This is a genomic window from Streptomyces sp. NPDC047453 (assembly GCF_040643155.1).
Taxonomy (GTDB): Bacteria; Actinomycetota; Actinomycetes; order Streptomycetales; family Streptomycetaceae; genus Streptomyces.
Genome location: NZ_JBEYTS010000010.1, coordinates 56,428 through 170,455, shown reverse-complemented (window position 1 = coordinate 170,455; position 114,028 = coordinate 56,428). Strand labels below are relative to the sequence as shown.

Sequence of the window (114,028 nt, the reverse complement as noted above, 5' to 3'; positions counted from 1 at the left end):
GTTCGGCGCTGCCGTCGGCGAGGCCGGGCGGGGTCTCGTCGCCGGCCAGCAGGCCCTGGTAGAGGTCGACGGTCGCCAGGTCGCAGAAGCCGGGGACCACGACGTCGAGGAGTTCGCGCGCGGTGGTCTCCAGGTCCAGGGAGTTGCCGATGCGGGCGCCGGCCTCGTTGAGGAGGGCGAGGTTGCGCCGCGCGGCGGCGGCCTCGCGGGCGGCGTCGCGGCGGGCGGTGATGTCGGTCCCGAGCCAGGCGATGCCGATGGTGCGGCCGCTGCCGCTGTGCACGCGGTAGAGGTTGACGGACCAGTGGCGGCGCTCGTCGGTTTCCGGCACGAAGCCGGAGACGTGCATGTCCGTGATGGACTGCCCGTTCTCCAGCACCCGGCGCAGGGTGGCGGTGACCCGCTCGGCCTCGCCGCGGGGCAGGTAGTCGTGCACGCCCCTGCCGCGGTGGTCGTCCGGCGAGCCGCCGAAGACGGAGGCGAACCGCTCGTTGGCGCGCCGGACCTTGAGGTCGGTGTCGATCAGCAGGAAACCGAACGGGGATTGGCCGAAAATCGCCTGCGAGGCGGCGAGGTCGGTCTCGATCCGCCGCAGGGTGCGGACGTCGACGACGGTGCACACGGCGGCCCTGTCGCCCTCCACCGTGGTCGTCGGCATCACGTAGACCTCGGCGAGTCCCTCCTCACCGCGCCGGCCGTCCTCGCCGTCCGGGATCCGGAAGGGGACGACGCCGGTCCACTCCCGCCCGTCGAGGATCTCCGCCATCTTGCGCTGGCCGTGCTCGCGCAGGTCGGGGTCGACGAACGCCTCGATGGGGTCCATCCCGACGGCGCGTTCGGCGGGGATGCCGAAGAGCCGCTCTGCGCGCAGGCTCCACTGGTCGACGTGTCCGTCGGGGCCGATGGAGAAGGAGGCCACCTTGATGTAGTCGTACATCGAGCCTGGCGGGCTGCTCTGCCACATCGCGTCCCCGGACGGCGCCCCGTCGGCTGCACCGCCGCCCGCGGACCCCGCCCTCGCGCCGTCCGACGGGTCCTCGGACTCCGTGGCCTTCGCTGGTATCTCGCTCACGCGAACCGTCCCCTCCAGCTCACCGCGTCCGGCACCGGTCACCGGGGGCGGCTGCCCGCAGTATCCAGCACTACGGCGCCGCACGACACGGTGTTCACGATCACAGGACCATCCCGATGCTTTCCGGTCCGGGCCTGCCACAACACCATCAGTCTTCTAACCAGGCAGGACCGGGTCGAATCCCGCTCGCGGACAACCGTCGCAGGCCGCTGCCGACCGGTGTGCGGCGGGGGCTCCGCGGCGGGCTCCGCGTACGGCCCGTCCACCGCCCCGCTCACCCCGGGACGGCCAGTTCGAACCAGACCGTCTTGCCGGTGTCGTCCGGCCGGGTGCCCCAGCGGCGGGAGGTGGAGGCGACCAGTTGCAGACCGCGGCCGGACTCGTCGTCCGGGCGGGCCGGACGCTCGCGGGGCGGGTCGGGCAGCGGGTCGGAGACCTCGACCAGGAGCACGTTGGGCAGGTCCGCGGGGCGCAGCAGCCGAACGCCGATGGGACCGGTCGCGTACCGCAGGGAGTTGGTGACCAGTTCGCTCACCAGCAGGGCCGCGGTGTCGCCGAGCGTGTCGAGGTCCCAGCTGCGCAGCTTGCCGCGGACGGCGGCGCGGGCCGTGTGCACCGCGCCGGGATCCGCGGGAAAGGTCCACTCGGCGGTGTCGCCATCGGTGTCGATCACGCCGTTCACTTCCCAGGCACGCCGATCACTTCGCAGGCCGGCGCGCCCACCCATGTCCGGTTTCTTAGGACTAAGGGGGACATACCCGGTATCCAGGGGGCAGTACCGCTCGCGACGGTGTGGTGTGGCACGAACGGCGTACCCGGAGCGCGCCCTAGTCTCCCGTGCGCCCTGGATTTTGACGGAGCACACGATGACTCTCACGCCCCTGGGGCGCCGTCCGCCGGGCCGGCTCCGAGGTGAGTGAGGGTCTGCCGCACGGCGGGCACGTCCTGGTCCAGCCAGGGGACGCTCCAGATCTCGGCCGGGGTGAGCCAGCGCAGGTCGTCGTGGTCCTGGAGGGGCTTGGGCTCGGCGGAGCCGGGGCGCAGCCGCGCGGTCCACACTTGGAGTTCGTACGGCGGTCGCAGGGGCCAGTTTCCCGGAACGCGCTCGACGGCCTCGGTCTCGATGCCGAGTTCCTCGCGCAACTCGCGTACGAGGGCGGCCTCGGGCCGCTCACCGGGCTCGACCTTGCCGCCGGGCAGTTCCCAGCGGCCGGCCAGCTCGGCGGGCGCGCTGCGGCGCGCGGCGAGCAGGCGGCCGCCGTCGAGCAGGCGGCCGCCGTCGAGCAGGGCGGCACCGACCACCACGATCCGTTCGCTCATGCGCCGGAGCCTACGGGAGCGGGCCGGCGTCCGGCGAAGGGGTCAGCCCTCGCCGCCCGCACCGCCGGCGCTCTGCTCGATCCGCTCGACCCAGTACAGCTGGGTGTCCGGACCGTCGAGGCTTTCCGCGATCTTCTGGGCCTCGGCGCGGGTGGCGTACCTGCCCACGCTGTACCGATTGCCGTTGTCGTCCTGCCGGACGACGAGCCAGGGAAGGGTGATCGTGCTGTCGTTCATCGCGCCCCCACTGCTCCTTCCCGCCCCTGTGCGTCCGGCTCCCGGCCCCCGCCGCGTCCCGCCCGTTGAGGAAACCGCACTCCGCATATGCCTGACCCTACGCCCAACCTTCACGCAGCGAATACGGCTTTTCACAAAGAGGTAGGCAACCGGCCAGTATGGGAATCGGCCGCCCGGGGCGCACGGAGACGAACGCGCCGTGCGAGGACCTCTGTACATCCGCTCGGAGGCATGCGGCAGCCGCGGTGGCGACCTGCGAGAACGGCCGGAATACGGCGCCCGGGCGGGGCGGCACGGCAGAGGGGCGGGCGGGCCGGGCGCCGAGGGGGCGCACACCACCCCCAGGGAATCACCGCTTCCGGGCCGGGCGCCCGCCCCGCCGCGCCTCCTATCGCACGGCCCTTACTGCACGGCGCGGCCCGCGCGCCTCCTACCTCACCGGCAGGTGGTACGCCACCCGGTAGCGGTCGGCGGGGATCACGACGTCGGCCGTCTCCACGGGGCGGCCGGAGGCGTAGAAGGTGCGCTGGACGACGACCACGACATGGCCGGGGACACCGCCGAGGGCGTGCAGTTCCTCGGCGAGGCCGGGGCGGGCGCCGACCTCCTCGGTGACGTTGTCGACGATGACGTCGATGGCGCGCATGCGCTCGACCACGCCCATGCCGCCGAGCGGGCCCTCCTCGGGGAGCATGACGGGGGTGCGGCCGGTGAGCGCGAGCGGCTCCCAGGAGGTGGAGAGCATCATCGCCTCGCCGGCGTTCCGGAACACGTACTTGGTGCGCATCACGCGGTCGCCGGGCTTGATGCCGAGCCGCTCGGCGATGACGCCGCTCGCCTCGGCCTGCGTGCTGCTCGACTCCCAGGTGCCGCGCGCCTCGGCGTCGGCCTGCTCCTGCCGGAACGGCGTGGCGCCGCCGGCCAGACGGAAGCCGGAACGGGCGACCCGGCGCGGCACGGGCCGCTCGCGCACATACGTTCCCGAGCCGGAGCGGCCCTCGACCAGCCCCTCGGCCATCAGCACCTTGCGGGCTTCGAGCGCGACCGTGTCCGAGACGCCGTACTCCTCGCGGATTCTGGCCTGTGAGGGCAGCCGGGTGTGCGGGGGCAGCAGACCGTCGACGATCTTCTTGCGGAGATCATCCGCGACGCGCAGGTACGCCGGCTGCTCACCGAAAGTCACTGGCCGCTCCCATCAAGTTGTACAGACAGCAACAGCGTGGCAACCGCGGGTTGTACTTGCAAGCAGGGGCCAGAGAATCACTCGAAGTGATGACTTGCGGGGAGCGAAGGCATGCCCAGGCGCTTCCTCCCCGCTACGGCCGCCGTCACACCTCCGCATGACCGAAAACGGAAGCGCCGGGGGCGCGGAGGCGAGGCCGAGTGTGACGGACGTGCCGTGCGGGAGTCATGACGGGGCGTCGGCGAACCTCGCCCCTTAACCTGCGTGCATGACACCTCTGCCGGACCGCTACTGCCCCACCGACGGCGTCCGCGTGCCCGGTGACTCCCTCGCCTGGCGCTGCCCGACCTGCCACGGCCCGCTCGATCTCGACTTCTCCCCCACCCCGGCGTCCCTGAAGTCCCTCACCGGGAGGGTGAACTCCCTGTGGCGGTACGCGGAGACGCTGCCGATGCCGGCGCCCACGCTGTCCCTCGGCGAGGGCCGCACCCCCCTGGTGCCGCTGACGGACGAGGTCTCGGCGAAGCTGGACTTCCTGATGCCGACGCTGTCGTTCAAGGACCGGGGCGCGGTGCTGCTGGCCGAACTGGCGCTGCGCGCCGACCCGCGTCGGGTGGTCGCCGACAGCAGCGGCAACGCGGGCACGGCGATCGCCGCGTACTGCGCCCGCGCGCGCCTGCCGTGCACGGTGTACGTCCCGCTCGGCACGTCCGCGAAGAAGCTGGAGCAGATCGAGGCGCACGGCGCCCGCCTGGAGGTGGTCGACGGCAACCGCGAGGCGGCGGGCAGGGCCGCGCAGCGCGCCGCGGACGAGCCGGACACCTTCTACGCCTCGCACGTCTTCAACCCGTACTTCCTGCACGGCACCAAGACCTACGTGCACGAACTGTGGGAGGACCTCGGCGGGCGCCTGCCGGAGGTCCTGGTCCTGCCAGTGGGCAACGGCACGCTGCTGCTGGGCGCGGCGCTGGCGATCGCCGAGCTGTTCGGGGCCGGCCTGCTGGACCGGCGTCCGGCGCTGTGGGCGGTGCAGGCGGCGGCGGTCGCCCCGCTCGCCCGCGCCTGGGAGGAGGGCGCGGAGGAACTCACCGGCACGACCCCCGTGGCCCCCACCCACGCCGAGGGCATCGCCGTCCCCCACCCGGCCCGGGCCCGCCAGATCCTGCGCGCGGTAAGGGCCTCGGGCGGCACCTTCCTGACCGTGACGGAGGACCGCATCCGCCACGCCCAGCTCGACCTGGCCTCCCGCGGCCTGTACGTCGAGTCGACGGGCGCGGTCTGCTGGGCGGCGATCCGCGAGGGCGCCCTCGGCGGAAAGTCGGCGGTGGTCCCCCTGTGCGGCGCGGGCCTGAAGTCGGGCCTGGCCCGACCGTAACCCCGGCTGAGCCCGGCCTGCCTGGTCGGCCCGGCCTGCCAGGTCCGGCCCGGTCCTGCCCGCGCCCGCCCGGCGCGGGCCTCTCCGGTGGCTCGGTGGCTCCCCCTGTGCGGGCGGTGGACCGGCGGGGCCGGGCGTCGGCGGCCCGTGTCTCCCGTCTCGGTGGTGTCTGTGGCGAGAGACCCGTACGGCCTGTACGGCCCGGACGTTCGGGAGCGGATCGCGGCCGGCCGCTCCACGGGGCCGGCGTGGGCAAGGCGTAGGGCGCCTTACATCGGCACATCGATACCGTCGTGCCGGTCAGCCCGTTCCGGCCTTCGCGTTCTCGGACAGGCGCCGCTGTTCCTCCTCGACGATGCGGCGGGCGAGGCCGGCGTCGGAGACGTCGACGGCGTCCGGGGTGGCGTCGGCCATGTCGCTGCGCCGGGCGAACGCGTCGAACAGCCGTTCCTTGCGCACCAGGATGCGCAGCAGCCGGTCGTCGACGCTGTCGGCGGCCAGCATCCGGTGGACCCGGACGGCGCGGATCTGGCCCATGCGGTGGACCCGGGCCACGGCCTGGTGCTCCAGGGTCGGTTTGACCTGGGGTTCGCACAGGATCACCACGGAGGCGGCCTGGAGGTTGAGGCCGATGCCGCCCGCCTCGATCTGGGAGAGCAGCACGGCGTGGCCGGACGCCGCGGTGAAGTCGTCGACCAGCCGCTGCCGGCGGGCCGCCGGGACGCTTCCGGAGATCGGCCCGAACGCGCTGTCGCCCACGGCCTCGCGGACGGCGTCGAGCACGTCCCGGAAGTAGGAGAACACCACTGCCTTCAGCCCGTTCGCGGCGGCCTCCGCGACGAGTTCCCGCAGCCGCCGCAGCTTCGCGGACGTCTCCGGATCCGCGTAGGCGGCCCGGCGCATCGCCATGAAGTTCCCCTCGGCGACCGCCTCGCGGTAGGCCGCCCGGTCGGCGGGACCGAGTTCCACCCACTCGTCGGTGTGCACCAGCGCGGGCAGTTCGCTGAGCACGTCCTCCTGGTTGCGGCGCAGGTAGGCGGGGGCCACCGAGCGGCGGAAGGCGTGCGGTCCGGCGGCCGCGTCGGTGCCGCTGACCGCGGGCACGAGTTCGGGCCGGAGGTGGCGCAGCAGGGCGCGGAACTCCTCGACCCGGTTCTCCATCGGCGTACCGGTCAGGAACAGCACGCGCTCGCAGCGTCCGGTCCACACGGCGACCGAGCGGGATCTGCGGGTGTCCGGGTTCTTGACGTAGTGGGCCTCGTCGACGACGAGCATGCCCGGCGGAGTGCCGTCGGGCGCGGGCAGGGTGTGCAGGACGTCGAAGGTGGTGACGGCGACCCCGCCGCGCTCGTGCCACTCGGCGTGGGCGTCCTGCCGGTCCGGGCCGTGCACGGCGAGGACGCGCAGGGTGCTGCGGGCGCGGATCTCACGGGTCCAGTTGATGAGGACGCCGGCCGGGCAGACCACCAGGAAGTGGCTGTGCCCCTCGGCCGCGAGGTGGGCCAGGGCCGCGACGGCCTGCACGGTCTTGCCCAGGCCCATCTCGTCGCCGAGGACCACCCGCCGCTGGGCGAGTGCGAAACGGGCGCCGAACTCCTGGTAGCCGCGCAGGGACACCCGGCGGTGGGTGTCGTCGAGCCGCTGGGCGTGGACCCGTTCGGCCACCTCCGACGGGACGAAGCCCTCGCTCGCGGCGGCGTCCGGGCGCTGCTCGGAGACCTCGGCGAGCAGGCTGTAGTACTCCGCGGGGCGCAGTTCGAAGTCGACCCAGGCCTCGATGTCGGAGGCGGCCGGGCGCAGCAGGTCGGTGGAGGCCTGGGCGATCAGCAGGCGTACGCCGGTGGCGGCCGCGTCGGTGAGCAGTGCGCCGAGTTCGGCGGCCGCGGCCAGGGCGCGCTCGCGGCGCGCGCGGCGGGCCAGCGCCAGCCGCAGCCGTCCGCCGGCCGGCCGGGCCGCGGGCAGCAGTTCGGCCAGCCTGGTGTCCAGCCGCTCGGCCGTGTCCAGGGCGCGGCGCAGTTCGGGGCCGGCCTCGACGAGCCGGTGCAGGGCGACCACCAGGGCGGTGGTGCGGGGCTCGGGGTGGTCGACGTCGATGCGGACGGTGACGGTGTCGGCCACGGCCCGAGCGATCTGCCGGGCGGCGGCCAGCGCCCGGTCGGCGGTCTGCTCGCCCACGCCGGGCACCTGCCGCAGTTCGTAGCGGCTCGCCTCGTGCACCGCGCGTACCGTGCGCAGGCCCGCCGCCTCCACGGCGCCGAGGCGCAGCCGTCCCTCGGTGACGTCCCTGAGCCGTGCCACGGGGATGGACTCCAGCTCCAGGGCGACGAGTTCGGCCCGCAACGGCTCGAAGGCCGCGCGGACGGCGGCCACGGCGCCGGCATGGTCCGTGCGCAGGCTCCGCGCCGCGTCGTGCAGCCGCGCGCCCTGCTCGCGCACCTCGCGGACCCCGCGTCCGGCCCGCGGCGGAACCTCCCCCTCCACGTCACCCCCGTCTCTCCGTACCGCACGGGCCTCCCCGCCGTGCGGTGCGCGTCCATCGTGGCACGCGGCACGGGCACCGGACGGACAGCCTGGCGGCCCGCGGGCAGGACGGCGGTCGACGAGCGGCGAAGTGGGGTGCGTCACAGTGGCCGTGCCGGCCGGCCCGCGCGGGCCCACCATGGTCGTCCCGCCGCGCCCCGCGGCTTCCGCACGACCGCGGGACGCAGAAGCAGAGGAAGGCAGGAGACTCGGATGCCACCACGGAAGTACCCCTCCGCGCCGCTGGAGCCGCGCCCCTCGGGCCTCATGGGTCGTGTCTTCGTCCCGGCCGGCGACGGCCCCCGGACCTCTCCCGCGGTCATGGAATGGGAACTGCGGGGCGAGTCGTGGACGGACGAGCATCCGCACGACGAGTTCAACTACGTCCTGGAGGGCCACTTGTTCGTCGAGTGCGACGGAGTCACCGTCGAGGCGCGCGCCGGTGAGGCCGTTCAGGTCCCCACCGGTGCCACGGGCCGGTACTGGGCACCGGAGTACGCGCGCCTGCTCGCCGTGTACGGCCCCAACCCCGAGGGTCTTCCGAGCCGCGTGCACGAGCACCGGAGGCTGACCGAGGATCGGCCGGTCAACCCGCCGGATCGTCAGGACGGTTGAGCGGTCACTGGAGCACCACGGTGCGCCGGCCGTGGACCACCACCCGCCCCTCGCAGTGCCAGCGCACCGCCTTGACCAGTGCGGCCGACTCCACGTCCCGGCCGACGGCGACGAGGTCCTCGGGGGTGTGGGTGTGGTCGACGCCGACGACCTCCTGGGCGATGATCGGCCCCTCGTCGAGGTCTGCCGTCACGTAGTGGGCGGTCGCGCCCACCACCTTGACGCCGTGCTCGTGCGCCTGGTGGTAGGGCTTGGCGCCCTTGAAGCTCGGCAGGAAGGAATGGTGGATGTTGATCAGCCGGCCGGCGAGCCGCGCGCAGAGGCCGTCGGACAAAACCTGCATGTAGCGGGCGAGGACGACCAGTTCCACGCCGAGTTCGTCCACGATGCCGAGCAGCCGCTCCTCAGCAACTCCCTTGGTGGCGGCGGTCACGGGAAGATGGAAGTAAGGGATGCCGTACCACCGGGCGAGTGCCTCGTGGTCGCGGTGGTTGGAGACCACCGCGACCACGTCGATCGGCAGGTCGCCGGAACTGGCCCGGAAGAGCAGGTCGTTCAGGCAGTGGCCGTAGCGGGACACCATGATCAGGACGCGGCGCCTGGAGCCGGCCGGTTCCAGCCGCCAGCGCATGGCGAAGGGGGCCGCCACGGCGGCGAAGTCCCGGCGCAGGACGCCGGTGTCGTCCCCGCCGCCGGCAGCGGCGGAGGTGAACCGCACCCGCATGAAGAAGTGGCCGCCGCGGCGGTCGCCGAACTGCTGGTTGTCGACGATGTCGCAGCCGTGGTCCACCAGGTAGCGGGTGACCGCGTGCACGATGCCGGGAGCCTCCGGGCAGTCGACGGTGAGCACGTGCTCGACCGGAGGGGTCGGCGAAGCCGGTGCGGCCCGGGTGGCCGGGTTGGCCGGGGTGTCAGCCATGGCGACAGCAACTCCGTTCTGCGTGTCAGCACTCGATGACGTTGACGGCGAGGCCGCCGCGGGCGGTCTCCTTGTACTTGGCCTTCATGTCGCGGCCGGTGTCCCGCATGGTCTTGATCGCCTTGTCCAGGCTGACCTTGTGGATGCCGTCGCCGGCGAGGGCGAGCCGGGCCGCGTTGATCGCCTTGACGCTCGCGACGGCGTTGCGCTCGATGCAGGGGATCTGCACGAGACCGCCCACCGGGTCGCAGGTGAGGCCCAGATTGTGCTCGATCCCGACCTCGGCCGCGTTCTCCACCTGGGCGGGGCTGCCGCCGAGCACTTCGCACAGCGCCCCCGCCGCCATGGCGCAGGCCGATCCGACCTCGCCCTGGCAGCCGACCTCGGCGCCGGAGATGGAGGCGTTCTCCTTGAACAGGATGCCGATGGCGGCGGCGGTCAGCAGGAAGCGGACGACGCCGTCCTCGTCGGCGCCGGGCACGAAGCGCGCGTAGTAGTGCAGCACGGCGGGCACGATCCCGGCCGCCCCGTTGGTGGGCGCGGTCACGATGCGGCCGCCCGAGGCGTTCTCCTCGTTGACGGCGAGCGCGAACAGGTTCACCCAGTCCATGCCCCGCAGCGGGTCCGTGCCGTCCCCGGCGGCGGCGCTCAGCTCACGGAAGAGCCCCGGCGCGCGGCGCGGCACGCGCAGGCCGCCGGGCAGGACGCCCTCGCGACGGCAGCCGCGGTCCACGCACGCCCGCATCACCGCCCACAGGTCGAGCAGTCCGGCACGCACCTCCTCCTCGGACCGCCAGGCCCGCTCGTTGGCGAGCATCACCTCGCTGATCGACAGGTTCTCCCGGGCGCAGACGTCGAGCAGTTCGGCACCGGAGGAGAACGGGAAGCGCACCGGCGTGGTGTCGGCGACGACCCGGTCGGCGCCGGTGGCCTCCTCGTCGACGACGAAGCCGCCGCCCACGGAGTAGTAGGTGCGCGCGGCCAGTTCTCGGCCGTCCGCCGCCAGGGCCCGGAACACCATGCCGTTGGGGTGGGCGGGCAGGGACCTGCGCCGGTGCAGCACCAGGTCCCGGTCGCCGTCGAAGCGGATCCGGTGCTTGCCGCCGAGCAGCAGCGTGCCGCCGGCGCGCACCGCCGCGACCCGGTCGCCGGACCGGTCGGTGTCGACGGTGGCCGGGTCCTCGCCCTCCAGGCCGAGGACCACGGCCTGGTCGGAACCGTGGCCGCGGCCGGTGGCGCCGAGCGAGCCGTACAGCTCCGCCCGGACGCCGGCGGCGTCGTCCAGCAGCCCCTCCCGCTCCAGCAGCCGGACGAAGCGCCGGGCCGCCCGCATCGGGCCCACCGTGTGCGAGGAGGAGGGGCCGATGCCGACCGAGTACAGGTCGAAGACGCTGAGGGCCATCACGGCACCTCGGCGCCCTGGAACTCGCTCATCGCGTCGATGAGCCAGCGGGCCAGGTAGTCGGCGAACGAGGACCGCGGGAGGAGCCGGTAGGCCGTCTCGCCGGTCTGCCAGAGCACCACCGGAACCGGTCCGACCTGCGTGGACAGCGCCCGGCCCGGCCCGAAGGAGCGCGGGTGCAGGTCCAGGGCGCAGCCCTTCTCCAGGACCGCCCGGGCCGAGGGGCCGCTCAGCTCCAGCGTGGTCCGGTTCGCCGACACGTCGACGACCGAGCCCGGGGCGCCGGCGAGCGCGTCGAGCAGTTCGCCGAGCAGCGCCGGCCCTTCGCTCTGCGACAGCACGAGCCATTCGTCGGGGCCGAGCCACAGCGTGGAGTGGGGGCCGGACCGCGCGGTCGCGCCGCAGTGGCCGGGCAGCGGCGCGCCGAGCGCCGAGCCGATGCGGCCGGCCGCCTCGGAGGCGGGGTCGACGCGCAGGCTCACCATGGTGACGAAGGGCCACTCCTCCAGCGACACACCGCGCTCACCCGTCACCGTGGCGGCGCGCATCCGCGCCTGAAGGTGCGTCAAGGGGCTGCGGCGCAGCACCGCGGGTCCCGCGTCGGTCGGCTCAGCCATCTCGCTTGGTCCCTTCGGGGTCGTAGAGCACGGGGTCGGCGACCAGGACGGGCACCAGGTCGTCGCCGACCGGGGCGAGCAGGGTCTCGCCGATGCGGTTGCGTCCGCCGGCGACGAGCGCGAGGGCGAACGGCCTGCCGAGGGCCTGGCTGTGGTAGCTGGAGGTGACGTGCCCGAGCATCGGCACCGGCCCGTCCTGCGGGGTGACGGCGACGTCCGGCGCGACGATCTGGGAGCCCTCCGGCAGCCGGGTGCTGCCGTCGGCGGGCAGCAGGCCGACCAGGTGCTTGCGATCGGTGCGGGCGGTGTCGGGGCGGCTGTAGGAGCGCTTGCCGATGAAGTCCTTCTGCTTGGAGACCGCCCAGGACATGCCCGCGTCGTGGGGGGTGACCGTCCCGTCGGTGTCCTGGCCGACGATGACGTAGCCCTTCTCGGCGCGCAGCACGTGCATGGTCTCGGTGCCGTACGGGGTGATGCCGTACTGCTGTCCGGCCGCGTGCACCTGCTCCCAGACGGCGAGGCCGTACCACGCGGAGACGTTGATCTCGTAGGCGAGTTCGCCGGAGAAGGAGATCCGGCAGATGCGGGCGGGGACGCCGGAGGCCAGGGTGGTCTCGCGGAACGTCATGAACGGGAACGCCTCGTTGGACAGGTCCAGATCGGGGGCGAGCCGGGCGACGACCTCGCGGGACCGGGGGCCGACGACGGCGATCGTGCTCCACTGCTCGGTCACCGAGGTGCAGTGCACGTCGAGTTCGGGCCACTCGGTCTGGAGCCACTCCTCCAGCCAGTCCAGTACGGCGGCGGCGCCGCCGGTCGTGGTGGTCATGAAGTAGCGGCCCTCGTCGAGGCGCAGGGTCACACCGTCGTCGAAGATCATGCCGTCGGGCTTGCACATCACGCCGTAGCGGGCGGAGCCGGGCTTGAGCTTCTTGAAGGCGTTGGTGTAGACGCGGTTGAGGAACTCCCCGGCGTCCGCGCCCCGGATCTCGACCTTGCCGAGGGTGGAGGCGTCCATGAAGGCGACGCCCTCGCGGGCCGCGCGGCACTCGCGCGCCACCGCCGCGTCCATGTCCTCCCCCTCCCGGGGGTAGTACCACGGCCGCTTCCACTGCCCCACGTCCTCGAACTCCGCGCCGTGTGCGACGTGCCAGCCGTGGATCGCCGTCGTGCGCTCCGGGTCGAACAGGTCGCCGCGCTCGCGTCCGGCGAGGGCGGCGAAGGCCACCGGGGTGTACGGCGCCCGGTAGGCGGTGGTGCCGATCTCGCCCGGGGAGGCGCCGTCGCCGAGGGCGGCGGCGATCACGCCGATCGCGTTGACGCCGGAGGTCTTGCCCTGGTCGTTGGCGGTGCCGAGCGAGGTGTAGCGCTTGACGTGCTCGACGCTGCGCATCCCGGCGCCGGTGGACCGCCAGACATCGGCGACGGTGACATCGCGCTGGTGGTCGACGAAGTGGGTGTCCCAGGTGCCGGGATCGCCGACCGAGCCGTCGGGGCCGTTGCCGGGTGCGGGCACCAGCCACAGTGCGCGCACCGGGGCGCGGTCGCGGGCGTCGCCGGCCGGCGGGGCGGGGACGGGCACCGGGAACCCGGCGTCGGTGGCGGCCTGCGCACCGGCGCGGGCCCCTTCGGCGAGCGCGCCGTCCAGGTCGTACGTTCCGCGGGCCGCACCCGCGATGTGCTGGTCGCGCACCGTGCCGTCGGGGACGAAGGCGGCCAGGTCACCGTCCCAGCGCAGCTTCCCCTGGCGCTGGCTGTGCAGGTGCACCACCGGGCTCCAGCCGCCCGAGACGGCCAGCAGGTCGCAGTCGAACGAGACGGGCTCGCCGGTGAGTTCGCCGGCGTCGTCGAGTGCCTGGACGGTGACGCCGGTGATCCGGCCGTCGCCCGCGGTGCCGGTCACCGCGCTGCCGGTCAGCACCTTGACGCCGGTCGCCACGGCGACCTCGGCCGCCCGCCGCGACAGTTGGGGCCGCGCGTCGGCGACGGCGGCGATCGGGACGCCGGCCGCGTGCAGGTCGGCCACCGTGTCGTAGGCGCTGTCGTTGGTGGTGCTCACGACCGTGCGCGAGCCGGGGGCCACCGCGTAGCGGTTGACGTAGGTGCGCACGGCGGAGGCGAGCATCACGCCGGGGCGGTCGTTGCCGGCGAACACCAGCGGCCGTTCGTGGGCACCGGTCGCCAGGATCACCTGGCGGGCCCGGATGTGCCACAGCCGCTGGCGCGAGACGCCCGCGGAGGCGTCGGGGGCGCCGGCGCCGAGGTGGTCGGTGCGCCGTTGCAGGGCGAGGACGTAGTTGTCGTCGTAGGAGCCGAAGGCGGTGGTGCGGGCCAGTACGACGGCCTCGGGCGCGGCGTCGAGGGCCGCGCGCATGTCGGCGACCCAGTCGAGGGCGGCCTGCTCGCCGACCGTCCCGGTGCGCTCGGACAGCAGCGAACCGCCGGGCTCGGGCTGGTCGTCGAGGAGGATCACGCGGGCGCCGGAGCCGGCGGCGGCGACGGCCGCCGCGAGTCCGGCCGGGCCCGCTCCGACGACCAGGACGTCGGTGTGCGCGTACTTCTTGTCGTAGACGGCGGGATCGGGGTTGGGATCGAGCCGGCCCATCCCGGACAGGGTGGTGGCGGACAGCCCGTCGTACAGCTCGACGGCCGTCGCGGGCAGCATGCTCTCCGAGCACGGGCCGTCGAGCTGGAGCAGGGCGTTGGGCTCCTCGACTCCGGCGGAGACGATGCCGCGCGGGCGGCCCCGGTAGAGAGACGCTCCGACCTCGACGACGCCACTGGCCAGCAGGGCGGAGGCGACGGTGTCGCCGGGGTGGCCGGTCCACTGCCGTCCGTCGACGGTGAACCGCAGTACGGTGCCGCGGTCGACGCGGCCGCCGTGCGGCAGACGGAATTCCTGGTCGGTCATCGGTTCCCTCCGGCCGGATCGGCGGACGGGCGAAGGTCGCTCCGCCCGGCAAGCCCCCGAAGCCCGGGGAGACCGGAGGGATCGGGGCGGGGCTCGTCGAGCCGGTGGACGGCGAGCACTTCGTAACTGACGGTGTCGCGTACGACGTTGAACCAGCGGCGGCAGCCCGTGGAGTGCACCCACCGCTCGGCGAAGGGGCCCTTGGGGTTGTCCCGGAAGAAGACGTACTCGGCCCACTGCTCGTCGGTGAGATCCCCCGGGGCCTCGGGGAAGGGGATGTGGGCCTGGCCGCCGTAGCGGTACTCGGTCTCGTCCCGTGGACCGCACCAGGGGCAGTTCAGCAGCAGCACGGTGTCCTCCTCTCAGTGGGCCACGGCCGCGGCGCCGTGCTCGTCGATCAGGGCGCCCGTGGTGAAGCGGTCCAGGGCGAATGGCTTGTTCAGGGGGTGCGGCTCACCGGTGGCGATGGTGTGGGCGAAGGTCCAGCCTGCGGCCGGGGTCGCCTTGAAACCGCCGGTGCCCCAGCCGCAGTTGACGTAGAGGTTCTCCACCGGAGTGGTGCCGATGATCGGGGAGGCGTCCGGAGTGACGTCGACGATGCCGCCCCAGGTGCGCAGCACGTGCGCGCGGGCGAAGACGGGGAACAGTTCGACGGCGGCGGCCATCTGATGCTCGATCACATGGAACGAGCCGCGCTGGCCGTAGCCGTTGTACGCGTCGACGCCCGCGCCCATCACCAGCTCGCCCTTGTGGGCCTGGGAGACGTAGACGTGCACGTGGTTCGACATCACGACGGTGGGGTGCACCGGCTCGTGCAGTTCGGAGACCAGTGCCTGGAGCGGGTGCGACTGCACCGGCAGCCGGAACCCGGCCCGTTCGGCGAGGACGCTGCTGTGCCCGGCGCCCGCGAGACCGACCCGGCCGGCCAGGATGCGGCCCCGGCTGGTCTCCACGCCGACGACCCGGTCGCCGTCCTTGACGAAGCCGGTGACCTCGCAGCCCTGGACGAGGTCGACGCCCATCTCGTCGGCGCGGCGGGCGAGCGCCCAGGCGACGTGGTCGTGCTTGGCGATGCCGGCGCGCGGCTGGTAGGTGCCGCCGAGGACCGGGTAGCGGGTGGTGGGCGAGACGTTGAGGATCGGGCAGACCTTGGCGACCTCGTCCGTCTCCAGCCATTCGGCGTCGACTCCGTTGAGGCGGTTGGCGTTGACGCGGCGCACGCCCTCGCGGACGTCCTGGAGGGTGTGCGCGAGGTTGAGCACACCGCGCTGGCTGAACAGGAAGTCGTAGTCCAGTTCCTCGGGCAGCCGCTCCCACAGCTTGAGCGCGTGCTCGTAGATGGCGGCGCTCTCGTCCCACAGGTAGTTGGACCGGATGATGGTGGTGTTGCGGGCCATGTTGCCGCCGGCCAGCCAGCCCTTCTCCAGGACGGCGACGTTGGTGATGCCGTGGTTCTTGGCGAGGTAGTAGGCGGTGGCCAGGCCGTGGCCTCCGGCGCCGACGATGACGACGTCGTAGGAGGAGCGCGGCTCGGGGGTGCGCCAGAGCCAGTCGGGATGCTCCGGCAGCGGGGTGGCGGTCATCCGGCGGTTCCGTTCTGCTCGGCGGGTCCGGTCGGGTGGGCGGGTCCGGTGGGGCCGGCCGATCCGGTGGGGTCGGCGTTCGCGGTCCGGCCGTCGGGGGCGGTCCGGTCGGCGTAGAGCGGGAACTTCCCGGCGAGCGCGGTGACCCGGCCACGCAGCAGTCCGGCGCCCTCGTCGGTGAGGTCCTCCTCCTTCAGGGCGCGGGCGATGATGTCGGCGACCTCGCGGAACTCCTCCGCGCCGAAGCCCCGGGTGGCCAGCGCGGGGGTGCCGATGCGCAGGCCGGAGGAGACCATCGGCGGGCGGGGGTCGAAGGGCACGGCGTTGCGGTTGACGGTGATGCCGACGCGGTGGAGGCGGTCCTCGGCCTGCTGTCCGTCGAGCGCCGAGTCGCGCAGGTCGACCAGGACGAGGTGGACTTCCGTGCCGCCGGTGAGGACGGAGATCCCGGCCTCGGCGACGTCGTCGGCGAGCAGCCGGCCGGCGAGGATCCGGGCGCCCTCCAGGGTGCGCCGCTGGCGGTCCTTGAACTCCTCGCTCGCGGCGACCTTGAAGGCGACCGCCTTGGCGGCGACGACGTGCTCCAGGGGGCCGCCCTGCTGGCCGGGGAAGACCGCCGAGTTGATCTTCTTGGCGAGTCCGGCCCGGCTGAGGATCACACCGCCGCGAGGACCCCCGAGGGTCTTGTGGGTGGTGGTCGTCACGACGTCCGCGTACGGCACGGGGCTGGGGTGCAGTCCGGCCGCGACCAGTCCCGCGAAGTGCGCCATGTCGACCATGAGGTACGCGCCGGTCTCGTCGGCGATGCGCCGGAAGGCGGCGAAGTCCAGCCGGCGGGGATAGGCCGACCAGCCGGCCACGATCAGCTTCGGCCGGTGCGCGCGGGCCAGTTCGGCCACCTCGTCCATGTCGACACGCAGGTCGGACTCGCGGACGTGGTACGGCACGACGTCGTAGAGCTTGCCGGAGAAGTTGATGCGCATGCCGTGGGTGAGGTGGCCGCCGTGCGCCAGGTCGAGCCCGAGGATCGTGTCCCCGGGGTCGAGCAGGGCGGACATCGCGGCGGCGTTGGCCTGGGCGCCCGAGTGCGGCTGGACGTTGGCCGCCTCCGCGCCGAAGAGGGACTTGACCCGGTCGATCGCGAGCTGCTCGACGACGTCGACGTGCTCGCAGCCGCCGTAGTAGCGGCGGCCGGGGTAGCCCTCGGCGTACTTGTTCGTCAGGACCGAGCCCTGGGCCTGCATCACGGCCGCCGGCGCGAAGTTCTCCGACGCGATCATCTCGAGTGTCGACTGCTGGCGCCTGAGCTCCTCGGAGACGGCGACGGCGATCTCGGGGTCCAGCGCCGCCAGGGGGAGGGAGAGAAGGCCGCTCGCCTCCGTCGTCGACGGACTCGCTGCCATAGTGAGCACCACCTTAATATGCGACTGCTCCCACACTGATATATCAGTTGTGTGCGGTAACGTAGGACAGCCGACGGAACGGGTCAAGGGGGTAGCGCGATGGATCAGGCAGAGGCCTCGCGGGCGACATCCGAGGAGACGCTCACCCTCGCCGAGCGCGCGTACCGCGACATCCGGGACCGGCTGATCATGCTGGAGATCCCGCCCGGCGCCCCGGTGAACGAGGATCTGCTCGCCCTGAGCGTCGGCTTCGGGCGCACCCCGGTGCGCGAAGCCCTCAAGCGGCTCCAGCACGAACGGCTGATCGTGGCCTACCCGCGGCGCGGGACCTTCGCCACCGAGGTCAACATCACCGACCTCGCCCATATCTCCGAGGTGCGGCGCCAGCTGGAGCCGATGGCGGCGGCATGCGCGGCCGAGCGCGCCACGGCCGCCGACCGCGAGGCGCTGGGCGCGCTGCTGCGACGGCTGGAGGGCGAGGACACCCCCGGACAGGACGCGGACGCCCTGATGCGCCTGGACCTGCGGGTGCACCGCGCCATCTACGCCGCGACCCGCAACCCGTACCTCGAGGACACCCTCGTCCGCTACGACAACCTGGCCACCCGGATCTGGTGCCTGTTCGTGAACCGGCTGCCCGGCATGGCGGGACACGTCGTCGAGCACGGACCGCTGCTGCGGGCCATCGTCGACGGCGACCCGGACAAGGCCTCGGAACTGGCGCGAAGCCATGTCGTGGGCTTCGAGCGGGCGATCCGCGAAGCGATCTGAGCGCAATACTCCCCTCAGCCGCCGGCCTCAGGCCGGCGGCTTGTTGCGTTTGACGCAACAGGGATGCTCGTACGGAAAAACGATGAGTGAACCCCTTGCGCAGGTCCAGGACTCCACCTACTTTGTGCAACACCGTTGCTGGATATGCAACTCCATGTTGGGGAGTCCGTTCCATGAACGACCAGCCAAGCGCCCCGGTGCGGCCCCAGCCGCCCGATCCGCCCCCGCCGCTCACCCCCTCCGCCGACGACATGGCCGGCTCGCCCGCCGACAGCACCGCGGTACGCCGCCGCGTGGTGGCGGCCAGCTTCATCGGCAACTTCGTCGAGTGGTTCGACTACGCCGCCTACGGCTATCTGGCGGCGACCATCTCCACGGTCTTCTTTCCCGACACCGACCGCACGACGGCCCTGCTGGCGACCTTCAGCGTCTTCGCCGTCTCCTTCTTCGTCCGCCCCCTCGGCGGTTTCGTCTGGGGACACATCGGCGACAAGGTCGGCCGGCGCAGCGCGCTCTCGCTGTCCATCGTGATCATGTCGGTGGCGACCTTCTGCATCGCCCTGCTGCCCACATATCACGCGGTCGGCCTGTTCGCACCGCTGCTGCTCCTGGTGGTCCGGGTCGTCCAGGGGTTCTCCGCCTCCGGTGAGTACGCCGGCGCCTCCGCCTTCCTGGTCGAGTGCGCGCCCGCCGGACGGCGCGGTCTGTACGCCTCCGTGGTCCCGGCCAGCACTGCCTCGGGACTGCTGCTCGGCTCCCTGCTCGCGGCCCTGCTCACCGGGATCCTCTCCGAGGACCAGATGCACGGCTGGGGCTGGCGCCTGCCCTTCCTGCTCGCCGCTCCGATGGGCCTGATCGGCCGCTACATCCGGATGCGGCTGGAGGACACCCCGGCGTTCCGCGCCCTGGAGGAGCAGGACGTCGCGCGGACCCCGGCCAAGCAGATGCTGCGCGCCAACCGGCGCCCGCTGCTGCTCGCGATGGGCGCCACCGTGCTCAACGCGGTCGGCTTCTACATGCTGCTCAGCTACATGCCGACGTACCTGTCGGAGGAACTCCACTTCGGCACCACCGAGTCGTTCCTCGCCACCACCGTCTCGCTCACGGCGTACATCGCCTTCGTCTTCCTCACCGGCCTGGCCTCGGACCGGTTCGGCCGGAAGAAGATGCTGATCACGGCGTCCTCCCTGTTCACGCTGTGCACCGTGCCGGCGTTCATGCTGCTGGACGGCGCCGGGCTGCTGACCGTCATCGCGATCCAGGTGCTGCTCGGCGGCATGCTCACCCTCAACGACGGGACGCTGCCGAGCTTCCTCGCCGAGCAGTTCCCGACCCGGGTCCGCTACAGCGGATTCGCCATCAGCTTCAACCTGGCGAACGCCCTCTTCGGCGGGACCGCGGCGTTCGTCGCCACGCTGCTCATCTCCTGGACCGGCAGCAGCCTCTCCCCCGCCTGGTACCTCGTCGCCGCCGCGCTGGTCTCGCTCTGGGCCGTCCTGGCCGCGAAGGAGACCTCACGCGAGCCGCTGCGCGAGCACTGAGGACCGCCCCACCACCACCGGACCGCTCTTCTTCCCCGGTCGGAGGAGAGACGCCGGACCGATGAAGAACCAATGAAAGCCGACGAGAACCGACGCGAAGGAGTTACCCGTGTCCGCTGCCGACCTCGAGCGCCTGAAGCTGATCCGCAACGGTGAGAAGGAGCGACTGACCTTCTCCGACGCCGAGATGGAGCGCCGGCTGTCGATGCTCCGCAAGGCGATGGCCGAAACGGGCGTCGACGTCGCCCTGTTCACCTCGTACCACAACATCAAGTACTACTCCGACTTCCTCTTCACCTCCTTCGGCCGCCCCTACGCGCTGATCGTCACCGCGGACGACCAGATCACCGTCTCCGCCAACATCGACGCCGGCATGCCGTGGCGGCGCACCTTCGGCGACAACGTCGTCTACACCGACTGGCACCGCGACAACTACATCCATGTCATCAAGGAGACGCTGAGGGGGCGGGCCGTCACCCCGCGCCGGATCGGCGTCGAGCACGACAGCCTGCCGCTGGACACCCTGCGGAAGTTCGAAGCCGCCTTCCCCGGCGCGGAGTTCACCGATATCGCGCAGGCCGCCATGCGGCAGCGGATGGTCAAGTCGGACGAGGAGATCGCCCTGATCAAGGAGGGCGCGCGGGTCGGCGACCTGGGCGGCGAGGCCATCCGCGCCGCGATCCACGAGGGCGCCCCGGAGTACGAGGTCGCGCTGGCCGGCACCGACGCCATGGTCCGCGAGATCGCCCGGGCGTACCCGCACACCGAGATCCGCGACACCTGGGTGTGGTTCCAGTCGGGCATCAACACCGACGGCGCCCACAACTGGCCCACCACTCGCAAGGTGGGCCGCGGCGACATCCTGAGCCTCAACTGCTTCCCGATGATCTCCGGTTACTACACCGCGCTGGAGCGGACCCTCTTCTACGGCGAGCCCGACGCCCGGTCGCTCGAACTGTGGGAGGTCAACGTCGAGGTGCACCGGCGCGGTCTGGAACTGATCAAGCCGGGGATCAGCTGCGCGGAGATCGCCCACGCGCTCAACGAGATCTACATCGGCCACGGCCTGCTGCCCAACCGCACGTTCGGCTACGGCCACTCGTTCGGTGTGCTGTCCCACTACTACGGCCGCGAGGCGGGGCTCGAACTGCGTGAGGACATCGACACCGTGCTCGAACCGAACATGGTGGTGTCCATGGAACCGATGATCATGGTGCCCGAGGGCGAGCCGGGCGCCGGTGGTTACCGTGAGCACGACATCCTGGTCGTGACCGAGAACGGCGCCGAGAACATCACCAAGTTCCCCTTCGGCCCCGAGCACAACATCCTGGGCGTCTGACCGGGAACCCGACGGCACGCGGTGCCGCGCCGGCCCGCCGGGTCGGCGCGGCACCGCGCCGTGCCGTGCACACCGAGGGAGCACCCATGGCGGACAGGCGAACGGACCCGAGCCGCGAGGACACGGGAGCGGCGGAGAACCGGGGGATCTCCGTCCTGCGCAACGGGATCTCCGTCCTGCTCTGCTTCAGCGCGCGGGAGCCGCTGCTCGGGGTCACCGACATCGCCGCCCGGGTCGGCCTGCACAAGAGCACCGTCTCCCGCATCCTCGCCACCCTGGAGCAGGCCGGTCTGGTCGAACGGGCCGCCGATTCCCGGCGTTTCCGGCTCGGCCTGGGCGTCATCGCCATGGCCGGGCCCCTGCTCGCGGACCTCGATGTGCGCCGCGTCGCCCACCCGGTGCTGCGGGAGCTGACCCGGCGCACCGGTGAGACCTCGGCGCTGATGCTGTGGAACGGCTCCGAGGCCGTGTGTGTCGAGCAGGTCCCCAGCCCTCACGAGGTCAAGCACACCACCGCGCTGGGCACCCGGTACCACACCGCCGCCAGTTCGTCGGTGCGGGTGTTCCTGGCCCAGTTGCCCGGCGGCACCGTCCGCGCCCTGCTCACCAGCGGCACGCTGGTCCTGCCCGGGCTCGACGAGACGGCGGTCGAGGCGTATCTGTCCCAGCTCGACGCGATGCACGGGCAGGGCTACGCCACGAACTACGGGGAGGCCTCGTTGCAGGAGGCGGGCGTGGCCGCACCGGTCTTCGACCACCGTGGCGAGGTGGCCGCGGCCGTCCTCGCCTCGACGCCCCGCTTCCGCGTCTCCACCGACCGGCTGCCGCTTCTCGGCGAGGCGGTACGCACCGCCGCCGCCCAGGTGACCCGCCGACTCGGCGGCCACAGCCCGGACGGGCCACGGCAACGCGGGTGACCGCGCGGAACGCGCGCCGCCCGCCCGTGAGCCACCCTCACCGCACCGAACGCACAACACCGAACCCGCCGACCGCCCCGCCCGGCCTGAGCGGACCGGGGCAGCCCCGTCCAGGGGCGGACCGGACACCTCGTGCCCCTGGCCGGCGCCACGGTGCGCGGTACCCGCCGCCGGCCGGACGGCGGCACGGCAGCCCGGCGGCCACAACCCCGAACGCCCGTCCGCCGCAGGCCGAACGCACCGAACCCCCGGCGGTCCGCCCAGGCGGTTCCGCGGGAGCTCGGTACGTTCGCCGGGCGCTGCCCGGCCGGTGCTAGCCGTGGCTCGTGGTGAGTGAGTCGGGTGCCTCGATGCGCTCGATGTGCCGGATCTCCCTGACGGTCCCGGCCGTGTGGGCCGCGATCTGCTCCAGCGTGGTGATCCACATGCCGTCCAGGGCGCGCACGTCCTCGATCAGCCGTTCCAGGGCCGCCGCGCGGGAGGGGCGGCCGGAGATGAAGGGGTGGTTGGTCAGGACGAAGCAGCCGCTCTCGGCGTGGTGCGCCTGCGCCTCCAGCAGCCACATCTCGTGCACCTTGCGTGGGCTCTCGATCACCCCGCTGCCCGTCCAGCCGGGGTAGAAGGCGTACTGCTCCCAGTCGTCCAGGCCCCAGTCGACGGGGATCTCGACCAGGCTGCCCGCCGCCCCGGTGCCGCGCAGCCGGTACGGGGTGTCGCCGTCGAGCAGGCTGGAGTCGTACTGGAAGCCCCGCTCGATGAGCAGGTCCGGGGTGTGCCAGTTCATCTCCCACCACGGGGCCCGGTAGCCGGCCGGGCGGATGCCGAGCCGGTCCAGCGCCTCCAGGCCGCGGTCGAGGTACTCGGCCTCCCGCGTCGCGTCGATGCCCCGCATCGGCTCGTGGAGGTAGCCGTGGTGCGCCACCTCGTGCCCCTCGTCGACGATGCTCCGCACCATGTCGGGATAGGTGTCGGCGGTGAATCCGGGGACGAAGAACGTGGCCTTCACGTCCTGGCGCCGCAGCAGTCGCAGCAGCCTGGGCACACCGACCCGTGGGCCGTAGGCCTGGTGGGTCATCAGCGACATCCGCGACGAGGCCGAGGGGTCGTGCGCGAGGACGCACGATTCGGCGTCGACGTCGAAGGTGAACGCGGCGGCGGCGCGGCGGCCGTCAGGCCAGGGGAAGTTCATCGTCGGTCCTTTCCGGGACGGTGGGGAGGGCGGCGGACCGGGCCGGGCGTGCCGCACGCGGTCCGAGCACCGCGTAGACCGTCGCGCTGGTGACCCCGCCGGCCAGCCACGACAGGTCCACGCCGCCGAGGGCGACGGCGACGGGCCCCTGGAAGACCGGGATCACCCCGTACATGAACAGCCAGGTGGCGAGGACGCCGGCGAAGAACGCGGTGTAGCCGGCCCAGTTGGCGTCGGGCAGCCGCCGGGTGCCCACGGGGTCGAAGAGCCGGTCGACCTGGATCGAGCCGCGCTCGACCCGGTAGTAGTGGACGAGCATGATGCCGCCCCAGGTGGACACCCAGGCCACCAGTCCGACCAGCCAGGTGTCGAGGACGGAGGCGAAGTCCGACTGGTAGATGAAGAAGACCACGGCAACCATGGACAGCACGCCGACCACGCTGCTCAGCGTGCGCCGCGGCACCCGGATGTCCAGGGCCTGGGTGGCGACGGTGAAGGTGTAGATGTTCAGGATGTTGGTCGCCACGGGGCCGTGCAGGACGAGCAGGAGCACGGGGATGGCGAGCGCCCCGAAGTTGTCGACGATGAGGCGGCCCGGGTCGACGGAGCCGTTCTTGGTGGCGAGGGTGGCGCCGAGCACCCCCAGCCACACCACGGGGATGAACTGCCCCAGGGTGCTGGCCAGATAGAGCCTGCGCCGGGGCATGCCGGTGCTGACGAAGCGCGAGTAGTCCGCGGCGTAGGTGAACCAGGTGATGCCCCAGCCGATGCCGATCGCGGTCATCACTCCGGTCATGGCGGCCAGGCGCGCGCCGCCGGTGAGCACGTGTCCGGGCGGACCCGCGTACGACCAGTCGATGTGGAGGAAGAACCAGGCCACCACCGACATGGCCACCAGGACCACGATGGTGGGCGGTACCGTCCAGCGTTCGAAGGCGGAGATCGCGCGGTAGCCGATCCAGGAGATGCACACCTGGACCGCCATGATCACGGCCGCGACCGCGATCTTCCACGCGTGGTTGGCGCCGTGCGGATCGACCAGGCCGAGTTTGCCCAGCAGGGCCATGACGAGGTCCAGGATGATCCATGTGTTGACCGAGCACCAGCCGATCGCCAGGAACGCCTGGATGCCGGCGGGCAGATAGTTGCCGCGGCGTCCGAAGGCGGCGCGCCCCAGGACCATGCCGGTCACACCGGTGCGCTGGCCCATGAGCACGAAGACGCCGAAGAAGGCCATGCCGATGAGGTTGCCGACGACCAGCACGATGAGCGTGTCGGACAGGCCCAGACCGAGTTTGACGCCGAGCGCCCCCAGGACCCAGTTGATGGGAGCGATGTTGGCGCCGCACCAGATCCAGAACTGGCCGGACACGCTGTTGGTCCGGGCCGACTCCGGGACGGGCTGCAACGCGGCCTCGACCTCGGGGACGGTGGACGGTGGCGGGGACGAGGGTGCGGAAGAAGCAGACATGGGTTGACCCCCAGGTTGAGACGGCCTGTTCGCACGCTGGGGCGGGCCGCTTGCCCCGCAATCCTGGTGGTCCAGGTCACACGGAACAAGAAACGATCTGTCATACAGTTGTCCCGCCGTGCTAAACAAATCGTCATGCTGATGTCGCTTTCGCGGGTCCTCGCCCATCCGAGCCTCGCACCGGCCGAGCCCCGGGTCCTGGCCGGATCGCGGGCTCTGGAGCGGACCGTGCGCTGGCTCCACTCGAGCGAGGTCCTGGAGGTGGCGCCGCTGCTGCGCGGCGGTGAGCTGCTGCTGACCGGCGGCACCATGCTGGCCCGCGCGAGCGAGGGCGAGCAGCGCGCGTACGTCCGGAGCCTGGCCGTCCGGGGAGTCACGGGCGTCGCGATCGAGACCGGCGGCGAGCTCCGGGAGGTTCCGGCGCCGCTCGTCGAGGAGGCGGCCGCGCGGGAGTTCCCGGTCGTCGAGCTGCGGCGGGTGGTCCCGTTCGTGGAGGTCGCCGAGGTGATCAACGGCGCCCTGATCAACGACTCCGTGGCACGGCTGCGCTCGGTGGACGCGCTCTCCCAGGAGCAGTCCGAGCTGCTCGCCGAGGGCGGTGGCGTACAGGAGGTGCTGGACGCGCTCGTGCGGCACACGTCGGCGACGGCCGCCGTCTTCGACGCGAACGACCGGCTCATCACCGTCAGCAGCCCGCAGGAGGACCCGGGGAGCGGGCCCGCGCGGGAGGAGCCGAACCCGTTCGGCGGCATGGGGACACGGCTGACGATCCGCGGGGTCCCCGCGGCCACCCTCGTGCTCTACCCGGACGCCGACGCGGACGTCGAGACGCTGGAACTTGCGCAGGACCGGACGGTGGAGGCGCTGAAGCTGGCACTGCTGCGGTTCCGGGCGCCGGGCCCGCGGGAGTTCGCCGCGAGTGAACTCGTCCGGCTGGCCGCCGCGGACGGCGCGCATCCGCAGCGGATCCGCCGGCTGGGCGTGTCGATCGGTTTCAGCGCCGACGCGCCGGTCATCGGGGTGGCCGCCCGCGCCACCGGGCCGTCGGCCGAACTGCGCCGCCTGGACGATCTGCTGTCCCGCTACGGCCGGACCGCGGTCGACGTGCCGTCCCCGCTCGCCGTGCACACGCTCCTGTCACTGCGGGACCGCAACGGCGCCGCCGGCCTGCGGGCCCGGCTCGTCGCCGATCTCATCGAGTGGCGCTCGTCCGACCGGACGGCGATCGCAGTCGGCCCGCTGATGCCGGCCCTGGAGGACGCGGCCGTCTCGCTGGGCGCGGCGCTGGAGTGCGTGCGCCGCCCCACGCGCGCGTTCCGGGCCGGGGTGGTCGACGCCACCGAACTGAGTGCGGAGCGGCTGCTGCTCGACGACGAGCTGCGCATCCCGGCGGAGCGGCTCGTACGGGAACAGCTCGGGCTCCTGCTCACCCTGCGGCACGAGGAACGCGACCTCCTGCTCACCACTCTGGAGACGTATTTCGAGACCGGCTTCAACAAGACCCGCGCGGCGGCGGAACTGCATCTGCAACGCCAGTCCCTCTACGCGCGGTTGCAGCGCGCCTTCGACCTCCTGGGCGGCGATCCGACGGGAACGCCCCGGGCGCTGGCCCTGCACCTGGCGCTGCGCGTCCACCGCCGGCTCGTCTGACCGCGTTCCCCTGCCGGGGCGGTGGGGACGGTGGTCAGTCCTTGTAGTCGGGGCAGGTCCGGTCGAGCAGGCGCAGCAGCGCCGCCCAGGCGAGTCCGTACGCGTCGGCGTCCTCGAAGTCCGAGGTCGCCTCGCCCGCGAGCTGCTGGGCGGTGTACTCGCAGACCTCGGCCGGCGGGACGACGAGGGGGCCGCCGCCCGCCTGCGCGGTCACCTGGATCTCGCAGGCCTTCTCCAGGTAGTACATGCGCAGGAACGCCTGGGCCGCGCTCTCGCCGACCGTCAGCAGCCCGTGGTTGCGCAGGATCAGGGCGGGGTGGCCGCCTATGTCGGCCACGAGGCGCCGCTGTTCGTCGAGATTGAGGGCGACGCCCTCGTAGTCGTGGTAGCCGACCCGGTTGTGGAACTCCATCGACATCTGGTTGACCGGCAGCAGCCCGTCGCGCTGGGCGGCGACGGCGCAGCCCGCCTTGGTGTGGGTGTGCAGCACGCAGTGCGCGTCCTCGCGCGCGGCGTGGATCGCGCTGTGGATGACGAAACCGGCCGGGTTGACCGGGTAGGGGGTCGGCTCGACCGGGTTGCCTGACAGGTCGATCTTCACCAGGTTCGAGGCGGTGATCTCCTCGAACAGCAGGCCGTAGGGGTTGATCAGGAAGTGGTGGTCCGGGCCCGGCAGCCGCAGCGAGATGTGCGTGAAGATGAGGTCGGTCATGCGGAAGTGCGCGACGAGCCGGTAGACGGCGGCCAGTTCGCGGCGCAGCCGCAGCTCCTCGGCGGCCGGATCGAGGGCCGGCGCGGCCGGGCTCCGGGTGGCGGGTGTGCTCAGCAGGTCGGTCATGGGGGCTCCTTCGGGACTGTTCAGGCCTCGGGGTCGATGACGGGCGTGAGGGGACGGCCGGTGCGCTGCCAGGCGACGACGTTCTCGGCGGGCTCGCACACGTACGCGCGGTGCGAGGCGTCGGACAGGAAGGCGCTGTGCGGGGACAGCTGGATGCGCGGGTGGCCGCGCAGCGGGTCGTCGGCGGGCGGGGGCTCCACGGGCAGGACGTCGAGGGCGGCTCCGGCGAGCCGGCCGCTGTCGAGCGCCCGGAGCAGGGCCTCGGGGTCGACGAGCTCGCCGCGGGAGACGTTCACCAGCAGGCCGCCCGGTCGCATGCGGGCAAGCAGTCCGTCGTCGACCATGCCCCGGGTGCGGCCGGTGAGCGGGACGTGCAGGGACAGCACGTTCGCCGCGCCCACCAGTTCGTCGAGCCCGAGCCGGTCGACACCGGCCGGCCATCCGGCGGGGTCGGCCTGCGGGTCGTACGCGGCGAGGCGGCCGAAGACAGGAGTCGCGATCCGGACGAGTTCCCGGGCGATGCGGCCCATCCCGACCAATCCCAGCGTCAAACCGCTGGCTCGGCGCGGCAGTTCGGCCCTGGCGAAGTCGGTGGCCCAGCCCCCGCCGCGCACGACGGCGTCGGCCTGCGGCAGTCGGCGTACGAGGGAGAGGGCCGAGGCGAGGGCGTGGACGGCGACGTCCTCGGTGGCGGTGCCGGGCAGGTTGGTCACCCACAGGCCGCGGCGGCGGGCCGCGGCGGCGTCGATCATGTCGTACCCGGCCGACATGGTGGCGAGGACGCGCAGCCGCGGCAGGCGCTCGAGGAGGGTCTCGTCCACGCGTGCGTAACCGACGATCAGCGCCACCGCGTCATGGGCCGCGGCCGCGATGGCCTCGGGGTCGCGGCTGCCGGCGATCCGCACGGCGAAACCCGCGTCGGTGAGGAGCCGGACGCCCGGCTCCGGGTCCAGCTCGCCCAGGTCCGTGTAGACGACCACGGGTTGCCCCACGGCGACCTCCTCAACTGATTCGACCGTTCGAAACGCCCTCAACTTACGTTTCGACTGATCTGATGTCCATTGGTGATTGACTCGACCGCGCAGTGATGCGCATCACCCGCCGGTGGACCCGGCGGACGATGCCCGAGAATGACACCGGACCCGGGCGCCACCGCACCACGGGCCGACACACCGAAGGAACCGAGGGGAACAGCCCAGGTGGATCTGGACCACACCGACCTCACTGTCGTGCGCGAGCTGCAGAACGACGGCCGCCTCACCTACGAGACGCTGGCCCAGCGCGTGGGCCTGTCACGGCCCGCCACCCGGGCCCGGGTCCAGCGGATGCTGGACTCCGGCGCGGTGCGCGTGGTGGCCATCGTGCACCCCGCCGTGCGCGGGCTGACCGCCTCGGCGCACCTGTCGATCGACACCAACGGAGCGGCCGGACCGGTGGCGCGCGCCATCGCCGCGATGCCCCAGGCACCGTTCGTCACCCTCACGGCGGGGCAGCGCGCCATCATGACCGAACTGCGCACCGAGGGGTTCGCCGAGCTGGACCGGGCGATCGAGCGGGTGCGCACCCTGCCGGGCGTACGGACGGTCGATCCGCTGATCACCACCCGCCAGCTGAAGGACCCCTACCTGCTGCCCGACCCCCCGGCCGCCGCCGAACTCGACGAGCTGGACCGGCGGATCCTGGACGAGCTGGAGCGCGACGGCCGGCTGCCGTTCGCCGAACTCGCCGACCGGGTGGGGCTGTCGGCGGGCGCCACCCGGTCCCGCACGCTGCGGCTGCTCGACGGCGGCGTCGCGAAGGTGCTCGCCCTGGTGCGGCCCGAACTGCTGGGCATGGGCCATCTCTGCGGCTTCGCGGTGCGCCTGGACGGTCCCGCGGATCCCGTGGCCGAGCAGCTCGCCTCCTGGGACCGCGTGTCGTTCCTGTCCGCCTGCCTCGGCCGGGCCGATCTGGTCGGCACCATCACGGCCGAGTCACTGCCCGCACTCCTGGCCACCCTGGAGCGGATGCGGGCGTGCGAGCAGGTGAGCGGCGTGGAGAGCTGGCTGCACATGGAACTGGTGAAGGAGCGCTACGACCCGGGAGCCCCGGCACCGGCACCGGACGCCGGAGCGGGAACAGCGGGCAGCCACCCCCTCTGACGAACGATCCGTAATCAAAGACCACCGATGGCTTCCGAAATTTTTTCGCGGAGCACCTCTAGCCAATCTGTCGTTCGTTATCTATCGTCCAGGCGAACGAATCAGCCGTAGCGTCGCCTCCGCGCACCTTCGGCGTCCCCTGGTCGAAAGCAGGCCCCATGCACCACCCCCTCGACGCCCCCGACCGCACCCTGCTGGTGACCGGCGCCGCGATCGCCGCCGCCGGCACCACGACCCGCGCGGAAGCCCTGGCCGTGCGCGGCGACCGGATCGTGCACGTCGGCACCGCCGACGACGCCCGCGCCGCGCTCGGCCGCGTGGACCGCGAGCTGGAGCTCGACGGCGGTCTGGTCCACCCCGGTTTCGTCGACGCGCACTGCCACCCGGTGATGTACGGCCAGGCCCTGGCCTGGGTCGACTGCCGGCCCGAGCGCGTACCGGACATCGACACCCTGGTCGACGTGCTGCGCGAGGCCGCCCGCGGCCTGCCCGCCGGAGTCCCGGTGCGCGGCTTCGGCTACGAGCACCGCCGCCTCGCCGAACACCGCCACCCCACCCGCCATGACCTCGACCGCGTCGCCGACGACCGCGAGGTCTACGTCATGAACGCCTCCGGTCACGGCGGCGTCGTCAACTCCCACACGCTGCGGACCTGCGGCATCACGGCCGGCACCCCGGATCCCGAGGGGGGCAGCATCGGCCGTTTCGCCTCCGGCGAGCCCGACGGGCAGCTGTGGGACGCCGCGTGCGACCTGCTCACCGGGCCGGGCGGGGTGAAGATCGGCAACCACGGCCCGAACTTCCACCTCACCGAACCGGACGCCGTCATGGCCGGCCATCTGGCGCGTGCCCAGGAGGTCTTCCTGGCCGCCGGTGTCACCACCGTCGGCGACGCGCAGGCCTCGCGCCGCGAGATGGAGACCTATCTGAGGGCGCAGGAGTCCGGTTCCCTGCGCATGCGGGTGTCGGCGTACCTCACCTCCGCGCTGCTGGACACCGCGCTCGAACTCGGCGTCGTCCACGGCTTCGGCGGCGACCTGTTCCGTGTGCAGGGCGTCAAGTTCTACGCCGACGGCACGCTGGGCGGCTGGACCGCCTACTTCCCCGAGGGCTACGCCACCGACTGCTGCCACCACGGCCAGCTGTACCACTCGGTCGAGGAGTACGCGGAGATCGTCGCTCGGGCTCACCGCGCGGGTCTGCAGACGGCGACGCACGCCCAGTCCCCGTACGCCATCGGCATGGTCCTCGACGCGGTCGAGAAGGCGCAGGCGGACCGGCCCCGGCCGGACATGCGGCACCGTATCGAGCACTGCGGCCTGCCCACCGACGAGCAGATCGAGCGCATGGGCGCGCTGGGGGTCGTCCCGGTGATGCAGCCGCAGCACCACCTGCGGACCGGCGACGGCACGCTGACCGCCGTCGGCGAGCTCGGCCACCGCTACAACCCCGCAGGCCGCTGCCTCACGGCCGGCGTTCCGGTCGTGTTCAGCTCCGACGCGCCGGTCGCCCCGCCCGCCCCGCTGGAGGCGGTCTCCGCGGCCGCCACCCGGCGCACGGTCCTGGGCACCGTCCTGGGCGACGAGACACTGCGGCTGCCGGTCGCCGACGGCCTGCACGCACACACCGCCGCGGCCGCCCGCGCCCTGCACCGCGAGCACGCGGTGGGCGCGCTGGCCCCTGGCATGCTCGCCGACTTCGTCGTCCTCGACGCCGACCCCCTGCACACCGCGGCCGACGAACTCGCCGGCATCGGCGTGCGCGAGACCTGGATCGGCGGCACCCGCGCCTGGGCGGCCCCCGGCCGCTGAGGCTCGCGTCCCCGCTCCGTCCCCTTCCCCCGGGAGCGGCGCGCACCGCCGCGCCGCTCTCCCGCTCCCCCGTCCCCACCCTCAGCCGGAGGTCCCGCATGCCGGACCGCACCCACCAGCCCGATCCGAGAAACGCGCGCAGAGCCGCGCTGGCCGCCCTGGCCGGCACCTCGATCGAGTGGTACGACTTCTACGCCTTCGCCACCGCCGCGGCCATCGTCTTCAACGACGTGTTCTTCCCCGCGGACATGCCCTCACTGCTCAAGACCCTGTCCGCCTTCGGCACGTTCGCCGTCGGCTTCCTGCTGCGACCGCTCGGCGGCGTGGTGTTCGGGCACATAGGCGACCGAGTGGGACGCAAGAAGACCCTCGTCATCACCCTGCTGATGATGGGCATCGCGTCCTTCGCCATCGGCCTGCTGCCGACCTACGCCCAGGTCGGTGCCCTGGCTCCGGTCCTGCTCATCGTCCTGCGCCTGGTCCAGGGCGTCGCGATCGGCGGCGAGTGGGGCGGCGCGGTGCTGATCGCGGTGGAGAACGCCCCGAAGGGCAGGAGGACCTTCTTCGGCTCGTTCGCCCAGCTCGGTTCGTCCGTCGGCGCCCTGCTGTCCACCGGCGCCTTCAGCCTGATGAACCTCTTCGGCCACGACGCGTTCCTCAGCTGGGGCTGGCGCGTGCCGTTCCTCGCCTCCGCCGTCCTCGTCGCCATCGGACTCGTCATCCGCGTCAAGCTCGAGGACTCGCCGGTGATGTCCGAGGTGCGCGAGGAGCGCGAGGAGCACGGGAGTGAGGCCAAGCTGCCGGTGGCGGAGGTGCTCCAGAAGGCCTGGCGTACCGTGCTGGTCGGCGTCTTCGCCCTGGCCACGGCCACCGGCGGCTACTACGTGGTGACCAGCTACCTGCTGTCCTACGGCACCGGGCACCTGCACCTGTCCGAGTCGATGCTGCTCAACGGCCTGACGCTGGCGGCCTTCCTCGAACTGCTGGTGACCCCGGGCCTGGCCTGGCTCGGGGACCGCGTCGGCGCGCACAAGGTCGTCATCGCCGGACTCGCCGGAGTCGTCGTCCTGGCGGCGCCGCAGTTCATGGTGATGGGCACGGGCAGCGTCGCGCTGATCTACCTGATGATGCTCGCGATGCGGTTCGTGATGTCGGCCCTGTACGGACCGATCGCCGCGATCCTCGCCGAAGGTTTCGAACCGCACGTCCGCTACACCGGGATCTCCCTGTCGTACCAGGTCTGCAACCTGATCTTCGGCGGCTTCGCACCGGTGGCCTGTGTGTCCCTGGCCGCGCTGGCGGGCGGCCACTACTGGCCCCCGGCCCTGCTGCTGATGGTCATCTCGGCGGTTGGCATCTGGTGCACGGCGCGACTGCACACCGTCCGCGTGCGGCGGGAGGCCGCTCAGCCGGCCACCGCGGAGGCGGAGCCGCTGCCGGCGATCTCCTGACATCTCACGGCGGGGAGGGTGGGCTCCACTTCGAGCCCGTCCTCCCCGCCGTGCCGGTTCAGCCGTCGGACCGCCGCTCGCGCCGCGGGCCCACGAGCCGTTCGGGGTCGCCGAGCAGGGTGACCAGCGTCGTGTCGTCGAGCAGGTACTGGGCGCGGATCTCCTCGACCACGCTGGTTCCGTTGCGCAGGGCCGCCTGGGCCACCTCGGTCGCCCGGTGATACCCCAGATGCGGTACCAGCGCGGTCACCAGTCCGATCGAGCGCTCGACACCCGTCCGCAGCCGGTCCTGGTCGGCGGTGATGCCGTGCACGCACCTGGTCGCCAACAGGCGGCAGGCGGAGGTCAGTTCGGTCAGCCCCTGGAACAGGCAGCGGGCGACGACCGGTTCGAAGGCGTTCAGCTGGAGTTGTCCCGCCTCGGCGGCCATCGACACCGTGACGTCGTTGCCCACCACGCAGAACGCGACCTGGTTCACCATCTCCGCGATCACCGGGTTCACCTTGCCCGGCATGATGCTGGATCCCGCCTGCACCGCGGGCAGCCGGATCTCGGCCAGACCGGCCCGCGGGCCCGAGGAGAGCAGCCGCAGATCACTGGCCACCTTGGACAGCTTCACGGCCGTGCGTTTGAGCACCCCCGAGAAGTACACCAGCGCGCCCACGTCCTGGGTGGCCTCCACCAGGTCCGCGGCGGAGACGAACGGCCGGCCGGTGAGCGCCGCCAGGTGCCGGGTGGCCAGCCGGGCGTAGTCGGCGGGGGCGTTCAACCCGGTGCCGATCGCCGTGCCGCCCAGGTTGACCTCCAGCAGCAGTTCCCGGGCCTCGCGCAGGCGCTGCTGGTCCTCGGCCAGCATGACGGCGAACGCGCCGAACTCCTGCCCCAGGGTCATCGGCACCGCGTCCTGCAACTGGGTCCGGCCCATCTTGAGGAAGCCGGCGAACTCCGCCGCCTTGGCCCGGAACGCGTCCTCGAGCAGCGCCAGCGCGGCGAGCAGGTCGTCGGCCGCCTCGCAGAGCCCCACCCGCAGCGCCGTGGGATAGGCGTCGTTGGTGCTCTGCCCGAGGTTGACGTGTCCGTGCGGGTCGAGATGCGCGTAGTCGCCCCGGGGGCGGCCCAGGATCTCCAGGGCCCGGTTGGCGATCACCTCGTTGGCGTTCATGTTGGTCGAGGTGCCGGCCCCGCCCTGCACGACGTCGACCACGAACTCCTCGTGCAGGTCTCCCTTCCGGATCTGCTCGCAGGCTTCGACGACGGCCCGGGCGCGGGACTCGTCGAGGAGGCCGAGGTCCCGGTTGGCGAGCGCGGCCGCCTGCTTGACCGTGGCGAGGGCGCTCACCAGGTGGGGGTACGACGAGATCGGCGTGCCCGACACCGGGAAGTTCTCCAGGGCGCGGGCGGTGTGGATGCCCCAGCGCACGCCGTCGGGCACGTCGAGGCGACCGATCAGGTCCCGCTCGGTGCGAAACGAGGTCGTCATGCCGCCCCGCCTTTCTGCTTGATGACATTCATGGCTCGCCCGCGACCTCCACCTGCGAAGGCACCACGGACGACGAACAAGCCAACGGCCCGAAAAGGCCCGAGCCCATAACGGCCCCGACCCGCATCCGCCGACTCCCAACCGGCCTCCGCCAGGAACCCCCGGTACCGGCCCACGACCGCCGACTCCCAACCGGCCTCCGCCGGAAACCCCCGTTCCCACCCCGCGCCCACGACGGCCGGCGGCTCCCCACCAACCCTCGCGAGAAACCCCCGACCCGTAACCGCAACGACCGCCGGCTCCCCGCCAACCGCCGCCGCAAGCCCCTCGCCCGCGCCATTCGGCCGCCCGGTCAGCGACGCAGGCCGCCGGCCGACCGGCACCCAGGCCCACAGCCGGTGGTCGGGGTCCTCGGTGGGGGCGGGCCGGGTTCGCCCGTGCTCGCGGAGTGCCCGGACCATCAGGTCCCGTCCTTGAGCAGCCGCCCGCGCACGTCGTCGTGGGCGGCGAGGTCGAGGGAGGTCCAGGCCAGGGCGACGGCGCCGTCGAGGACCGCACGGTCGGCGGCCGGGCTGACGCAGTGCGCCGCGAACTCCTTCTGGTGGTTGACCGCCGGAAGCGAGTCGATGCCCAGGTACGGATGGATGGCCGGCAGCCGGTGCGAGACGTTGCCCATGTCCGTGGACGCCCGGTTCATCCGGGAGGCCGCGCTCGGCTCGGGGAACTCACGGCCCAGCGCGGTGGCGTTGGCGACGTAGAGCGCGAGCAGGTCCTCGTCGGTGACGAAGTCGGCGTACGGCGGGCTCTCCGGCTCGACCTCCAGCCGGCAGTCCGTCGCGAGGGCCCCGGCCTCGAAGCACCGGTTCACCCGGGTCTCGACCTCCGCGAGGTCGGCCAGGTTCTCCGCGCGGACGTACCAGCGGCCCTCGGTCAGCTCGGGAATCGCGTTCGGGGCCTCCCCGCCGCGGGTGACGATGCCGTGCACCCGGGTTCCCGGACCGAGGTGCTGGCGCAGCAGCCCGATCGCCGTCTGGGCGACGGTGAACGCGTCCGCGGCGTTGCGCCCGTACTCGGGGTAGGCCGCCGCGTGGGAGGCCCGCCCGTGGTAGCGGATCCTGTGGTGCGCCACGGCGAACGGCCGCGCCCGGGCGACGTCGAGCGGGCCGGGGTGGATCATCATGGCGGCGTGCACACCGTCGAACCCGCCCCGGTCGAGCATCAGGATCTTCCCGCCGCCGCCCTCCTCGGCCGGGGTGCCGAGCACGGTGACGGTCAGCCCGGCGTCGTCCGCGACGTCGGCCAGCACCCCGGCTGCGCCCACCGCAGCGGCGGCGATGACGTTGTGCCCGCAGGCATGTCCGAGGCCGGGCAGCGCGTCGTACTCGGCGCAGATCGCGACGTTGAGCGGGCCGCCGCCGATCCGGGCCCGGAACGCGGTCGGCAGTCCGCAGAACTCCGGCTCGACGGTGTAGCCGAGGCCGTCCAGCTCCTCGGCGACCCACCGCGCCGCACGGTGCTCCTCCCAGGCGACCTCGGGATGGGCGTGCAGGCGGTGGGACAGGCGCAGAATCCGGTCGGACAGACCGGGCAGCCGCGCTGCCGCCCGGTCCTTGAGCGTGCTCACAGGTCACCCGGCACGCCGTAGCTCGGTGCCTCGGCGGGGTGCAGCGCACGCGACAGGTAGTCCCGCTTCTCCTTCGCCCACCGCCGCCAGAGCTGCTCCAGCTCGCCCATCGGGTCGTCGTCCGCCCAGTCCACCCGCAGGTCGGTGACCGGCCAGCTCACCTCGTGCACGACGACGAGGCCCGCCGAGTGCTCCGGCCCCTCCTCCCCTCCGGCGTCCCGGCCGGCCAGCAGGCCCGCCAGCAGCCGCTCCTCGAACTCGGCGCCCGCGGCCCGCTCGTAGGCGGCCAGCATGGCGTCCACCACGCCAGGGTCCGAGAGCAGGTTGCCGGCCGCGACCACACCGCTGCCTTCGACGGCCCGGTGGGTGCCCAGCGTGCCCTCGCCGGAGAAGGCGGCGGTCCGCCCCGTCGCGTCCACCACCGCCAACTGCCGGTAGCCGCTGTACTCGTCCGACGCGACGGCGGCCGCGACCGCGTGCTTCGGGTCCACGCCCTCCGCCAGCAGCCGCAGCAGACGCGGCCCGAGCGCCGGATTGGTGACGTTCTGCGACGCGGCGGCTCCGACGCCGCTGCGTACGTGAGCGCACCGCGCGGCGACCGCGGGGCTCGAAGAGGTGACGACGACACCGAACGCGCCGGTGGTCTCGTCACGGGCGACCAGGGAAAACGTCATGGATGATCCTCACTGTGCGGGCGCGCGGCGCGGTCAGCGCGACGCGTCGACCTTGTCGGACAGCTCGGCCGCCGCCTTGACCAGGTCCAGCGGGCCGCTGAAGTCGAAGTTGCGGTACACCGCACCGAGTTGGGCGAACGGCGGGGACTGCGCGAACAGCTGGAACGTCAACCGGTGCCCGGCGTAGTCGCTGTTGAGCAGGTCGCGCGCGAAGGCCAGCAGCCGGCGCCGGTCCTCGGCCACCCAGTTCTCGTTCACCGTGTAGTACTTCTCCAGCCACGGGGCGACCTCGGGGTCCGCGAACGTCGCCGCGTCCGGGGTGATGCAGATCTGGCCGCCGCACAGCTCGCGGGCGGTGTGCATCATGACCGGGAGCTGGGACAGCGCGACCACACGGCCGGTGTAGAGCAGGGACTGGTTCGGCATCAGCAGACCGCCCGGGCTCGGCTCGGCCATGGCGATGGCGGCCGTCAGATGCGCGTTGACGCTCTCCCGATAGCAGGCCAGCTGGGCCAGCTTCTCCTGCACGGCGGGCTGCTTCTCCAGCCCGGTCTGCTTCACGTTCCACAGGGCGGCGCCGATCATCAGGTCCGCCAGGTGCAGGGTGCGCTGCACGAACGGGAAGGCGCTGTACCGGTGCAGCGTGGCGCGGATGAAGGAGGCGGCGCGGGTGTGCTGGTAGAACAGCACGTCCTCCCACGGGATCTCGACGTCGTCGAAGATCACCAGCGACTCGACCTCGTCGACCCGGTTCGCCAGCGGGTAGTCGCTCGCCGGGGCGCGCCCCGCGAACCCGTTGCGGCAGACGAACTTCAGGCCCGGAGCGCCCATGTCCAGCATGAACCCGACCGCGTAGTCGGACATCGCGTCGTTGCCCCAGTTGGCGATCGTCGGCTTGGTGAAGGCCTGGTTGGCGTAGGCCGCGGCGGTCTCGTACTTGGCGCCGCGGACCACGATCCCGTTGTCGGTCTCCCGCACGACGTGCAGCAGCATGTCCGGGTCCTGGTCCTTGGGCGCCTTGGACCGGTCGCCCTTGGGGTCGGTGTTGGCCGAGACGTGGAACGGGTCCGCGGTGACGGCCCGGGCGATGTGCCGCCGGATGTTCTCGGAGAAGCGCGGGTCGACCTCGTTGAGCACGTCCTGGCCGTCGTAGAGGGACCACATCTCGCCGATGGTCTCGTCGCCGACGCGGGTGGCGACCCCGCCCGCGGCCCGCTGCACCAGTTCGACCGCGGCCCGCTTGTCGTGCCAGTCCTGCCGGGTGCGGGGCAGCTTGTTCGCGACCGCGTTGAGTTCACCGGTCCCGGCGTCCTGGTAGGTCATCCGGGCCTGGGTGGCCTCTTCGTGCGCCAGGTCGTATATCCGGGCCCGGACGTCGACGATGGGCTTGAACATCGGGTGCCGGGTGACGTCGTCGACCTTCTCCCCGTCCACCCAGACCTGCCGGCCGTCCCTGATGGACTCGCGGTACTCGTCACCTGTACGGATCATCGTGTCGTCCTCTGCTGCTGGTGGTGCACCGGACCGGACCCGGGGAAGTCCGGGAACGTCGACGGCGGGAAGGTCTCGGGCCGCGCGTACCGCCGGCCGCTGTAGACGAGCGGGGTGCCGCCGGCGACGGTGACGTCGCGGATCACACCGACGTAGACGTGGTGAGTGCCGACGGTGAGCACGGTGTGCAGCTCGCAGTCGAAGGACGCGACGGCGTCCGCGACCCGCGGCGCACCCGACACCGTTCGCGCCCACTCGCCGCAGGTGAAGTCCCACTTCTCCTTGCCCGGCCAGGGCCGGCCGGCGAACGTGTCCGCGACGTGGTCGTGCTGCTTGCCCAGGACGCTGACCGCGAACGACCCGTGAGCCTGGATCGCCTCGTTCATCGGGCTTCGCTGGTTGACGCACACCAGGAGACTCGGGGGGTCCTCGGACACCGAACACATCGCGCTCACCGTCTGCGCGAACCGGCCCGACGGGCCGTCCGTGGCGACCACGGTGACACCGGTGGCCGCGGCACCCATGGCGGCCCGGAACCGGGCGGCCGGGACCGACGTGATCGTGGCCGTCTGCACATCTGTCTCGGGGCTTGGCACGACTTCGCCTCCTTAGGGGAAAGTGCCGTGCTGACTTGCCGAGAAGTATGTGAGCGGGCTCTGCCATAGGACCAACAGAACTTTTTGTGGACAGCCTTCGATTTCACTTATACGTTTCGGGCGGCAGAGAGGACCGCGTGGCCATGCACGAGATCAGTTTTCGACAGCTCGAGTACTTCGTCGCCGCCGCCGAGACGGGCAGCGTCACCGCCGCCGCCGCGAAGGTGCACCTGACCCAGTCGGCGGTCTCCACCTCGCTGGCCGAGCTGGAGGAGAACCTCGGCGTGCAGTTGTTCCTCCGGCACGCCCGCGGACTGAAGCTGACCGTCCCGGGGAGGCAGGCGCTGGCGGACGCGCGGCGGCTGCTGTCCGGCGTCGACGAACTGCGCGACTCGGCGCGCTCGGTGACCTCGTCCCTGTCGGGCAGCCTGGTCGTGGGCTGCTACAGCACGCTGGCGGCGGTACTGCTGCCCCGCGTCATCGCCGACTTCGTCGCGAAGTACCCGGACGTGGACCTGAGCTTCATCGAGGGCTCCGACCAGTACCTCGTGGGCCGGCTGCGCGGTGTCAGCTGCGACATCGCCCTGATGTACGAGGCCGACGAGTTCAAGCTGGCGAAGGACCTGCGGATGACGGCGCTGTACGCCGCCGAGCCCTACGTCCTGCTGCCGGCCCGCCACCCCCTGGCGGCCCGGGACGAGGTCGGCGCGGCGGACCTGGCCGCCGAACCGATGATCCTGTTCGACCTCCCGCCGGGCGCCACCTACTTCCTGTCCCTGTTCAAGGACGAGGACCTGACGCCGAACGTGCGCTACCGGGCGACCAACTTCGAGATGGTCCGCTCGCTGGTCGCCCACGGCCTCGGCTACTCGGTGCTGACCCAGCGCCCGGGGATCCCGATCAGCTACGACGGCCTGGAGATCGTCACCAGGCCGCTGGCCCCGCGACCGCCCGGACTGAACGTCGGCATCGTGCGCCTCGCCGATCTCGCGCCCAGCCGCCGCGCCGTCGCGTTCGCCGAGCAATGCGCCGAGACGCTGGGCGGAACCATCGATTCCTTCGATGGTTGATTTCAAATAATTCTGTTTGTTCTAACTCCGCGTTTGCTGGCTGAATGACCTGCACTCCAGCTCAACCACTCAGCCGGACGGAGACGCAAGTCCATGTCGAACCGCGACCTCGAACTTCTCCTGCAGACGCTGGCCATCGATTCCACCTGGGGCCGGGAGCGGGAACTCGCAGAGTTCATCGCCGACCAACTCCGGCAGTGGGGGGCGGACGAGGTGCGCCTCGTGGAGTCGATGCCGGGCCGGCCCAGCGTCGGGGCCCGGATCAAGGGATCGGGCGGCGGCAGGTCGCTGATCCTCAACGGCCACCTGGACACGTACGAGGTCTCCGGGGACTGGGACACCGACCCGTTCGCCCCCTACGTCGCCGACGGCAGGATCCACGGTTCCGGAATCGCCGACATGAAGGCCGCCACCACGGCTTCGCTCGCGGTGATGCGCCGGGTCCTGGAATCGGGCACCCGCCCGCGCGGCGACCTCGTCTTCCAGGGCGTGTCCTGCCACTTCGAAGGCGGGGTCGGCACCCGTTCCCTGCTCGACGCCGGCTTCACCGCCGACGCGGCCGTCTGCGGCGAACCGACGGACAACACCATCGGTGCGGTGCACCGCGGCGCGGCCTACCTGGAGATCACGACCTACGGCAAGCAGGCCCACACCGCGGGCAAGCACCTGGGACTCAACGCGATCGAGACGATGGAGCCGATCCTGGCCGCCCTGCGCGAGCTGGAGGGCACCCTGCCCTACGAGCCCCACCCGGAGCTTCCCGGCGGCCCGATCCTCAACATCGGCACCATCCAGGGCGGCACCAAGCACAACCAGGTCCCCGACCGGTGCACGATCTCGCTGGACCTGCGGCTGCTGCCGTCCCAGGACCCCTACGCGGTCCGGCAGCAGGTCATCACCATGATCGACAAGCTGAGCGCCGACGACCCCCGGATCAAGGCGACGGTCGAGTTCAGCCCTCACTGGCTCAGCGGCCCGCGCCTGCCCTACGAGATCGGCACCGAGGCGCCCATCGCCCGCACCGTGGCCGACGCGGTGCGCACCACCGGCGGGGACCCGGTGTTCCGCGGCATCCAGTTCTGGACCGACATGGTCCCCCTCAAGCAGGCCGGTATCGACTCGGTCAACATCGGCCCGGGCACGCCCCCTTACAACTGGGCGAACGAATGGGTCGAGACGAGCAAGTACCTCGAGATCGTCGAGATCTACGCGGCCGCCGCCCACGCGTGGTGCTCCTGACCCGTGGTGCGCGCGACACGGGGTGCTCCCGACCGGGGCACCCCCCAGGACGGCTCCGGCTTACCCCTTCCCCTCGTCGTATTCGAAGAAGAACGAGGTCCACCGTGGCAACGACCAGTGATCGACCCGTTTCGACCGTTCCCCACGAAGAGGCCCCCGCCCCCGGCGGCGGACTCAAGAGATCCCTGAAGAACCGGCACCTGACGATGATCGCGCTCGGCGGCATCATCGGCGCCGGGCTCTTCGTCGGCTCCGGCGCGGTGATCAACCAGACCGGTCCCGCGGCAGTGCTGAGCTACGCCGTCAGCGGCGTACTGATGATCTTCGTCATGCGGGCCATCGGCGAGATGGCCGTACTGCGGCCGTCAGCGGGCTCGGTGGCCAACTTCGCCCGGCACGGGCTCGGCAACTGGGCCGGGTTCACCATCGGCTGGCTCTACTGGTACTTCTGGGTCGTCGTGGCGGCCATCGAGGCCGTCGCCGGGGCCGGCATCCTGGGCGGCTATCTGCCCTCGGTGCCCACCTGGGCCCTGTGCCTGGGCCTGATGCTGGTGATGACCGCCATCAACCTGCTGTCGGTGAAGGCCTACGGCGAGTCGGAGTTCTGGCTCGCCTCCGTGAAGATCGCCGCGATCATCTTCTTCGCCTGTGTCGCGGTGGTCTTCCTGTTCGGCGGCACCGGCAGGCCCAGTCCGGGCCTGAGCCACCTGTTCGGCTCGGGCGGCTTCTTCCCGATGGGTGTCACGGCCGCGGTGATCGGCAGCGTGACGGTGCTGTTCTCCATGGGCGGCGCCGAGATCGCCACGATCGCGGCCGCCGAGTCCGAGAAGCCGGCCGAGTACGCCGCCAAGGCCACGAAGCAGGTGATGTACCGGGTCTTCACCTTCTATGTGCTGTCGGTGCTGCTGATCGTGTGCATCGTGCCGTGGGACTTCTCGTTCTCCGGCAAGATCATCAAGAGCCCGTTCGCGGTCGCCCTGGACACCGCGGGCGTTCCCTACACCTCGGTCATGATGCAGGTGGTCGTGCTGACCGCGGTGCTCAGCTCGCTCAACTCCTGCCTGTACATCACCTCGCGCATGCTGCTCACCCTGGCCGAGCAGGGCGAGGCGCCGAAGTTCCTCGCCAAGGTCAACTCCCGCGGCGTGCCGGTCCGGGCGATCCTCGCGGGGACGTCGATGGGCTACCTCGCCGTGGTCGCCAACTACTTCTTCCCCGAACAGGTCTTCATCTTCCTCATCAACTCCTCCGGCGCCATCCAGCTCATCTACTACATCGTGCTGGTGGCGGCGCAGATGCGGCAGCGCAGGCGGATCGAGTGCGACGGCGGTGAGCCGATCAGGCTGAAGATGTGGCTCTTCCCGTACCTGTCCTACGTGACCATCGCCTGGATGGCCGGGGTGCTCGCGGTCATGGTCGTCATGCCGGAAACCCGGCCGCAGGTGGGGCTGAGCTTCCTCAGCCTGGCGGTGGTGCTGGCGGCGTACGGGTACCGGGTGCGTGGCCGGCGGCGGGCGGGGCAGGTCGCCTGAGGCCTTCGTTCACGCATTCCGCAGCCCACCTCGTCCACCCGGCACCCGCCTGCCGGCTGAACGAGGTGGGTTGCGGGCTGCGGGCTGCTGCCCTATATAGACCTCCCTCCTTATGGGCTCCGCACACATGCCCTCCCTCCCTGCCTCCTGCCTAATGTGGGCCGCCGCGGTGGGACGGAGCCGTGGATGCGCGCAGGAGAGGGCGGGAACATGCCGAACAGACGAAGCCGTGCGGGCCGGTGGCGGATGCTGCTCGCCCTGCTGATGGCCGTGGCGGCCGGACCGGTGGCCGGCGCCGGCACCGCGTCGGCCGCCGAACCACCCTCCTACCTCACCCTCGAGGCGAGTTACGGAGCCGGCACCGTCACCAACGGCTGGGAGCGCGTGGAGCGCTACGTCGACACCACCCCCGGATTCCGCACCGAGGGCTATCCGGCCGACGGCCGCGGCGACCAGGACGGAAAGCGCGTCACGTACTTCGGCGGGGTCTCCCGCCCGAGCTCCGGCCGCTTCCTGCTCTACTCGGCCCCCGGCTGGAACACCGGCAGCCGCACCACACCGGTCCTGCTCGTGCACGGCGCCAACGACACCGCGGACCGCGCCTGGGCCAACCCGGGCGAGGCGGGCGGCTACGGCTGCGGCGCCCTGTCCTGCCCGTCCACCGGGCTGATGCAGTACCTGTCCGCGCGCGGCCACCGCGTCTTCGCCGTCGGCTTCGCGCACAAGCAGGGCGACAACCTGATGCAGGCGCAGATCGTCGGCGACGCCATCGCCGCCATCAAGGCGAAGCTCGGCGTCGCCAAGGTCGACCTCGTCGGCTGGAGCAAGGGCGAGATGTCGACCCGCGCGTACGTGTCGTCGCTGAAGCCGAGCTGGGGGCGGGCGTACGCCGGCGACGTGCGCAGGCTGATCACCGTCGGCGGTCCGAACGGCGGCTACGACTACCCGTACGCGCACGGCTGGGCGCACGACTTCTCCATCTGGCCCGAGTGCGGCGGCACGGTCAACGCTCCCTCCCCGCACTCGCGGATGACCTGCTACGGCCTGTACACCGCGCACCCCGAGTTCTCGATGACGCCCTCCGGCGGCTACGACAACTACCCCGGCCAGCGGCAGATGCTGGCCCGCTGGGACGGGAGGTACGGGGTCGACGGCGCCGCGCAGGACTGGTACACGACGTACTACGGCGGCCAGGGCTTCTACACCGCGGGCAGCGGCATCCAGGCCGCCATCGACGCCGGCTCGCTGATCAAACCGCTGCACGACGCCGGCGTACCCGCCTCCGTCACCACCTACCTGCTGGCCGGTGGATCCCCCACCGTCGTCGGCATCTTCAACGAGAACCGCGGGCCGAGCGACGGTGTCGTCTTCATCGCCAGCGCGCTCGACACCACCGGCATCCCCACGGTCGGCGGCACCGCGACCATCGTCGGCGCCAACCACCTGGAGCTGGGCTGGAACGGCTCGGCCGCCGCCCAGGTCGCCACCTGGCTCTCGTAAAGGACCAAAGGATCAGATGACGATGACCAGCAGCATCCGCACCCGCCGGCTATCCACCGACCGCCTGACCATCCAGGTCACCGACCTCCGGGACGAGGGCGAACCGGTCGTCTTCGTCCACGGCAACGTCTCCTCGTCCACCTTCTGGCACCCCACCATGGCCCTGCTGCCGGACCGCTACCGCCCGATCGCGCTGGACCTGCGCGGCTTCGGCGGCACCGACCCGCTGCCCATCGACGCCACGCGCGGCCTGCGCGACCACGCCGACGACCTCGCCGCACTGCTGGCGGCCCTCGGAATCGACCGGGCGCACCTGGTGGGCTGGTCCATGGGCGGGGGCGTGATCATGCAGTACCTGAGCGACCACCCGGCCGCGGTGCGCTCCCTGACCCTGGTCAACCCGGTCTCCCCGTACGGCTTCGGCGGCACGCACGGGGTGGACGGAACCCTCAACTCCGAGGACGGGGCGGGCTCGGGCGGCGGCACGGCGAACCCGGAGTTCGTCGCGCTGCTGGCCAAGGGCGAGCGCGGCGAGGACTCCCCGGTCGCGCCCCGCTCCGTCCTGGCGACCTGCTACGTCAAGCCGCCGTGGCGCCCCGAGGGCGAGCAGGAGGACGCGTACGTCGACTCCATGCTCACCACGCGGACCGGCGACGACCACTATCCGGGCGACAGCGTGCCGTCCACGGCCTGGCCGGGCGTGGCTCCCGGCACCCGGGGCGTGCTCAACTGCCTTTCCCCACTGCGCTTCCGCCTCGACGAGCTGCATCTGATCGACCCCAAGCCGCCGGTGCTGTGGATCCGCGGCGAGGACGACGTGATCGTCTCGGACACCTCGATGTTCGACCTGGCGCACCTGGGCGCGATCGGCGCGGTGCCCGGCTGGGACGGGACACCTGCCCAGCCGATGGTGGCGCAGACCCGCCACGTGCTGGGCCGCTACGCGGCGCACGGCGGCACGGTCCGCGAGGTCGCCGTCCCCGACGCCGGGCACGCGGTGCATCTGGAACGCCCGGAGGAGTTCGGCGCGGCCCTGCTGGGGATCCTCACGGCATGACACCACGCACCACTGTATGCACGACCGAGCAGGGCGCCGTCCGCGGCAGTGTTTCCACTTCCGCGGACGGCGGCGTGGCGTCCTTCCTGGGCATCCCGTACGCCGCCCCGCCGTTCGGCCCGCGCCGCTTCCTGGCGCCGGGCCCGCCCGAGCCCTGGGCGGGCGTGCGCGACGCCACGGCCTACGGCCCGACCGCGCCGCACGCGCCCTACGCGCCGCCCTTCGACGCCCTCATCCCGGAGGACGTCATCCCCGGCGAGGACTGCCTGAACCTCAACATCTGGACGCCCGCCCCGGAGCCGGGGGCCGGCCTGCCGGTGATGGTGTGGCTGCACGGCGGGGCGTTCTCCAACGGCTCGGGCTCGGCGTCGGCGTACGACGGCAGCGCCTTCGCCCGCGGCGGGGTCGTCTGCGTCACCCTCAACTACCGCCTGGGCTCGGACGGTTTCCTCCACCTGCCGGGCGTCCCGGACAACCGCGGGCTGCTGGACCAGGTGGCCGCGCTGCGCTGGATCCGCGCCAACATCGCCTCCTTCGGCGGCGACCCCGACCGGGTGACGGTCTTCGGCGAGTCGGCGGGCGCGATGAGCATCGGCGTCCTGCTGGCCACCGGCATGGCCCGTGGACTGTTCCACCGGGCGATCCTGCAGAGCGGCGCCTGCCACCACTTCCTGCGCCCGCCCTCGGCGGCCCTGATCACGGCCCGCCTGGCCGCGAAGCTCGGCATCGAAGCGACCTTGGAGGCCTACGCCGCGGTCCCCCTGACCGAGCTCCTCCCCGCCCAGGCCGAACTCCGCGCGGAGGTGAGCGCCCGCCCGGAGCCGGCCCTGTGGGGCGAGGCGGCACTCAACCTGATGCCCTTCGAACCGGTCACGGCCGGCCTGTCCCTGCCCGGCCCCGACTGCGGCGTCGACCTCCTGATCGGCAGCAACCGCGAGGAGTACCGCCTGTTCCTGGTCCCCACGGGACTCCTGGACGCGATTCCCGACTCCGCACTCCGCGCCACAACGACGGCATACGGCCTCGACCCGGCCAAGGCCCTACCGGTCTACCGGGCGACCCGCCCCACCGCCACCCCGGGCGAACTCCTCTCCGCGGTGGCGACGGACTGGTTCTACCGCATCCCCGCCATCCGCCTGGCCGAGTCGGTCCCCGGCTCCCACCTGTACGAATTCGCCTGGCGCTCCCCCCAGTTCGACGGTCACCTGGGCGCCTGCCACGCCCTGGACCTCCCCTTCACCTTCAACCGCCTCCACGACCCCTCACACACCCCCCTGCTGGGCCCCCACCCACCCCAGCCCCTCGCGAACGCGATGCACACGGCCTGGCTCTTCTTCGCGAAGACGGGCAACCCGGGCTGGCCCGCCTACGACACGACCACTCGCACGACGATGGTCTTCACCGAGGACCCGACCCCGGAAAACGACCCACGCAGCGAGGAACGCCTGCTGTGGGAAGGCAGGCGCCAGTGCTGTGACCGGTGACTGGCGGAAGGACCGTATCGGCAGTGCGCTGCGGGGGGAGAACCCCGCCGTGCTCCGCAGGCTGGACGCGGGCTTCGCGGTGATCGGGGACGTGCAGTTCCTGCCGGGGTACTCGGTGCTTCTGGTGGACGATCCCGCGGTGCAGCGGCTGTCGGAGCTTCCGAAGAACAGGCGGATGGCGTTCCTGTCCGACATGGACAGGCTGGGGGAGGCCGTCGAAGGCGCTTGCAGGCGGCTGGACCCGGCTTTCCGGCGGGTCAATCTGGAGATCCTGGGGAACACCGATCCGTTCCTGCACGCCCATGTGTGGCCGCGCTTCGACTGGGAGCCGGCCGACCTCGTGGGCCGGCCGGTGTGGCTGTATCCGCGCGAGCACTGGCACGACGAGCGGTACGCGCTCGACCCCCGGCACGACACGCTGCGCGAGGCGATCACAGAGGAACTGGACCGCCTCGCGTAGGGGAAGGCACCACGTGGACGCCGCCGACGGCGCTTCAGTAGGGGTAGCGGGCCGCGGGGATCACGATCTCCGTGACCAGCGCCCTCAGCGCAGTGACTGTTCTGTCCAGATGACCTTTCCGGTCGGGGTGTAGCGGGTCCCCCAGCGCTGGGCGAGTCGGGCGACGAGGAACAGCCCCCGTCCCCCTTCGTCGGTGCTGGTGGCACGCCGCAGACGCGGTGAGGTACTGCTGCAGTCGGAGACTTCGCATATCAAGGTACGGTCAAGGATGAGCCGCAACTCGCACGGCTGTGCCGCGTACCGGATGGCGTTGGTGGCCAGTTCGCTGACGATCAGCTCGGTGGTGAAGGTCAGCCTCTCCAATTGCCATTCGGACAACTGACGAACGGCCTCCTCACGCAGGTGGGACACGGCGGCCGGGTCATCGGCGAGATCCCAGCGCGCGATGTGCCGCGAGTCCAGGGCGCGGGTGCGTGCGACGAGCAGGGCGACGTCGTCGCCGCGTCGGGCCGGAAGCAGACCGTCGACCAGCACTCGGCAGGTTTCGCCGGGCGAGCCGCGGGCACCGCGGAGCAGCCGCCGCATGTGCTCGAGTCCCGTCCCGATGTCGCGATCCCGGTGCTCGACGAGGCCGTCGGTGTACAGGATCAGCTGGCTTCCCTCGGGCAGTTCCAGATCAAGGGTCTCGAACGGCAGGCCGCCGAGGCCCAGAGGCGGCCCGGCCGGCTCGTCGAGGAAGCCGACCGTACCGTCGGGGAGGACCAGGGCCGGTGCCGGGTGGCCTGCGCGGGCCAGGGTGCAGCGCCTTGAGGAGGGGTCGTAGACCGCGTACAGGCAACTCGCACCGACGACCTCACTCGGCCCGACCCCTTCGGGCTCCGGGTCGAGGTCGAGACGGACCACCAAGTCGTCCAGTCGGGTGAGCACCTCGTCCACCGGCAGATCGAAATCCGAGAAGTTGCGGACGGCCGTGCGCAGGCGGCCCATCGTGGCGGACGCCTGCAGACCGTGGCCGACCACGTCACCGACGACGAGTGCCACCCGGGCACCCGAGAGCGGGATGACATCGAACCAGTCCCCGCCCACGGCTGACTGCGCGGGCAGGTAGTGGCATGCGACGTCCACGGCGTTCTGCTCGGGAAGAGTGTGCGGGAGCAGGCGCCGCTGCAGGGCCAGAGCGGTGGTGTGTTCGCGGGTGTAGCGGCGGGCGTTGTCGATGCACACCGCTGCCCGGCTCGCGAGTTCCTCGGCAAGGGAGAGGTCGTCCTCCTCGAAGGGACCAGGCTGCTCGGAGCGGTAGAACGTCACCGCGCCCAGGATGACACCCCGGGCGCACAGAGGGACGGCGATGAGTGAGTGCAGCCCCGCCTCACGGATCTGCTCAGCACGCGCCGGGTCGTGAGCCGTCCACGAGAAGGCCGTCTCCAGTTCTGGTTCGAGGACGGACTGCCCGTTCGTCAGGCAGTTCTGCAGCACAGGCGGGGTGTATTCGATCCGCGTTCCCGCCGGGTAGAGGTGTGAACCCCGACGGACGGCACCGAGGGCGACCCGGCGCATCTCCTCACCCGGGTTCGTCGGCTCGTCGCCTGTGAGCACGGACTCGGCGAGGTCGACCGCGACGAAGTCGGCGAAGGCCGGGACCGCTGCCTCGGTCAGCTCCTCGGCCGTCCTGGTCACGTCCAGGGTCGTGCCGATACGCTCCGCCGCCCTGCACAGCAGTTCGAGGCGTTGTCGCGCCCGCACGGCCAGACGCCCGATGCCAGGCTCGCCCACGGCGACGAGCCTGCCCTCCACGGCGCCCTGCTGCTCACCGACGGACGGCGAGCCGCGGGCCGGGGCAGGCCTCCCCGACACGGATGTCGGCCTGGGCGTCGTCTCCGCGGCCTGAGGGCTCATGGGCTCCAGCCGCTGGAGCGCGCCATCGGCGCGCAGGGCCTCGACGACGAAACCGGTGAGGGCATCGGTGGCGCCTTCCACGGGTCGGCTGCGCAGCGCGGCGGTGCGACCTCGGGCAAGGGGTACCTCGACGACCGCCGCCTGTCCGGCGGAGATGAGTTCTGCCGCCGCCCTCCGCAGGACCTCCAGGTCGTCGCGGCGCAGCGGTTCCCCGGCCGTGCTGACGACGTCGCTCGCGATCAGGTGCGCCGTGGCGCCGCCGGCCGTCCTGCGCTGGGCTCGCAGAAACGCGCGGAGCAGGGATCGCTCGTGTTCCTCTATGTCGTCGAGTAGCAGACGCTCGATGGTGTTGGCCGTCTCCTGTACCAGGACAAGCATCACCGGGTCGCCGAGGTCGTTGATGCTTGACACATTGATCACACCGCGGACTCGTCCGCTGAGCGGATCGCGTATGGGCGCTGCCGCGCAGGCAAAATTCCGGTTGATATCGGCGAAGTGCTCACTGCCACGGATGAAGGCCGGGCGCCGGTCCGCGAGTGCCGTACCAATGCCGTTGGTCCCGACGGCTCCTTCCAGCCAACCGAATCCTGGTTCGACTCGCAGGCCCTCCAGCGAGCGGCTCAGCGCGGGGATACCCACCCGGCGTTCCAGCACCTGCGCCTTGGGGTTGCAGAGGGCTGTGACAACGTCCATCCCCGACAGCTGGGCCTGCAATCGGTCGAGGGCCGGCCCGGCGATGGACAGAACACTGTCCTCCTGGTTCACATTTCCGAAGTAGGGGATGCTGACATGATCCGCCGCGATGCCCCTAAAGCGGCAACGCTGCCAGGAGAAGAGCACAGCGCTGCGCACCGCGAGGTCCACGGGCTCGCCGCTGAGGAATTTGAGGCGCGCTTCCTCGAGGCGTCGCGCGTCGTCCCAGTCCAGCCTCATATCGCCTCCTCGCCCGTAAGCGAGCCACCCCGGTCAAATATACGCCGCCGGGATCCCCGCAATACAGAGTGAAGGACTTTCCATTCGAAGATTCACTCCGATCCGCAGAAAGGGGAAACGGATCCGAGCGGGCGCCGGAAATACAGAGAATCAGCTCTCTTGAAGGTCGGCAAGGAACTTCATCTTGTGACCGGCGTTCGTCTTTTGAAGCGCGGGACTGGAAAACGGAGCGGCACACCTCTTTCAACTGACGCACCGCCAGCCGGATCCGGCGCCGATCCGGCAGCGGGCACAGCGACGGGGCCGGCCCCGAACCGGGCCGGCCCCTTCTGACCTGCATATTCGCTGAACCGGACCCTTCAACTCCGGTGCAGCGGCTAAACGTTGAAGCGGAACTCCACCACGTCTCCGTCGCGCATCACGTAGTCCTTGCCCTCCATGCGGGCCTTGCCCTTGGCGCGGGCCTCGGCGACCGAGCCGGACTCCAGGAGGTCCTCGAAGGAGATGACCTCGGCCTTGATGAAACCCTTCTGGAAGTCGGTGTGGATGACACCGGCGGCCTCGGGGGCGGTGGCGCCCTTCTTGATGGTCCAGGCGCGGGACTCCTTGGGGCCGGCCGTCAGGTACGTCTGGAGGCCGAGGGTGCGGAAGCCGACATGGGCGAGGGTGGCGAGGCCGGGCTCGTCCTGGCCGACGGACTGGAGGAGTTCCAGGGCCTCGTCCTCGTCCAGCTCGGCGAGGTCGGCCTCCAGCTTGGCGTTGAGGAAGATCGCCTCGGCGGGGGCGACCAGGGCACGCTGCTCGTTCTTGAAGTCCTCGTCGACCAGTTCGTCCTCGTCGACGTTGAAGACGTACAGGAAGGGCTTGGTGGTGAGCAGGTGCAGGTCGTGCAGGAGCTCGGCGCGCTCGCTGCCCTGGACGATGCCGTGCGCGAAGAGCGTGTCGCCCTTCTCCAGGATCTCCTTGGCCTCCTCGACGGCCTTCACCTTCGGGGCCACGTCCTTCTTGATCCGCGACTCCTTCTGGAGCCGGGGCAGGACCTTCTCGATGGTCTGGAGGTCGGCGAGGATCAGCTCGGTGTTGATCGTCTCGATGTCGTCCTTGGGCGAGACCTTGCCGTCGACGTGGACGACGTTCTCGTCCTTGAAGGCGCGGATGACCTGGCAGATCGCGTCCGACTCGCGGATGTTCGCGAGGAACTTGTTGCCCAGGCCCTCGCCCTCGCTGGCGCCGCGCACGATGCCGGCGATGTCGACGAAGTCGACGGTGGCCGGGAGGAGCCGCTCCGACTTGAAGATCGAGGCGAGCTGGGCGAGACGACCGTCCGGCACTCCGACGACACCGACGTTCGGCTCGATCGTGGCGAACGGGTAGTTGGCCGCGAGCACGTCGTTCTTGGTCAGGGCGTTGAACAGGGTCGACTTGCCGACGTTCGGCAGACCGACGATTCCGATCGTGAGCGACACGTTGCGACTTCCCGTACGTGAGGAGACTGGGGGCCAGGCGGCCGATCCACCAGTCTACGGCGTGTCGCAGCCGGGCCCCGCGACGGTTCGAACGCTTGGCCAGGCTGCCGCGCACGGCGTGTCAGGCAGGCCATTCGCCACATAAACAGACCTAGGTTGGTCCAGTGGAGCAGCACAGGACGCGACAGCAGCAGCACGCACCGCGACGAGGCAGGTCGCCGGTACCCCCGGCGCGGCGGCCTCCTGCCGCACGGCGTCCCCCCGTTCCGGCGGCGGCCCCGGCACCCGCCCCGCGGCGGCCGTCCGGTCCGCGGCTGACGGGCCTGGGCGCCGGGATGTTCTGCGGGGCCGCCATGTTCCTGCTCGGCGGTCTCGACCTGCTGCTCTTCGACGGGGCCTCCACCGCGTACGGGGTGCTGTTCCTGCCGGTGTGCGCGCTGACCGCGCTGTGGGTGCGCAAGGGCGACCTGCTGACCGCGCCCGTCGTGGTGCCGATCGGGTTCGCCGTGGGGCTGCTGCCCGTGATCGACGAGGAGGTGGGGTTCCTCGGCAAGCTGATGGGCCTGGTGACCGCGCTCGCCACCCAGGCGCCCTGGCTGTACGCGGGGACGCTGATCGCGGTTGTGACGGTGCTGGTGCGGCGGGTGGCGCTGGCAGCGCGGCGGCGGGCGGTGCGCAAGCGCATGGCGGGCTGACGCGCCGGGGTGAGCCGCCGGCGGCAGGGCCGCCGGTACCGGGGTGAGCCGCCGGCGGGAGGGTCGCCGGCGCCCGCCCGGCCCCCGGCGCGGTCAGTGCGTCAGTGCGTCAGTGCGTCGAGGGCCACCGCCTCACCCGTGCTCCGCCGCGTGCATCGCCGCTCCGACGATCCCCGCGTTGTTCTGCAACTGGGCGGGAACGATCTCCGCCTTGATGCCCTCGATGAGGGGCAGGAACTTCTCGGACTTGCGGCTGACGCCGCCGCCGACGATGAACAGCTCCGGGCTGAAGAGCATCTCCACATGGGCGAGGTACTTCCCCACCCGGCGCGCCCAGCGCTCCCAGCTGAGCTCGTTGTCGTCCTTGGCCTTGCTGGACGCCCGCTTCTCCGCCTCGTGTCCGTTCAGCTCCAGATGCCCCAGCTCGGTGTTGGGGACGAGGACGCCGTCGACGAAGACGGCGCTGCCGATGCCGGTGCCGAAGGTCAGCAGCACCACCGTGCCCTTGCGGCCGCGCCCGGCACCGAAGTGCATCTCGGCGACGCCCGCCGCGTCCGCGTCGTTGACCACCGTCACCGGCAGACCGCCCAGCCGGCCGCCGAACAACGCGCGCGCGTCGGTGTCGACCCAGCTCTTGTCGACGTTGGCCGCGGTGCGGACCATGGCGCCGCCGGTGACGACGCCCGGGAACGTCAGCCCGACCGGTCCGGTCCAGCCGAAGTGGTCGACCACCTCTTTGACACCGTCGGCGACGGTGTCGGGGGTCGCCGGTTGCGGGGTCAGCACCTTGTGCCGCTCCTGGGTCAGGTCTCCCCTGTCCAGGTCCACAGGAGCGCCCTTGATGCCGGACCCGCCGATGTCCACGCCGAAGATCTGCATGGCTCCACGTTACGACGTACGACGGACCGTCACCCCTGCGTCGTACCGGACCCTCCGCGCTCGGCGACCAGCGCCGCCGCCTCCTCGCGCAGGTCCCGGCGGAGCTCCTTGGGCAGGGAGAAGGTGATGGACTCCTCGGCCGCCTTCACGATCTCCACGTCCTCGAAGCCGCGCTGCGACAGCCATTCGAGCACCTGCTCGACCAGGACCTCCGGCACGGAGGCACCCGAGGTCACGCCGACCGTGGTGACGCCCTCCAGCCAGCTCTCGTCGACCTCGTCGGCAAAGTCCACGAGGTAGGCCTGGTCCGCGCCCGCGAGCTTGGCGACCTCCACCAGCCGCTTGGAGTTGGAGGAGTTGCGGGAGCCGACGACGATCACCAGGTCGGCTTCGGCGCCCATCTGCTTCACGGCGAGCTGGCGGTTCTGCGTGGCGTAGCAGATGTCGTCGCTGGGCGGGGAGAGCAGCTGCGGGAACTTGTCCTTGAGCGCGTCGACCGTCTCCATGGTCTCGTCGACCGACAGCGTGGTCTGCGACAGCCACACGACCCGGGAGGGGTCGCGGACCTCGACGTTCGCGACGCCCTCGGGGCCGTCGACGAGCTGGATGTGGTCGGGGGCCTCGCCGGTGGTGCCGATGACCTCCTCGTGGCCCTCGTGCCCGATCAGGAGGATGTCGTAGTCCTCGCCGGCGAACCGGACGGCCTCCTTGTGGACCTTGGTCACCAGGGGGCAGGTGGCGTCGATGGTGGCCAGGTTGCCCCGCTCGGCCTCCTCGTGGACGGTGGGGGCCACGCCGTGCGCCGAGAACATCACGATGTTCCCCGGCGGCACCTCCTCCGTGCGCTCGACGAAGACGGCGCCCTTCTTCTCCAGGGTCTGCACGACGTACTTGTTGTGGACGATCTCGTGCCGGACATAGATCGGAGCCCCGTACTGCTCCAGGGCTTTCTCGACGGCGATCACGGCGCGGTCCACACCCGCGCAGTAGCCCCGGGGGGCGGCGAGCAGGACACGGCGGCCAGACGAAGCAGTCATGCCCCCCATCGTAAGGCCGCCACCGGGGCCCGAAGATCGCCCCACGATCACCCCGCGATCGCCCCGCGGACGCGCGGCCCGGGCGTGTGGGCGAGGGGGTGGGGGTTGTCGGTGGGGGCGGCTACTCTCGCGGGCATGGCTGTCTCCACGTCTCCCGAAGCTCCCCTGCCCGTCGGCGAGGTGTCGCGGCTGATCGGGGGGTGGATCGAGCGGCTCGGCGCGGTGTGGGTCGAGGGGCAGATCACGCAGTTGTCGCGGCGCCCGGGTGCGGGCGTGGTGTTCCTGACGCTGCGCGATCCGTCGTACGACATCTCCGTCAGCGTGACCTGCTACCGCCAGGTGTTCGACGCGATCGCCGACGTGGTCGGCGAGGGCGCGCGGGTCGTGGTGCATGCCAAACCGGAGTGGTACGCGCCGCGCGGGCAGCTGTCGCTGCGGGCCGTCGAGATAAGGCCGGTGGGCGTCGGTGAGCTGCTGGCCCGGCTGGAGCAGCTGAAGAAGACCCTCGCGGCGGAGGGACTGTTCGCGGCCGAGCGGAAGAAGCCCCTGCCCTTCCTGCCCCAGCTCGTCGGGCTGGTCTGCGGCCGGGCGTCCGCCGCGGAGCGGGACGTGCTGGAGAACGCCCGGCACCGCTGGCCCGCGGTCCGCTTCGAGGTGCGCAACGTCGCCGTGCAGGGCGTGCACGCCGTCCCGCAGGTCGTGCAGGCCGTGAAGGAGCTGGACGCGACCGACGACGTGGACGTGATCATCGTGGCGCGCGGCGGCGGCAGCGTGGAGGACCTGCTGCCGTTCTCCGACGAGCAGCTGGTGCGCGCGGTCGCCTCCTGCCGTACACCCGTGGTGTCCGCGATCGGGCACGAGCCGGACACCCCGCTGCTCGACTACGTCGCCGACCTGCGCGCCTCCACCCCGACCGACGCCGCGAAGAGGGTCGTACCGGACGTCGGCGAGGAGTACGAGCGGGTACGGCAGCTACGGGACCGGGCCCGCAGGTGCGTGCGGGCGCTCGTCGAGCGGGAGGAGCGGGGGCTCGCCCACGCGCTCGCCCGGCCCTGCATGGAGGACCCGCACCGCATGATCGAGGAGCGCGAGGACCACATCGCGTCGGTCCTCGACCGCAGCCGGCGCACCCTGCGGCACCTGCTGGACCGGGCGGACTCCGAGCTGACGCACACGCACGCGCGTGTGGTGGCCCTCTCCCCCGCCGCGACCCTCCGGCGCGGGTACGCCGTGCTCCAGAAGTCGGACGGGCACGTGGTCCGCGACCCGGGAGAGGTGACGGCGGACGAGACCTTGCGGGCCCGGGTCGCCGAGGGCGAGTTCACGGTTCGTGTCGACACATAGGGTGGGCGGATGACAAGCAAGGCGGATGAGGCACTCGGCTACGAGCAGGCACGGGACGAGCTGATCGAGGTCGTCCGGCGCCTGGAGGCGGGCGGTACGAGCCTGGAGGAGTCCCTCGCGCTGTGGGAACGCGGCGAGGAACTGGCCAAGGTGTGCCGCCGCTGGCTGGAGGGCGCCCGCGCCCGCCTGGACGCGACCCTCGCGGAGGAGGCGGAACGCGAGGGGTCGGAGGGCTCGGAGTAGGGACCCGTCGGTCAAGGCGGGGTCGCTGTCGGCCCGTGGGCTGGCTTTCAGGGCGTCTTCAGCGCTCGTGCCATCGTCGTCAGCCGGTCGAAGGACGCCGTGCCCGCCACCACCGTCGTGGCCCCCTCGGTGTTCTCCAGCACGAGCGCGTCGTAGCGGCCGCCGGTGTAGCGCGTCCACGTGCGGCCGTCGATCTCCTCGGTGACCTTCGTGGCCCGCCCGCCCAGGCTGGCCGCGTCGATGAAGTCCTTGCGCTTCTCCGCGGACTGCTCGACCGCCACGTACTGACCGTCGGGATCCTGGAAACCCAGGTGCCAGTGGTCCTTCTCGTGGGCCCGGAAGCGGACCGAGGTGGCCTTCCAGGTGTCGGGCAGGCCCTCGGGCGCGGCCACCGGGTACGACGCCGCCCGGCGTGCGGTGGTCAACTCGATGCTGTAGTCGACCCGCTGGATGTCGGGCGCCTTGGTGTCGTGCGGGACGAAGAGGTAGATGACCGCCGCCGCGATGCCGATCAGGCCCAAGGAGAGAATCATGTCCCGGACCGTCTTCTGCTTGCCGTTCGAACCTGCCACGCCCCCTATCGTCGCAGGTGCCCGGCCCGCTCATCCGTGGGGTCCCCTGCTCATTCTGCCCGTCCGGAGATAGAGTCGGGGCCAACACCCTCATCCGGCCGTCGTCGTATCAGAAAGGTGCGCTCCGATGACCGAGCATCATCATCTTCCCTCCGAGCTCGAGGTGCCCTCCGAGGCGCCCGACCGCAACATCGCCCTGGAACTCGTCCGGGTGACCGAGGCAGCGGCCATGGCCGCGGGCCGCTGGGTCGGGCGCGGTGACAAGAACGGCGCCGACGGCGCAGCCGTGCGCGCCATGCGCTCCCTCGTCTCCACCGTGTCGATGAACGGCGTCGTCGTCATCGGCGAGGGGGAAAAGGACGAGGCCCCGATGCTCTTCAACGGCGAGCACGTCGGCGATGGCACCGGGCCGGAGGTCGACATCGCCGTCGACCCGATCGACGGCACCACCCTGACCGCCAAGGGCATGCCGAACGCGATCGCGGTCCTCGCCGCCGCGGAGCGCGGCGCGATGTTCGACCCGTCCGCCGTGTTCTACATGGACAAGCTGGTCACCGGGCCGGAGGCGGCCGACTTCGTCGACATCAACGCTCCGGTGTCCGTGAACATCAAGCGCGTGGCCAAGGCCAAGCGGTCCACGCCGGAGGACGTCACGGTCGTCATCCTGGACCGGCCGCGGCACGAGAGCATGATCAGGGAGATCCGGGAGACGGGCGCCCGCATCAAGCTGATCTCCGACGGCGACGTGGCCGGCTCGATCCTGGCGCTGCGCGACGGCACCGGCATCGACCTGCTGCTCGGCATCGGCGGCACGCCCGAGGGCATCATCTCGGCCTGCGCCGTGAAGTGCCTGGGCGGCACGATCCAGGGCAAGCTGTGGCCGAAGGACGACGAGGAGCGGCAGCGGGCGCTCGACGCCGGGCACGACCTGGACCGTGTGCTGACCACGGACGACCTGGTCTCCGGCGAGAACGTCTTCTTCGTCGCCACCGGCATCACCGACGGCGAGCTGATGCGCGGCGTGCGCTACCGCGCCGAGACGGCGACGACCGACTCGATCGTGATGCGGTCCAAGTCCGGCACGGTCCGCCGGATCGACTCCGAGCACCGGCTGAGCAAGCTGCGGGCGTACAGCGCGATCGACTTCGACCGCGCGAAGTAGCCGGTCCGCGGACCCGTTACGGCGATGGGGCGCTCCCGGTGCGGAGGGGGCGCCCCATACGCGTACGTGCGTTCGGTCCGGCAACCGGTTGCCCGGTCCGAAAGGGTGGCCGGGGCGGGGCGGAACCGGTCCGGTGGGCTGGCCTCACCCCGCCGTTTCCGTGCGGGCCCTACCCCGCCGCCGCTATGCGTCCCGTGGCGCGGGCCGCCTTCTTCAGCTCCAGGTCGCGGCGGCGGCGCCGGGCCAGGACGACGCGGCGCTCGGCGGCGGTGAGGCCGCCCCAGACGCCGTACGGCTCGGGTTGCAGCAGCGCGTGCTCGCGGCACTCGACCATGACCGGGCAGCGCGCGCAGACCCGCTTGGCCGCCTCCTCGCGGGACAGCCGTGCGGCGGTGGGCTCCTTGGAGGGTGCGAAGAACAGGCCCGCCTCGTCGCGCCGGCACACCGCCTCGGTGTGCCAGGGCGCGTCCTGATCCCTGTCTCGCGCCGGCGCCCGCCGGGCCGGAACGGCAGCTACCTGCAGCGACGAATGCGGCGGTTGCAGCACGGTCTTCTCCTGACGACGGCTTCGCGAGCTGGAGGGTCCGAGAGACGATGCAGCAAGGCCTACCCGCTGTGCGCGTGCCTATGCACTCAGTTCCCAACCGCCCGGTCGGTGACCGCCGTCGTCCGAGGACGACCGCCGTTGTCACATGTGCTTGCGCAGATGCTTGTCCACCTTGCTCTGGACGCGGTCGAGAATGTCCGCGACGAGCTTGCCCCGCTTCGGCCGCGCCTCGACGTTGCCCAGCACGGCCCAGCCGTCGACGTAGACGACGGGTGCCTCGGACTCGGGCGAATCCAGCGTGACCACCTCGAAGTTGCCGAGGACGCCGCCGCCGGTGCCGCGCAACGACACGTTCTCCGGGACGCGGACCTGCACGTCACCGAAGACCGAGACGGCCTTGATGACGACCTGCTGGTATTCGAAGACCGCCTCGCTGAGGTCGATCTCCACACTGCCGAAGATCGCGTACGCGTGCACCCGGCGTCCGGGGCGCCAGCGGCCGCGGCGGGTGGCCTGGCTGAACACCGCCACCACGTTCTCGTCGGCGACGGGGGGTATCTCGCCGGCCGCAGGCCGGTTCGGCGCGGGGGTGTACGCGGCGGCCGCGCGGCGCTGGTGGGCGGCGGGCAGGTCCTGGATGAAGACCTCCAGCTCGCCGACCGTCTTGGCGTTCAGCACCCCCTCGACGCGCTCGGCGTGCTCGTCGGCGTTCAGACGGCCCTCGGCAAGGGCCTCGCGCAGGATGTCGGCGATACGGTCACGGTCGGCGTCCGAGGCGCGCAGTTCGGCGACAGGGGCGGCGGCCGCACGCGGTTCGGGCTGCTTCTGAAGGTCCACGGCAGCAGCGTACCGAAACGCGATAGATCGCGACTAGGGGTGTGGATGACGGGCGTGCCGCGCACCGCTCCCACCGGGACTGAGCGGGACCTCACAGGTTCGCTGTCGGGGCCAGGTTCTACGCTGGTGGTCGCCCGCCGGTGTCGGCGGGCAGCCGTCTGCCGAGTGAGGAATGGGCCAGATGCCTGAGTTCGCGTACACCGATCTGCTCCCCCAGGGTGAGGACACCACCCCGTACCGACTGGTGACGTCCGAGGGCGTTTCCACCGTCGAGGGGCCCGACGGGCGTACGTTCCTCAAGGTCGAGCCGGAGGCGCTGCGCAAGCTGGCCGAAGAGGCCGTCCACGACATCCAGCACTACCTGCGCCCGGACCACCTCGCCCAGCTGCGCCGGATCATCGACGACCCGGAGGCCTCGGCGAACGACAAGTTCGTCGCCCTGGACCTGCTCAAGAACGCGAACATCGCCGCGGCCGGCGTGCTGCCCATGTGCCAGGACACGGGCACGGCGATCGTCATGGGCAAGCGCGGCCAGAACGTGCTGACGGCGGGCGAGGACGAGAAGGCCCTCTCCCGGGGCATCTACGACGCCTACACCAAGCTGAACCTGCGCTACTCGCAGATGGCTCCGCTCACCATGTGGGAGGAGAAGAACACCGGCTCCAACCTGCCCGCGCAGATCGAGCTGTACGCGACGGACGGCGGCGCGTACAAGTTCCTGTTCATGGCCAAGGGCGGCGGCTCGGCCAACAAGTCCTTCCTGTACCAGGAGACGAAGGCCGTCCTGAACGAGGCCTCCATGATGAAGTTCCTGGAGGAGAAGATCCGTTCGCTGGGCACGGCCGCGTGCCCGCCGTACCACCTGGCGATCGTGGTCGGCGGCACGAGCGCCGAGTACGCCCTGAAGACGGCGAAGTACGCCTCCGCGCACTACCTGGACAACGTGCCCACCGAGGGCTCGCCGCTCGGGCACGGCTTCCGGGACGAGGAGCTGGAGGAGAAGGTCTTCGAGCTGACGCAGAAGATCGGGATCGGCGCGCAGTTCGGCGGCAAGTACTTCTGCCACGACGTGCGCGTGGTCCGGCTGCCGCGGCACGGCGCGTCCTGCCCGGTGGCCATCGCCGTCTCCTGCTCGGCCGACCGCCAGGCGCTCGCGAAGATCACCCCCGAGGGCGTCTTCCTGGAGCAGTTGGAGAAGGACCCGGCGCGGTTCCTGCCGGAGACCACGGACGAGCACCTGGACGAGTCGTCGGACGTGGTCCGCATCGACCTCAACCAGCCGATGGAGTCGATCCTGGCCGAGCTGACCAAGTACCCGGTCAAGACCCGGCTGTCGCTGACCGGCCCGCTGGTGGTGGCCCGCGACATCGCGCACGCCAAGATCAAGGAGCGGCTCGACGCGGGCGAGGAGATGCCGCAGTACCTCAAGGACCACCCGGTGTACTACGCGGGCCCGGCCAAGACCCCCGAGGGCTACGCGTCCGGTTCCTTCGGTCCGACCACGGCCGGCCGCATGGACTCCTACGTCGAGCAGTTCCAGGCGGCGGGCGGCTCCAAGGTGATGCTGGCCAAGGGCAACCGCAGCAAGCAGGTCACGGACGCGTGCGGCACCCACGGCGGCTTCTACCTCGGCTCCATCGGCGGTCCGGCGGCCCGCCTGGCCCAGGACTGCATCAAGAAGGTCGAGGTCGTGGAGTACGAGGAACTCGGCATGGAGGCCGTCTGGAAGATCGAGGTCGAGGACTTCCCGGCGTTCATCGTCGTCGACGACAAGGGCAACGACTTCTTCCAGGACCCGGCCCCCCAGCCGACCTTCACGTCGATCCCGGTCCGGGGCCCGGGCCTCGCCTGAGTCGGTCCCCACCATCCTCCCGGAGCCCTCGGCAGCCGCCGGGGGCTCCGCCCCGTCCGGGCCATCGCCGGAACATCCGCACCGCCGTCCGCGCTGTACGCGGTATGAGCGAATACCGCATCGAGCACGACTCCATGGGCGAGGTCCAGGTCCCCGTGCACGCCAAGTGGCGTGCCCAGACGCAGCGGGCGGTGGAGAACTTCCCCGTCTCCGGGCAGCGGCTCGAGCGCGCGCACATCGAGGCGCTGGCGCGGATCAAGGGCGCCGCGGCCAAGGTGAACGCACGGCTGGGGGTGCTGGACGAGGACGTCGCCGGGGCGATCCAGGACGCGGCGGCCGAGGTCGCCGAGGGCAAGTGGGACGAGCACTTCCCGGTCGACGTGTTCCAGACCGGGTCCGGAACCTCGTCCAACATGAACACCAACGAGGTCATCGCCACCCTCGCCGGTGAACGGCTGGGCCGGGACGTGCACCCCAACGACCACGTCAACGCCTCGCAGTCCTCCAACGACGTCTTCCCGTCGTCGATCCACATCGCCGCCACCGCCGCCGTCACCCGCGACCTGGTGCCCGCCCTGGACCACCTCGCGAGCGCGCTCACCCGCAAGGCCGAGGAGTTCGCCGACGTGGTGAAGTCCGGGCGGACGCACCTGATGGACGCCACACCCGTGACCCTCGGCCAGGAGTTCGCCGGGTACGCGGCCCAGGTGCGGTACGGCATCGAGCGCCTGAACGCCTCCCTGCCCCGGCTGGCCGAGCTGCCCCTCGGCGGGACCGCCGTCGGCACCGGCATCAACACCCCGCCCGGCTTCTCCGCCGCCGTGATCGAGGAGGTCGCCCGCGCCACCGGGCTGCCGCTCACCGAGGCCCGCGACCACTTCGAGGCGCAGGGGGCCAGGGACGGCATCGTCGAGACCAGCGGCCAGCTGCGGACGATCGCCGTCGGGCTGACGAAGATCGCCAACGATCTGCGGTGGATGGCCTCCGGGCCCAGGACCGGGCTCGCCGAGATCTCCCTGCCCGACCTCCAGCCCGGTTCCTCGATCATGCCCGGCAAGGTCAACCCGGTCATCCCCGAGGCCGTGCTCATGGTCTGCGCCCAGGTCGTCGGCAACGACGCCACCGTCGCCACCGCCGGCGCCGCCGGCAACTTCGAGCTCAACGTCATGCTCCCGGTCATCGCCAAGAACGTGCTGGAGTCGGTCCGGCTGCTGGCCAACGTGTCCCGGCTGCTCGCCGACCGGACCGTGGACGGGATCGTCGCCCACCGCGAACGCGCCCGTGAGTACGCCGAGTCCTCGCCGTCCGTGGTCACTCCGCTCAACAAGTACCTGGGGTACGAGGAGGCGGCGAAGGTCGCCAAGAGGGCGCTGGCCGAGCAGAAGACGATCCGTCAGGTCGTCGTGGAAGGCGGCTACGTCGAGCGCGGTCTGCTCACGACGGAGCAACTCGACCGGGCGCTGGACGTCCTGCGGATGACACGTCCGTAACCTGGCGCTGCCGGGGCGTGAACCCTGACGTCCTGCACGGCGGCGGATGCCCCGGGCACCTAATATTTGCCCATGGCACACGACGGAGCGACCGCACACGCGACGACGGGCGGTGCGGCGGCGCCCTGGACCCCCGGCAGCCGGATCCTGTGGCGGTACCGGGAGAACGGCGGCGCGCGCTTCCACATCGTGCGGCCCGTGACCGTCGTACAGGACGACCCGGGGCTGCTCGCCGTGTGGATGGCGCCCGGCACCGAGTGCGTCAGACCCGTGCTCGCCGACGGCACACCCGTGCACCTGGAACCGCTCGCGTCGCGTTACACCAAGCCGCGTACCGTGCAGCGCGACCGCTGGTTCGGCACGGGCGTGCTGAAGCTGGCCCGGCCCGGCGAGCCCTGGTCGGTGTGGCTGTTCTGGGAGCCCGGCTGGCGGTTCAAGAGCTGGTACGTCAACCTGGAGGAACCACTGGCCCGCTGGGCGGGCGGGGTGGACTCCGAGGATCACTTTCTGGACATCTCCGTTCACCCGGACCGCAGTTGGCACTGGCGGGACGAGGACGAGTTCGCGCAGGCGCAGCGGGACGGACTGGTGGACGCCGAACTCGCCGAGCGGGTCCGGGCCGCGGGCCGGGATGCGGTGGAGACGATCCGCGCCTGGCGGCCGCCGTTCTGCCAGTCCTGGCAGCAGTGGCGCCCGGACCCGGCCTGGGAGGTACCGTCACTGCCGGACGACTGGGACCGCTCCCCCACACGCGTGGCCCCATGAGACCCTTGATGCGCCCCCGGGCGGGAAACGTAGGATCGTCCTCCGCAACAGGCGAAGGGCTGGTACCAACTCCCGGAGCGCGAGCCGGGTCTGATCGAACGTCACCGAGGGGCGGCAGGACGTGAGCGAGGGGTACGAGGGCAACACCCGTGCGGACCACGGTCGGTTCGCCGGCGGCACAGCAACAGCCTCTGACCACGCCGGAAATCCGTTCCTGGGGCATGTATTCCGGGTATCGGGTCTTCGGCGGGACGAACTGCGCGCCCGGCGCGCAGCCCCGGACGGATGGATTCGACACGCGTGACGGAGCAGCCGACCTCCTTCGAACGCCCCCAGCCGGGCGCCGACCCCGCGGACGCCCGTGGGGCGCTTCTGCGTACCCCCACCGCCCCGGGGGCCGCGGCGTTACCGCTTCAGTCCGGCCCGGCCGACGACGCGCCGCGTCCGGTCGGCGCGGCCGGATCCGAGCACTCCCAGCCGGCGTCCGCCGAGCCCGACGCACACCGTCCGCGCCCCGCGCCGGAGGGCATCCCCGCCCAGCCGGACGCGGCGGCCAGGGTCCCCGGGGGCAGGACCGGCGAGGACGGGACCCCCGACGGCACCGACTCCGGGCAGGCGAACACCGAGGCGCCCCGCGCGGCGGGCGGGCCCGGTGGCCAGGAGCGCCGGGCCGGGCGCGGTGCGCTTCCCGACGGCCAGGAGCGCCGTACCGGACAGGGGCTGCCGCCCGGGCGGACGCTGCCGATGCGCCGGGACGGGGACCGGCTGCGGTTCGTGGGGGCGGCCACCCGGCGCATCGCCCGCGGCATGGACCTCGACGAGATCGTCCTGGGGCTGTGCCGGGCCACCGTGCCGACCTTCTCCGACGCCATCCTCGTGTATCTGCGCGAGCCGCTGCCGGTGGGCGACGAGCGGCCCGCCGGCCCGCTCGTCCTACGGCTGCGGCGCACCGACCGGATACCGGCGGAGCGCGACACCGAGCTGGGGTTCATGCCGGCGCCGGTGCCGGAGCAGCCGGCCGAGCTGTCGGCGGTGACCAACGAGCTGTGCGAGGTACGGCCCGGCTCCGCGCTGGGCGAGGTGCTGCGAGGCGTACGTCCGGTGTTCACGGACACCGCGTCCGCCCACGCCGCCCTGACGGAACTCCTCGGCGAGGACTCCGAGTTGGTCGTGCCCGACGGGCAGCGCACCATCCTCGCCCCGCTGCGCGGCCGGCGGCGGGTCATCGGTGCCGCGCTGTTCCTGCGTCGCCCGGAGCGCCACGCGTTCCAGCCCGACGACCTGCTCGTCGCCGCGCAGCTCGCCACGCACAGCGCCCTCGGCATCGACAAAGCGGTGCTGTACGGCCGTGAGGCGTACATCGCCGACGAGTTGCAGCGCACCATGCTGCCGGAGACGCTGCCCCGCCCCACCGGCGTACGGCTGGCCTCCCGCTATCTGCCCGCCGCGGAGACCGCGCGGGTCGGCGGGGACTGGTACGACGCGATCCCGCTGCCCGGCAGCCGGGTCGCCCTCGTCGTCGGCGACGTCATGGGCCACTCCATGACCTCGGCCGCGATCATGGGCCAGCTGCGCACCACCGCGCAGACCCTGGCCGGGCTCGACCTGCCACCGCAGGAGGTGCTGCACCACCTCGACGAGCAGGCGCAGCGCCTGGGCTCCGACCGCATGGCGACCTGCCTGTACGCGGTCTACGACCCGGTCGCGCACCGCATCACCATCGCCAACGCCGGCCACCCGCCGCCGGTCCTGCTGCACCTGGGCGGCCGCTCGGAGGTGCTGCGGGTGCCGCCGGGCGCTCCGATCGGCGTCGGCGGCGTCGACTTCGAGGCGGTCGAGCTGGAAGCCCCGGCGGGCGCGACCCTGCTGCTCTACACCGACGGCCTGGTCGAGTCGCGGCTGCGGGACGTGTGGACGGGCATAGAGCAGCTGCGCGAGAAGCTCTCGGCGACCGCGCAGCTCACCGGCCCCGACCATCCGCCACCGCTGGAAGCGCTGTGCGACGAGGTGCTCGACATGCTCGGCCCGGGCGACCGGGACGACGACATCGCACTCCTCGCCGCCCGTTTCGACGGCATCGCGCCGAGCGACGTGGCGTACTGGACCCTGGACCCGGAGAACGCCGCCCCCGGACAGGCCCGCCGCCTGGCCCGCCAGGCGCTGGCCCGCTGGGGCCTGGAGGAACTCACCGACTCCGTGGAGCTGCTGATCAGCGAGGTCGTCACCAACGCCGTGCGCTATGCCTCCCGCCCGGTCACCCTGCGCCTGCTGCGCACGGATGTGCTGCGCTGCGAGGTCGGTGACGACGTCCCGCAGTTGCCGCGTCTGCGGCAGGCCCGCGCCACGGACGAGGGCGGACGCGGGCTGTACCTGGTCAACCGGATGGCCAGACGCTGGGGCGCGACCCGGCTGAGCACCGGCAAGGTGGTCTGGTTCGAGCTGAACCAGGGCTGAGCCGGAACACGTGGACACGCGAAGGGGCGCCCGGTCGGACCGGGCGCCCCTTCGCACTGCTCACCGCACGTGACTCACCGCGCGTCGCTCACTGCTCGTTGGGGAGGAGCGGGGTCTCACTGAGACCGTCCGTCGGCTCTCTGCTCGGCAGCGTGTCGCTCGGCGACTGCGACGGTGTCTGGCTCGGCGTCTGCGACGGCGTCTGGCTCGGCGTGTCCCTGGGCGACTCGGACACCGACGGCGCGGTGGTGGTGGGCGTCTCGGACGGAGTCTCGCTCGGCGACTCGGTGACCGTCGGGGACGTGGACGGCTCCACGGCGGCACCCTGCTTGGCTTCCAGGTCGAACTTGCTGACCTCGCCCATCGCGTTGAAGGTGTAGTCGGCCCAGATCTGCGCGGGGTAGCCACCGCCGTTGATACGGCCGCTGCCCGGGATGAGGCCGGTGGCACCGCTCAGCGTGGTGTGCGCGTGGGTCTTCGGGTTCTCGCCGAACAGGCCGACGGAGGTGACCAGGCCCGGCGTGTAGCCGGTGAACCAGGCGGACTTGTTCTCGTCGGACGTGCCCGTCTTGCCCGCCACCTGCTGGCCGTTGCGCTGCGGATTGTCCCGCACCGACCTCTTGGCCGTACCGTCGTCGACCACGCCGGTCAGCACGGAGGTGACCGTGTCGGCGGCCTCGCGGCTGATGACCTGCTCGCCGATCGGGTCGGCCATCTTGACCGAACGGCTCTTCTGCTCGGCCGACTTCACGATGGTCGGGGTGACCTTCTTGCCGTGGTTGTCGAGGGTGGCGTACATCCCGGCCATCTCCAGTGGGCTGGCGCCCATGGAGCCCAGCGTCTGGGCCGGGACCGCCTGCATGCCCTTGGTGTTCATGCCGAGCTTGCCGGCGACCTCCATCACCCTGTCCATGCCCACGTCGACACCCATCTGCGCGAAGACGGAGTTGACGGACTGGTTCATGGCCTTCTGGACCGTGATGTTGCCGTAGTTCTGGTCGTCCTCGTTGGGCGGCCCGAAGCCGACCTTGGTTCCGTGGTCGACGACCTGACGACCACTGGTGCCGTCGTAGACGGTGTTCGCCACGATCGGCCGGCCGTCCTGGGTCCTGGAGTCCCCCTCCAGCGCCGCGGCCAGGATCACCGGCTTGAAGGTGGAGGCCGGCTGGAAGTCCCGCCGGGTCGCGTTGCTGAGGTAGTGCTTCAGGTAGTCCTCGCCGCCGTACAGGGCGACGATGTGCCCGGACTCCGGGTCGACGGAGACGGCACCGGCCTGGACGTGCCCGTCCACCGTCCGCTTCTTCGCGTCCAGCTTGCTGGTGAGCTGCGCCTTGACCGCCTCTTCCAGCGCGGACTGCTTCTTCTTGTCGATGTTCAGGGTGATGGTCCAGCCCTGCCCTTCGACCGCCTGCTCCGCCTGGCCCTGGGTCAGGTCCTGATCCTTCATCAGCTGCTGTTCGAGCTGCTGGTTGGCCAGCGAGATCAGGTAGCCCTTCTGGCCCTCGCGTCCGGGAGCGGGCCTGGGCTCCTTGGGGACGGGGAACTTCATGGTCTGCCGCTTGCCGGCGTCGAGCCAGCGCTGCTTGACCATGTTGTCCAGCACGTAGTTCCAGCGCTGCTGCGCGAGCCGCTTGCCGGTGTCGCTCGCGACGGCCCAGTCGTACTGGCTCGGAGCCTGCATCAGGGCGGCCAGGTACGCGCCCTGCTGGACGGAGAGGTCCTTGGCGTCGACGCGGTAGTAGGCCTGCGCGGCGGCCTGGATGCCGTAGGCGCCCCGGCCGTAGTAGCTGGTGTTGATGTACCCGGCGAGGATGTCGTCCTTCGACATCCGCTGGTCCACCTTCAGCGAGATGACCAGCTCCTTCAGCTTGCGCGTGACGGTCTGGTCCTGGTTGAGGTAGAAGTTCTTGACGTACTGCTGGGTGATCGTCGAGCCGCCCTGCGCGCCCTTGCCGCTCACCGTGTTGAGCAGACCGCGGGCGGTGCCCTTCAGGTCGACGCCGTTGTCGGTGTAGAAGGTCTTGTTCTCGGCCGCGACGAAGCAGTGCTGGACGGCCTTGGGCACCCTGGACAGGTCCACCATCTCGCGGTTGACCTCGCCGGTACGGGCCAGGATCGAGCCGTCGCTGTACTTGTAGACGTTGCTCTGGCGCTGCGCGTCGGCGTTGCCCTCGGGTATGTCCACGACCATGTACAGCACGATGAAGGCGCCCATGCCCAGCAGGCAGAGGCCGAGGAAGGTGCCGAGGATCTTCTTCCAGGTGAACAGGCGGCCGATGCCGCTCTTCCCCTTCGGCCTCGCCGCCCGGCGGGCCGCGGCCCTGCCGCCGCCCGCGGGTCCTATGCCGGCCGCCGGCATCCCGGACGACCCCTGGGGCGCCGCGCGGCGGCCACCGCGCTGCCGCGCTCGTCGATCTTCCGCTCGTCCCATGGGTCCGTACGCTCCGCTTCCGTCTCGGCTGTCACTCAGGTGCGTGGTCCGGGTCAGCTCAGAAAGCTAACACCGCCGTCTATGACAAAGGCCCCCTGATCCGCCCCATTACGGACGTGACAATCAGCACCTGTCCCAGTGGAACCGACGTTCCAGGGACACCAAGGGTTGCCGTGAGGCAATAAAGCGATATCACTTAGTTAGCGGAAACCATGGCCCGCGACGCCGCGGGCCCCCGACGACCAGGGGGACCCGCCATGCCCGCACAGCCACCGCCCGACGCCACGCGCGACCTCGCACAGGACTCCGCACCCGCCACCGACCCGACCGAACTGCCCGAAATGCCCGAGCCGCACGTGCGGGAGTTCCCGGCGCACAGCATCGGGGGCGGGATCGCCCTGCTCCTCGGCCTCCTTGGACTGCTGGTCGCGGCGGCCCTGTTCGCGGGCGGAGTGAACGCCTCGGCCACCGGCGCCAAGGCCGCGCTGATCGTCGTCGCGCTCCTGGTCGGCATCGGCGCGCTGCTCGGGATGTGCGGGCTGAACACGGTCGCGCCCGGCGAAGCCCGGGCCGTCCAGCTCTTCGGCCGCTACCGGGGCACGATCCGCGAGGACGGGCTGCGCTGGGTGAACCCCTTCACCTCCCGGACGAAGATCTCCACCCGCGTCCGCAACCACGAGACCGCCGTGCTCAAGGTCAACGACGCCTACGGCAACCCCATCGAACTCGCCGCGGTCGTGGTGTGGAAGGTGCGGGACACCGCGCAGGCCACCTTCGAGGTGGACGACTTCCTGGAGTTCGTCTCCACCCAGACCGAGGCGGCCGTACGGCACATCGCCATCGAGTACCCCTACGACGCCCACGACGAGGACGGGCTGTCCCTGCACGGCAACGCCGAGGAGATCACCGAGAAGCTCGCCGCCGAACTGCACGCGCGCGTGGAGGCCGCCGGAGTGCAGATCGTCGAGTCCCGCTTCACGCATCTGGCCTACGCCCCCGAGATCGCCTCGGCGATGCTCCAGCGGCAGCAGGCCGGCGCGGTCGTCGCGGCCCGCCGGGAGATCGTGGACGGCGCGATCGGCATGGTCGAGGCGGCGCTCGCGCGGATCTCCGAGCAGGGGATCGTGGAACTGGACGAGGAACGGAAGGCGGCGATGGTGTCGAACCTGATGGTGGTGCTGTGCGGGGACCGGGCACCGCAGCCCGTGCTGAACACCGGGACGCTCTACCAGTGACCGCCACCGAGGAAGGGTCCTCGCCCGGTCGCCGGCCGCGGCAGCGCAAGCAGGTGCTGCTGCGGCTGGACCCGTCGGTGTACGACGCGCTCGCCCGCTGGGCCTCGGACGAGCTCCGCTCGGCCAACGCGCAGATCGAGTTCCTCCTGCGCCGCGCCCTCGCGGAGACGGGCCGCCTGCCGGGCGAGGCCGGCCCCCTCCCGCGCCGGGGCCGCCCTCCACGCACCCCGCGACCGCCCGAGGGGCCCCAGACCCCGTAGCAGAACCGTGACAATCGCCCCCCACCTGCGCGGTCGCCCCTTCCGCCACCGCATGGACACTCGGTGTATACATGCCGCGTATACACACTGTGTAGAGTCGTCGGCATGTCCATCGGTCACACCCTCCTGGGGCTCCTTGAGTCCGGCCCGCGCCACGGTTACGACCTGAAGCGGGCCTTCGACGAGAAGTTCGGTCACGACCGGCCGCTGCACTACGGCCAGGTCTACTCGACGATGTCCCGACTGCTGAAGAACGGGCTCGTCGAGGTCGACGGAATCGAGGCGGGTGACGGCCCCGAGCGCAAGCGGTACGCGATCACCGAGGCCGGCGTCACCGACGTGGAGCGGTGGCTCGCCACGCCGGAGAAGCCGGAACTGTACCTTCAGTCGACGCTCTACACCAAGGTCGTCCTGGCGCTGCTCACCCACCGCGACGCCGCCGACGTCCTCGACACCCAGCGCGCCGAGCACCTGCGCAGCATGCGGATCCTGACCGAACGCAAGCGCAAGGGGGATCTCGCCGACCAGCTCATCTGCGACCACGCCCTGTTCCACCTCGAGGCCGATCTGCGCTGGCTGGAGCTGACCGCGGCCCGCCTCGACAAGCTCCGTGAGGCGGTGGCCCGGTGACCCCTCCCCCCGGCTCCCTGCTGGCCGCCGAGAACCTGCACAAGGCCTACGGCCCGACCACCGCCCTGGACGGCGCCGGATTCTCCATCCACGCCGGCGAGGTCGTCGCCGTGATGGGCCCCTCCGGCTCCGGCAAGTCCACCTTGCTGCACTGCCTCGCCGGGATCGTCACCCCCGACTCGGGTTCGATCACCTACGACGGCCGTGAGCTGTCGACCATGACCGACGCCCAGCGCAGTGCGCTCAGGCGCTCGGAGTTCGGCTTCGTCTTCCAGTTCGGCCAGCTGGTGCCCGAGCTGACCTGCGTGGAGAACGTCGCCCTGCCGCTCCGGCTGAACGGCACCTCCCGCAAGGAGGCCGAGCGGGCGGCGCTGGAGTGGATGCGCCGACTGGAGGTCGACGACCTGCGCAAGAAGCGCCCCGGCGAGGTCTCCGGCGGTCAGGGGCAGCGCGTCGCGGTCGCCCGGGCGCTGGTCACCGACCCGTGTGTGCTGTTCGCCGACGAGCCGACCGGCGCGCTGGACTCGCTCAACGGCGAGCGGGTGATGGAACTGCTCACGGAGGCCGCCCGGTCGTCCAACGCGGCGGTCGTCCTCGTCACCCACGAGGCGCGGGTCGCCGCGTACTCCGACCGCGAGATCGTCGTACGGGACGGCAAGTCCCGGGACATGGAGCGGATCGCATGAGTACGCGTCAGTGGGCCCGCGACCTGAGCATGGGGGCCAGGTTCGCGTTCACGGGGGGACGCGAGGGATGGCTCCGGGTCGTGCTCACGGCGGTCGGTGTCGGGCTCGGCGTGGCACTGCTGCTGCTCACGACCGCGATACCGAGCGCGCTGTCGGTACGGCACGAGCGGAGCGAGGCCCGCGAGGACTACACCTACATCCAGAACCCCCCGCCGAAGGCCGACGACACCCTGGTGATCGCGGACATCGACACGACGTACCACGACAAGGAGGTACGCGGACGGCTGGTGGAGCCCGAGGGGCCGCGGGCGCCGCTTCCCCCTGGGGTGGCCGCGTACCCGAAGCCGGGCGAGATGGTGGTCTCGCCCGCGCTCAGGGAACTGCTCGACTCCAGCTCCGGAAGGCTGCTGCGGGAGCGGCTGCCGTACCGCGTGGTCGGCACGATCGCCGAGAGCGGACTCATCGGCTCCCGCGAACTGGCCTACTACGCGGGCACGGAGAACCTGGCGCCGCGCATCAACGGCTGGCAGGTGGCCCGGATCACCGAATACGGCAGCCCGCAGCGGACGGAGCGCTCGGACCCGGTGCTGCTGCTGCTCGTGATGGTCGTCTTCGTGGCGCTGCTGATGCCGGTCGCCGTGTTCATCGCCGCGGCGGTGCGGTTCGGGGGCGAGCAGCGCGACCGCAGGCTCGCCGCACTCCGGCTGGTCGGCTCCGACGGCCGGATGACCCGTCGCATCGCGGCCGGCGAGGCGATGGCGGGCGCGTTGCTCGGGCTGGTCTTCGGCACGGTCTTCTTCCTGATCGGCCGTCAGGCCGCAGGGTCCGTCGAGGTCGTCGGCATCAGCGTCTTCCCCAGCTACCTCAACCCCTCCCCCTGGCTGGCCGCGCTGGTCGCGGTCGCGGTGCCGGCCGCGGCGGTGCTGGTCACCCTGCTCGCGCTGCGCGGAGTGGTCATCGAGCCGCTGGGCGTGGTGCGCACGGCGAAGCCCGCGCGGCGCCGGCTGTGGTGGCGGCTGCTGCTTCCCGTCGTGGGGCTGGGGATGCTCTACCCGATGTTCGGCCAGGGCCGCGGCAACGGGGACTTCAACCAGTACCTGGTGATCGGCGGCGTGACCCTGCTGCTGATCGGGGTGACCGCGCTGCTGCCGTGGACCGTGGAGACGGTCGTCGCCCGGCTCGGCGGCGGCGGAGTGGCCTGGCAACTGGCGGTACGGCGGCTCCAGTTGAGCAGCGGTACGGCGGCACGGCTGGTCAGTGGCATCGCGGTCGCGGTGGCCGGGGCGATCGCGCTCCAGATGCTCTTCGCCGGGGTGCAGGGCGACTACACCAAGGACTCCGGAAAGAACCTCCACCGGGCCCAGATGGAGGTGAGCGCGCCGCGGGGCATCTCGCTCACCGGGGCCGCCGAGAAGTTCTCGGCCACGAAGGGCGTACGGAAGGCCACGGTGCTGTCCCAGGCATCGGTCGGTGACAAGTCCTCGAAGAGCGAGGAGGAATCTCGTGTCTCGGCCACGGTGACGATCGGCGACTGCGCCTCCCTGCGCGAGGTGGCGCGCATGTCCTCCTGCCGCGACGGGGACGTCTTCGCCCTCAGCGGCAGCCAGTTCGATGCCGACACCGTGAAGCTGGCCAAGCCCGGCCGCGAGCTGTACTTCGACATGTCCTCGGGCGTGGAGCAGGCCGATGTTCCGTGGACCGTCCCGGTCACCCTGAAGCCCGCCCGCTCGGTCGAGGACCCCATGGGAGAAAGGCGCGGCGGTCTGCTGGTGACACCGGCCGCCGCGCCCCCGGGGACGGCCACGACGGTCTGGGGACAGATCTACCTGTCGATCGACCAGTCGGTCCCGAACGTGCACGAGTACGTGCGCAACACGGCGGCGGCGATCGACCCGATGACGGGCGCGCACGTGTGGGTCGCCACCGAGGAGTCGAAGAAGTTCGCCTCCATCCGCACCGGCCTGTTCGTCGGCGCGACCTGTGTGCTGCTGCTGATCGGGGCGAGCCTGCTGGTGTCGCAGCTGGAGCAGTTGCGCGAGCGGAAGAAGCTGCTGTCGGCGCTGGTCGCCTTCGGCACCCGGCGGCGCACGCTGAGCCTGTCGGTGCTGTGGCAGACGGCGATCCCGATCATGCTCGGCCTGCTGCTGGCCGCGGCGGTGGGGATGACGCTGGGAGCGGTGCTGCTGAAGATGACGAACACGACGGTGGCCGTGCACTGGCCGAGCGTGCTGGCGATGACCGGCATGGGCGCGGGAGTCGTCCTCGCGGTCACCCTGCTCAGCCTTCCGCCGCTGCTGCGCCTGATGCGCCCCGAAGGTCTGCGCACGGAGTGATCACCCGGGACTGATCACTTGGGACTGGGACCCCGCACGCGGGGGCTCAGCCCCGGCCGCCGTCCAGCACCCGCACCGGCAGGGGCCGCAGGTCCGCGTGCAGGGCGGCGGCAAGTTCCCGGTACTCGGCGGCGCGGGCCGCGCCGGTGCGCATGGCAAGGGCGATACGGCGTGAGGGGGCGGGGTCGGCGAAGTAGCCGGTGAGGAGCTGGTTGTTGCGGGAGGTCTCGACCCTGAGGGCGGTGCGGGGCAGCAGGGTGCAGCCGAGGCCGCCGGCGACGAGCTGGACGAGGGTGGAGAGCCCCGCGGCGGTCGTCGTCACCGGAGCGTTCTCGCGCCCGGCCTCGCGGCAGATGTCGAGCGCCTGGTCGCGCAGGCAGTGCCCCTCGTCGAGCAGCAGCAGATTGAGTTCCTTCAGGGCCTCGCGCGGGATGCCCTCCCGGCCGCCGAGCCGGTGGTCGAGCGGGGTCACCAGGACGAAGTCCTCGTCGAACAAGGGGAGTTCGACGACGCCGGGCACGCCGAGGGGGACGGCGAGGAGCAGCAGGTCGAGCCGCCCGCCGGCGAGCCCGTCCAGCAGGTTGGCGGTCTGCTCCTCGTGGACCTGGAGGTCGAGGTCGGGGTAGCGGTCGTGGACGAGCCGCAGCACGGTGGGCAGCAGATAGGGCGCGACGGTGGGGATGACGCCGAGCCGCAGTACGCCGGTGAAAGGCGCCCGGACGGCCTCGGCCTCCTCCAGCAGGGCGCCGACCTCCCCGAGCACGGCCTTGGCCCGGACGGCGAGCCGCTCACCGGCGGGCGAGAGCAGCACCTTGCGCGTCGTACGCTCCAGCAGCGTGACACCGAGTGCCTCCTCCAGCGAGGAGACGGCTCCGGAGAGGGCCGGCTGGCTCACGCCGATCGCCGCGGCGGCGTCCCGGAAGTGCAGATGTTCCGCGACGGCGGCGAAGGCGCGCAACTGGGACAGGCTAGGCTGCCTGCGCTTTCCGGGATTACCGACGGTCACTGATAACTACCTCCGATCAACCCGACCGAGTGTAGCTATTTCTGTAATCAATGCACCGTGTGCCAACATCAGCATCGTCCAACCCATGGGAATCACCATCACGATCGGTGTTTCCTCGCTGCAAGGAGAGCACGTGCTCACTGTCGGTGACAAGTTCCCCGCGTTCGAACTGACCGCATGCGTCTCGCTGGAGAAGGGCAAGGAGTTCGAGACGATCGACCACAAGACCTACGAGGGCAAGTGGAAGGTCATCTTCGCCTGGCCCAAGGACTTCACCTTCGTGTGCCCGACCGAGATCGCCGCCTTCGGCAAGCTGAACGACGAGTTCGCCGACCGCGACGCCCAGGTCCTCGGCTTCTCCGGCGACTCGGAGTTCGTCCACCACGCCTGGCGCAAGGACCACGACGACCTGCGTGACCTGCCGTTCCCGATGATGGCGGACTCCAAGCACGAGCTGATGCGCGACCTCGGCATCGAAGGCGAGGACGGCTTCGCCAAGCGCGCGGTCTTCATCGTGGACCAGAACAACGAGATCCAGTTCTCCATGGTGACGGCGGGCTCGGTCGGCCGTAACCCCAAGGAGGTCCTGCGGGTTCTGGACGCCCTCCAGACGGACGAGCTGTGCCCCTGCAACTGGACCAAGGGCGACGAGACCCTCGACCCGGTCGCCCTGCTGGCGGGTGAGTGACCCCATGTCCCTGGACTCCCTGAAGTCCGCCGTCCCGGACTACGCCAAGGACCTGAAGCTCAACCTGGGCTCGGTCATCGGCAACAGCGACCTGCCCGCGCAGCAGCTGTGGGGCACGGTGCTGGCCACGGCGATCGCCTCGCGCTCGCCGATCGTCCTGCGTGAGCTGGAGCCGGAGGCGAAGGCGAACCTGTCGCCGGAGGCGTACACCGCGGCGAAGGCCGCGGCGGCAGTCATGGCGATGAACAACGTCTTCTACCGCACCCGCCACCTCCTGTCCGACCAGGAGTACGGCACCCTGCGGGCCGGCCTGCGGATGAACGTCATCGGCAACCCCGGCGTCGACAAGGTCGACTTCGAGCTGTGGTCCTTCGCCGTCTCCGCCATCAACGGCTGCGGCATGTGCCTCGACTCCCACGAGCAGGTCCTGCGCAAGGCCGGCGTGGAGCGCGAGGTCGTCCAGGAGGCCTTCAAGATCGCCGCGGTGGTCCAGGCCGTCGCGACGACCCTCGACGCGGAAGCGGCCCTCGCGGAGTAACGCGCACCGCATGACCGAACCCCGTCCACCCTCGAGGGTGGACGGGGTTCGGCGGTTTCAGCTCGGTTCGGAACTCCCCGAGCCGGACGGCGCGGTGGCCGGCTCCGCCGGAGCCGGCTCGGGCATCCGTGCCTGACGCCGCTCCTGCTCGCGCGCATAGGCCCGCAGATATCCCACCGCCGAGTTCGTCACCGCCACCAGTGGTACCGCCACCACCGCGCCGCCGATCCCCGCGATCAGCCCGCCCGCGGCGACCGACAGGACCACCGCCAGCGGGTGCACCCGCACCGCCCGGCCGAGGATGAACGGTTGCAGCACGTGCCCCTCGAGCTGCTGCACCGCCAGCACCACCACCAGCACCATCACCGCGGTGAAGACTCCCTGGGTGACCAGCGCCACGACCACCGCCAGCGCGCCCGACACCACCGCGCCCACCAGCGGGATGAAGGCGAACAGGAAGATGAAGACGGCCAGCGGCACCGCCATCGGCACATTGAGGAAGTAGATCCCCAGCCCGATGAAGATCGCGTCGATCAGCGCCACGATCACCGTGCCGCGCACGTACGCGGTCAGCGTGCGCCAGGCCCGCGGACCGGCACCGGCCACGCCCGGACGCGCCGCCGCCGGCACCAGCTTCAGCGTCCACTCCCAGATGCGCCGGCCGTCGTAGAGCAGGAACAGCGTGGAGAAGACCGTCAGCAGAATCCCGGTCAGCGCCTCCACGACCACCGTCACGCCCTGCAGGCCGGCCGAGGTGATCTGGTCGGTATTGGCGCCGACCGCGTCCCGCAGGTTCTTCGCTATCTGGTTGATCTGCTTGTCGGTCACATGGAAGGGGCTGTTCAGCAGCCACTTGCGCAGCTGGTCGATGCCGTCCTGGATCTGGGTGGAGAGCGTGTCGATGTTCTCCATGACCTGCCAGGTCACGAACCACCCGATCAGCCCCATGATGACGAAGCCGAGAATCGCGGTGAGCGCGGTGGCCGGCCCGCGCGGCAGCCCGTACCGCCTCAGCCACGCCACCGTCGGCTGGAGCAGCGCCGTGATGAGCAGCGCGGCGACGAACGCGAGCACCACCAGCTGGATGGCGCTGATGGCGCGCATCAGCACCCAGACGGTGCCCGCGAGCACCAGCACTCGCCAGCCTGCCTCCGCCGCCACCCGTACGCCCCACGGCACGGCCTGGGCGGGATCGGGCCGGGCGTGGTTGGCGATCGGGTCCGGCAGGGGCTCGGGATCCACGTCCGGCTCCGGCCCGGCGGGGTCGGTGTGGTCCTTCTCCACTTCGGCTCGGCGCTCGTCCAACCGCTCACCCATTTCGGTGAGTCCGGCGCCGAGCCGGCCGAGCCACCCTGGCACTCGCGACATGATCCGTCCTCTTCCCCCGTCTCTCCCCACCACTCCCCCCTGGAGTCGTCCGGTCCGACCGTACAGGGCAACAGCCCCTCCCCCTAAGACGGGGAGGGGCTGTGCGGAGGTTGAGTTCGGCGGTGATCCGGCTCAGTACCAGTGGTTGGCCTGCCAGAAGTTCCACGCGTCGCAGGGGCTGCCGTAGCGGCTGTCCATGTAGTTCAGGCCCCACTTGATCTGGGTGGCCGGGTTGGTCTGCCAGTCGGCGCCCACGGAGGACATCTTGGAGCCGGGCAGCGCCTGGAACAGGCCGTACGCGCCGGAGGAGGGGTTGACCGCCCGGTAGTTCCAGCTGGACTCGTGGTTCACGATGTTGCTGAAGCACTGGAACTGGCCCGCGGGCACCATCGAGCGCGCCATCGCCTGGATCTGCGAGATGCTGTACGAGCTCTGCACCGGGAAGCTGGAGGCGTCACGGCTCGCGGAACGGCTGGCCGCCGCCTGGAGCTCGGCACGCTCCTTGGCTTCCTTGGCGGCCTTCTCGGCCTCCGCCTTCTTGGTCTCGGCCTCCGCCTTCTTGGCGATCGCCGTCTGGGCGGCGGCCTTGCGGGCGGCCTGCTCGGCCTCCTTCTTGGCGCTCGCGTCCGCGGCGATGGCCTGTGCGTCGGCCTGCTGTGCCAGGGAGGCGGTCTGCACCTGGGCCTGCTGACCCATGGGGATGTCTGCGAGAAGCGTCGCGTCGGCTGCCATCGCCTCGGCGTCGTTGTTCTGCGCGGTGCTGCCCGAGGCAACGCCGACGACGCTTCCGACAGCGGTGACCGCGGTGGCGGAGGCCACTGCGAATCCCCGGACCGAGATCCGGCTCACACGGTTTCCTTCCAGCATCGCCCGCTTCGGTGACCCTGGCGGACGCAATCGTGCCCCTGGCACTGGCCTCCCAACTGCGGGGTCACGGGAGGCGCGGGCCCGGTGGGCAACTCCCCCGAGGGGAGCGCCGCGTGGTGCTCGGGCGGCATACGACGACGCTATGGAGTTGAAGCGTGCTGCTCAAGTGTTGCTGTACCTGCCCCAGGGCTCAACGCCTGGGAGGTGCCCCCCAGGGGGTACAGCTGTGTCGTATGCGGGGCCTGACAGGAGTGAGACTCTGCCGTAATCCGACGCCGCAAGGCAATTCTGAGTTGCGTGTGAAAGCTCACACCCCATTCGGCCCAAGGGAATTCCCCAAATGCCCGCACGCGCGGACGCCGCCCGGCTAGGCTCAGGCCTTTGCCGGACGGCGCCAACTCCCGCACCACCGCATCCAGGTGTGCGAATTCGATCAGATGTGCCCGTCCTCCAGCATTTCGGTCACAAGTGCCGCGATCTGGGACCTCTCGGACCGGGTCAGTGTCACGTGCGCGAAGAGCGAGTGACCCTTCAGCTTCTCCACGACGGCGACGACACCGTCGTAGCGACCGACCCGCAGATTGTCCCGCTGCGCCACGTCATGGGTCAGAACCACCCGCGAGTTGGCCCCGATCCTGGACAGAACGGTCAGCAGGACGTTCCGCTCCAGCGACTGGGCCTCGTCCACGATCACGAACGCGTCGTGCAGCGACCGGCCGCGGATGTGGGTGAGCGGCAGGACCTCCAGCATCCCGCGCGCGGTGACCTCCTCGATGACCTCCCGGGACGTGACCGCCGACAGAGTGTCGAAGACCGCCTGCGCCCACGGGTTCATCTTCTCCGCCTCGGTGCCCGGCAGATAGCCGAGCTCCTGGCCGCCGACGGCGTACAGCGGACGGAAGACCATCACCTTCTGGTGCTGACGGCGCTCCAGGACCGCCTCCAGACCCGCGCACAGGGCCAGCGCCGACTTGCCGGTGCCGGCCCGGCCGCCCATCGACACGATCCCGACGTCCGGATCGAGCAGCAGGTCCAGCGCGATCCGCTGTTCCGCGCTGCGCCCCTTGATGCCGAACGCCTCCCGGTCGCCGCGCACCAGGCGGACGCCGCCCTCGGGTGTGACGCGGCCCAGTGCCTTGCCCCGCTCGGACTGGATCGTCAGACCGGTGTGCACGGGCAGGTCGGCCGCCTCCGGGACGTGGAGGTGACCCTCCTCGAAGAGGATGTCCACCTGTTCACCCGGCAGGGTGAGTTCGGACATCCCGGTCCAGCCGGAGGAGTCGGTGATGGCGAGTTCCGCGCGGTACTCCTCGGCCAGCAGGCCGACGGAGGACGCCTTGATGCGCAGCGGCAGGTCCTTCGAGACGACGGTGACGTCGTACCCTTCCGCCTGCAGGTTGCGGGCGACCGCGAGGATGCGGGAGTCGTTGTCCCCCAGGCGGTAGCCGGTGGGCAGCACGCTGGGGTCCGAGTGGTTGAGCTCGACCCGGACCGTTCCGCCGAGGTCCCCGATCGGGATGGGGGCGTCGAGGCGGCCGTGCCGGACCCGGTAGTCGTCCAGCAGGCGCAGGGCCTGCCGGGCGAAGTAGCCGAGTTCGGGATGGTGCCGCTTGGCCTCCAGTTCCGTGACCACGACGATCGGGAGCACGACCTCGTGCTCGTCGAAGCGGGTCAGGGCGTTCGGGTCCGCCAGCAGGACGCTGGTGTCGAGAACATAGGTGCGCCGGTCTGGCTTGTGGCGCTTTGTGCTGGTCACCACGGAAGGACGTACCCCCTCGGATGAGGTCGGGGAGCGACGAGATGGAGGCCGGGCCGGGCGGGCGGGAGCAAGCCGACCGGTCGACGGCCCCCGCGCACGGCGGGCCGAAAACCGGCCCTCCACGTCTTCGTCCGTGTCGTGACCGCACGGTCGGGCTCGTACAAAGGGCCTCCCGGGCGGACGGCCCCGAGCCGTCCGCTGAGATCCGACGCCCGTGGTTCGGGTGTCGACCTGTTTGCCTTATGCCCTCGAAGATGCGCCGCCATGCAAATACGTAGAACGACGCACGAATGAACCCCTCGTGAAGAGGTGGCACCCGGGTGGCGGAAGGGGTATGTACTCAGCCGCCGTAGCGGCGGTGGCGGGCCGCGTAGTCGCGCAGCGCGCGCAGGAAGTCGACCTTGCGGAAGGCCGGCCAGAAGACCTCGCAGAAGTAGTACTCGGAGTGCGCCGTCTGCCAGAGCATGAATCCGGACAGCCGCTGCTCCCCGCTGGTGCGGATGACCAGGTCCGGGTCGGGCTGGGCCTTGGTGTACAGGTGGCGGCCGATCATCTCGACGTCGACGGACTCGGCGAGGTCCTCCATGGAGGTGCCCCGGTCGTGGGCGTCGAGGAGCATGGAGCGCACGGCGTCGGCGATCTCCTGCCGGCCGCCGTAGCCGATGGCGACGTTGACGACTATTCCGTCGACGTGGGCGGTGGCCTCCTCGGCCTCCTTGAGGGTGGCCTGCATGACCGGCGGCAGCAGGTCCATGGTGCCGACGTGGTGGACACGCCAACGGCCGTCGGCGGCCAGGGTGCGCACGACGTCCTCGATGATGCCGAGGAGCGGGACGAGCTCTTCCTGGGGCCGGTCGAAGTTGTCCGTGGAGAGCAGCCAGAGCGTGACGACCTCGACGTCCGCCTCGGTGCACCAGCCGAGGAACTCCTCGATCTTGTCCGCGCCGGCCCGGTGGCCCTGGGCGGTGGTGGAACCGGCGGCCTTCGCCCAGCGCCGGTTGCCGTCCATGATGACGCCGATGTGCTTGGGCACCTGAGCGGGGTCCAGGTGGCCCTCCACCCGGCGTGCGTACAGCCTGACCAGCAGGCCGCGCAGCTTGTCGCGCAGGTTCACGTGTTCGTCAGCCCCTCCGTAATGGATCGGACAGGCGCGGCCGGGGGCGTTCCCTGTCCGTGCGGCGGCCTGGTCCGTATGGCGGTCCCCGGGGGCGAAGCCTACCCCCGGCATTTCCAGCGTCCCTCAACAGGGCACTGTGCGCGCCCTGGTGTATCAGACGCGGGCCTCGCGACTCCCAAAGAAAACGGGCCGGTCCGTGGGGGGGGGAGACGGACCGGCCCGAGGGGGGGTTTCCACCATAACCCTTCGTAAGGGCTGGTGTGTGCCCAGACGCGACAAAATCACTCTCCGAAGTCGCGCGACGACGCATGGATATCGCACCGGAGCGCCGGAATCCATCAATCCGCGCTTGATCATGGCCGAATCACGACGGAATCAGCGGCGAAACGGGCGGGATCCGACGAGAAGCGAAGAGGCTCGGCCCTTTGGGGGCGCACGGCGTGTTGCCCCCGGATCCCTCCCCTGGGCGACCCGGCCGCGAACGCCCGCTTGACGCCGACGGCACCCGCTCGCACCGGCACCCGCCCCGCATCGACCTCCGGGCCGGGCGGATACCGCCATCAGGGACCGTGGCACCGCGCAGCCCCCTCCACCACGCGGTGCCGACCGCGTGGCTTTGCTCACGCGAATTCCCTTGGTCTGAACTTTACGTGCGGCGAAATGGGTGACGCGAGGGGCGGGCGGTAACGATGTGGGAACGGGCGCCCCATCGCGGACGTTTCACCTCGGTCTGCGGGCCTCGAAGAGGTGGCGGGTGCTGTACGCCACGAACGGGCCCCGCGCCTCGATCCGTTCGTGCAGCGCCCGCAGCCGGGGCTCGTACGCCTCGACGGTGAACCCGGGGACCATCCAGATCACCTTGCGCAGGAAGTGCACGACGGCGGCGATGTCGTGGAACTCCATGCGCAGGCGTTCCGCGCGCAGGTCGACGACCTCCAGACCGGCCGCCCGCGCGTCCGCGCTCTCGCGGTCGGGGTGGCGGGCGGCGCGCGACTCCTCCGGCTGGGGCCCGAGGAAGTACTCGACGAGCTCGAAGACGCTGCCGGGACCGACGTGCTGTGCGAAGTACGTCCCGCCGGGTTCCAGGACGCGGGCGATCTCCGCCCAGTGCGGGCGTACGGGGTGCCGGCTGACGACGAGGTCGAAGGCGCCGTCGGCGAACGGCAGCGACGCGTCCTCCGGGGAGTCGACGACCACGACGCCACGCGGGCGGAGCAGTGCGGTGGCCCCGGCCACGTTCGGCGGCCAGCCCTCGGTGGCGGCGAGCAGCGCGGGCGCGGCCCCGGCCCGGCCGAGCGCGAAGTCGAGGACCTCCCCGCCGCCGGTCTGCACGTCGAGCACGGCGCGAGCCCCGGCCAGCCGGGCGGCCATCGAGACGGCGTACCCCCAGGAGGGCCGCTCTTCGGTGGCCCGGCCCGCGAACCACGAGAAGTCCCAGCCCTCGGTGGGAACGGCGGCCCCCTCGGCGACGAGGTCCTCGAAAGAGCGGGCGGGGCGGTGCTGACGGTCTGCCATACAGGTGATCGTCCCCGAAACCCGTCCCCCGCCGCCTCCTATATACGGGCGCGCACCTCCTCGGACGTCCTCTCCGCCCGCCCCGCCCCTCACGCCACCGCGAACGCCCCCAGCAGCAGCCCGGTCAGAGCCCCGCCGAGCATGAACGGCCCCAGTGCGATGGCCGACTTGCGGCCCCCCCCGACGCAGCACCACCAGACCCAGTCCGTAGCCGGCGCCGTAGAGCAGTCCGGCGAAGGCGCCGACGACGAGAACCGGCCAGCCGTACCAGCCGAGGGCCGCGCCGACCGCCAGGGCGAGTTTGACGTCACCGAAGCCCATGCCGGCCGGGTTGACGAGGAACAGCGCGAAGTACGCGGCGCCGAGGGCGAGTCCGCCGAGCAGGGCGGTGGGCCAGGAGCCGGCGGCGCCGGGCAGCGCGGCCGCGGCACCGAGCAGGGTGACGGTCGCGGCGGCCAGCGGCAGCGTCAGCACGTCCGGGAGCCGGTGCACGCGGTGGTCGACGAGCGCCAGCAGCACGCCGACCGGCGCGGCGAGCAGCCAGACCGCCAGCTCGGGACGGGGCCCGGTGGCAGCGGCGAGCGCGGCACAGACGAGCGCGGTCACGACGGCCACGGCCCGGGCGCGCGGCCCGTACGGTCCGCATCCGGCCACCGCGCCCGTGCAGCGGGCCCGGCCCACCCAGCCCCCGAAGGCGCCGGTGATCGGATGCCCGCCCGGGCACCGGGCGCTCCACGCCTCCCCGGCGCCGACCGAGAACCGGTGGGCGGCCCGGGGCAGCAGCAGCCCGGCCTCCGCACCCCACAGCGCGGCCACGACGGTCACAAGTACGCGCACGCCGGGGACCCTAGCCGCGGCGTGCGCGCGGGGCATGGGCCCGTGGACCCATGCGGGACCCACCGTCCCGCCGATACGGTCGGTCGGCAGGGCACACGATTCGGTGGGAGGGCGGCTCGGCATGGGACGACGCCGGCGTGACGGGCGGGGCAGGCTGATCGTGCACGGTTCGGCACCGGTGACGGTCCCGCTGGAGCTGGCGGCCTCCTACCGGGCCCGCACCAAGGGCCTGCTGGGCCGTGACGCGGTCGACGGCGCGATCCTGCTCTCCCCCGCCAACAGCGTGCACACCTTCCGCATGCGCATCCCGATCGACGTCGCCTACCTCGACCGCGACCTGCGCGTCCTCACCGTCGTCACCATGAGGCCGAACCGCCTGGGCCTGCCCCGCCCGCGCTCCCGCCACGTACTGGAGGCGGAGGCCGGGGCGATGGCGGGGTGGGGGCTGCGGGCGGGGGTGCTGGTGACGGTGGAGGAGACGGTGGAGGAGACCGAGTAGGGGCCGAGGCCCGGCGGGGGCGTCACCACGGAACGTTCCGGGGACGGCGGCGCCACCACCAGCGGTCCGCCTTCCCGTCCACCGTCTCGTCCGTCGCGCGGTGAGCGACCTGTGTTTCCTGTGTTTCCTCGGTGTGCTCACGGAAGATCAGGTCGAGTCGGGCCACGGCGGAGCGCAGTGCGTCGGCGCCGGGCTCGTCGACCTGTCCGACGACGTCCGCGAGGTCGTCCCGGGCCTCCAGGTCACGCCGGAACAGGTCCTCCCGGTAGCGGCCCGAAGGCCGCCAGCCGGATTCCAGTCTGCGGCACAGCCTCTCCCACACCCGCAGGCCGTAGTGCAGGTGTCCCTCGACGCTCGCCACCGGGCCCGTGGGCCGCCCGGCGAGGACGGCGTCGGACAGGGGCGTGTCGACGGGCTCCCGGTCCAGGATCTCCGGGAGCGTCTCCACCGCCGCGTCCGGCAGATCCGCCACCGGCGCCTCCACCGCCTCGACGCGGTACGCCGTGTCGTCCTCGGCGTCCAGCGCCTCCAGGCGGCACCTGACCGAACGACCGTCAGGCGTCGCCACCCAGTAGGCACTCGGCAGTTCGACCTCCGCAGGATGGAGCACGGAAGTGCCCGCCCTCGCCGCGAGGCCCTGCGCGAGCCCTCCCTCCGTGAGGCGTCCGGCGGTGCCGTCCTCCACCGTGAGGTCCAGTTCGAGGGCGAGGTCACCCGGCGGCAGCCGGCGGTAGGTGCACAGCACGGGAGCCTCCCAGTGCCGCCCTTCCTGGTCGCCGTCCGCGTCGGCCACGTCCACCGCGTCCTCCGGGACCGCCAGCAGGTCGGCCAGGGCCACTCGAAGACGGGCCGGCGCCGGCGCCGCGACGGTGAAGAGGTTCGCGATCACTTGTACGTCCCGTCGTAGATCTCCTTGGCCTTCTGCACCTTCGCGGGATTGTTGACGAACTTGGGGTCGCGCTGCAATTGCTGCGACTTGCTCAGGTCGCCCTTGTTCCGCGCGATCTCCTTCAGCGCGGCGTACTCGATGCGGTCCAGCTCGGCCAGTCCCGGACCGGACTTGGGGAAGACCGTCCCGTTGGCCTCCACCTCGTACCTGCGGCCGTTGATCTCGTAGGTGTTCCCGTCCGGCGACAGGTTCGCCCGGCCCTTGGCGATGCCCTCGATGTCCGAGCGTACGAGGTCCTCGTTGCCCCTGAGGATCACCGTGTTGCGCTCCTTGACCTGACCGCCCGACGCTCCGCTGATCGTGTGACGCTTGTTGGGGAACTTGAGCGTCTTCCCGCGCGCCGGGCCGGGTACGTCGTCCCCCGCCTGCCACTCGTTGGCCGGACTGCCGCTCTCCCGCCGCGCGTCCTCGGCGGCCTCGTCCGCCTCGTCCGCCTGCTTGCGGGCCTCGGCGGCCTCCTTCTTCGCCTCCTCGTCGCAGTGGCCCTCGGCGAGGATCACGTGACGGGGACCGCCCGCGGCGAGGACAGTGGTTCCGGTGCCGGCGCCTCCTCCGAGACCGCCGCCGCCCTCGTAGGGGATCCGACGGTCGGGCGCGGCGATCGTGCAGCCGGACTCGCGTGCCTTCCGCTCGGCCTCGTCGGCCGCCTCGTCCGCCTTCTTCGCGGCCCGCTCGGCGCCCTCGACGTCACCCGCCTTGGCCGCCTTCTTGGCTTCCTCCGCCGCTTCGCCGGCCTGCTCCGCGAACTTGCCCAGCTTGCCGAGCTTCCCGAGTTTGCCGAGGTCGCCCACCTTCTCGGCGACCTTGGCGACGTCGTAGCCGGGGATGAAGAGGGAGCCGATGTTCCAGACGACGTGGGAGACGGCGCGGGTCTTCTCGCCGTTGTTCCAGTCCTCGGCCACGTCGTCGCCGATGAACATGTCCCACAGGACCGTCCCGCCGGTGTTCAGCGAGGCCCCGCCCCAGTCCCAGATGGCTCCGAAGTAGTCGCCGTCCGACCACTTCTTCCCGGCGTCCTTGGAGTCCTCCAGCCAGTCCTGCCCGAGCTGCTTGCCGTAGTCGGCGATCCCGCTGAGGGTGTCCCCCGGGTTCGTGACCATGTCCCAGATCCCGGTGACGTCCCCCCAGACACCGTCGACGAGGATCCCCTCACCGACCTGCTTGAGCTGATCCCCGGCACACCCGAAGAAGGCACCGAAACCGGAGAAACAGCCGTCGTCCTTCTTCTCGTCGGGGCTGCTGGTGTTGTCGGTCTTGTCGGATTCGGTGGTACGGGTGTCTTCGGTGGGCGGGGTGTCTTCGGTGGTTTGGTCACCGCCGGTGGTCTGGTCGCCGCCGGTGGTCTGGTCACCGGCGTCAGTGGTGGTGCCGCCATCGGTCGTGCCTCCGCCGCTGGTGTCGCCGCCTGTCGCGGTACCACCACCAGTTGTGCCGCCGCCGCTGGTGTCGCCCCCGGTGCCGGCACCGCCACCGGTCGTGCTGCCGCTGGTGTCGCCGGAGGCGTGGGTGTCGGTGCCGTTGCCCGCCGGGGCCTCGCAGCCCGTCCCGACGACCTTGCAGACCTGGGCCTCGATGCTCACGAATATCTGCGTGCCGAGACCGCTGAACACCAGCGCCAGCACGATGGCGGCCACGATCGCGACCAGGCCCACGTACTCGACCGCGGTCTGCCCTTCGTCCCCCCGCCGCCACCGGATCATCCGGGCGAACGAGAAGGGACGGCGCTCGGCCCGCGCCGGCAACGGGAGTTCGTACCACTGCCGGGTCTCGGACTGAAGCAGGAAGTAGAGGATGAGGATGGGCAGGAAGAGCTGGATGCCGCCGCGGGCCGAACCTCCGGTGAGGTTGGCGAGCCCCCCGAGGATCAGCCACACCTGCACGCCGATCAGCGCCCACCGGACCCGGCCCCCGCCCTCCCAGCTCCGCCTGGCGAGCCACCAGCCGAGCACCCCGGGCGCGGCGGCGTACGCGACGAGGGCGATGACACCGCCGTCGAGGGCGCCGTACGACCCGGCCGTCAGCAGCAGACCGATCCCGCCGAGCACGGTGGCGACGAACAGTGCGTGCACGAGCACCAACGCCGCCGACAACGACCGTGGCATGTGCCCTCCCCCCGGTTGGCGCACAACTCCGCCCGAGGTTAGGGAACGACCGCCTGCCCAGCATGGGCCCGGAGACCCAAACGGACACCCAATCAGCGCTTGGGCATCGCGGCCCGCTCCGACTGGCGGCGCACGCCGTCAGTTCTGGTTGCGGGGGAACGTGACCTCCACTCGGCGGTTCTTCTTGCGGCCGTCCTCCGTGGAGTTGTCCGCGATGGGGTACTGCTCGGCGTAACCGCGCACGTCGAAGGTGACGTTCGGGTCGTTCAGCTCCTGGGAGAGGACGTCCTGGACGGCGTTGGCACGCTGCTTGGACAGGACCACGCCGTGCGCGTGGGTGCCGAGGTTGTCCGTGAAGCCGAAGACACGGACCTGGCTCGCCTTCTGCTTCTTGATCTCCTGCGCGATCGTGTCGATTCGGGCCTTCGCCTGGTCGCTCAGCTTCGCGCTGTCCTTGGCGAAGAGCACCTCGGCCTGGAGGGCGAACGTCACGTCCGTGTTGGTGTCCTCACGGCGTTCCTCACCGCCCTGCTCCTCGACAACGGACTTGATGTCCAGCACCTTGGCTGCGGCGAGGGTGGCCCCCTCGGGCAGTTTGAGGTCGGGGTCGCTCGGGTCGACCTTCACGGGGGCGGAGGCGGAGGGCTCGGTGCCCGGGGGCACACTCGGGCCACTGTCGGCGCGAGCCGCCACGGCACCGTAGAGGTTCGCGGCGACCATGACGCCGGCGGCTGTGAGGGCCACGGTGAGACGGGTGTGGGTCATGTCGGGCCACCTCAGCCAGAGATCTCGATAGTGCCGCTGGAGAAGGTGGGCAGTTGCAGCGTGACTTCGGAGGTGTTCGACGGTGGGGACGGGAATTGCATGAACACGGGAAGGCTTTGGCCCGCCTGAAGGGTGCCCAGCGAGGTCGTCGTGAGTGGCCGCCCTTCCGTGTCACGCAGCACGTAGTACCGCTTTTTTCCCTTGGAATCCACGAGGGTGGCGCCACCGAGCGAGGGCCCATGCTTGACGATCTCCGTCTCATCGCCAGTCATCTGAGGCGGAACGACAACGGACTTGGCCCCGTCGTTTTTCAGATTTCCGTTGATGGTGACGAATCCCCCCGTGTCACGTGCAGCGGAGGTGATCTGCAGGAGCAGTCCGTCCTGCCCCCTGAGTTCGGCCATAGGTGTCTGGGACTGTCCCTCCTGAGCAGTCGGCCGGGATCCACCGCGCTTTGAGGCGGACGCAGAGGTATCCGGCTTCTTGTCCTCGTCGTCACCGCCACCACAGCCGGCCACGCCAAGCGCCAAACCGGCCACGACGGTCAATGCGACCATCCCCCTGCGGGCCTTCGCAGTGAACCGAATGCTCATCGCTCTGCTTCCTTCTTCTCTCGTCATTCGCTTGTCAGTCGGCCAGATGGACATCGAAGAGGTCTTGGGGCTCTGGGAGATCGATGAGGTGTTTCGGGTCCAGATCCCAGTACCTGTCCTTGCAGGTGAGGCGTGGCAACACATCGGTCCCGACGTCTGCCGCCAAGGGTTTGAAGGTACAGAGCGGCTCGATCACAGCCCTGGCATGTGCCGTCGAGTGTTTGCTCGCAGTGATGGGGACGACCGACTTCCCTATTGGCTTGTTGGTCTCGACGCTGACCGTGTAGGCCAGCAGACCGCTGGCCCCACAACCGAGCACATGTGCGTCGTTCTGCTGGGCGAGTTGATACGCCCGCCAGCACGAGGGCTCGAGCCCCTGACCGAGGCCGTCGAAGGCGTTCTGCCACTTAGTGGGGTCGAGTACATCCTTCGCCCATTGGCCCGCAAGTTGGTCGCGGGTGTCCTGCGCCACCGCCAGTGCCGCCGCGTCTGCAGCCGTCTGCGCGCCATTCCGACTGGCCGCCGCCTGGCCGACCGCAAGGTAAGCGAACGCGAGAAAGAGCAGGCCCGCCACCACCGTGATGTAGATGGGGAAGGCCTGCCCTGCGTCGCCGTTCCGGAGGCGCATCAAGTGATTTCGTTGATCTTCTGCTGAATCTTCTGCAGGATCGTCTGCCCGACGTTCGTGCCCGTGATCGCCAGCACGATCGCCACCACCACCGCGATGATGCCCAGGTACTCGACCGCGGTCTGCCCCCTGTCGCCGGCGCGGCGCTGCATCGCCTCGACCGTGGTGTTCTTCCAGCCGTTCACGCGGACCGCGGTCTTCAGCATCAGGTCGCTCATGGTGTTCCCCTCCGGGTTCGGTCTCGGTGCCGCTTGCGACACCGGAAACGTATGCCGGAACACCCCGTCCGCCAGAGGGTCCCCGGACCCAATCCCGGGCCCAAAGACAGACCCGGCCCCGCTTCCCCCGTACCGTCGTCATCACGCTTCACCCCAGCCCTCGCGACGAACCCGGGGCCGTGCCCAGCCACTTGGCGGCGGCCTCGGAACGGCTGGTGCTGTGCAGCTTGGCGAAGATGCGGTTGATGTGGTTCTTGACGGTCTTCTCGCTGATGAAGCAGGTGGCGGCGATCTGCTGGTTGGTCATGCCGGACGCGATGAGGTCCATGATCTCCGCCTCCCTCGCGCTGAGTTGGAACCTCGACCTGTCGACGGCGGCCGGACGGCCACCTGTCCATCCAGACGAAGACCGTCCCACATTCGGTTGCAACTGCGAAAGATGCTGGGCAGAAGTGGCTGGTTCATGGGACGTTGAGAAGGTGTGATCGTGTGCAATCGCACCCTCCACCGGCTGGTCCCGGCGCAGTCGGGCCACGAGGGCGCCTGCCGCCGTAGGAGTGAAGTGGGGCCTGCCCTCCTTGATGTCACGTACGGCGGTGACGAGTTGGTCGGCCGTGAACTCGCCGTGGACCAGGTAGCCGCCCGCACCCCGGCGCAGGGCCTCCTGGACGATCTCCGACTCGCTGCTGTAGGTCAGCATCATGACCGGGGCGATCCGGACCAGGTACGGCAGTGCGGAGAGGCCGTCCACGCCGGGCATGCGGACGTCGAGCAGGACGACGTCGGGACGGTGCTGCTGGGCGGCCTCCCAGGCGGCGCGGCCGTCGGCGGCCTCGGCCACCACCGTGATGTCCGCGCGGCCGGAGAGCAGGGCCGTCAGGCCGGCGCGGACCACGGGGTTGTCGTCGGCCACGACGACGCGCAGGGGCACGGCAGGTGCGGGCGGTGGAAAACCCTCGAAGGGGTTGGGAGTCGTCTGGTCCGGCACGGCGGCGGCCTCCTCTCTGGGTCGTGGAGCAGGGATGGATGGTCGGATGGTCATACGGTCGGTGTCGTCAGGGCGCCCAGGGGCAGTTCGAGGCGGACCTCCGTTCCCTTGGGGTGGGCGCCGCGGCCGATACGGATGCGGGCACCTACCGAGGCCGCCCGCTCGACCATGCCGACCAGGCCGAAGTGGCCGGCGCGGCGCAGTTGTTCGAGGCTGGTGCCGGGTGGCAGGCCGCGGCCGTCGTCGTACACGCTGATGCGCAGCAGATCGCCGTGGACGCCCGCGCGCACCTCGACGTGGGTGGGCTCCGCGTGGCGGTGGGCGTTCTCCATCGCCTCCGAGGCGATGGTCAGGAGCTGGCGGGCCACGGCCGGCGGCACCGGCGGCACGCCGGGCTCGCCGATCGGGCGGTAGGCGGCGGACAGACCGGTCCGGGACGCGAAGTCCCGGGTGCGGGCGGCGAGTTCTACGAGTACATCGGTGCCGTGGTCCGGGTCGTTCTCGCGGCGCAGGTCGGTCAGCAGTTCGCGGGCCTCGGCGGCCGCCCGGCGGGCCGAGCGGGCCACCAGTTCCGCCTGCTGCTTCACCAGAGCCGGGTCCATGCGGTCGGCGCCCGTCGAGCCCGCCAGGCCGTCGGCGGCCATGGCCACGCCGTGCAGGGTCTTCGCCACCGAGTCGTGCATCTCACGGGCCAGGCGGGCCCGTTCGGCGCCGACCGCCTCCGTGACCGCGAGGCGGGCCTGGACCGTGGTCAGGGCCTGGGTGGCCTCGCCGAAGCGGAGGAGCAGGTTGCGCAGGGTGACTCCGGCGGCCCCCGCGATGACGCACAGGCCGGGGAGGAGGGCGGCCTGGGCCAGGTCCGGGGACAGTTCCTTGGAGCTGGTGGAGACGACGAGCAGGATCAGCGACTGGAGCGAGGCGAACAGGCCCGCGCCGCGCCAGCCGTAGACGAGACCGGCGAGCAGGGGGGTGCAGACGCTGACGTAGGCCAGCGTGCTGTCCGGACCCGCCGCGATCAGGAGGAGGGCGCCGAAGAGGGTGTCCAGGGCGAGGAGAGTGGGGTGCCGCAGGAGCAGGGGGCCGAAGCGTTCCCAGTCCCGGAACAGGACGTACGAGCCCATGAAGGTGACGACGACCGCGGCGCTGACCAGGCGGGTGGCCAGGCCGGGGGCGGCGTTGAGAAGGGCGACGGGGGCGGAGAGGGCGATCATCGCGAGTCGGAAGGCGAAGACATAGCGGCACATCGCCTGCAGCGCGCTGATCTGCAGTCTTTCCGGCTCCGGGGCAGGTCCCTGCGGGAGCTGGGCGGGGACTTCGGCCTCGGCTTCGCCTTCGACCGGTACGTGGTTCCCCCCTGCACCACTCGTGCGGGCATCGCCGCCGGGTGCAGGCGGCCCCGGTGGGCGGCCTGCACCGTCGGCAGCGATCCGTCCACCCGACGGCTCCGCCGGCTCCCAGCCCGGCGGCAACGCCGGCGTCACCGACGTCACCGGGATGTCCGGCGCGCCCGTGCGGACGTGGGCCGGAAGGACCGTGCCTGCCGGAGGGGTGGTGATCTCGGGAATCCTCGGTCGGCGGCGCAGCAGCCCGGTGCGTTCCTCCGTCGTCGCCATGTCCTCGTCGCCCCCTACTCGCCCGTACCCGTGAGGGAGCCGAAGTCCACGCCCGAGCCGAGGATCAGGCCCGCGCCGAGGAGGATCATCGTGGCCGGGACCATGAACGTGGTGATCATCATGGTGGCCTTGGGGACCGCGCGGGCGGCCTTGCGGCGGGCGTTCTGCGCGTCGGTGCGGCGCATGTCCTTGGCCAGGGAGACGAGGGTGTCGACGATCGGGGCGCCCAGTTCCTCGCCCTGCTGCAACGCCGTCACGAACATGGCGACCTGTTCGGAGTCGTTCCTGCGCCGCAGCTCCGCGAAGGCCTGGCGGCGGCTCATGCCGAGGTCCATCTGGCGCAGGGTGATGCGCAGTTCGTCCGCCCAGGGGCCCTCGTACTTGTCGGCGACGCGGTCCAGGGCCTGGCGGAAGCCGAGGCCCGCGCTCACCACGACCGCGAGCACGTCGAGGAAGTCCGGCAGCGTCCGCTCGATCACGTCCTTGCGGATGCGGATGGCCGACCAGATGCCGACCTCGGTCCAGAAGGCGCCGAAGGCGAGCAGGAGCAGGGCCATGAAGAGCTGGCCGCGCATGAGGAACACCAGTCCGCCGAGGCCCCCCAGGAAGCCGTAGACCGCGCGCCGGGCCGCGTAGCGGTCGATCGTGAGGCCGCCGGGGTTGCCCGCCAGGTCGATCTTGCGGCGGTACCTGGCCACCCTCTTGGGGCCCATCAGCCGCAGCACGGCGGGGGCGTAGCGCATGCCGAGGCGGTCGACGAGGGAGTCCACCGCGCCGGTGCGGGTGGAGCCCACCTCCAGGGCCAGCGCCAGGTCGTCGGGCAGCCGGGCGTCGGCGCGGTACATGCGAATGCCGGCGAAGACGCCCCAGACGCCGAGGCCCATCACGAGTGCGAGCAGCATTGCCATCCCTCTTCCCTCCTTCCGGGAACCCGGCTAGACGTCGATGCGGGACATGCGGCGGATGAGGACGAAGCCGACGGCGTAGAGCGCGAAGGCGATGATCACCGCGCCCTGGCCGATCGGGGAGGCGGTCATGCGGTCCAGGGCTCCGGCCTTGACGCCGTTCATGAGGAACAGCGCGCCGACGCCCAGCACCGGGACCGCGTAGGAGGTCATGTTGACCTGGGAGAGCTGGGTGCGGACCTCGCGGCGGGTCTCCTTGCGCTCCTCCAGGGTCTCGGTGAGGTTGCGCAGGGCGCTCACCACCTGGCCGCCGGCCCGGTTGGACAGGACCAGGGTGGTGACGAGGACGACCAGCTCCCGCGAGGGCAGGCGGTCCGTGAGCTCCGCCAGTGCGTCGTCCATCGACGCGCCGAGGGCCAACTGGTGGGCCACCTTGGCCAGTTCCTCGCCGGCCGGGGCCTCCAGCTCCTCCGCCGCCATGCCGATCGCGGTGCGCAGGGCCAGGCCCGCCTGGGTGGCGTTGGCCAGGATGCGGGCCAGTTCGGGGAGTTGGTTGATGAACCTCTCGATGCGTTTCTGGCGCTGCCAGTTGAGGAACTGCACCGCCGCCCAGATGCCGAGCAGGCCGGCCGGCAGGCCGAAGAAGGGGGCCAGGGAGGCCTGGCCGATCAGCCAGAGGGCGGCCACGGTGGCGAGCATGTAGACGAAGAACTCGCCCGGGGTGACGTCCAGGCCGGTCGCGGCGAGCCTCAGCTCCAGCCTGCGGCCGAGTTTCGTACGGCGCAGTCGGCGGTCGAGGTTGGGGAAGCGGCGCCGGCGGCCGACCGGGATCTGACCGGTCTGGGAGAGCCGGTCGACGAGGGCCGCCCGCTGGGCCTTGCCGGAGGTGTAGGCGTGCAGGCCGGCGACGGCCAGGACGCAGGTCAGCAGGGTGACGCCGGTGGTGAGGGTGACGAGGGTGCTCAGATCCATGGGGACGGTTCCTACCTGCCTACCTGGCTTCTCGGGTGGCCAGCTGGTCTGCGGACTGGGCGACGCCGAAGGCCTGGGGGATGGGCTGGCTCGCCATGTAGAGGCGGTCGGCGGTGCGGCGTGGCAGCGGGTGGTACTCGAAGGCGCCGTAGATCCGGCCGTCGGCCGCCATCGGCTGCGCGGCGAAGCGGGCCACGGTGGCCAGCCGGTACGGCTCGCTGCCGTGGCTGTCGAGCAGGGCGATCTCGGTGACGCGGCGGGCGCCGTCGGCGAAGCGGGTGAGCTGGACGATCACGTCGACGGCGCTGTTGATCTGGTCGTGCAGGGCGACGAAGGGGATCTCCACGTCGGACATGGAGGCGAGGGTCTGCAGGCGCATCAGCGCGTCCTCGGCGCTGTTGGCGTGCACGGTGGCGAGCGAACCGTCGTGGCCGGTCGACATCGCCTGGAGCATGTCGAGCGACTCACCGCCGCGGACCTCACCGACGACGATGCGGTCGGGGCGCATGCGCAGCGAGTTGCGCACCAGGTCGCGGATGGTGACCTGGCCGCGGCCCTCCACGTTCGGCGGCCGGGACTCCAGCCGGATCACGTGCGTCTGCTGGAGCTGGAGTTCGGCGGAGTCCTCGATGGTGATGATGCGCTCGCCGTCGGGGATCAGCCCGGACAGGGCGTTGAGGAGGGTCGTCTTCCCGGTGCCGGTGGCTCCGGAGACGATGACGTTGAACTTCGCCTGCACCAGGCCGGCCAGCAGGTACAGCATGTGCTCGTCGAGCGAGCCGAAGCCGATCAGCTCCTGGAGGGTGAAGGAACGCGGGAAGCGGCGGATGGTGAGCGTGGGGCCGGTGAGCGAGAGCGGCGGGATGATGACGTTGACGCGCTCGCCGGAGGGCAGGCGGGCGTCGACCATCGGGTTCGACTCGTCCACGCGGCGGTTGACCGTGGAGACGATCCGCTCGATGGTCTGCATCAGCTGGTCGTCGGAGGCGAAGCGGATGGGCAGTTGCTCGACCCGTCCGCCGCGCTCGACGAAGATCGCGTCGGGTCCGTTCACCATGATCTCGGTGATGGAGGCGTCCTCGAGGAGGGGTTCGAGGATGCCCAGGCCGAGGGCCTCGTCGACGACCCGGCGGATCAGCTGCGAGCGCTCCACGGTCGACAGGACCGGGCCCTCCCGGCTGATGATGTGCCCGAGTACCCGCTCCAGCCGCGCCCGGCGCTCGGCGGCGGCCAGCGAGCTCATCTCCGCGAGGTCGATCTCCTCCAGGAGCTTGGCCCGGTAGGAGGCGACGAGGTGGCCGTCCTCGCCCCGGGTGCCTTTCTCCTCCGGGGAGTTGATGCGTGCGCGGAGGCTCATGGGTCCGGTGCTCCTCGCTCCTGGTCGGTGGTCGAGTCGGTCCTGGTCGGCTCTCGAGCCGGTCCTGGTCGGTGGTCCAGCGGTCTCAGCGGTCTCAGTCGTCCAGCGGTCTCAGCGGTCCATTTGGTCTCAGTGGTCGAGCGGCATGGTGGCGGTCTTGTGGGCCCGGCCGAAGTTCCAGCCGGGGACGATCGAGGGGATGTCGACGCCTGCGGTGACGGTGACCTCCTTGCCGCCGTACGAGGCCGGGCAGCTGGTGCCGTCCGCCAGCCAGCCGCTGACCGCGTTCGCACAGGCCTGCTCGGCTCCCTGCCGGAGCGAGGCCGCGCGCGCCCCCGCGCGGGCGGCCGTGCCGGCCTGCTGGGCCGTGTAGGCGATCAGTCCGATCTGGATGACGGCCATGGCCAGCAGCATCAGGATCGGGATGAACCCCAGGTATTCGATGGCGACTTGGCCCCGGTCGTGGCGGCGGTCGCGACGTACGCCCGCGTACGGCATGTCAGTTCGTCGCCTCCTCGACGGCGCCGGCGTGACCCGTGACCGTGATCGGGAAGTCGATCGTGCCGGGGAAGAGCACGGGCACCTTGAGGCCGACGTGCGCCCGTACGTAGCCGTTGCTCGTCTCACAGCCCACCTCAGCCCCCCTTCGCCACGCGGCCGACAGCTTGTCGAGCCCGGCCTGTTGGCAGGCGGCGTCCCTGGCGCCGCGATCGGCCACCGTCCCCGCCCGTACCGCCTCGTCCGCAGCATTCCCCGCAAGCGTGTACGTGTACCCCAGCAGCACGCACTGCCACAGCAGCACCAGCGTGATGAGGATCGTGGGCGTCATGCCGAGCAGTTCGACGGCGACCTGCCCGCTGTCCGAGCGCAGCCGCCCGGCCGACGGCCTCTTCCCTGTGCCTGCCCGCACGTTCATCCCCCTGCCTCCCTGCGGCGCCGGAAACTCACCGACCCCCGGTCGCCGCGCAGCCGCCCGCCCTTGCGGTCGCCCTCGGGCGCCTTGACGATGCCCAGTTCGCCGGCGAGCCCCCACAGCGCCTGTTTGACCGTGCTCTTGCTCTCCAGTTCGTGGATGCGGCCGGCGTCCACCGCGCCCTGGAGTTCCTTGAAGCCCGCGGGGATCGCCGTGCCCGCCACCGGTGTGCCGGTGATCTTCTGGATGAGCGGCGGCTGGATCTCCGTCCCCCGGGTGTGGCGGTTGACGACGACGGTCGTCTCCTCTGCCTTGCGGATCTGCAGCCGGTCCCACATCCGTACGGTCCGCTTGGCCGCGCGCACCGCGACCACGTCCGGAGTGGTCAGGAGCAGCGCGGTGTCGGCCATCTCGACGGCCGCCGCGCTCGCCCCGCTCATCTGGGCGCCGCAGTCCAGGACGACGATCTCGTAGCGGGAGCGCAGCGCGCTGACGATCTGGCGGGCGGCCCGGTCGGTGACCTCCTCGCCGCGCTCGCCCTCGCCGGGCGCGAGCAGCAGCGCAAGCCCGCTGTCGTGGCGGAAGACGGCGTCGGCCAGGACGCGCGGGGAGATGTCGGTGATGGAGGCGAGGTCGACGACCGAGCGGCGGAACTGGACGTCCAGGAAGGAGGCGACGTCACCGGACTGGAGGTCCATGTCGACCAGGGCCGTGCCGCGACCGGAGGCCTGTGCGGCGAGGGCGAGTTGTATCGCCGTGAGGGTGGCACCCACCCCGCCCTTGGCCCCGCTCACCGTCACCACCCGGCCGCCGGCCCCGGTGAACACGTCGCCGCCGTGACCCAGGTGGCGCCGTACGCCCACCGACCACTGGGCCACCGCCTGTACGCGGCTGACCAGTTCCTCGTAGCTCAGCGGAAGGGCCACCAGTCCCCGGGCGCCCGAGTCCATCGCGGCCGAGAACAGGCCGGGGCCGGCGTCGGAGGTGATGAGGATGACGCCGACCGCGGGAAAGCGCAGGGCCACTTCGCGGATCAGTTCCAGGGCCGGGACCGGGCCGATCCGCTCGTGCACCACCACGATCTCGGGCAGCTCGTCGATGGACTCGGCGGCCAGGCGCGCCAGGGTGTCGATGAGCTGGGTGGAGTCGGCGACCGGGGCCACCGGCTCGGCGTCGGGGAGTTGGCTGAGCAGGGTGGTGATGGACCGGGCCGCGTCGGCGTCGCCGACGGCCGGGAGGATCCTGGTGGTCATGCCTGCCGGCCTCTCACTTGTCGTTCGCGAGTTCGTAGGTCCGGTCCTTGGCCGGGACGCTGGTGTCGCTGCCGGGAGCGACCAGCGCGAGCCGGACCCGCTGGGCGAACGACTCGGCGTAGGTGATGCGCTGGGCGTCGATGGTGGACAGCGCGAAGGTGATGGGGACGGCGTCGGTGGGCTGCTGGGCCCGGTTGTCGGCGTTCGGCTGCAGCGCGGTGATCCTGCCGACGTCGAGGACCTTGGCGTTGGTCACGATGATCTTGGACTGGGCGGGGTCGCCCTGGCGCTGTCCGCCGAAGGTGGCGTAGACGTTGACCGTGGAGCCCGGTGTGATCTTGCCGGCCACGCCGGTCGCCGCGTCGATCATGATCGCGACCTCCTGCTGCCCGGGTTGCAGGGCGGGCTGGTTCACGAGCATGTCGCTCTGGAGCAGGGAACCCTTGCGCAGTGTGGTGACCGCGATCTTGCCCTGGATCTGCCCGAGGTCGGTGACGGCGTTCGGCGACAGCCACCGCTTGGGCATCTTGACCTTCTCGAACTGGCCCGTGCTCAGCGTCGTGTACGGCGCCACGTCGGTGCGCAGCTGGTAGGCGGCGACCTCTGGGCCGACCTTGGACTTGACGTCGCTGATGACGGAGAGCACGCCCGCGAACGCGGCGAGGGCGCAGATGACGGACAGGATCAGGAGTATCACGCCGCGGCGCTGACGGGAGTTCATGAACCGTGCAACCTCATTGGGATATCGGTCGGCGAAGTCGAGCGGAATCGAATGACGGTGGTGCCGGTGGTTCAGGGACTCATCCGGTGGGTGTCCGGCTCTCGGGGACGGGTGGGGTGGCCGAGCAGAAGACGCAGCGGTCTCCGATGACGTCGATGCCGCACCAGTGGCACACACCCTGGCGTACCGAGGTGACCAGTTGGTAGAGCACCGACAGGTCGGGCAGGTAGGTGCAGAACTCGATCAGCTTGCCGGTGCCCCACCAGGTGGCGGACTCGGCCGGCAGGTCGGCCTCCCGCAGCCCCAGCGCGTTCCAGGCGGGGGCGAGGGTGGAGCCGACCCAGTCGGACTGGAGCTGGCCCTTGGCGAGCAGCATCCAGCTACCGAAGTCCGGCCCGGTCAGGGCCGCTTCGGGACCGATCCGGACGAGCTGCGGTTCCGGGTGGGCGATTACGCCGAACTGGCTGCCCGGAACCCAGGACTTGGCATGCGCCTTGAGACCGACGGGGACGCGGTCGAGGCGGGCGACCGAGCCCAGGACGGCGCCGGCGTGGATGTAGTGGGTGAGCAGCCGGCCGGCCGAGGCGAGCACGCCGGGGCTGAGGTCGCAGGAGGCGAGCTGGCGCAACTGGCGGGCGAGGACGGCGAGTCCGAGCGGCGGCAGGTCGGGCCGGAACAGGGCGATGCGGTCGCTCTCCAGCAGCGAGCGGACGGTGTGCAGCCGCCGTTCCACACCGCTGGGGATGGCCTCCGAGCACACCACGACGACGTGCCCGTGGTGGTCGATCAGGGCCCTCATGGCGTCGAGCGTCTGCTCCAGCGGCTGCCGGTCCAGGTCCTTCAGGACGACGGCGGGCACGGTCCGCTCGTCCTGCGCGGGCAGCGCCATGTCGGCACTCGTCACAGCAATGGCAGTGGACACGCGCAGCTCCCCGTTAGACGCCTGTCGGCCCGCCGGCGGTCGTCCGGCACACCGAGTTGACTTCACTGCGTGACTACCTCAGCACTGTATCCACGCCTCTGTGACCGGAGAACAGCGATTCTGTACCTGACCGGCAACTCTCCTCGAACAAGTCATTTCAAACCGGGGCAGGACGAGCATCCCGACCCGGCCCAAAAGCATGGGCCGGACGCAACTCGTTGACTGTGGGCCCGGGTTTGGGCCCGCGGGCCCACGCCGCCCGAAGCGCCCGCACCTACGCTCGCCGACCGGAATGGCGCTTGCCAGTGTGCGAGGAGGGGTGCCGCATGGCTCGCGGGGGCGGCAGACGGACGTGCCGGAGAACGTACGGGTACGACGACTCGGGCGCGACCGCCACCGAGTACCTCGGCATGGTCGTGGTCGTCGTCGCCGTCGTGCTCGGCATCGGCGCCACCGGCATCGGCCAGGCCGTCTACGACGGGATCGCCGCCGAGATCTGCAAGGTCACGGGCGGCTCGGACTGCGGCGGCGGAAGCTCGCAGGGGGACGACCGGGCCCTGACCGACGCCGACTTCGAGCCGGCGCTGTGCCAGGTCTCGACGGTCAGCGACAAGGCGGGCTCCAAGGCGAAGATCCTGTTCTGGGAGATCGGCAAGGAGTACGGCTTCCAGGAGCAGCACATCAGGGCGCACACGGACGTCAACCACGACGGCAAGGTCGACGACCAGGACGAGCTGGTCTACCTCACCTTCACGGACGCGGCCTCCGTCGGCGCCAAGAAGGACTTCAAGCCCGGGCTGAAGTTGGGGAAGGTCGGGACCGACAAGGTGGAGCTGGGCGCCGGGGTCAAGGTGACCAACGGCGACACCTGGGTGTTCGAGAGCCCCGAGGAGGCGCGCAGGTTCCGCGACGACGTCGAGAAGCTCCAGATGTACCAGATGCGGCGCCAGTCGCCGGGCGGCGCGGACGCGAGCCTCGGCGACAGCATCCTCTACCTCTTCGGCACCGGTCCCCTCAAGGACGAGGAGGACACGGAGAACCGGGTGAAGAACGCGCTGGGCGACAACCGGAAGATCACCTACGGCAAGGTGGGCCTGGAGGCCTCCGCGGCGGCCGGCCTGAAGATCTCGGCCGGCGACGACAAGAAGCTCAGCGCCGCGCTCGGCGGCAACTTCAAGTACTCCCCCGAGATCACCTGGACCGACAACGCCTACAAGAACACCAAGTCGTACACCTACTCCTCGTCGATCGAGTACGGCACCAAGGCGAGTTACGAGGCGGGCCCGATCAAGGGCGACGCCTCGGCCTCCACCACCCAGACCGGCACCATCACCGTCACCTACGACAAGTCCACCGGGAAGCTGGTCGGCGTCAACATGACCCGCACCGTCGAGAAGGGCGGCCAGAAGGACGGCGCCCGGCTCGGCGGGGGCAACGGCAAGTCGGGCAAGGACGAGCGCAGTGGCGGGGTGAGCGGGAAGGGCACCGACAGCTCCACCGGCATCGAGGTCGTCACCACCTCCCTGAGCTTCGACCCCGGTCCCGCCGGAGACGGGGACCGGGCCGTCGCCGAGCAGTGGCTGAGCAGCACCAACGAGCAACTGGTGACGCCCTTCCAGTACATGTTCGACGACCACGCGCCGACCCGGCGGCCGGGCGCCGACGACCCCTTCGGCCAACTGGTCTTCGACAGGGGCACGTCGAGCAGCATGACGTACACGGGCCAGGTGAACGCCGCCGAGTACGGCTTCGAACTGAACCTCGGGCTCAGTCTCGGCCTGTCGGTCAGCACCGAGCAGAAGGCGGAGACCCTCACGGACGCCCGGTTCCTCGGCGCTCCGAACGGGGACCGCCGGTCCTACGTCCCCTACAGCTACTGTGCCAAGTGATCTCGCCGACAGGAGGGCTGGTACGCCGATGAGGACACGACTGCTGATCGCGGGCCTGATCGCTGCCGCGGCCGCCCTCACGGGCTGCGGCAAGGGCGACGCGGGCTCCGCCTCCGTGCCGGACGGCTGGGGCACGCTGAGCACGAAGGGCGTCTCCGTGTCGTATCCCGCCGGCTCCGGGGGTTACGTCGAGCAGAGCGCGGCCGAGCGCAGCAAGTACAACGCGGCGGCGGCCGTACGCGAGGAGTCGGGGCGGACGGTCTCGATCATCACCGTGCAACTGGACTTCACCCGGGCCGACTCCGCCGAGCAGGCCGCCATCGCCGCCGAGGCCGGGATCCGGATGGGAGCGAAGGTGGAGGGCGAGAAGGACGTGAAGCTGGCCGGCACGGACCGGGCCAAGCGGATCGACTTCACCTTCGACTCGACCGGCGAGGACGGCGACCCGCCCAAGGGCACGCCGATCCGGGGCGTGATCCTGACGGGCCTGGACTCGACCGACCGGACCTTCGCGGTCCGGATCGACGCGGCGCGGGGCGTGCTGTCCTCCGCGGACCTGCGCGGGATCGTCGACTCGGTGCGGGTCCACTAGTGGTGGGGACGGAGGTACGGCTCCGGTGATGCCGCTGGTCCGGGCCTGGGCGGTGGGCGTGGTGGTGCTCGTCGTCACCGAGTACGTGCAGATGACGCTGCTGTACGGGAATCTGGTCGGGCCGCGGGGCGTGGGCTCGTTCGGCGCGGCGCTGGCACTGGTCCACCTGCCGAACCTGGTGTGCGTCGTACTGGCGACCTGGACCGCGGCGCGAGTGCATCCGGCGCCGTGGCGGGAGATCCCCGCGCGGCACGCGGTGGCGGCGTGCGCGGCGCCGGCGGCGGCGCAACTGCTGACGGTGTCGCTGCACTGGGAGCGTGCGGGACTGTCGTCCCCGGCGATGTGGATGTCGACCGGGGTGCTGCTGGCGGGGTGCGCGCTGGGCCTGCTGCTGGAGCGCTGGCAGGAGGAGGCACGGCCGTAACGGGAGTACGGGACAGGGGCGTTGAACCTGAGGCGACTTTGGTCTGGACCTCTTGACAAGCCAAATGGTCTGGACCAACTTGTACGACCAAGCGGTGGCCACCGTTTGTCCTGCCCTCCCCTTCACCCCCCTCTCCCCCACCGGAGGCCCCAGTGGACCGCGTACCAGGCATGCCCAGACCCAGAGCACGACGGCTGCGCCTGTGGTCGGGAGCCGTCACCGCCGCCCTCGCCCTCTCCTTCGCCGGGGCCGGCCAGGCGTCGGCGGCGGACGTCAACAACGCCAAGAACGCCGGCTTCGAGTCGGGCCTGAGCAACTGGTCCTGCTCGGCCGGCAGCGGTACGGCCGTCTCCTCCCCCGTGCACGGCGGCTCCGCAGCGCTGAAGGCCACACCGGCCGGGCTGGACAACGCCCAGTGCACCCAGACGGTCGCGGTCAAGCCCAACTCGAGGTACACGCTGAGCGCATGGGTGCAGGGCGGGTACACCTACCTGGGCGCGACCGGCACGGGCACCACGGACGTCTCCACCTGGACGCCGGACTCGGCGAGCTGGAAGCAGCTCTCGACCACCTTCACCACCGGCTCCTCGACGACCTCGGTGACGGTGTACCTGCACGGCTGGTACGGGCAGGCGGCGTACTACGCCGACGACGTCTCCGTCTTCGGCCCCGACGGGGGCGGCGGCGGTGACCCGGCCCCGACGGTTCCGTCCGCGCCGGGCGGCCTGGGAGTGACGGGCACGACGTCCTCGTCGGTGTCGCTGTCCTGGAACACGGTCTCGGGCGCCACCGGCTACAACGTCTACCGCGACGGCTCGAAGGTGACGGCGGTGAGCGGCACGTCGGCGACGGTGAGCGGCCTCGCGGCCGCCACCTCGTACTCCTTCCAGGTAACGGCGACGAACGCGGCGGGCGAGTCGGCGAGGTCGGCGACCGTGACGGGCACGACGGCGTCCTCGGGCGGAGGCGGGGGCGGTACCGGCCTCCCGAAGCACGCGGTGACCGGCTACTGGCAGAACTTCAACAACGGCGCCACGGTCCAGAGGATCTCGGACGTGCCGTCGCAGTACGACATCATCGCCGTCGCCTTCGCCGACGCGACGGCCACCCGGGGCGCGGTGAACTTCACCCTCGACTCGGCCGGCCTGAACGGCTACACGGTCGACCAGTTCAAGGCGGACATCAAGGCCAAGCAGGCCGCCGGCAAGAAGGTCGTCATCTCGGTCGGCGGTGAGACGGGCACCGTCTCGGTGAGCGACTCGGCCTCCGCGACCAACTTCGCCAACTCCGTCCACTCGCTGATGCAGACGTACGGCTTCGACGGCGTCGACATCGACCTGGAGAACGGCCTGAACGCCACCTACATGACCCAGGCCCTGCGCTCCCTGTCCGGCAAGGCGGGCCCGTCGCTGATCCTCACGATGGCCCCGCAGACCATCGACATGCAGTCCACGTCGGCCGGCTACTTCCAGACCGCGCTGAACGTCAAGGACATCCTCACGGTCGTCAACACCCAGTATTACAACAGTGGTTCCATGCTGGGCTGCGACGGCAAGGTCTACAGCCAGGGCTCGGTGGACTTCCTCACCGCCCTCGCCTGCATCCAACTGGAGAGCGGCCTCGCCCCGTCCCAGGTCGGCCTGGGCGTTCCCGCCTCCACGAGGGGCGCCGGCAGCGGCTATGTCTCGCCGTCGGTGGTGAACAACGCCCTGGACTGCCTGGCCAAGGGCACCAACTGCGGCTCCTTCAAGCCCTCGAAGACCTACCCGGCCCTGCGCGGCGCCATGACCTGGTCCACCAACTGGGACGCGACGGCGGGCAACGCCTGGTCGAACACCGTGGGCCCGCACGTGCACGCGCTGCCGTAACGCCCCGGAAGCCCTTCGCGGCTGCCGCGGCGCCCTCAGTGGGCGCGGCGGCAGCCGCTCGGTCCGGACAGGAGTCGTCGGGGTCAGGCGTCGTCGGTGGGCGGCTCGGCCACCGCGTCCTTGTCGCTGGTGCCGTCCTCGTCCGCCGCGCCGTCCTCGAAGTACGCGTCCAGGACCGCGTCCAGTCGCGTCTCCCATTCATCGAAGCGTGCCCTGGCCGGGGCCTCGATCTCGATGGGGTACCAGCGCCGGTCCGGGGTGTGGACGGTGATGGTGAACCGCTTGCCGAAACGAGGGGTCGCCGTCTCGACGGCGCCGATCTCGTCCCAGCGGAACTCGCACTCCTGGTCGTCCAGGCAGAGGCGTACGCCCTTGTGGTCGGCGACGATTCGGGCCCGGCGGTCGGCGGCCTCGAAGACGGGACCGTCGACGGCCGCTTCCTGTCGTTCTTCCGGCCGCTCCTCCTCCTGCCGCTCCGCCTTCCCGGCGGGTCCGGCGTCGTCCGCGACCGCCTCCACGGCCGACGGCCGCTCGGATGCCGACGGCTGCTCGGCCTGCCGCGGCCGGGCGTCCTCCGGTTCCGCCGTCGCGGGTGCGGTGAGCCCGGGGATGTGGGCCGGGTCGAACCCGGCACCCTTCACGGGCTCGGCCTTCAGGGGCTGGCTGCTCGAACCTATGCGCTGCTCCACAGCGGGCAGTATGGTCGACGAACCTGTGCCGGACACAGCCAGCCCCGACTTCGTTATACGAAGATGGCCAAGACGCGTCAGCCGAGTACGGCGAGCGCGTCGATCTCGATCAGCAGGCCCGCGGGCAGGCCGACGTAGACGGTGGTGCGGGCGGCGGGCGGCTGGGTGAGGCCCTGCTCCTCGAAGTACGTGTTGTAGAGGTCGTTCATCTCCGCGAAGTGGGCCACGTCCGTGAGGTAGACGCGGATCATCATCACGTCGTCCCAGGTCGCGCCGCCCTCCTCCAGGATCGCCTTGACGTTGGCGAGGGTCTGGAGGGTCTGCTCGCGCAGGGTCGGGCCGGCCGGGGTGGGGGGCACGCCCTCCTCGGCGGGCAGGAAGCCGACCTGGCCGGCGACCTGGAGGATGTTGCCCTTCCGCACTCCGTGGGAGAACTTCGCGGGCGGGGTGGTGTGGGTCGCGGGGGTGAGGGCGATCTTGGCCGTCGTGTCGCTCATACGGGGTCCTTCACTGAGTTTCTGCCGGAGAACTCGTCACTGATGGCGTCCGCGGTACGGCGCACCAGCGGGAGCAGGGCGAGGAGTTCGTCGGCGGTGACGACGACGTTCGGCGCGGAGACCGACATCGCGGCGACCACCCGGCCGTCCGCGCCGCGGATGGGCGCGGCGACGCAGTTGATGGACTCCTCGTGGCCGCCGAGGTCGGCGGCCCAGCCCTGTTCGCGCACCGTCGCCAGCTCCTTCAGGAAGGCGGCGGCGTTCGGTGTCGAACGGGCCGTGTACATGGGGTAGTCGAGCCTCTGGGCGATCGCGCGCCGCTCGGCCACGGTCAGGTCGGCGAGCAGCAGCTTGGCCACGGCCGCGACGGTGATGGCGACGGGCTTGCCGATCCGGGAGTACATGCGCACCGGGTAGCGGCTGTCCACCTTGTCGATGTAGAGCACCTCGTCGTCCTCGTGGACGGCCAGGTGCACGGTGTGCCCGCACTGCTCGCCGAGGCTCAGCAGGTGGGGATGGGCGATCTCGCGCACGTCGAGGCTCTCCATCGCCTCCTGCGCGAGGGCGAAGAGCCGGGCGCCGAGCCGGTAGCGCTGGTCGGACTGGCGGTGGACGAGCCCGTGCTGGTGGAGGGTGCGCAGCAGCCGCAGCGCGGTGGACTTGTGGACACCGAGGCGGTCGGCGACCCGCCCGAGGTCGGCGGGGCCCTCGGCGAGCAGCGGCAGGATGCTCAGCGCCCGGTCGACGGTCTGGCTCATGGCGTACGTACCTCCTGCTCGGCCTCCTCGGCCCCTTGCACGGTGCCCGTCCGGCCGGGGCCGAGTCGCAGTCTTCCCCACGCCGCCCCACCCAGGGCGGCCGGCCGGTCGGCGTGGCGCCGGGCGGGAGGCGTGGCGAGGTCGCCGGGGACGGTGAGCGCGGTGCCGGCGTACCCGGCCCCGGCGAGGGCGCAGGCCACATCGGACTCGGTGCCGCCGGCGGCCCGCTCGAAGGAGGGCATGTCGGCCGGGCGGCCGGGACGGGACGGAAGGAGCGTGACCATCGACTCGCCGAGCGTGACGGCGTCCACGACGGCGGGTGCGCCGGACGTTCCGTGGGCGGCGTTGACGATGGTGACTCCCTTCGGGTTCCGGGGCGCCGGCACCGACCCGGCAGGCCGCGGACATTGACCCGACTTCGGCGAGATGCTAGACACCGATAAGCACTGTACGCAATGACCGTTGCACACATTGCAACGATTCTGAAGGGGGCTCGATGAGCACGGAAGCGCTCGCCCGGCTGGCCGAGGAACGCGTCGACCACCGTTTCAAGGGCCTCCCGCCGGACGCGGACGGCCTGACCGTCGGCGAGCTGACCGCCCAGCGCCGCAACCTCTTCACCGGCGGCTTCACCACGCCCGTGCTCGCCCTCTCCGCCGAGCGCCTGGAGCACAACCTGAAGCTGATGGAGACCTACGCGGCCCGCCACGGCCTCGCCTTCGCCCCGCACGGCAAGACCTCCATGGCCCCGCAGCTCTTCCACCGCCAGCTGGAGCACGGCGCCTGGGGCATCACGCTCGCGGTGCCGCACCAGGTGCGCGTGGCCCTGGCGTTCGGCATCAGCCGGGTCTTCCTGGCCAACGAGCTGGTGGATCCGGCGGCCCTGCGCTGGATCGCCGCGGAACTGGCCGCCGACCCCTCCTTCCGCTTCATCTGCTACGTCGACTCCGTGCGCGGGGTGGAGCTGATGGACGCGGCGCTGGAGGGTGCCGCCCGCCCGGTGGACGTGGTCGTCGAGCTGGGAGCCGGGGAGGGCGCGCGCACCGGTGTGCGCACGGAGGCCGAGTGCGCGGCGGTCGCCGACGCGGTGGCGGCCACGGGCACCCTGCGTCTCGTCGGGGTCGCCGGTTACGAGGGCGAGGTGCCGCAGGCCGACCCCGAGCGGGTGCGGGCGTGGCTGACCCGGCTCGTCGCCCTGGCCGTGGATCTCGACAAGGCCGGGAAGTTCGCGCACACAGAGGAGATCGTGGTGAGCGCGGGCGGCAGCGCCTGGTTCGACACGGTGGCCGAGGTGTTCGCCGATATCCCCGAACTCTCCTTGCCGGTGCTGAAGTTGCTGCGCTCGGGCGCGTACGTCTCGCACGACGACGGGCACTACCGCAAGATCACGCCCTTCAACCGCGTCCCCGAGGAGGGCGCCCTGGAGCCCGCCTTCCGCCTCTGGGCGCAGGTGGTCTCCCGCCCCAGCCCCGAACAGGCCTTCGCCAACGCGGGCAAGCGGGACGCGGCCTACGACCTCGATCTGCCCTTCGCCCAGGTGGTGCGCCGGGACGGCGCCGAACACCCGGCGACGGGGATCGAGGTCACCGGCCTGTCCGACCAGCACGCCTGGCTGAAAACCGCTTCCGGGGCGGAGCTGGAGGTCGGCGACTGGGTCGGCCTGGGGCTCTCCCACCCGTGCACGTCCTTCGACAAGTGGTCGCTCATCCCGGTGGCCGAGGCGGACGGTACCGTCGTCGCATACGTCCGTACGTTCTTCTAGGGGCTTCGGGAGGCGCCGCCATGGACCCCGTGGAGCTCGCCGACTACGCCGATCTCGTCATCCGGGACGCGGACGTGGCCGACGGCACCGGCACCTCCTCCTACCGCGCCGACGTGGCCGTCAAGGACGGCAGGATCGTCTCCGTCGTCAAGGAGGCCGCGGCGGCCGGCTGCCAGCGCCCGCGGGCACGGCGGGAGCTGGACGCGGAGGGCCTGGTGCTGGCCCCGGGCTTCATCGACATGCACGCCCACAGCGACCTCGCCCTGCTGCGCGACCCCGACCACAGCGCGAAGGCGGCGCAGGGCGTCACGCTGGAGGTCGTCGGGCAGGACGGGCTGTCGTACGCGCCGGTCGACGACCGCACCCTCGCCGAGGTGCGCCGGGCGATCAGCGGCTGGAACGGCGACGGCGACGACATCGACTTCACCTGGCGTTCGGTGGGCGAGTACCTGGACCGTCTCGACCACGGCTTCGACGGCGAGGGCATCGCCGTCAACGCCGCCTACCTGGTCCCGCAGGGCACGGTCCGTGCGCTCGCCGTCGGCTGGGAGGACCGCGCGGCCACACCCGAAGAGCTGGACCGGATGAGGCGGTTGGTCGCCGAGGGCCTGGAGCAGGGCGCGGTCGGCATGTCCGCCGGACTCACCTACACCTCGGGGATGTACGCGGGGGACGCCGAACTGACCGAGCTGTGCCGGGTGGTGGCGGCGCACGGCGGCTACTACTGCCCGCACCACCGCAGTTATGGCGCCGGAGCGCTCGAGGCGTACGCGGAGACGGTGCGGCTCGCGCGCGAGGCGGGCTGCCCGCTGCATCTGGCGCACGCCACCATGAACTTCGCCCCGAACAAGGGCCGCGCCGGCGAACTGCTGACCCTCCTCGACGAGGCACTCGCCGCCGGCGCCGACATCACCCTGGACACCTACCCCTACACCCCCGGCTGCACCACCCTGGTGGCCCTGCTGCCGAGTTGGGCGGGCGAGGGCGGCCCTGAGGCGGTCCTCGGGCGGCTGGCCGACGAGGACACCGCGGAGCGGATCCGCCACCACCTGGAGGTGACCGGCTCGGACGGCTGCCACGGGGTCCCGGTGGAGTGGGAGACGATCGAGATCTCCGGGGTCACCGTCCCCGCGCTCGCGAAGTACGTCGGCCTGACGGTCCGGGAGGCGGCGGCCCGGCGCGGCGAGGAGCCCTGGACCACCGCCCGGCGGTTGCTGGTGGAGGACCGGCTGGGCACGACGGTCCTCCAGCACGTCGGCCACGAGGAGAACGTCCGGGCGATCATGCGCCACCGCGCCCACACCGGCGGCTCCGACGGCATCCTGCGGGGCACCAAGCCGCACCCGCGGGCCTACGGCACCTTCCCGCGGTACCTCGGCCGGTACGTACGGGAGTTGGGCGTGCTGTCGCTGGAGGAGTGCGTCGCGCACCTCACCGGGCGCCCGGCGGCCCGGCTGCGGCTGCCGGACCGGGGTGTGGTCCGCGAGGGGTACCGGGCCGACCTGGTCCTGTTCGACCCGGCCACGGTGGCGCCGGGCTCGACCTTCGAGCGGCCGCGCGCGCTGCCGACGGGGATCCCGTACGTCCTGATCGACGGCCGGTTCGTGATCGAGGACGGACGGCGCACCGACGTACTGGCGGGGCGGGCGGTCCGCCGGACCTAGTGCCGCGGCAGGCAATGTTTGCCCGTGAAGGAGCGGCGTCCGGTGCGTGCTCTGGGGGTCCCCCCGCTCGAAGAGCTTGGGGGAGTGCCGGCCGGAAGTCCTCGTACTGGACGTACTTGGGCTTTCGGCCGGTGCGGCACGAGAGGGCGTGCCGGGCGTCGCGACGGGGCGAACGTTGCCCGTCGGGGCACTAGTACCGGCCGCCCGCCCCGCCCCGTGCTTTACCGGTCAGGGCTTGGGCAGGGTGCAGCCGCTCCTGGTCAGGTCGAGTTTGTTGCCGGCGCCGAAGCAGGCGGGGATCTGGTAGGTCTGCTCGGCGTAGTTGATGCCCTTCCTGACCGTGATGGTGCCGCTCGCGTCGACCTCGCACGGGTTGTTCACCGTGCAGCGGCCTCCGCTCTCGTTGCCGGTGTTGTTGACGGCGACGACCTTGCCGGTGGCGGTGTCGACGACGGGCGGACGTGCCGCCGATCGTGTCGCAGGCGGAGGTGTAGCGGACGGAGTCCTTCCAGGTCCAGTTCCCCTCCTTCAGGCGGTAGACGAAGCCGTCGATGTTGCAGCTGTAGATCCGCTTCCAGTAGCCGGAGACCACCTTGATGGCGGTGCCGGCGACGGGGTGGGTGTCGCTCAGGGGCAGCGCGTTGATGCCGTAGGAGCTCTTGATCTGCGCGTAGGTGCTGGTGAGCTGGTAGATCGTGACGTCCGTGTCGGTCATGGTCGAGTAGGCGACCTTGTTCGCCCGGAGCGTCGCGACCTGGGTGCCGGCCGAGTTGAGCAGGCCGAAGGTGCGGCTGGACGTCTGGCCCACGATGACCTGGCCGGGCGACGGGAAGCCGGTCTCCAGGCAGTGGCCGTTGCTGAGCACGAGCGCCGGGTCGCCGTCCGCGGAGCCGGGGAGACGGACGACCGAACCGGAGCAGTTGCTCAGCGCGACGGTGCCGGCGAAGTCGACGGCCGCCAGCGCGGGACTCACGCCGGCCGTCCCCTTCGCAGGGGCGGACGCCGCGCCGCTGGTCTGGGTGGCGGCGGCCGCGGGTGCCATGCCCGCCCCGCTGATCGCCAGGGTCGCGAGCGCGGCAAGGAGAGGCTTGTTCATCTGTGGGGGTCCCCTCTTCAGACGTGAGGGACCGGAGATCTTCCGGTCCCACTGTCTTGTCATGTGCATTGTGATGGCGTGAGGGGTCGGCCACAAGAAGTCGGGGGCGATCGGCAGAAGACGGAGTGCGCTGAGCGTCGGCGGAGCCGGGGAGGGCACCGCAGCGCCCTCTCATGCGACCATTCGGCGGATTCTGACCACACGGGAGTTTGGTCGACGCCGCGTCACAGTCGAATACCGCATACGGCTGGCATCTTGATGGCTGCAAATTCCGCTTCCCCGAAGGGCTCTCAATGCAAGCACAGTCCACCAAAAGCGCAGCGGTCCCCACACAGTCGTCGTCCAAGAAATGGGAGGCGGCCGAATCACCGTACTCAGGCCGCTTCGCCGGCATCTGGTGGATCTGGGCCATGGCGGGAACGCTTTTCGTGATGTACGCGGCGCTGTCGCTGCACCTCCACCATCGGATGATCACCAGCAGCTATGACCTGGGAATCTTCGAGCAGGTCGTCCGCTCCTACGCGGAAGGGCACTTGCCGGTCTCCGAAGTGAAGGGCCAGGGCTTTCCCGTCCTGGGGGATCACTTCTCTCCCATCCTTGCGCTGATGGCGCCTTTGTACTGGGTGTGGCAGGGAGCGGAAACGCTCCTCGTCGTGCAGGCCGCTCTGATTGCCGTGAGCGTGGTCCCGCTGGCCCTCTGGGTACGCCGAACCCTCGGCATTCCGGCCGCCGCCGTGATCGGTGCCTGCTACGGACTGTCCTGGGGAATCGCCAGTGCGGTCGGCTACGACTTCCACGAAGTCGCCTTCGCCGTACCGCTCCTGACCCTCTCGCTCACCGCCCTGGGCAACGACCGGCTCGTCGCCGCGGGGTGTTGGGCCCTGCCGCTCCTGCTCGTGAAGGAAGACCTCGGGCTCACGGTTCTCGCCATCGGCCTCGTCATCGCCCGGCGCGGCAACCGCAGGCTCGGACTGTTCGCGGCCACGGTCGGTCTCGCCGGGGCGGCACTCGCGCTCTTCGTGATTCTGCCGGCGTTCAGCCCGAACGGGTCCTTCGCCTACTGGCCCCTGTTGCAGGGCTCCCCCGGCGCCCCGGGAACGGCCGGAAGCGGTGGGGGCGGTCTGCTGGACCTGCTCCGCCGGGGCACGATCGGTCTCGTCACCCCGCAGACCAAGGTGACGACTCTCCTCCTGGTGCTGGCTCCCACTCTGTTCCTGGCGCTGCGGTCCCCCCTGTTGTGGGTCGCCGTACCGACCCTGGTGTGGCGCTTCGCGTCCAACAACGGCCTGCACTGGGGAACCGGCTTCCACTACTCGCTCATCCTGATGCCGATCGTGTTCGCGGCGTTCGTCGACGCCCTGGTGCGGCGCGGGACGAGCGGTCCCAGTCTGCGGCGTTACCTCGCGGGCTCCGCCGCGGTCACCCTCGCCATCCTTCCGAGCTTCGCGTTGTTCCAGCTGTTCCAGCCGGACACCTGGCGGACCGATCCCCGTGTCGCCGTCGCCCGTCGTCTGATGAACTTCATCCCCGACGGCGCCACGGTCCAGGCGTCCGACCATCTGGTGCCCCAGCTGACCAACCGCACGAGCGTCAGCATCTACGGCGCCGAAGGCAACCGCCCCAACCCCCAGTGGATCATGGTGGACACCTGGGCTCCGCCCGGAGCGCGAGGGTGGCTGGGCGCCCCGCTGAGCGCCGAAGCCGAACAGCAGCGTCTGACGGCCGACCGCCAGAGGGGATACGAGCTGGTGGCACTGCAGGACGGCTTCGCACTGCTGCACCACCGCGACTGAGACGACCACGCCCGCATACCGGCCGAAACGCAACCAGATCCGGCGAGCAGCGCCACTCATCCCAAAAGTGATCAAATCCTCTGTCTCACGTGATGGAAAACTCCCCACAATCAGTGCCACGTGGCCGTAAGCTCGCGGGCATGCAGGTGATCCAGTCCACGAAGCTCGCCAACGTCTGCTACGAGATCCGGGGCCCCGTACTCGAGGAGGCGATGCGGCTGGAGGCGGCCGGTCACCGCATCCTGAAGCTGAACACGGGCAACCCGGCGGCGTTCGGCTTCGAATGCCCGCCGGAGATCCTGGAGGACATCCTCCGCAACGTCTCGACGGCCCACGGCTACGGCGACGCCAAGGGCCTGCTGGCCGCGCGGCGCGCGGTCGTCATGCACAACCAGACCCTCGGGATCGAGACGGACGTCGAGCACGTCTTCATCGGCAACGGCGTCTCCGAGCTGATCGTGATGGCCATGCAGGGGCTGCTGGACGACGGCGACGAGGTCCTCGTGCCGGCGCCGGACTACCCCCTGTGGACGGCCGCGGTCTCCCTGTCCGGCGGCACCGCCGTCCACTACCGCTGCGACGAGCAGTCCGACTGGATGCCCGACCTCGCCGACGTGGAGCGCAAGGTCACCGACCGCACCAAGGCGATCGTCATCATCAACCCCAACAACCCCACCGGCGCGGTCTACGACCCGGCCGTGCTCAAGGGGCTGACCGACATCGCCCGCCGGCACAACCTGCTGGTCTGCTCCGACGAGATCTACGACAAGATCCTCTACGACGGCGCAACGCACACCCCGACCGCGTCGGTCGCGCCGGACCTGCTGACCCTGACGTTCAACGGCATGTCCAAGGCGTACCGGGTGGCCGGCTACCGGGTGGGCTGGATGTCCGTCTCCGGCCCCCGCGCGCACGCCGACTCCTACCTCGAGGGCCTGACGATCCTGGCGAACATGCGCCTGTGCGCGAACATGCCGGGCCAGCACGGCGTGGTGGCCGCGCTCAGCGGGCGGCAGAGCATCAACGAGCTGGTCCTGCCGGGTGGGCGGCTGAAGGAGCAGATGGACGTCGCCTACGAGCTGCTCACACAGATCCCGGGCGTGACATGCGTACGCCCGAAGGGCGCGCTGTACCTCTTCCCGCGCCTGGACCCCGCGGTCTTCAAGATCAAGGACGACCGGCGGATGGTCCTTGACCTGCTGCGCCACGAGAAGATCATGGTCGTCCAGGGCACGGGCTTCAACTGGCCCGAGCCGGATCACTTCCGGGTCGTCACGCTGCCCTCGGTCGGCGACCTGCGGGACGCGGTGGGCCGGATCGGCACCTTCCTGGACGGCTACAGCCAATCCTGACGCTCACGTTCGGTACCCCTACGGACCAGTTCCACGAACGGCCTCAACTTTAGACGCGTTCTAAGCTAGGATGTCTTCTGTCAGAGCACAGGAGGCCATCCCATGTACGAACCGATCCGCACCGGGCCCTCCGGCAGGTCCGTCCACACCCCGATGGCCGGCACCACCTCGGACTTCCCCCACCGCTCCCGCGAGGAGGAGCTGGACATCCAGCTCGCGGGCCATCTGGCGGCGCTGCTCGCCGTCACGGGCGAGCTGCGCGCACTGGCCCCCTCCACCGACCTGGACACCGCGGCCGAGCGGCTCGCCGAGCAGGTGGCCCGGCTGGGGGGAGGCCATGCTCCGGCCCGCGCGTCAGTGGCCGCCGCCCGGGAACCGTCGGCGCTGCACCAGCGGGCGCACGCGCTCGCCGGCCGCGCGCTCGTCGTCGCCGCCTCCCGGGCGGACACCGCGGCGGCGATCCTGGCGGCCGAGCGGATGGACGCCCATGCCGCTGCAGCGCAGAGTGAACCCCAGAAGTTCAGTGGCGCCGCCCATTAGCCCTCCGCCCAGGGCATCCTGATCGGCCCCGGTCCGCGTGCACCCGCAGCGAGACGCAGACCGGGCGCCATGAACCCGAGCCGGCCTTCCCCGCCGCCGGGTAACAGCACAACCGCGGCGGACCGACACGCTGCGGCACAGGACCGTGACACTCCGTCACCCGACAGCGCCCAAGCCCTGATTGCGATCAGACGTCAAGCTCAGATGTTGATGTCGAAGAAGAAGAGCTGCACCAGGCGGTGGGTACCGTGCTCCCCGGCGAAGTGCTCGTACGACGTGGCTGAGTGCATGAGTTTCGCGTCCCAGATCACCAACCGGTTGTACTGGCCGGAGATCGACTCGATCAGCTCCCAGTTGTCCTCGTGCTCGAGGTTGTACGGGTCGTAGACGACCGAGCGTGCGGCCTCGACGGCCTCGGGGCTGCCGAGGCGCGCCGCTTCCTTCGGGTGGGTGGGCGCACGCCGGCAGCCGTGGGTCTTGTCGCGCCAGAAACTGGTGCCGGCGCCGGCAGGCGGGTTCGGGTTGAGGTAGATCGCGGCGGCGTAGCTTTGCGAGTCGTGGTGCCAGACCAGCGGGTCGTCGTGCGCGGTCTGCTGGAAGACGCCGTTGGCGTTGTGGCTGAGCCATTCGGTGACCGGAGTGCCGAGCAGCCGCGAGAACTCCTCGCGCAGGCCGGGCCAGAGGAACCGGTGGTCGCTGCGCAGACCTTTGAAGTACTGCGCGTCGGTGTGGTATCCGACGCTGAGCGCGATCTTGCGAACCTCGTCCGGGTCGTCGAGGAAGTCGTCCACGGAGAGCAGGTGCGGTGGGGTGGGGGTGAACAGCCGCTTGGCGGCGGGCTTGCGCTGCGCGTCCTCAAGGGTGTCGGCGGGGACCACGATCGGTAGCCGCGCCGGGCCACTGGAGATCAGGTAACCACCGTCACCGTGCTCCTCCAGCACGACGGCGCCCTCGCCGCCGAAGTTGACCTGCTCCCCCGGGTTGAATGGCATGGTCACACTTCCTTCGCCGTACACTGACTGACGCTCGAAGATTACGGGGCAGTTCCTCGCAAATGCCGTTTTTCGCCGCATAATTACCCACATCGGCGCAAGCGCCGGTCAGGTCGCGTTGACTGACCGTTCTACTGCGGGCCAGGGCTCGAGCGTTCACCACCGACCGGGTCCACGCTCTCACTTACGCGACGTGACCCTGCGCGAAGACGCCTCGTAGATCCACACCGTGAGAAAGTCCGCGCCCTGCCGTCCTTCTTGCGTACATTCGAGTGGTCTGCACGCCCCACATGCCTGCCAAATGGCGACGTTGTCAATACGGCCTCGTAACGTCGGTGGAAATACGGCCGGTTGAGATCAACTACATCCGTCCGTCCTTTCCATTCCACGAGATGTGACAACGTGAAACGTAGGCGATTGTGGGCAGCCCCCACCGGTACGGCAGCGGTTTCCAAGGGACGCGACGGCGAGGCCGATAAGCAATTCGGCCGTGCCGTCGCAGCCGATCCCGCGCTGCTTTCCCAGGCACCGGAACGTCTCCGTAACTCCGTACGCCCCGCACCGACATCGAGCCACGCAGGGAAGACCAGATGACGTCGACCGCGACCGCGACACCCAGGTTCTCCGTCTTCACCCCCAGCCACCGGCCCCGTTTCCTCGATGAGTGTCTCGCGTCGCTGCAGGCGCAGACCTGTCCGGACTGGGAGTGGATCGTCCTGCTCAACAATGGTGCCCGGTGGCGGCCCGAGCGCCCCGACGACCGGGTCCGCGTGGAGATCGCGGACGACG

The 114,028-nt window shown here is 71.1% G+C and carries 99 protein-coding genes and 3 pseudogenes (2 of these 102 running past the window's edge); 43 read left to right on the top strand and 59 right to left on the bottom strand.

Annotation, left to right across the window (positions count from 1 at the left end; translation table 11 throughout):
- The 5 genes from ABZ818_RS12645 to ABZ818_RS12625 form a co-directional block, all read right to left on the bottom strand.
- Positions 1–1,072, bottom strand: partial view of a SpoIIE family protein phosphatase gene (locus ABZ818_RS12645; RefSeq protein WP_361413201.1) — the start only. 1,541 nt of this gene lie to the left of the window's left edge; 1,072 of the gene's 2,613 nt are visible here — the first part of the coding sequence; the start codon lies at positions 1,070–1,072; its stop codon lies beyond the left edge, outside the window.
- Between the two features lie 274 nt (positions 1,073–1,346).
- Positions 1,347–1,799 (bottom strand): ATP-binding protein, encoded by a 453-nt coding sequence (locus ABZ818_RS12640; RefSeq protein ID WP_361413200.1) that lies wholly within the window; start codon positions 1,797–1,799, stop codon positions 1,347–1,349.
- A gap of 146 nt (positions 1,800–1,945) precedes the next feature.
- On the bottom strand, positions 1,946–2,392 hold the full coding sequence (locus ABZ818_RS12635; protein WP_361413199.1) for a (deoxy)nucleoside triphosphate pyrophosphohydrolase: 447 nt from the start codon (positions 2,390–2,392) through the stop codon (positions 1,946–1,948).
- Between the two features lie 42 nt (positions 2,393–2,434).
- The gene (locus ABZ818_RS12630) at positions 2,435–2,629 is read right to left on the bottom strand and encodes an SPOR domain-containing protein (protein WP_361413198.1); all 195 of its coding nucleotides are present in this window, start codon (positions 2,627–2,629) and stop codon (positions 2,435–2,437) included.
- Between the two features lie 430 nt (positions 2,630–3,059).
- A complete protein-coding gene (locus tag ABZ818_RS12625) occupies positions 3,060–3,812 on the bottom strand; it encodes a GntR family transcriptional regulator (RefSeq protein WP_361413197.1) in 753 nt (250 codons plus the stop codon).
- Positions 3,813–4,080: 268 nt separating this feature from the next.
- Between ABZ818_RS12625 and ABZ818_RS12620 the strand changes: the two genes are divergently transcribed.
- A complete protein-coding gene (locus ABZ818_RS12620; RefSeq protein ID WP_361413196.1) occupies positions 4,081–5,187 on the top strand; it encodes a pyridoxal-phosphate dependent enzyme in 1,107 nt (368 codons plus the stop codon).
- Between the two features lie 300 nt (positions 5,188–5,487).
- On the opposite strand, the gene ABZ818_RS12615 is transcribed toward ABZ818_RS12620, so the two are convergent.
- Positions 5,488–7,668 (bottom strand): SNF2-related protein, encoded by a 2,181-nt coding sequence (locus ABZ818_RS12615; RefSeq protein WP_361413195.1) that lies wholly within the window; start codon positions 7,666–7,668, stop codon positions 5,488–5,490.
- Positions 7,669–7,920: 252 nt separating this feature from the next.
- Between ABZ818_RS12615 and ABZ818_RS12610 the strand changes: the two genes are divergently transcribed.
- The gene (locus ABZ818_RS12610) at positions 7,921–8,322 is read left to right on the top strand and encodes a cupin domain-containing protein (RefSeq protein WP_361413194.1); all 402 of its coding nucleotides are present in this window, start codon (positions 7,921–7,923) and stop codon (positions 8,320–8,322) included.
- 4 nt (positions 8,323–8,326) lie between these two features.
- Here ABZ818_RS12610 and purU read toward each other — a convergent pair whose 3' ends face one another.
- Genes purU through glyA form a run of 7 tightly spaced genes read right to left on the bottom strand, consistent with a single transcriptional unit; the run spans position 8,327 to position 17,157 of the window.
- Entirely contained in the window at positions 8,327–9,241 is a 915-nt protein-coding gene (gene purU / locus ABZ818_RS12605) for a formyltetrahydrofolate deformylase (RefSeq protein ID WP_361413193.1), read from the bottom strand.
- Positions 9,242–9,266: 25 nt separating this feature from the next.
- Entirely contained in the window at positions 9,267–10,643 is a 1,377-nt protein-coding gene (locus ABZ818_RS12600; protein WP_361413192.1) for an L-serine ammonia-lyase, read from the bottom strand.
- Positions 10,643–11,260 (bottom strand): sarcosine oxidase subunit gamma family protein, encoded by a 618-nt coding sequence (gene soxG, locus ABZ818_RS12595; RefSeq protein ID WP_361413191.1) that lies wholly within the window; start codon positions 11,258–11,260, stop codon positions 10,643–10,645. The genes ABZ818_RS12600 and soxG overlap by 1 nt, the downstream gene beginning before the upstream one ends.
- A complete protein-coding gene (locus ABZ818_RS12590) occupies positions 11,253–14,171 on the bottom strand; it encodes a sarcosine oxidase subunit alpha family protein (RefSeq protein ID WP_361413190.1) in 2,919 nt (972 codons plus the stop codon). Before ABZ818_RS12590 ends, soxG begins: the two co-directional genes overlap by 8 nt.
- The gene (locus ABZ818_RS12585; RefSeq protein ID WP_361413189.1) at positions 14,168–14,521 is read right to left on the bottom strand and encodes a sarcosine oxidase subunit delta; all 354 of its coding nucleotides are present in this window, start codon (positions 14,519–14,521) and stop codon (positions 14,168–14,170) included. The genes ABZ818_RS12590 and ABZ818_RS12585 overlap by 4 nt, the downstream gene beginning before the upstream one ends.
- A gap of 12 nt (positions 14,522–14,533) precedes the next feature.
- Complete coding sequence (locus tag ABZ818_RS12580) at positions 14,534–15,754, bottom strand: sarcosine oxidase subunit beta family protein (RefSeq protein ID WP_361413188.1); 1,221 nt, start codon at positions 15,752–15,754, stop codon at positions 14,534–14,536.
- Complete coding sequence (glyA, locus tag ABZ818_RS12575) at positions 15,751–17,157, bottom strand: serine hydroxymethyltransferase (protein WP_361413187.1); 1,407 nt, start codon at positions 17,155–17,157, stop codon at positions 15,751–15,753. The genes ABZ818_RS12580 and glyA overlap by 4 nt, the downstream gene beginning before the upstream one ends.
- Positions 17,158–17,256: 99 nt before the next feature.
- On the opposite strand from glyA, the gene ABZ818_RS12570 reads away from it, so the two are divergent.
- From ABZ818_RS12570 to ABZ818_RS12555, 4 genes are all read left to right on the top strand, one after another.
- Positions 17,257–17,928: a GntR family transcriptional regulator gene (locus ABZ818_RS12570; protein WP_361413186.1), complete on the top strand. Its 672-nt coding sequence runs from the start codon at positions 17,257–17,259 to the stop codon at positions 17,926–17,928.
- A gap of 173 nt (positions 17,929–18,101) precedes the next feature.
- Positions 18,102–19,469 carry an MFS transporter gene (locus ABZ818_RS12565; RefSeq protein WP_361413185.1) on the top strand — a complete coding sequence of 456 codons (1,368 nt, stop codon included), beginning with the start codon at positions 18,102–18,104 and terminating at the stop codon, positions 19,467–19,469.
- Between the two features lie 109 nt (positions 19,470–19,578).
- Positions 19,579–20,808, top strand: a complete 1,230-nt coding sequence (locus ABZ818_RS12560; protein ID WP_361413184.1) for a M24 family metallopeptidase — start codon at positions 19,579–19,581, stop codon at positions 20,806–20,808.
- 86 nt (positions 20,809–20,894) lie between these two features.
- Entirely contained in the window at positions 20,895–21,725 is an 831-nt protein-coding gene (locus ABZ818_RS12555) for an IclR family transcriptional regulator (RefSeq protein ID WP_361413183.1), read from the top strand.
- A 313-nt stretch (positions 21,726–22,038) separates the two neighbouring features.
- On the opposite strand, the gene ABZ818_RS12550 is transcribed toward ABZ818_RS12555, so the two are convergent.
- Positions 22,039–22,914 (bottom strand): polysaccharide deacetylase, encoded by an 876-nt coding sequence (locus tag ABZ818_RS12550; protein WP_361413182.1) that lies wholly within the window; start codon positions 22,912–22,914, stop codon positions 22,039–22,041.
- A complete protein-coding gene (locus ABZ818_RS12545) occupies positions 22,895–24,385 on the bottom strand; it encodes a cytosine permease (RefSeq protein ID WP_361413181.1) in 1,491 nt (496 codons plus the stop codon). Before ABZ818_RS12545 ends, ABZ818_RS12550 begins: the two co-directional genes overlap by 20 nt.
- 141 nt (positions 24,386–24,526) lie before the next feature.
- Here ABZ818_RS12545 and ABZ818_RS12540 point away from each other — a divergent pair, with 141 nt between their 5' ends.
- Positions 24,527–26,035, top strand: coding sequence for a PucR family transcriptional regulator (locus ABZ818_RS12540; RefSeq protein ID WP_361413180.1), 1,509 nt, complete (start codon positions 24,527–24,529; stop codon positions 26,033–26,035).
- 34 nt (positions 26,036–26,069) lie between these two features.
- Here ABZ818_RS12540 and ABZ818_RS12535 read toward each other — a convergent pair whose 3' ends face one another.
- Entirely contained in the window at positions 26,070–26,873 is an 804-nt protein-coding gene (locus tag ABZ818_RS12535; RefSeq protein WP_361413179.1) for a class II aldolase/adducin family protein, read from the bottom strand.
- A 20-nt stretch (positions 26,874–26,893) separates the two neighbouring features.
- A complete protein-coding gene (locus ABZ818_RS12530; protein WP_361413178.1) occupies positions 26,894–27,865 on the bottom strand; it encodes a C-terminal binding protein in 972 nt (323 codons plus the stop codon).
- A 138-nt stretch (positions 27,866–28,003) separates the two neighbouring features.
- Here ABZ818_RS12530 and ABZ818_RS12525 point away from each other — a divergent pair, with 138 nt between their 5' ends.
- From ABZ818_RS12525 to ABZ818_RS12515, 3 genes are all read left to right on the top strand, one after another.
- Positions 28,004–29,014: an Lrp/AsnC family transcriptional regulator gene (locus tag ABZ818_RS12525; protein ID WP_361413177.1), complete on the top strand. Its 1,011-nt coding sequence runs from the start codon at positions 28,004–28,006 to the stop codon at positions 29,012–29,014.
- 158 nt (positions 29,015–29,172) lie between these two features.
- Complete coding sequence (locus ABZ818_RS12520; RefSeq protein WP_361413176.1) at positions 29,173–30,825, top strand: amidohydrolase family protein; 1,653 nt, start codon at positions 29,173–29,175, stop codon at positions 30,823–30,825.
- Between the two features lie 98 nt (positions 30,826–30,923).
- Positions 30,924–32,276 carry an MFS transporter gene (locus ABZ818_RS12515; RefSeq protein ID WP_361413175.1) on the top strand — a complete coding sequence of 451 codons (1,353 nt, stop codon included), beginning with the start codon at positions 30,924–30,926 and terminating at the stop codon, positions 32,274–32,276.
- Positions 32,277–32,334: 58 nt separating this feature from the next.
- On the opposite strand, the gene ABZ818_RS12510 is transcribed toward ABZ818_RS12515, so the two are convergent.
- The 5 genes from ABZ818_RS12510 to ABZ818_RS12490 all read right to left on the bottom strand — a co-directional run bounded on the left by ABZ818_RS12510 (position 32,335) and on the right by ABZ818_RS12490 (position 38,141).
- Entirely contained in the window at positions 32,335–33,756 is a 1,422-nt protein-coding gene (locus tag ABZ818_RS12510) for an aspartate ammonia-lyase (RefSeq protein WP_361413174.1), read from the bottom strand.
- Between the two features lie 460 nt (positions 33,757–34,216).
- On the bottom strand, positions 34,217–35,380 hold the full coding sequence (locus ABZ818_RS12505) for a M20 family metallopeptidase (RefSeq protein ID WP_361413173.1): 1,164 nt from the start codon (positions 35,378–35,380) through the stop codon (positions 34,217–34,219).
- The gene (locus ABZ818_RS12500) at positions 35,377–36,054 is read right to left on the bottom strand and encodes a DUF1028 domain-containing protein (protein ID WP_361413172.1); all 678 of its coding nucleotides are present in this window, start codon (positions 36,052–36,054) and stop codon (positions 35,377–35,379) included. The genes ABZ818_RS12505 and ABZ818_RS12500 overlap by 4 nt, the downstream gene beginning before the upstream one ends.
- A 33-nt stretch (positions 36,055–36,087) precedes the next feature.
- Positions 36,088–37,545 carry a 4-hydroxyphenylacetate 3-hydroxylase family protein gene (locus ABZ818_RS12495; protein WP_361413171.1) on the bottom strand — a complete coding sequence of 486 codons (1,458 nt, stop codon included), beginning with the start codon at positions 37,543–37,545 and terminating at the stop codon, positions 36,088–36,090.
- The gene (locus tag ABZ818_RS12490) at positions 37,542–38,141 is read right to left on the bottom strand and encodes a flavin reductase family protein (protein ID WP_361413170.1); all 600 of its coding nucleotides are present in this window, start codon (positions 38,139–38,141) and stop codon (positions 37,542–37,544) included. The genes ABZ818_RS12495 and ABZ818_RS12490 overlap by 4 nt, the downstream gene beginning before the upstream one ends.
- Before the next feature lie 143 nt (positions 38,142–38,284).
- Here ABZ818_RS12490 and ABZ818_RS12485 point away from each other — a divergent pair, with 143 nt between their 5' ends.
- The 7 genes from ABZ818_RS12485 (at position 38,285) to ABZ818_RS12455 (ending at position 46,483) form a co-directional block, all read left to right on the top strand.
- Positions 38,285–39,211 (top strand): LysR family transcriptional regulator, encoded by a 927-nt coding sequence (locus ABZ818_RS12485; protein ID WP_361413169.1) that lies wholly within the window; start codon positions 38,285–38,287, stop codon positions 39,209–39,211.
- A 93-nt stretch (positions 39,212–39,304) separates the two neighbouring features.
- Entirely contained in the window at positions 39,305–40,450 is a 1,146-nt protein-coding gene (locus tag ABZ818_RS12480) for a M20/M25/M40 family metallo-hydrolase (RefSeq protein ID WP_361413168.1), read from the top strand.
- A gap of 104 nt (positions 40,451–40,554) precedes the next feature.
- Positions 40,555–41,982 (top strand): amino acid permease, encoded by a 1,428-nt coding sequence (locus tag ABZ818_RS12475; protein ID WP_361413167.1) that lies wholly within the window; start codon positions 40,555–40,557, stop codon positions 41,980–41,982.
- 210 nt (positions 41,983–42,192) lie between these two features.
- A complete protein-coding gene (locus tag ABZ818_RS12470) occupies positions 42,193–43,482 on the top strand; it encodes a lipase (RefSeq protein ID WP_361413166.1) in 1,290 nt (429 codons plus the stop codon).
- A 22-nt stretch (positions 43,483–43,504) separates the two neighbouring features.
- Positions 43,505–44,539, top strand: a complete 1,035-nt coding sequence (locus tag ABZ818_RS12465; RefSeq protein WP_361413165.1) for an alpha/beta hydrolase — start codon at positions 43,505–43,507, stop codon at positions 44,537–44,539.
- Positions 44,536–46,023 (top strand): carboxylesterase family protein, encoded by a 1,488-nt coding sequence (locus ABZ818_RS12460; protein ID WP_361413164.1) that lies wholly within the window; start codon positions 44,536–44,538, stop codon positions 46,021–46,023. The genes ABZ818_RS12465 and ABZ818_RS12460 overlap by 4 nt, the downstream gene beginning before the upstream one ends.
- Complete coding sequence (locus ABZ818_RS12455; protein WP_361413163.1) at positions 46,013–46,483, top strand: diadenosine tetraphosphate hydrolase; 471 nt, start codon at positions 46,013–46,015, stop codon at positions 46,481–46,483. Before ABZ818_RS12460 ends, ABZ818_RS12455 begins: the two co-directional genes overlap by 11 nt.
- Before the next feature lie 84 nt (positions 46,484–46,567).
- On the opposite strand, the gene ABZ818_RS12450 is transcribed toward ABZ818_RS12455, so the two are convergent.
- Together ABZ818_RS12450 and ychF are read right to left on the bottom strand one after the other, a co-directional pair.
- A complete protein-coding gene (locus tag ABZ818_RS12450) occupies positions 46,568–49,312 on the bottom strand; it encodes a SpoIIE family protein phosphatase (RefSeq protein WP_361413162.1) in 2,745 nt (914 codons plus the stop codon).
- A gap of 377 nt (positions 49,313–49,689) precedes the next feature.
- Positions 49,690–50,778 carry a redox-regulated ATPase YchF gene (ychF, locus tag ABZ818_RS12445; protein ID WP_361413161.1) on the bottom strand — a complete coding sequence of 363 codons (1,089 nt, stop codon included), beginning with the start codon at positions 50,776–50,778 and terminating at the stop codon, positions 49,690–49,692.
- 164 nt (positions 50,779–50,942) lie between these two features.
- Between ychF and ABZ818_RS12440 the strand changes: the two genes are divergently transcribed.
- Positions 50,943–51,473 carry a DUF6542 domain-containing protein gene (locus ABZ818_RS12440; protein WP_361413160.1) on the top strand — a complete coding sequence of 177 codons (531 nt, stop codon included), beginning with the start codon at positions 50,943–50,945 and terminating at the stop codon, positions 51,471–51,473.
- Positions 51,474–51,605: 132 nt separating this feature from the next.
- Here the strand turns inward: ABZ818_RS12440 and ppgK are convergent, their stop codons facing one another.
- Both ppgK and ABZ818_RS12430 read right to left on the bottom strand, forming a co-directional pair.
- Positions 51,606–52,352, bottom strand: a complete 747-nt coding sequence (ppgK, locus tag ABZ818_RS12435; protein ID WP_361413159.1) for a polyphosphate--glucose phosphotransferase — start codon at positions 52,350–52,352, stop codon at positions 51,606–51,608.
- A 29-nt stretch (positions 52,353–52,381) separates the two neighbouring features.
- Entirely contained in the window at positions 52,382–53,398 is a 1,017-nt protein-coding gene (locus ABZ818_RS12430; protein ID WP_361413158.1) for a 4-hydroxy-3-methylbut-2-enyl diphosphate reductase, read from the bottom strand.
- Between the two features lie 126 nt (positions 53,399–53,524).
- On the opposite strand from ABZ818_RS12430, the gene xseA reads away from it, so the two are divergent.
- On the top strand, positions 53,525–54,733 hold the full coding sequence (xseA, locus tag ABZ818_RS12425; RefSeq protein WP_361413157.1) for an exodeoxyribonuclease VII large subunit: 1,209 nt from the start codon (positions 53,525–53,527) through the stop codon (positions 54,731–54,733).
- Positions 54,734–54,742: 9 nt separating this feature from the next.
- Positions 54,743–54,976 carry an exodeoxyribonuclease VII small subunit gene (locus ABZ818_RS12420; RefSeq protein ID WP_361413156.1) on the top strand — a complete coding sequence of 78 codons (234 nt, stop codon included), beginning with the start codon at positions 54,743–54,745 and terminating at the stop codon, positions 54,974–54,976.
- A gap of 47 nt (positions 54,977–55,023) precedes the next feature.
- On the opposite strand, the gene ABZ818_RS12415 is transcribed toward ABZ818_RS12420, so the two are convergent.
- A complete protein-coding gene (locus ABZ818_RS12415) occupies positions 55,024–55,548 on the bottom strand; it encodes a DUF4245 domain-containing protein (protein ID WP_361413155.1) in 525 nt (174 codons plus the stop codon).
- Positions 55,549–55,675: 127 nt separating this feature from the next.
- Between ABZ818_RS12415 and glpX the strand changes: the two genes are divergently transcribed.
- Positions 55,676–56,710, top strand: coding sequence for a class II fructose-bisphosphatase (gene glpX / locus ABZ818_RS12410; RefSeq protein WP_326803908.1), 1,035 nt, complete (start codon positions 55,676–55,678; stop codon positions 56,708–56,710).
- A 169-nt stretch (positions 56,711–56,879) separates the two neighbouring features.
- On the opposite strand, the gene ABZ818_RS12405 is transcribed toward glpX, so the two are convergent.
- Both ABZ818_RS12405 and ABZ818_RS12400 read right to left on the bottom strand, forming a co-directional pair.
- Positions 56,880–57,257 carry a WhiB family transcriptional regulator gene (locus tag ABZ818_RS12405; RefSeq protein WP_361413154.1) on the bottom strand — a complete coding sequence of 126 codons (378 nt, stop codon included), beginning with the start codon at positions 57,255–57,257 and terminating at the stop codon, positions 56,880–56,882.
- A gap of 141 nt (positions 57,258–57,398) precedes the next feature.
- The gene (locus tag ABZ818_RS12400; protein ID WP_361413153.1) at positions 57,399–58,094 is read right to left on the bottom strand and encodes a DUF1707 domain-containing protein; all 696 of its coding nucleotides are present in this window, start codon (positions 58,092–58,094) and stop codon (positions 57,399–57,401) included.
- Positions 58,095–58,266: 172 nt separating this feature from the next.
- Between ABZ818_RS12400 and ABZ818_RS12395 the strand changes: the two genes are divergently transcribed.
- From ABZ818_RS12395 to ABZ818_RS12380, 4 genes are all read left to right on the top strand, one after another.
- Positions 58,267–59,946 (top strand): fumarate hydratase, encoded by a 1,680-nt coding sequence (locus ABZ818_RS12395; protein ID WP_361413152.1) that lies wholly within the window; start codon positions 58,267–58,269, stop codon positions 59,944–59,946.
- A 104-nt stretch (positions 59,947–60,050) separates the two neighbouring features.
- Positions 60,051–61,436: a class II fumarate hydratase gene (locus tag ABZ818_RS12390; protein ID WP_361413151.1), complete on the top strand. Its 1,386-nt coding sequence runs from the start codon at positions 60,051–60,053 to the stop codon at positions 61,434–61,436.
- A gap of 72 nt (positions 61,437–61,508) precedes the next feature.
- Positions 61,509–62,201 (top strand): DUF402 domain-containing protein, encoded by a 693-nt coding sequence (locus ABZ818_RS12385; RefSeq protein WP_361413150.1) that lies wholly within the window; start codon positions 61,509–61,511, stop codon positions 62,199–62,201.
- 300 nt (positions 62,202–62,501) lie between these two features.
- Positions 62,502–64,655 carry a SpoIIE family protein phosphatase gene (locus ABZ818_RS12380; RefSeq protein ID WP_361413149.1) on the top strand — a complete coding sequence of 718 codons (2,154 nt, stop codon included), beginning with the start codon at positions 62,502–62,504 and terminating at the stop codon, positions 64,653–64,655.
- Positions 64,656–64,743: 88 nt separating this feature from the next.
- On the opposite strand, the gene ABZ818_RS12375 is transcribed toward ABZ818_RS12380, so the two are convergent.
- Positions 64,744–67,086, bottom strand: coding sequence for a transglycosylase domain-containing protein (locus ABZ818_RS12375; RefSeq protein WP_361413148.1), 2,343 nt, complete (start codon positions 67,084–67,086; stop codon positions 64,744–64,746).
- A gap of 341 nt (positions 67,087–67,427) precedes the next feature.
- Between ABZ818_RS12375 and ABZ818_RS12370 the strand changes: the two genes are divergently transcribed.
- From ABZ818_RS12370 to ABZ818_RS12350, 5 genes are all read left to right on the top strand, one after another.
- A complete protein-coding gene (locus ABZ818_RS12370; protein WP_361413237.1) occupies positions 67,428–68,321 on the top strand; it encodes an SPFH domain-containing protein in 894 nt (297 codons plus the stop codon).
- On the top strand, positions 68,318–68,581 hold the full coding sequence (locus tag ABZ818_RS12365; protein ID WP_225075367.1) for a hypothetical protein: 264 nt from the start codon (positions 68,318–68,320) through the stop codon (positions 68,579–68,581). The genes ABZ818_RS12370 and ABZ818_RS12365 overlap by 4 nt, the downstream gene beginning before the upstream one ends.
- Before the next feature lie 105 nt (positions 68,582–68,686).
- Positions 68,687–69,211: a PadR family transcriptional regulator gene (locus tag ABZ818_RS12360; RefSeq protein WP_361413147.1), complete on the top strand. Its 525-nt coding sequence runs from the start codon at positions 68,687–68,689 to the stop codon at positions 69,209–69,211.
- On the top strand, positions 69,208–69,897 hold the full coding sequence (locus tag ABZ818_RS12355) for an ABC transporter ATP-binding protein (protein WP_361413146.1): 690 nt from the start codon (positions 69,208–69,210) through the stop codon (positions 69,895–69,897). Before ABZ818_RS12360 ends, ABZ818_RS12355 begins: the two co-directional genes overlap by 4 nt.
- Entirely contained in the window at positions 69,894–72,230 is a 2,337-nt protein-coding gene (locus ABZ818_RS12350) for an FtsX-like permease family protein (RefSeq protein WP_361413145.1), read from the top strand. Before ABZ818_RS12355 ends, ABZ818_RS12350 begins: the two co-directional genes overlap by 4 nt.
- Positions 72,231–72,276: 46 nt before the next feature.
- On the opposite strand, the gene ABZ818_RS12345 is transcribed toward ABZ818_RS12350, so the two are convergent.
- Positions 72,277–73,236: a LysR substrate-binding domain-containing protein gene (locus ABZ818_RS12345; RefSeq protein WP_361413144.1), complete on the bottom strand. Its 960-nt coding sequence runs from the start codon at positions 73,234–73,236 to the stop codon at positions 72,277–72,279.
- A gap of 133 nt (positions 73,237–73,369) precedes the next feature.
- Between ABZ818_RS12345 and ABZ818_RS12340 the strand changes: the two genes are divergently transcribed.
- Complete coding sequence (locus tag ABZ818_RS12340) at positions 73,370–73,924, top strand: peroxiredoxin (RefSeq protein WP_361413235.1); 555 nt, start codon at positions 73,370–73,372, stop codon at positions 73,922–73,924.
- A 4-nt stretch (positions 73,925–73,928) separates the two neighbouring features.
- Positions 73,929–74,462, top strand: a complete 534-nt coding sequence (locus ABZ818_RS12335) for an alkyl hydroperoxide reductase (protein WP_361413143.1) — start codon at positions 73,929–73,931, stop codon at positions 74,460–74,462.
- Between the two features lie 57 nt (positions 74,463–74,519).
- Here the strand turns inward: ABZ818_RS12335 and ABZ818_RS12330 are convergent, their stop codons facing one another.
- From ABZ818_RS12330 to ABZ818_RS12305, 6 genes and pseudogenes are all read right to left on the bottom strand, one after another.
- On the bottom strand, positions 74,520–75,830 hold the full coding sequence (locus ABZ818_RS12330; RefSeq protein ID WP_361413142.1) for an AI-2E family transporter: 1,311 nt from the start codon (positions 75,828–75,830) through the stop codon (positions 74,520–74,522).
- Positions 75,831–75,962: 132 nt separating this feature from the next.
- A complete protein-coding gene (locus ABZ818_RS12325; RefSeq protein ID WP_361413141.1) occupies positions 75,963–76,697 on the bottom strand; it encodes a transglycosylase SLT domain-containing protein in 735 nt (244 codons plus the stop codon).
- 433 nt (positions 76,698–77,130) lie between these two features.
- Complete coding sequence (locus ABZ818_RS12320; protein ID WP_361413140.1) at positions 77,131–78,456, bottom strand: PhoH family protein; 1,326 nt, start codon at positions 78,454–78,456, stop codon at positions 77,131–77,133.
- A gap of 340 nt (positions 78,457–78,796) precedes the next feature.
- Positions 78,797–79,570: an isoprenyl transferase gene (locus tag ABZ818_RS12315; RefSeq protein WP_361413139.1), complete on the bottom strand. Its 774-nt coding sequence runs from the start codon at positions 79,568–79,570 to the stop codon at positions 78,797–78,799.
- Positions 79,571–80,293: 723 nt separating this feature from the next.
- On the bottom strand, positions 80,294–81,088 hold the full coding sequence (locus ABZ818_RS12310; RefSeq protein WP_361413138.1) for a methyltransferase domain-containing protein: 795 nt from the start codon (positions 81,086–81,088) through the stop codon (positions 80,294–80,296).
- Between the two features lie 89 nt (positions 81,089–81,177).
- Positions 81,178–81,925, bottom strand: a pseudogene (locus ABZ818_RS12305) (A24 family peptidase).
- 121 nt (positions 81,926–82,046) lie between these two features.
- On the opposite strand from ABZ818_RS12305, the gene ABZ818_RS12300 reads away from it, so the two are divergent.
- Positions 82,047–82,424 carry a DUF192 domain-containing protein gene (locus ABZ818_RS12300; RefSeq protein WP_361413137.1) on the top strand — a complete coding sequence of 126 codons (378 nt, stop codon included), beginning with the start codon at positions 82,047–82,049 and terminating at the stop codon, positions 82,422–82,424.
- A gap of 22 nt (positions 82,425–82,446) precedes the next feature.
- Here the strand turns inward: ABZ818_RS12300 and ABZ818_RS12295 are convergent, their stop codons facing one another.
- From ABZ818_RS12295 to ABZ818_RS12220, 16 genes are all read right to left on the bottom strand, one after another.
- Positions 82,447–83,313, bottom strand: a complete 867-nt coding sequence (locus ABZ818_RS12295) for a hypothetical protein (protein ID WP_361413136.1) — start codon at positions 83,311–83,313, stop codon at positions 82,447–82,449.
- On the bottom strand, positions 83,310–85,475 hold the full coding sequence (locus ABZ818_RS12290; RefSeq protein ID WP_361413135.1) for a Yip1 family protein: 2,166 nt from the start codon (positions 85,473–85,475) through the stop codon (positions 83,310–83,312). Before ABZ818_RS12290 ends, ABZ818_RS12295 begins: the two co-directional genes overlap by 4 nt.
- 138 nt (positions 85,476–85,613) lie before the next feature.
- On the bottom strand, positions 85,614–86,240 hold the full coding sequence (locus ABZ818_RS12285; protein WP_361413134.1) for an OmpA family protein: 627 nt from the start codon (positions 86,238–86,240) through the stop codon (positions 85,614–85,616).
- 11 nt (positions 86,241–86,251) lie between these two features.
- Positions 86,252–86,833 carry a hypothetical protein gene (locus ABZ818_RS12280; RefSeq protein ID WP_361413133.1) on the bottom strand — a complete coding sequence of 194 codons (582 nt, stop codon included), beginning with the start codon at positions 86,831–86,833 and terminating at the stop codon, positions 86,252–86,254.
- A 34-nt stretch (positions 86,834–86,867) separates the two neighbouring features.
- Complete coding sequence (locus tag ABZ818_RS12275; RefSeq protein ID WP_361413132.1) at positions 86,868–87,461, bottom strand: pilus assembly protein TadG-related protein; 594 nt, start codon at positions 87,459–87,461, stop codon at positions 86,868–86,870.
- Positions 87,461–87,679 carry a hypothetical protein gene (locus tag ABZ818_RS12270; protein ID WP_361413131.1) on the bottom strand — a complete coding sequence of 73 codons (219 nt, stop codon included), beginning with the start codon at positions 87,677–87,679 and terminating at the stop codon, positions 87,461–87,463. The genes ABZ818_RS12275 and ABZ818_RS12270 overlap by 1 nt, the downstream gene beginning before the upstream one ends.
- A gap of 148 nt (positions 87,680–87,827) precedes the next feature.
- A complete protein-coding gene (locus ABZ818_RS12265; protein ID WP_361413130.1) occupies positions 87,828–88,667 on the bottom strand; it encodes a response regulator transcription factor in 840 nt (279 codons plus the stop codon).
- 50 nt (positions 88,668–88,717) lie between these two features.
- Entirely contained in the window at positions 88,718–90,280 is a 1,563-nt protein-coding gene (locus ABZ818_RS12260) for a histidine kinase (protein ID WP_361413129.1), read from the bottom strand.
- Between the two features lie 14 nt (positions 90,281–90,294).
- Positions 90,295–91,188 carry a DUF5936 domain-containing protein gene (locus ABZ818_RS12255; protein WP_361413128.1) on the bottom strand — a complete coding sequence of 298 codons (894 nt, stop codon included), beginning with the start codon at positions 91,186–91,188 and terminating at the stop codon, positions 90,295–90,297.
- Between the two features lie 27 nt (positions 91,189–91,215).
- Positions 91,216–92,157, bottom strand: a complete 942-nt coding sequence (locus ABZ818_RS12250; protein WP_361413127.1) for a type II secretion system F family protein — start codon at positions 92,155–92,157, stop codon at positions 91,216–91,218.
- Positions 92,158–92,176: 19 nt separating this feature from the next.
- Entirely contained in the window at positions 92,177–93,514 is a 1,338-nt protein-coding gene (locus ABZ818_RS12245) for a CpaF family protein (RefSeq protein WP_361413126.1), read from the bottom strand.
- Positions 93,515–93,643: 129 nt separating this feature from the next.
- Positions 93,644–94,012, bottom strand: coding sequence for a TadE family protein (locus tag ABZ818_RS12240; protein WP_361413125.1), 369 nt, complete (start codon positions 94,010–94,012; stop codon positions 93,644–93,646).
- 1 nt (position 94,013) lies between these two features.
- Positions 94,014–94,430, bottom strand: a complete 417-nt coding sequence (locus ABZ818_RS12235; protein ID WP_361413124.1) for a TadE/TadG family type IV pilus assembly protein — start codon at positions 94,428–94,430, stop codon at positions 94,014–94,016.
- Positions 94,427–95,680: an AAA family ATPase gene (locus ABZ818_RS12230; protein WP_361413123.1), complete on the bottom strand. Its 1,254-nt coding sequence runs from the start codon at positions 95,678–95,680 to the stop codon at positions 94,427–94,429. Before ABZ818_RS12230 ends, ABZ818_RS12235 begins: the two co-directional genes overlap by 4 nt.
- 13 nt (positions 95,681–95,693) lie before the next feature.
- On the bottom strand, positions 95,694–96,401 hold the full coding sequence (gene cpaB, locus ABZ818_RS12225; RefSeq protein ID WP_361413122.1) for a Flp pilus assembly protein CpaB: 708 nt from the start codon (positions 96,399–96,401) through the stop codon (positions 95,694–95,696).
- Positions 96,402–96,480: 79 nt separating this feature from the next.
- On the bottom strand, positions 96,481–97,290 hold the full coding sequence (locus ABZ818_RS12220) for a hypothetical protein (protein ID WP_361413234.1): 810 nt from the start codon (positions 97,288–97,290) through the stop codon (positions 96,481–96,483).
- A 359-nt stretch (positions 97,291–97,649) separates the two neighbouring features.
- On the opposite strand from ABZ818_RS12220, the gene ABZ818_RS12215 reads away from it, so the two are divergent.
- The 4 genes from ABZ818_RS12215 to ABZ818_RS12200 all read left to right on the top strand — a co-directional run bounded on the left by ABZ818_RS12215 (position 97,650) and on the right by ABZ818_RS12200 (position 102,096).
- Positions 97,650–99,212 carry a hypothetical protein gene (locus ABZ818_RS12215; RefSeq protein ID WP_361413121.1) on the top strand — a complete coding sequence of 521 codons (1,563 nt, stop codon included), beginning with the start codon at positions 97,650–97,652 and terminating at the stop codon, positions 99,210–99,212.
- A gap of 28 nt (positions 99,213–99,240) precedes the next feature.
- Positions 99,241–99,804 carry a hypothetical protein gene (locus tag ABZ818_RS12210; RefSeq protein WP_361413120.1) on the top strand — a complete coding sequence of 188 codons (564 nt, stop codon included), beginning with the start codon at positions 99,241–99,243 and terminating at the stop codon, positions 99,802–99,804.
- Between the two features lie 28 nt (positions 99,805–99,832).
- Positions 99,833–100,228 carry a hypothetical protein gene (locus ABZ818_RS12205; protein ID WP_361413119.1) on the top strand — a complete coding sequence of 132 codons (396 nt, stop codon included), beginning with the start codon at positions 99,833–99,835 and terminating at the stop codon, positions 100,226–100,228.
- Between the two features lie 170 nt (positions 100,229–100,398).
- On the top strand, positions 100,399–102,096 hold the full coding sequence (locus tag ABZ818_RS12200; RefSeq protein ID WP_361413118.1) for a glycoside hydrolase family 18 protein: 1,698 nt from the start codon (positions 100,399–100,401) through the stop codon (positions 102,094–102,096).
- 83 nt (positions 102,097–102,179) lie between these two features.
- Here the strand turns inward: ABZ818_RS12200 and ABZ818_RS12195 are convergent, their stop codons facing one another.
- From ABZ818_RS12195 to ABZ818_RS12180, 4 genes and pseudogenes are all read right to left on the bottom strand, one after another.
- Positions 102,180–102,785, bottom strand: coding sequence for a hypothetical protein (locus tag ABZ818_RS12195; protein ID WP_361413117.1), 606 nt, complete (start codon positions 102,783–102,785; stop codon positions 102,180–102,182).
- Between the two features lie 77 nt (positions 102,786–102,862).
- Positions 102,863–103,282, bottom strand: coding sequence for a RidA family protein (locus ABZ818_RS12190; RefSeq protein WP_361413116.1), 420 nt, complete (start codon positions 103,280–103,282; stop codon positions 102,863–102,865).
- On the bottom strand, positions 103,279–104,040 hold the full coding sequence (locus ABZ818_RS12185; protein WP_361413115.1) for an IclR family transcriptional regulator: 762 nt from the start codon (positions 104,038–104,040) through the stop codon (positions 103,279–103,281). Before ABZ818_RS12185 ends, ABZ818_RS12190 begins: the two co-directional genes overlap by 4 nt.
- 170 nt (positions 104,041–104,210) lie before the next feature.
- Positions 104,211–104,393 (bottom strand): annotated as a pseudogene (locus ABZ818_RS12180) (sugar kinase); the annotation flags it as partial.
- A 143-nt stretch (positions 104,394–104,536) separates the two neighbouring features.
- On the opposite strand from ABZ818_RS12180, the gene ABZ818_RS12175 reads away from it, so the two are divergent.
- On the top strand, positions 104,537–105,802 hold the full coding sequence (locus ABZ818_RS12175) for an amino acid deaminase (RefSeq protein ID WP_361413114.1): 1,266 nt from the start codon (positions 104,537–104,539) through the stop codon (positions 105,800–105,802).
- Positions 105,803–105,822: 20 nt separating this feature from the next.
- Complete coding sequence (locus ABZ818_RS12170; RefSeq protein ID WP_361413113.1) at positions 105,823–107,466, top strand: D-aminoacylase; 1,644 nt, start codon at positions 105,823–105,825, stop codon at positions 107,464–107,466.
- A gap of 228 nt (positions 107,467–107,694) precedes the next feature.
- Here ABZ818_RS12170 and ABZ818_RS12165 read toward each other — a convergent pair.
- Positions 107,695–108,562 (bottom strand): annotated as a pseudogene (locus tag ABZ818_RS12165) (trypsin-like peptidase domain-containing protein).
- A 410-nt stretch (positions 108,563–108,972) separates the two neighbouring features.
- Here ABZ818_RS12165 and ABZ818_RS12160 point away from each other — a divergent pair.
- From ABZ818_RS12160 to ABZ818_RS12150, 3 genes are all read left to right on the top strand, one after another.
- Positions 108,973–110,355 (top strand): DUF2079 domain-containing protein, encoded by a 1,383-nt coding sequence (locus ABZ818_RS12160; protein ID WP_361413112.1) that lies wholly within the window; start codon positions 108,973–108,975, stop codon positions 110,353–110,355.
- Positions 110,356–110,495: 140 nt separating this feature from the next.
- On the top strand, positions 110,496–111,707 hold the full coding sequence (locus tag ABZ818_RS12155; protein ID WP_361413111.1) for a pyridoxal phosphate-dependent aminotransferase: 1,212 nt from the start codon (positions 110,496–110,498) through the stop codon (positions 111,705–111,707).
- Between the two features lie 102 nt (positions 111,708–111,809).
- Entirely contained in the window at positions 111,810–112,247 is a 438-nt protein-coding gene (locus ABZ818_RS12150; RefSeq protein ID WP_361413110.1) for a hypothetical protein, read from the top strand.
- Between the two features lie 200 nt (positions 112,248–112,447).
- On the opposite strand, the gene ABZ818_RS12145 is transcribed toward ABZ818_RS12150, so the two are convergent.
- Entirely contained in the window at positions 112,448–113,239 is a 792-nt protein-coding gene (locus ABZ818_RS12145) for a DUF6445 family protein (protein WP_361413109.1), read from the bottom strand.
- Between the two features lie 590 nt (positions 113,240–113,829).
- Between ABZ818_RS12145 and ABZ818_RS12140 the strand changes: the two genes are divergently transcribed.
- On the top strand, positions 113,830–114,028 hold the start of the coding sequence (locus ABZ818_RS12140; protein WP_361413108.1) for a glycosyltransferase. It continues 1,082 nt past the right edge of the window; 199 of the gene's 1,281 nt are visible here — the first part of the coding sequence; the start codon lies at positions 113,830–113,832; its stop codon lies off the right edge, out of view.

What these genes read in the sequence shown, in the direction of transcription:
- ABZ818_RS12640 (WP_361413200.1), bottom strand. Translation starts at nt 1,799, where the DNA reads ATGGGTGGGCGCGCCGGCCTGCGAAGTGATCGGCGTGCCTGGGAAGTG.
- ABZ818_RS12635 (WP_361413199.1), bottom strand. Translation starts at nt 2,392, where the DNA reads ATGAGCGAACGGATCGTGGTGGTCGGTGCCGCCCTGCTCGACGGCGGC.
- ABZ818_RS12630 (WP_361413198.1), bottom strand. Translation starts at nt 2,629, where the DNA reads ATGAACGACAGCACGATCACCCTTCCCTGGCTCGTCGTCCGGCAGGAC.
- ABZ818_RS12620 (WP_361413196.1), top strand. Translation starts at nt 4,081, where the DNA reads ATGACACCTCTGCCGGACCGCTACTGCCCCACCGACGGCGTCCGCGTG.
- ABZ818_RS12610 (WP_361413194.1), top strand. Translation starts at nt 7,921, where the DNA reads ATGCCACCACGGAAGTACCCCTCCGCGCCGCTGGAGCCGCGCCCCTCG.
- purU (WP_361413193.1), bottom strand. Translation starts at nt 9,241, where the DNA reads ATGGCTGACACCCCGGCCAACCCGGCCACCCGGGCCGCACCGGCTTCG.
- ABZ818_RS12600 (WP_361413192.1), bottom strand. Translation starts at nt 10,643, where the DNA reads ATGGCCCTCAGCGTCTTCGACCTGTACTCGGTCGGCATCGGCCCCTCC.
- soxG (WP_361413191.1), bottom strand. Translation starts at nt 11,260, where the DNA reads ATGGCTGAGCCGACCGACGCGGGACCCGCGGTGCTGCGCCGCAGCCCC.
- ABZ818_RS12590 (WP_361413190.1), bottom strand. Translation starts at nt 14,171, where the DNA reads ATGACCGACCAGGAATTCCGTCTGCCGCACGGCGGCCGCGTCGACCGC.
- ABZ818_RS12580 (WP_361413188.1), bottom strand. Translation starts at nt 15,754, where the DNA reads ATGACCGCCACCCCGCTGCCGGAGCATCCCGACTGGCTCTGGCGCACC.
- glyA (WP_361413187.1), bottom strand. Translation starts at nt 17,157, where the DNA reads ATGGCAGCGAGTCCGTCGACGACGGAGGCGAGCGGCCTTCTCTCCCTC.
- ABZ818_RS12570 (WP_361413186.1), top strand. Translation starts at nt 17,257, where the DNA reads ATGGATCAGGCAGAGGCCTCGCGGGCGACATCCGAGGAGACGCTCACC.
- ABZ818_RS12565 (WP_361413185.1), top strand. Translation starts at nt 18,102, where the DNA reads ATGAACGACCAGCCAAGCGCCCCGGTGCGGCCCCAGCCGCCCGATCCG.
- ABZ818_RS12555 (WP_361413183.1), top strand. Translation starts at nt 20,895, where the DNA reads ATGGCGGACAGGCGAACGGACCCGAGCCGCGAGGACACGGGAGCGGCG.
- ABZ818_RS12550 (WP_361413182.1), bottom strand. Translation starts at nt 22,914, where the DNA reads ATGAACTTCCCCTGGCCTGACGGCCGCCGCGCCGCCGCCGCGTTCACC.
- ABZ818_RS12545 (WP_361413181.1), bottom strand. Translation starts at nt 24,385, where the DNA reads ATGTCTGCTTCTTCCGCACCCTCGTCCCCGCCACCGTCCACCGTCCCC.
- ABZ818_RS12540 (WP_361413180.1), top strand. Translation starts at nt 24,527, where the DNA reads ATGTCGCTTTCGCGGGTCCTCGCCCATCCGAGCCTCGCACCGGCCGAG.
- ABZ818_RS12535 (WP_361413179.1), bottom strand. Translation starts at nt 26,873, where the DNA reads ATGACCGACCTGCTGAGCACACCCGCCACCCGGAGCCCGGCCGCGCCG.
- ABZ818_RS12525 (WP_361413177.1), top strand. Translation starts at nt 28,004, where the DNA reads ATGACACCGGACCCGGGCGCCACCGCACCACGGGCCGACACACCGAAG.
- ABZ818_RS12520 (WP_361413176.1), top strand. Translation starts at nt 29,173, where the DNA reads ATGCACCACCCCCTCGACGCCCCCGACCGCACCCTGCTGGTGACCGGC.
- ABZ818_RS12515 (WP_361413175.1), top strand. Translation starts at nt 30,924, where the DNA reads ATGCCGGACCGCACCCACCAGCCCGATCCGAGAAACGCGCGCAGAGCC.
- ABZ818_RS12510 (WP_361413174.1), bottom strand. Translation starts at nt 33,756, where the DNA reads ATGACGACCTCGTTTCGCACCGAGCGGGACCTGATCGGTCGCCTCGAC.
- ABZ818_RS12500 (WP_361413172.1), bottom strand. Translation starts at nt 36,054, where the DNA reads ATGACGTTTTCCCTGGTCGCCCGTGACGAGACCACCGGCGCGTTCGGT.
- ABZ818_RS12495 (WP_361413171.1), bottom strand. Translation starts at nt 37,545, where the DNA reads ATGATCCGTACAGGTGACGAGTACCGCGAGTCCATCAGGGACGGCCGG.
- ABZ818_RS12485 (WP_361413169.1), top strand. Translation starts at nt 38,285, where the DNA reads ATGCACGAGATCAGTTTTCGACAGCTCGAGTACTTCGTCGCCGCCGCC.
- ABZ818_RS12480 (WP_361413168.1), top strand. Translation starts at nt 39,305, where the DNA reads ATGTCGAACCGCGACCTCGAACTTCTCCTGCAGACGCTGGCCATCGAT.
- ABZ818_RS12470 (WP_361413166.1), top strand. Translation starts at nt 42,193, where the DNA reads ATGCCGAACAGACGAAGCCGTGCGGGCCGGTGGCGGATGCTGCTCGCC.
- ABZ818_RS12465 (WP_361413165.1), top strand. Translation starts at nt 43,505, where the DNA reads ATGACCAGCAGCATCCGCACCCGCCGGCTATCCACCGACCGCCTGACC.
- ABZ818_RS12460 (WP_361413164.1), top strand. Translation starts at nt 44,536, where the DNA reads ATGACACCACGCACCACTGTATGCACGACCGAGCAGGGCGCCGTCCGC.
- ABZ818_RS12450 (WP_361413162.1), bottom strand. Translation starts at nt 49,312, where the DNA reads ATGAGGCTGGACTGGGACGACGCGCGACGCCTCGAGGAAGCGCGCCTC.
- ppgK (WP_361413159.1), bottom strand. Translation starts at nt 52,352, where the DNA reads ATGCAGATCTTCGGCGTGGACATCGGCGGGTCCGGCATCAAGGGCGCT.
- ABZ818_RS12430 (WP_361413158.1), bottom strand. Translation starts at nt 53,398, where the DNA reads ATGGGGGGCATGACTGCTTCGTCTGGCCGCCGTGTCCTGCTCGCCGCC.
- xseA (WP_361413157.1), top strand. Translation starts at nt 53,525, where the DNA reads ATGGCTGTCTCCACGTCTCCCGAAGCTCCCCTGCCCGTCGGCGAGGTG.
- ABZ818_RS12420 (WP_361413156.1), top strand. Translation starts at nt 54,743, where the DNA reads ATGACAAGCAAGGCGGATGAGGCACTCGGCTACGAGCAGGCACGGGAC.
- glpX (WP_326803908.1), top strand. Translation starts at nt 55,676, where the DNA reads ATGACCGAGCATCATCATCTTCCCTCCGAGCTCGAGGTGCCCTCCGAG.
- ABZ818_RS12395 (WP_361413152.1), top strand. Translation starts at nt 58,267, where the DNA reads ATGGGCCAGATGCCTGAGTTCGCGTACACCGATCTGCTCCCCCAGGGT.
- ABZ818_RS12390 (WP_361413151.1), top strand. Translation starts at nt 60,051, where the DNA reads ATGAGCGAATACCGCATCGAGCACGACTCCATGGGCGAGGTCCAGGTC.
- ABZ818_RS12385 (WP_361413150.1), top strand. Translation starts at nt 61,509, where the DNA reads ATGGCACACGACGGAGCGACCGCACACGCGACGACGGGCGGTGCGGCG.
- ABZ818_RS12375 (WP_361413148.1), bottom strand. Translation starts at nt 67,086, where the DNA reads ATGGGACGAGCGGAAGATCGACGAGCGCGGCAGCGCGGTGGCCGCCGC.
- ABZ818_RS12370 (WP_361413237.1), top strand. Translation starts at nt 67,428, where the DNA reads ATGCCCGAGCCGCACGTGCGGGAGTTCCCGGCGCACAGCATCGGGGGC.
- ABZ818_RS12360 (WP_361413147.1), top strand. Translation starts at nt 68,687, where the DNA reads ATGTCCATCGGTCACACCCTCCTGGGGCTCCTTGAGTCCGGCCCGCGC.
- ABZ818_RS12350 (WP_361413145.1), top strand. Translation starts at nt 69,894, where the DNA reads ATGAGTACGCGTCAGTGGGCCCGCGACCTGAGCATGGGGGCCAGGTTC.
- ABZ818_RS12335 (WP_361413143.1), top strand. Translation starts at nt 73,929, where the DNA reads ATGTCCCTGGACTCCCTGAAGTCCGCCGTCCCGGACTACGCCAAGGAC.
- ABZ818_RS12330 (WP_361413142.1), bottom strand. Translation starts at nt 75,830, where the DNA reads ATGTCGCGAGTGCCAGGGTGGCTCGGCCGGCTCGGCGCCGGACTCACC.
- ABZ818_RS12325 (WP_361413141.1), bottom strand. Translation starts at nt 76,697, where the DNA reads ATGCTGGAAGGAAACCGTGTGAGCCGGATCTCGGTCCGGGGATTCGCA.
- ABZ818_RS12310 (WP_361413138.1), bottom strand. Translation starts at nt 81,088, where the DNA reads ATGGCAGACCGTCAGCACCGCCCCGCCCGCTCTTTCGAGGACCTCGTC.
- ABZ818_RS12300 (WP_361413137.1), top strand. Translation starts at nt 82,047, where the DNA reads ATGGGACGACGCCGGCGTGACGGGCGGGGCAGGCTGATCGTGCACGGT.
- ABZ818_RS12290 (WP_361413135.1), bottom strand. Translation starts at nt 85,475, where the DNA reads ATGCCACGGTCGTTGTCGGCGGCGTTGGTGCTCGTGCACGCACTGTTC.
- ABZ818_RS12285 (WP_361413134.1), bottom strand. Translation starts at nt 86,240, where the DNA reads ATGACCCACACCCGTCTCACCGTGGCCCTCACAGCCGCCGGCGTCATG.
- ABZ818_RS12280 (WP_361413133.1), bottom strand. Translation starts at nt 86,833, where the DNA reads ATGAGCATTCGGTTCACTGCGAAGGCCCGCAGGGGGATGGTCGCATTG.
- ABZ818_RS12275 (WP_361413132.1), bottom strand. Translation starts at nt 87,461, where the DNA reads ATGCGCCTCCGGAACGGCGACGCAGGGCAGGCCTTCCCCATCTACATC.
- ABZ818_RS12270 (WP_361413131.1), bottom strand. Translation starts at nt 87,679, where the DNA reads ATGAGCGACCTGATGCTGAAGACCGCGGTCCGCGTGAACGGCTGGAAG.
- ABZ818_RS12260 (WP_361413129.1), bottom strand. Translation starts at nt 90,280, where the DNA reads ATGGCGACGACGGAGGAACGCACCGGGCTGCTGCGCCGCCGACCGAGG.
- ABZ818_RS12255 (WP_361413128.1), bottom strand. Translation starts at nt 91,188, where the DNA reads ATGGCAATGCTGCTCGCACTCGTGATGGGCCTCGGCGTCTGGGGCGTC.
- ABZ818_RS12250 (WP_361413127.1), bottom strand. Translation starts at nt 92,157, where the DNA reads ATGGATCTGAGCACCCTCGTCACCCTCACCACCGGCGTCACCCTGCTG.
- ABZ818_RS12245 (WP_361413126.1), bottom strand. Translation starts at nt 93,514, where the DNA reads ATGAGCCTCCGCGCACGCATCAACTCCCCGGAGGAGAAAGGCACCCGG.
- ABZ818_RS12240 (WP_361413125.1), bottom strand. Translation starts at nt 94,012, where the DNA reads ATGCCGTACGCGGGCGTACGTCGCGACCGCCGCCACGACCGGGGCCAA.
- ABZ818_RS12235 (WP_361413124.1), bottom strand. Translation starts at nt 94,430, where the DNA reads ATGAACGTGCGGGCAGGCACAGGGAAGAGGCCGTCGGCCGGGCGGCTG.
- ABZ818_RS12230 (WP_361413123.1), bottom strand. Translation starts at nt 95,680, where the DNA reads ATGACCACCAGGATCCTCCCGGCCGTCGGCGACGCCGACGCGGCCCGG.
- cpaB (WP_361413122.1), bottom strand. Translation starts at nt 96,401, where the DNA reads ATGAACTCCCGTCAGCGCCGCGGCGTGATACTCCTGATCCTGTCCGTC.
- ABZ818_RS12220 (WP_361413234.1), bottom strand. Translation starts at nt 97,290, where the DNA reads ATGGCGCTGCCCGCGCAGGACGAGCGGACCGTGCCCGCCGTCGTCCTG.
- ABZ818_RS12215 (WP_361413121.1), top strand. Translation starts at nt 97,650, where the DNA reads ATGGCTCGCGGGGGCGGCAGACGGACGTGCCGGAGAACGTACGGGTAC.
- ABZ818_RS12210 (WP_361413120.1), top strand. Translation starts at nt 99,241, where the DNA reads ATGAGGACACGACTGCTGATCGCGGGCCTGATCGCTGCCGCGGCCGCC.
- ABZ818_RS12205 (WP_361413119.1), top strand. Translation starts at nt 99,833, where the DNA reads ATGCCGCTGGTCCGGGCCTGGGCGGTGGGCGTGGTGGTGCTCGTCGTC.
- ABZ818_RS12200 (WP_361413118.1), top strand. Translation starts at nt 100,399, where the DNA reads ATGCCCAGACCCAGAGCACGACGGCTGCGCCTGTGGTCGGGAGCCGTC.
- ABZ818_RS12190 (WP_361413116.1), bottom strand. Translation starts at nt 103,282, where the DNA reads ATGAGCGACACGACGGCCAAGATCGCCCTCACCCCCGCGACCCACACC.
- ABZ818_RS12185 (WP_361413115.1), bottom strand. Translation starts at nt 104,040, where the DNA reads ATGAGCCAGACCGTCGACCGGGCGCTGAGCATCCTGCCGCTGCTCGCC.
- ABZ818_RS12175 (WP_361413114.1), top strand. Translation starts at nt 104,537, where the DNA reads ATGAGCACGGAAGCGCTCGCCCGGCTGGCCGAGGAACGCGTCGACCAC.
- ABZ818_RS12170 (WP_361413113.1), top strand. Translation starts at nt 105,823, where the DNA reads ATGGACCCCGTGGAGCTCGCCGACTACGCCGATCTCGTCATCCGGGAC.
- ABZ818_RS12160 (WP_361413112.1), top strand. Translation starts at nt 108,973, where the DNA reads ATGGCGGGAACGCTTTTCGTGATGTACGCGGCGCTGTCGCTGCACCTC.
- ABZ818_RS12155 (WP_361413111.1), top strand. Translation starts at nt 110,496, where the DNA reads ATGCAGGTGATCCAGTCCACGAAGCTCGCCAACGTCTGCTACGAGATC.
- ABZ818_RS12150 (WP_361413110.1), top strand. Translation starts at nt 111,810, where the DNA reads ATGTACGAACCGATCCGCACCGGGCCCTCCGGCAGGTCCGTCCACACC.
- ABZ818_RS12145 (WP_361413109.1), bottom strand. Translation starts at nt 113,239, where the DNA reads ATGCCATTCAACCCGGGGGAGCAGGTCAACTTCGGCGGCGAGGGCGCC.